Annotated in this window: 111 protein-coding genes, 1 tRNA gene, 2 other RNA genes, 3 pseudogenes and 1 riboswitch (2 of these 118 running past the window's edge); of the genes and pseudogenes, 87 read left to right on the top strand and 30 right to left on the bottom strand. The window is 57.1% G+C overall.

The window, feature by feature from the left end; all coding sequences use genetic code 11:
• The 4 genes from CU102_RS06830 to CU102_RS06815 form a co-directional block, all read right to left on the bottom strand.
• Positions 1-816: the 5' end (the start) of an MFS transporter gene (locus CU102_RS06830; protein WP_106710259.1), read on the bottom strand. Its footprint begins 846 nt before the window's first position; only the first 816 of its 1662 coding nucleotides appear in the window; its start codon is at positions 814-816; the stop codon falls past the left edge of the window.
• Positions 817-821: 5 nt separating this feature from the next.
• Positions 822-1268, bottom strand: a complete 447-nt coding sequence (locus CU102_RS06825) for a MarR family winged helix-turn-helix transcriptional regulator (RefSeq protein ID WP_106710258.1) — start codon at positions 1266-1268, stop codon at positions 822-824.
• Positions 1269-1373: 105 nt separating this feature from the next.
• Positions 1374-1880 (bottom strand): GNAT family N-acetyltransferase, encoded by a 507-nt coding sequence (locus CU102_RS06820; protein ID WP_106710257.1) that lies wholly within the window; start codon positions 1878-1880, stop codon positions 1374-1376.
• 3 nt (positions 1881-1883) lie between these two features.
• On the bottom strand, positions 1884-5519 hold the full coding sequence (locus CU102_RS06815) for a hydantoinase B/oxoprolinase family protein (RefSeq protein WP_106710256.1): 3636 nt from the start codon (positions 5517-5519) through the stop codon (positions 1884-1886).
• A 243-nt stretch (positions 5520-5762) separates the two neighbouring features.
• Here CU102_RS06815 and CU102_RS29725 point away from each other — a divergent pair, with 243 nt between their 5' ends.
• The 22 genes and pseudogenes from CU102_RS29725 to lpxC all read left to right on the top strand — a co-directional run bounded on the left by CU102_RS29725 (position 5763) and on the right by lpxC (position 30110).
• The gene (locus CU102_RS29725) at positions 5763-6149 is read left to right on the top strand and encodes a hypothetical protein (protein WP_166648324.1); all 387 of its coding nucleotides are present in this window, start codon (positions 5763-5765) and stop codon (positions 6147-6149) included.
• A gap of 90 nt (positions 6150-6239) precedes the next feature.
• A complete protein-coding gene (locus CU102_RS06800) occupies positions 6240-6959 on the top strand; it encodes a J domain-containing protein (protein WP_106710253.1) in 720 nt (239 codons plus the stop codon).
• Positions 6946-7710, top strand: coding sequence for a peptidoglycan recognition protein family protein (locus CU102_RS06795; protein WP_106710252.1), 765 nt, complete (start codon positions 6946-6948; stop codon positions 7708-7710). The genes CU102_RS06800 and CU102_RS06795 overlap by 14 nt, the downstream gene beginning before the upstream one ends.
• Positions 7711-7923: 213 nt before the next feature.
• Positions 7924-8745 (top strand): lytic transglycosylase domain-containing protein, encoded by an 822-nt coding sequence (locus CU102_RS06790; RefSeq protein WP_106710251.1) that lies wholly within the window; start codon positions 7924-7926, stop codon positions 8743-8745.
• Between the two features lie 97 nt (positions 8746-8842).
• Positions 8843-9276, top strand: an RNA gene (rnpB, locus tag CU102_RS06785) — RNase P RNA component class A.
• Between the two features lie 405 nt (positions 9277-9681).
• Positions 9682-10146, top strand: coding sequence for a division/cell wall cluster transcriptional repressor MraZ (gene mraZ / locus CU102_RS06780; RefSeq protein WP_106710250.1), 465 nt, complete (start codon positions 9682-9684; stop codon positions 10144-10146).
• On the top strand, positions 10146-11171 hold the full coding sequence (gene rsmH / locus CU102_RS06775; protein WP_106710249.1) for a 16S rRNA (cytosine(1402)-N(4))-methyltransferase RsmH: 1026 nt from the start codon (positions 10146-10148) through the stop codon (positions 11169-11171). The genes mraZ and rsmH overlap by 1 nt, the downstream gene beginning before the upstream one ends.
• A 3-nt stretch (positions 11172-11174) precedes the next feature.
• A complete protein-coding gene (ftsL, locus tag CU102_RS06770; protein ID WP_245425245.1) occupies positions 11175-11639 on the top strand; it encodes a cell division protein FtsL in 465 nt (154 codons plus the stop codon).
• A gap of 77 nt (positions 11640-11716) precedes the next feature.
• Positions 11717-13378, top strand: a pseudogene (locus CU102_RS06765) (peptidoglycan D,D-transpeptidase FtsI family protein); the annotation flags it as partial.
• Between the two features lie 200 nt (positions 13379-13578).
• Complete coding sequence (locus CU102_RS06760; RefSeq protein ID WP_106710349.1) at positions 13579-15048, top strand: UDP-N-acetylmuramoyl-L-alanyl-D-glutamate--2,6-diaminopimelate ligase; 1470 nt, start codon at positions 13579-13581, stop codon at positions 15046-15048.
• Positions 15045-16478, top strand: coding sequence for a UDP-N-acetylmuramoylalanyl-D-glutamyl-2,6-diaminopimelate--D-alanyl-D-alanine ligase (locus tag CU102_RS06755; RefSeq protein WP_106710247.1), 1434 nt, complete (start codon positions 15045-15047; stop codon positions 16476-16478). The genes CU102_RS06760 and CU102_RS06755 overlap by 4 nt, the downstream gene beginning before the upstream one ends.
• 25 nt (positions 16479-16503) lie before the next feature.
• Positions 16504-17586, top strand: coding sequence for a phospho-N-acetylmuramoyl-pentapeptide-transferase (gene mraY, locus CU102_RS06750; protein WP_106710246.1), 1083 nt, complete (start codon positions 16504-16506; stop codon positions 17584-17586).
• A gap of 12 nt (positions 17587-17598) precedes the next feature.
• Positions 17599-19011 carry a UDP-N-acetylmuramoyl-L-alanine--D-glutamate ligase gene (gene murD / locus CU102_RS06745; RefSeq protein WP_106710245.1) on the top strand — a complete coding sequence of 471 codons (1413 nt, stop codon included), beginning with the start codon at positions 17599-17601 and terminating at the stop codon, positions 19009-19011.
• Positions 18995-20152, top strand: a complete 1158-nt coding sequence (gene ftsW, locus CU102_RS06740; RefSeq protein WP_106710244.1) for a putative lipid II flippase FtsW — start codon at positions 18995-18997, stop codon at positions 20150-20152. The genes murD and ftsW overlap by 17 nt, the downstream gene beginning before the upstream one ends.
• Before the next feature lie 3 nt (positions 20153-20155).
• Entirely contained in the window at positions 20156-21280 is a 1125-nt protein-coding gene (gene murG / locus CU102_RS06735) for an undecaprenyldiphospho-muramoylpentapeptide beta-N-acetylglucosaminyltransferase (RefSeq protein ID WP_106710243.1), read from the top strand.
• The gene (gene murC, locus CU102_RS06730) at positions 21277-22677 is read left to right on the top strand and encodes a UDP-N-acetylmuramate--L-alanine ligase (protein ID WP_106710242.1); all 1401 of its coding nucleotides are present in this window, start codon (positions 21277-21279) and stop codon (positions 22675-22677) included. The genes murG and murC overlap by 4 nt, the downstream gene beginning before the upstream one ends.
• A gap of 55 nt (positions 22678-22732) precedes the next feature.
• A complete protein-coding gene (gene murB / locus CU102_RS06725; protein ID WP_106710241.1) occupies positions 22733-23707 on the top strand; it encodes a UDP-N-acetylmuramate dehydrogenase in 975 nt (324 codons plus the stop codon).
• A gap of 260 nt (positions 23708-23967) precedes the next feature.
• Positions 23968-24894 (top strand): D-alanine--D-alanine ligase, encoded by a 927-nt coding sequence (locus tag CU102_RS06720; RefSeq protein ID WP_106710240.1) that lies wholly within the window; start codon positions 23968-23970, stop codon positions 24892-24894.
• Positions 24882-25823 carry a cell division protein FtsQ/DivIB gene (locus CU102_RS06715; RefSeq protein WP_106710239.1) on the top strand — a complete coding sequence of 314 codons (942 nt, stop codon included), beginning with the start codon at positions 24882-24884 and terminating at the stop codon, positions 25821-25823. The genes CU102_RS06720 and CU102_RS06715 overlap by 13 nt, the downstream gene beginning before the upstream one ends.
• Positions 25820-27142 (top strand): cell division protein FtsA, encoded by a 1323-nt coding sequence (ftsA, locus tag CU102_RS06710; RefSeq protein ID WP_106710238.1) that lies wholly within the window; start codon positions 25820-25822, stop codon positions 27140-27142. Before CU102_RS06715 ends, ftsA begins: the two co-directional genes overlap by 4 nt.
• A 66-nt stretch (positions 27143-27208) precedes the next feature.
• Positions 27209-28903: a cell division protein FtsZ gene (gene ftsZ / locus CU102_RS06705; protein ID WP_106710237.1), complete on the top strand. Its 1695-nt coding sequence runs from the start codon at positions 27209-27211 to the stop codon at positions 28901-28903.
• A gap of 265 nt (positions 28904-29168) precedes the next feature.
• Positions 29169-30110, top strand: a complete 942-nt coding sequence (gene lpxC, locus CU102_RS06700; RefSeq protein ID WP_106710347.1) for a UDP-3-O-acyl-N-acetylglucosamine deacetylase — start codon at positions 29169-29171, stop codon at positions 30108-30110.
• Positions 30111-30116: 6 nt separating this feature from the next.
• On the opposite strand, the gene CU102_RS06695 is transcribed toward lpxC, so the two are convergent.
• Positions 30117-31007, bottom strand: coding sequence for a LysR substrate-binding domain-containing protein (locus tag CU102_RS06695; protein ID WP_106710236.1), 891 nt, complete (start codon positions 31005-31007; stop codon positions 30117-30119).
• A gap of 123 nt (positions 31008-31130) precedes the next feature.
• Between CU102_RS06695 and CU102_RS06690 the strand changes: the two genes are divergently transcribed.
• Entirely contained in the window at positions 31131-31520 is a 390-nt protein-coding gene (locus CU102_RS06690; RefSeq protein WP_106710235.1) for a tautomerase family protein, read from the top strand.
• Positions 31521-31666: 146 nt separating this feature from the next.
• Here CU102_RS06690 and CU102_RS06685 read toward each other — a convergent pair whose 3' ends face one another.
• A complete protein-coding gene (locus tag CU102_RS06685) occupies positions 31667-32011 on the bottom strand; it encodes a hypothetical protein (protein ID WP_106710234.1) in 345 nt (114 codons plus the stop codon).
• Between the two features lie 144 nt (positions 32012-32155).
• Here CU102_RS06685 and CU102_RS29390 point away from each other — a divergent pair, with 144 nt between their 5' ends.
• Positions 32156-32827: a hypothetical protein gene (locus CU102_RS29390; protein WP_133624409.1), complete on the top strand. Its 672-nt coding sequence runs from the start codon at positions 32156-32158 to the stop codon at positions 32825-32827.
• Between the two features lie 532 nt (positions 32828-33359).
• On the opposite strand, the gene CU102_RS06675 is transcribed toward CU102_RS29390, so the two are convergent.
• On the bottom strand, positions 33360-34004 hold the full coding sequence (locus CU102_RS06675) for a hypothetical protein (protein ID WP_133624407.1): 645 nt from the start codon (positions 34002-34004) through the stop codon (positions 33360-33362).
• Positions 34005-34489: 485 nt separating this feature from the next.
• On the opposite strand from CU102_RS06675, the gene CU102_RS06670 reads away from it, so the two are divergent.
• From CU102_RS06670 to CU102_RS06650, 6 genes are all read left to right on the top strand, one after another.
• On the top strand, positions 34490-35302 hold the full coding sequence (locus CU102_RS06670) for an AraC family transcriptional regulator (protein ID WP_245425244.1): 813 nt from the start codon (positions 34490-34492) through the stop codon (positions 35300-35302).
• Complete coding sequence (locus CU102_RS30295) at positions 35284-35520, top strand: helix-turn-helix domain-containing protein (RefSeq protein ID WP_342588739.1); 237 nt, start codon at positions 35284-35286, stop codon at positions 35518-35520. Before CU102_RS06670 ends, CU102_RS30295 begins: the two co-directional genes overlap by 19 nt.
• A gap of 23 nt (positions 35521-35543) precedes the next feature.
• Complete coding sequence (locus CU102_RS06665) at positions 35544-35999, top strand: DUF4865 family protein (RefSeq protein ID WP_425351529.1); 456 nt, start codon at positions 35544-35546, stop codon at positions 35997-35999.
• Between the two features lie 267 nt (positions 36000-36266).
• Positions 36267-37133, top strand: coding sequence for an outer membrane protein assembly factor BamD (locus CU102_RS06660; protein WP_106710345.1), 867 nt, complete (start codon positions 36267-36269; stop codon positions 37131-37133).
• A gap of 19 nt (positions 37134-37152) precedes the next feature.
• On the top strand, positions 37153-38832 hold the full coding sequence (gene recN, locus CU102_RS06655; RefSeq protein ID WP_106710231.1) for a DNA repair protein RecN: 1680 nt from the start codon (positions 37153-37155) through the stop codon (positions 38830-38832).
• Between the two features lie 103 nt (positions 38833-38935).
• Complete coding sequence (locus CU102_RS06650; RefSeq protein WP_106710230.1) at positions 38936-39760, top strand: phage minor head protein; 825 nt, start codon at positions 38936-38938, stop codon at positions 39758-39760.
• Positions 39761-40158: 398 nt separating this feature from the next.
• Here CU102_RS06650 and CU102_RS06645 read toward each other — a convergent pair whose 3' ends face one another.
• The gene (locus tag CU102_RS06645; RefSeq protein ID WP_106710229.1) at positions 40159-40767 is read right to left on the bottom strand and encodes a hypothetical protein; all 609 of its coding nucleotides are present in this window, start codon (positions 40765-40767) and stop codon (positions 40159-40161) included.
• 83 nt (positions 40768-40850) lie between these two features.
• Between CU102_RS06645 and ligA the strand changes: the two genes are divergently transcribed.
• Positions 40851-42995 (top strand): NAD-dependent DNA ligase LigA, encoded by a 2145-nt coding sequence (gene ligA / locus CU102_RS06640; protein WP_106710228.1) that lies wholly within the window; start codon positions 40851-40853, stop codon positions 42993-42995.
• Positions 42992-43696 (top strand): DUF2461 domain-containing protein, encoded by a 705-nt coding sequence (locus tag CU102_RS06635; protein WP_106710227.1) that lies wholly within the window; start codon positions 42992-42994, stop codon positions 43694-43696. The genes ligA and CU102_RS06635 overlap by 4 nt, the downstream gene beginning before the upstream one ends.
• On the opposite strand, the gene CU102_RS06630 is transcribed toward CU102_RS06635, so the two are convergent.
• Positions 43697-44035 carry a cupin domain-containing protein gene (locus CU102_RS06630; RefSeq protein WP_106710226.1) on the bottom strand — a complete coding sequence of 113 codons (339 nt, stop codon included), beginning with the start codon at positions 44033-44035 and terminating at the stop codon, positions 43697-43699.
• A 154-nt stretch (positions 44036-44189) separates the two neighbouring features.
• Between CU102_RS06630 and CU102_RS06625 the strand changes: the two genes are divergently transcribed.
• Both CU102_RS06625 and CU102_RS06620 read left to right on the top strand, forming a co-directional pair.
• Complete coding sequence (locus CU102_RS06625; RefSeq protein WP_106710225.1) at positions 44190-44936, top strand: AzlC family ABC transporter permease; 747 nt, start codon at positions 44190-44192, stop codon at positions 44934-44936.
• Positions 44936-45229 (top strand): AzlD family protein, encoded by a 294-nt coding sequence (locus tag CU102_RS06620; protein ID WP_106710224.1) that lies wholly within the window; start codon positions 44936-44938, stop codon positions 45227-45229. The genes CU102_RS06625 and CU102_RS06620 overlap by 1 nt, the downstream gene beginning before the upstream one ends.
• Positions 45230-45238: 9 nt before the next feature.
• Here the strand turns inward: CU102_RS06620 and CU102_RS06615 are convergent, their stop codons facing one another.
• The 4 genes from CU102_RS06615 to CU102_RS30090 form a co-directional block, all read right to left on the bottom strand.
• Positions 45239-47083, bottom strand: coding sequence for an aminopeptidase P family protein (locus tag CU102_RS06615; protein WP_106710223.1), 1845 nt, complete (start codon positions 47081-47083; stop codon positions 45239-45241).
• 377 nt (positions 47084-47460) lie between these two features.
• On the bottom strand, positions 47461-48357 hold the full coding sequence (locus CU102_RS06610) for a 50S ribosomal protein L11 methyltransferase (RefSeq protein ID WP_106710222.1): 897 nt from the start codon (positions 48355-48357) through the stop codon (positions 47461-47463).
• 23 nt (positions 48358-48380) lie between these two features.
• Positions 48381-48974, bottom strand: a complete 594-nt coding sequence (locus CU102_RS06605; RefSeq protein WP_106710221.1) for an SCO family protein — start codon at positions 48972-48974, stop codon at positions 48381-48383.
• Positions 48975-49002: 28 nt separating this feature from the next.
• Positions 49003-49164 carry a hypothetical protein gene (locus CU102_RS30090; RefSeq protein WP_166648322.1) on the bottom strand — a complete coding sequence of 54 codons (162 nt, stop codon included), beginning with the start codon at positions 49162-49164 and terminating at the stop codon, positions 49003-49005.
• 181 nt (positions 49165-49345) lie between these two features.
• Here CU102_RS30090 and CU102_RS06600 point away from each other — a divergent pair, with 181 nt between their 5' ends.
• The 4 genes from CU102_RS06600 to CU102_RS06585 all read left to right on the top strand — a co-directional run bounded on the left by CU102_RS06600 (position 49346) and on the right by CU102_RS06585 (position 52004).
• Entirely contained in the window at positions 49346-49708 is a 363-nt protein-coding gene (locus CU102_RS06600) for a hypothetical protein (protein WP_106710220.1), read from the top strand.
• A gap of 126 nt (positions 49709-49834) precedes the next feature.
• Positions 49835-50479, top strand: coding sequence for an LbetaH domain-containing protein (locus CU102_RS06595; RefSeq protein WP_106710219.1), 645 nt, complete (start codon positions 49835-49837; stop codon positions 50477-50479).
• A gap of 73 nt (positions 50480-50552) precedes the next feature.
• On the top strand, positions 50553-51035 hold the full coding sequence (locus tag CU102_RS06590) for a CreA family protein (protein ID WP_106710218.1): 483 nt from the start codon (positions 50553-50555) through the stop codon (positions 51033-51035).
• 168 nt (positions 51036-51203) lie between these two features.
• A complete protein-coding gene (locus tag CU102_RS06585) occupies positions 51204-52004 on the top strand; it encodes an N-acetylmuramoyl-L-alanine amidase (RefSeq protein WP_166648321.1) in 801 nt (266 codons plus the stop codon).
• Positions 52005-52013: 9 nt separating this feature from the next.
• Here CU102_RS06585 and CU102_RS06580 read toward each other — a convergent pair whose 3' ends face one another.
• On the bottom strand, positions 52014-54455 hold the full coding sequence (locus CU102_RS06580) for an ATP-dependent helicase (RefSeq protein ID WP_106710216.1): 2442 nt from the start codon (positions 54453-54455) through the stop codon (positions 52014-52016).
• A 248-nt stretch (positions 54456-54703) separates the two neighbouring features.
• Here CU102_RS06580 and CU102_RS06575 point away from each other — a divergent pair, with 248 nt between their 5' ends.
• On the top strand, positions 54704-57040 hold the full coding sequence (locus CU102_RS06575) for a glucose/quinate/shikimate family membrane-bound PQQ-dependent dehydrogenase (protein WP_106710215.1): 2337 nt from the start codon (positions 54704-54706) through the stop codon (positions 57038-57040).
• 251 nt (positions 57041-57291) lie between these two features.
• Entirely contained in the window at positions 57292-57825 is a 534-nt protein-coding gene (locus CU102_RS06570; protein WP_106710214.1) for a glyoxalase superfamily protein, read from the top strand.
• A gap of 21 nt (positions 57826-57846) precedes the next feature.
• On the opposite strand, the gene CU102_RS06565 is transcribed toward CU102_RS06570, so the two are convergent.
• Positions 57847-58320, bottom strand: a complete 474-nt coding sequence (locus CU102_RS06565; RefSeq protein WP_106710213.1) for an Lrp/AsnC family transcriptional regulator — start codon at positions 58318-58320, stop codon at positions 57847-57849.
• Between the two features lie 144 nt (positions 58321-58464).
• Between CU102_RS06565 and CU102_RS06560 the strand changes: the two genes are divergently transcribed.
• The 6 genes from CU102_RS06560 to CU102_RS06535 all read left to right on the top strand — a co-directional run bounded on the left by CU102_RS06560 (position 58465) and on the right by CU102_RS06535 (position 67177).
• Positions 58465-59376, top strand: a complete 912-nt coding sequence (locus CU102_RS06560; protein ID WP_106710343.1) for a DMT family transporter — start codon at positions 58465-58467, stop codon at positions 59374-59376.
• Between the two features lie 49 nt (positions 59377-59425).
• Entirely contained in the window at positions 59426-60313 is an 888-nt protein-coding gene (locus CU102_RS06555; RefSeq protein WP_106710212.1) for a dienelactone hydrolase family protein, read from the top strand.
• Positions 60314-60404: 91 nt separating this feature from the next.
• On the top strand, positions 60405-61358 hold the full coding sequence (locus tag CU102_RS06550) for a hypothetical protein (protein WP_106710211.1): 954 nt from the start codon (positions 60405-60407) through the stop codon (positions 61356-61358).
• Positions 61359-61366: 8 nt separating this feature from the next.
• On the top strand, positions 61367-61732 hold the full coding sequence (locus CU102_RS06545) for a DUF2185 domain-containing protein (RefSeq protein ID WP_106710210.1): 366 nt from the start codon (positions 61367-61369) through the stop codon (positions 61730-61732).
• 113 nt (positions 61733-61845) lie between these two features.
• Positions 61846-63255 (top strand): FAD-binding oxidoreductase, encoded by a 1410-nt coding sequence (locus tag CU102_RS06540; RefSeq protein WP_106710209.1) that lies wholly within the window; start codon positions 61846-61848, stop codon positions 63253-63255.
• Positions 63256-63367: 112 nt separating this feature from the next.
• Positions 63368-67177 carry an AsmA family protein gene (locus CU102_RS06535; RefSeq protein WP_342588741.1) on the top strand — a complete coding sequence of 1270 codons (3810 nt, stop codon included), beginning with the start codon at positions 63368-63370 and terminating at the stop codon, positions 67175-67177.
• Positions 67178-67234: 57 nt separating this feature from the next.
• Here the strand turns inward: CU102_RS06535 and CU102_RS06530 are convergent, their stop codons facing one another.
• The 5 genes from CU102_RS06530 to CU102_RS06510 all read right to left on the bottom strand — a co-directional run bounded on the left by CU102_RS06530 (position 67235) and on the right by CU102_RS06510 (position 69816).
• On the bottom strand, positions 67235-67732 hold the full coding sequence (locus tag CU102_RS06530; RefSeq protein ID WP_245425241.1) for a VOC family protein: 498 nt from the start codon (positions 67730-67732) through the stop codon (positions 67235-67237).
• 119 nt (positions 67733-67851) lie between these two features.
• On the bottom strand, positions 67852-68082 hold the full coding sequence (locus CU102_RS06525) for a ribbon-helix-helix domain-containing protein (protein WP_106710207.1): 231 nt from the start codon (positions 68080-68082) through the stop codon (positions 67852-67854).
• A complete protein-coding gene (locus CU102_RS06520) occupies positions 68079-68297 on the bottom strand; it encodes a DUF4169 family protein (RefSeq protein WP_106710206.1) in 219 nt (72 codons plus the stop codon). Before CU102_RS06520 ends, CU102_RS06525 begins: the two co-directional genes overlap by 4 nt.
• Before the next feature lie 6 nt (positions 68298-68303).
• Positions 68304-68885, bottom strand: a complete 582-nt coding sequence (locus CU102_RS06515) for an SspB family protein (protein WP_106710205.1) — start codon at positions 68883-68885, stop codon at positions 68304-68306.
• 229 nt (positions 68886-69114) lie between these two features.
• Positions 69115-69816 carry a TetR/AcrR family transcriptional regulator gene (locus CU102_RS06510; RefSeq protein ID WP_106710204.1) on the bottom strand — a complete coding sequence of 234 codons (702 nt, stop codon included), beginning with the start codon at positions 69814-69816 and terminating at the stop codon, positions 69115-69117.
• Between the two features lie 208 nt (positions 69817-70024).
• Here CU102_RS06510 and CU102_RS06505 point away from each other — a divergent pair, with 208 nt between their 5' ends.
• Entirely contained in the window at positions 70025-71233 is a 1209-nt protein-coding gene (locus CU102_RS06505) for a multidrug effflux MFS transporter (RefSeq protein ID WP_106710203.1), read from the top strand.
• 311 nt (positions 71234-71544) lie between these two features.
• On the opposite strand, the pseudogene CU102_RS06495 reads toward CU102_RS06505, so the two are convergent.
• From CU102_RS06495 to ssrA, 4 genes and pseudogenes are all read right to left on the bottom strand, one after another.
• Positions 71545-72320, bottom strand: a pseudogene (locus tag CU102_RS06495) (DUF899 domain-containing protein).
• A gap of 50 nt (positions 72321-72370) precedes the next feature.
• Positions 72371-72844: an SRPBCC family protein gene (locus CU102_RS06490; protein ID WP_106710201.1), complete on the bottom strand. Its 474-nt coding sequence runs from the start codon at positions 72842-72844 to the stop codon at positions 72371-72373.
• Entirely contained in the window at positions 72816-73178 is a 363-nt protein-coding gene (locus CU102_RS06485) for an ArsR/SmtB family transcription factor (protein WP_106710200.1), read from the bottom strand. Before CU102_RS06485 ends, CU102_RS06490 begins: the two co-directional genes overlap by 29 nt.
• A gap of 138 nt (positions 73179-73316) precedes the next feature.
• Positions 73317-73674: a transfer-messenger RNA gene (gene ssrA, locus CU102_RS06480) on the bottom strand.
• 143 nt (positions 73675-73817) lie between these two features.
• Here ssrA and CU102_RS06475 point away from each other — a divergent pair.
• From CU102_RS06475 to CU102_RS06445, 7 genes are all read left to right on the top strand, one after another.
• Complete coding sequence (locus tag CU102_RS06475) at positions 73818-74129, top strand: DUF2853 family protein (RefSeq protein ID WP_106710199.1); 312 nt, start codon at positions 73818-73820, stop codon at positions 74127-74129.
• Between the two features lie 131 nt (positions 74130-74260).
• The gene (locus CU102_RS06470; RefSeq protein ID WP_106710198.1) at positions 74261-75055 is read left to right on the top strand and encodes a thymidylate synthase; all 795 of its coding nucleotides are present in this window, start codon (positions 74261-74263) and stop codon (positions 75053-75055) included.
• Positions 75056-75107: 52 nt separating this feature from the next.
• Positions 75108-75608, top strand: a complete 501-nt coding sequence (locus CU102_RS06465; RefSeq protein WP_106710197.1) for a dihydrofolate reductase — start codon at positions 75108-75110, stop codon at positions 75606-75608.
• Between the two features lie 192 nt (positions 75609-75800).
• A complete protein-coding gene (gene hflK, locus CU102_RS06460) occupies positions 75801-76904 on the top strand; it encodes an FtsH protease activity modulator HflK (RefSeq protein ID WP_106710196.1) in 1104 nt (367 codons plus the stop codon).
• On the top strand, positions 76901-77848 hold the full coding sequence (gene hflC, locus CU102_RS06455; protein WP_106710195.1) for a protease modulator HflC: 948 nt from the start codon (positions 76901-76903) through the stop codon (positions 77846-77848). Before hflK ends, hflC begins: the two co-directional genes overlap by 4 nt.
• Before the next feature lie 12 nt (positions 77849-77860).
• Entirely contained in the window at positions 77861-78046 is a 186-nt protein-coding gene (locus CU102_RS06450) for a DUF2065 domain-containing protein (protein ID WP_106710194.1), read from the top strand.
• Between the two features lie 111 nt (positions 78047-78157).
• The gene (locus CU102_RS06445) at positions 78158-79705 is read left to right on the top strand and encodes a DegQ family serine endoprotease (protein WP_106710193.1); all 1548 of its coding nucleotides are present in this window, start codon (positions 78158-78160) and stop codon (positions 79703-79705) included.
• Between the two features lie 148 nt (positions 79706-79853).
• Here the strand turns inward: CU102_RS06445 and serB are convergent, their stop codons facing one another.
• Positions 79854-80741, bottom strand: a complete 888-nt coding sequence (gene serB / locus CU102_RS06440) for a phosphoserine phosphatase SerB (RefSeq protein WP_106710192.1) — start codon at positions 80739-80741, stop codon at positions 79854-79856.
• A 27-nt stretch (positions 80742-80768) separates the two neighbouring features.
• Here serB and miaA point away from each other — a divergent pair, with 27 nt between their 5' ends.
• A complete protein-coding gene (miaA, locus tag CU102_RS06435) occupies positions 80769-81653 on the top strand; it encodes a tRNA (adenosine(37)-N6)-dimethylallyltransferase MiaA (protein WP_106710191.1) in 885 nt (294 codons plus the stop codon).
• Between the two features lie 4 nt (positions 81654-81657).
• Here the strand turns inward: miaA and CU102_RS06430 are convergent, their stop codons facing one another.
• Positions 81658-83538 (bottom strand): ATP-binding protein, encoded by a 1881-nt coding sequence (locus CU102_RS06430; RefSeq protein WP_106710190.1) that lies wholly within the window; start codon positions 83536-83538, stop codon positions 81658-81660.
• A 384-nt stretch (positions 83539-83922) separates the two neighbouring features.
• On the opposite strand from CU102_RS06430, the gene CU102_RS06425 reads away from it, so the two are divergent.
• The 15 genes from CU102_RS06425 (at position 83923) to CU102_RS06355 (ending at position 99095) form a co-directional block, all read left to right on the top strand.
• Complete coding sequence (locus CU102_RS06425) at positions 83923-85728, top strand: acetolactate synthase 3 large subunit (protein WP_106710189.1); 1806 nt, start codon at positions 83923-83925, stop codon at positions 85726-85728.
• A 22-nt stretch (positions 85729-85750) separates the two neighbouring features.
• Entirely contained in the window at positions 85751-86323 is a 573-nt protein-coding gene (gene ilvN, locus CU102_RS06420) for an acetolactate synthase small subunit (protein ID WP_106710188.1), read from the top strand.
• 127 nt (positions 86324-86450) lie between these two features.
• On the top strand, positions 86451-87044 hold the full coding sequence (locus CU102_RS06415; protein WP_106710187.1) for a LysE family translocator: 594 nt from the start codon (positions 86451-86453) through the stop codon (positions 87042-87044).
• A 37-nt stretch (positions 87045-87081) separates the two neighbouring features.
• Positions 87082-87702, top strand: a complete 621-nt coding sequence (gene nthA / locus CU102_RS06410; RefSeq protein WP_106710186.1) for a nitrile hydratase subunit alpha — start codon at positions 87082-87084, stop codon at positions 87700-87702.
• Positions 87699-88358 carry a nitrile hydratase subunit beta gene (gene nthB / locus CU102_RS06405; protein WP_106710185.1) on the top strand — a complete coding sequence of 220 codons (660 nt, stop codon included), beginning with the start codon at positions 87699-87701 and terminating at the stop codon, positions 88356-88358. Before nthA ends, nthB begins: the two co-directional genes overlap by 4 nt.
• Positions 88345-88707, top strand: coding sequence for a nitrile hydratase accessory protein (locus CU102_RS06400; protein WP_425351527.1), 363 nt, complete (start codon positions 88345-88347; stop codon positions 88705-88707). The genes nthB and CU102_RS06400 overlap by 14 nt, the downstream gene beginning before the upstream one ends.
• 7 nt (positions 88708-88714) lie before the next feature.
• The gene (locus CU102_RS06395) at positions 88715-89155 is read left to right on the top strand and encodes a hypothetical protein (protein WP_133624403.1); all 441 of its coding nucleotides are present in this window, start codon (positions 88715-88717) and stop codon (positions 89153-89155) included.
• Positions 89156-89215: 60 nt separating this feature from the next.
• Positions 89216-90343: an ATP-dependent DNA helicase gene (locus CU102_RS06390; RefSeq protein WP_106710182.1), complete on the top strand. Its 1128-nt coding sequence runs from the start codon at positions 89216-89218 to the stop codon at positions 90341-90343.
• 99 nt (positions 90344-90442) lie between these two features.
• Entirely contained in the window at positions 90443-91279 is an 837-nt protein-coding gene (locus CU102_RS06385; protein ID WP_106710181.1) for an alpha/beta fold hydrolase, read from the top strand.
• A gap of 164 nt (positions 91280-91443) precedes the next feature.
• A complete protein-coding gene (locus tag CU102_RS06380; protein ID WP_106710180.1) occupies positions 91444-92184 on the top strand; it encodes a pyridoxine 5'-phosphate synthase in 741 nt (246 codons plus the stop codon).
• A 142-nt stretch (positions 92185-92326) separates the two neighbouring features.
• On the top strand, positions 92327-94255 hold the full coding sequence (locus CU102_RS06375) for a potassium transporter Kup (RefSeq protein WP_106710179.1): 1929 nt from the start codon (positions 92327-92329) through the stop codon (positions 94253-94255).
• A gap of 234 nt (positions 94256-94489) precedes the next feature.
• A complete protein-coding gene (locus tag CU102_RS06370; protein WP_106710178.1) occupies positions 94490-95143 on the top strand; it encodes a TetR/AcrR family transcriptional regulator in 654 nt (217 codons plus the stop codon).
• A gap of 26 nt (positions 95144-95169) precedes the next feature.
• Entirely contained in the window at positions 95170-96189 is a 1020-nt protein-coding gene (gene ilvC / locus CU102_RS06365) for a ketol-acid reductoisomerase (protein ID WP_106710177.1), read from the top strand.
• Positions 96190-96435: 246 nt separating this feature from the next.
• Positions 96436-96894 (top strand): (2Fe-2S)-binding protein, encoded by a 459-nt coding sequence (locus tag CU102_RS06360; RefSeq protein WP_106710176.1) that lies wholly within the window; start codon positions 96436-96438, stop codon positions 96892-96894.
• 2 nt (positions 96895-96896) lie between these two features.
• Positions 96897-99095, top strand: coding sequence for a xanthine dehydrogenase family protein molybdopterin-binding subunit (locus CU102_RS06355; protein ID WP_106710175.1), 2199 nt, complete (start codon positions 96897-96899; stop codon positions 99093-99095).
• An 80-nt stretch (positions 99096-99175) separates the two neighbouring features.
• On the opposite strand, the gene CU102_RS06350 is transcribed toward CU102_RS06355, so the two are convergent.
• Positions 99176-99673 carry a TetR/AcrR family transcriptional regulator gene (locus CU102_RS06350; RefSeq protein WP_245425258.1) on the bottom strand — a complete coding sequence of 166 codons (498 nt, stop codon included), beginning with the start codon at positions 99671-99673 and terminating at the stop codon, positions 99176-99178.
• A gap of 21 nt (positions 99674-99694) precedes the next feature.
• A pseudogene (locus CU102_RS30290) lies at positions 99695-99865 on the bottom strand (TetR/AcrR family transcriptional regulator); the annotation flags it as partial.
• A 174-nt stretch (positions 99866-100039) separates the two neighbouring features.
• Between CU102_RS30290 and CU102_RS06345 the strand changes: the two are divergent.
• From CU102_RS06345 to CU102_RS06335, 3 genes are read left to right on the top strand one after another with little or no spacing between them, the layout of a single operon-like run.
• Complete coding sequence (locus tag CU102_RS06345) at positions 100040-101041, top strand: efflux RND transporter periplasmic adaptor subunit (protein ID WP_106710173.1); 1002 nt, start codon at positions 100040-100042, stop codon at positions 101039-101041.
• A gap of 4 nt (positions 101042-101045) precedes the next feature.
• Positions 101046-102287: an ABC transporter permease gene (locus CU102_RS06340; RefSeq protein ID WP_106710172.1), complete on the top strand. Its 1242-nt coding sequence runs from the start codon at positions 101046-101048 to the stop codon at positions 102285-102287.
• Positions 102284-102961, top strand: a complete 678-nt coding sequence (locus tag CU102_RS06335; protein WP_106710171.1) for an ABC transporter ATP-binding protein — start codon at positions 102284-102286, stop codon at positions 102959-102961. The genes CU102_RS06340 and CU102_RS06335 overlap by 4 nt, the downstream gene beginning before the upstream one ends.
• 14 nt (positions 102962-102975) lie before the next feature.
• Here the strand turns inward: CU102_RS06335 and CU102_RS30285 are convergent, their stop codons facing one another.
• Positions 102976-103329, bottom strand: a complete 354-nt coding sequence (locus tag CU102_RS30285) for a BA14K family protein (protein ID WP_245425240.1) — start codon at positions 103327-103329, stop codon at positions 102976-102978.
• Between the two features lie 142 nt (positions 103330-103471).
• Here CU102_RS30285 and CU102_RS06325 point away from each other — a divergent pair, with 142 nt between their 5' ends.
• From CU102_RS06325 to CU102_RS06275, 11 genes are all read left to right on the top strand, one after another.
• Entirely contained in the window at positions 103472-104587 is a 1116-nt protein-coding gene (locus CU102_RS06325; protein WP_106710339.1) for an endonuclease/exonuclease/phosphatase family protein, read from the top strand.
• 3 nt (positions 104588-104590) lie between these two features.
• A complete protein-coding gene (locus tag CU102_RS06320; RefSeq protein WP_106710170.1) occupies positions 104591-105304 on the top strand; it encodes an NUDIX hydrolase in 714 nt (237 codons plus the stop codon).
• Between the two features lie 80 nt (positions 105305-105384).
• Positions 105385-106302 carry a PhzF family phenazine biosynthesis protein gene (locus CU102_RS06315; protein WP_106710337.1) on the top strand — a complete coding sequence of 306 codons (918 nt, stop codon included), beginning with the start codon at positions 105385-105387 and terminating at the stop codon, positions 106300-106302.
• Between the two features lie 103 nt (positions 106303-106405).
• Positions 106406-106481: transfer RNA gene (locus tag CU102_RS06310), tRNA-Lys, on the top strand.
• An 87-nt stretch (positions 106482-106568) separates the two neighbouring features.
• A complete protein-coding gene (locus CU102_RS06305) occupies positions 106569-106913 on the top strand; it encodes a RidA family protein (protein WP_106710169.1) in 345 nt (114 codons plus the stop codon).
• Positions 106914-107163: 250 nt separating this feature from the next.
• Positions 107164-107439, top strand: coding sequence for a 30S ribosomal protein S21 (rpsU, locus tag CU102_RS06300; protein WP_106710168.1), 276 nt, complete (start codon positions 107164-107166; stop codon positions 107437-107439).
• 317 nt (positions 107440-107756) lie between these two features.
• Complete coding sequence (locus tag CU102_RS06295) at positions 107757-108323, top strand: NADPH-dependent FMN reductase (protein WP_106710167.1); 567 nt, start codon at positions 107757-107759, stop codon at positions 108321-108323.
• Positions 108324-108371: 48 nt separating this feature from the next.
• Positions 108372-108488, top strand: a riboswitch (TPP riboswitch).
• Between the two features lie 104 nt (positions 108489-108592).
• Complete coding sequence (gene thiC / locus CU102_RS06290; RefSeq protein ID WP_106710335.1) at positions 108593-110410, top strand: phosphomethylpyrimidine synthase ThiC; 1818 nt, start codon at positions 108593-108595, stop codon at positions 110408-110410.
• A 4-nt stretch (positions 110411-110414) separates the two neighbouring features.
• Positions 110415-111374: a glycine oxidase ThiO gene (thiO, locus tag CU102_RS06285; protein WP_106710166.1), complete on the top strand. Its 960-nt coding sequence runs from the start codon at positions 110415-110417 to the stop codon at positions 111372-111374.
• A complete protein-coding gene (gene thiS, locus CU102_RS06280; protein ID WP_106710165.1) occupies positions 111371-111568 on the top strand; it encodes a sulfur carrier protein ThiS in 198 nt (65 codons plus the stop codon). Before thiO ends, thiS begins: the two co-directional genes overlap by 4 nt.
• 3 nt (positions 111569-111571) lie before the next feature.
• Positions 111572-112345: a thiazole synthase gene (locus CU102_RS06275; protein WP_106710164.1), complete on the top strand. Its 774-nt coding sequence runs from the start codon at positions 111572-111574 to the stop codon at positions 112343-112345.
• A 17-nt stretch (positions 112346-112362) separates the two neighbouring features.
• Here CU102_RS06275 and CU102_RS06270 read toward each other — a convergent pair whose 3' ends face one another.
• Positions 112363-112812: an RrF2 family transcriptional regulator gene (locus CU102_RS06270; protein ID WP_106710163.1), complete on the bottom strand. Its 450-nt coding sequence runs from the start codon at positions 112810-112812 to the stop codon at positions 112363-112365.
• 302 nt (positions 112813-113114) lie between these two features.
• Between CU102_RS06270 and CU102_RS06265 the strand changes: the two genes are divergently transcribed.
• From CU102_RS06265 to cysT, 3 genes are all read left to right on the top strand, one after another.
• Entirely contained in the window at positions 113115-113306 is a 192-nt protein-coding gene (locus tag CU102_RS06265) for a hypothetical protein (RefSeq protein ID WP_106710162.1), read from the top strand.
• Between the two features lie 278 nt (positions 113307-113584).
• Positions 113585-114589 (top strand): sulfate ABC transporter substrate-binding protein, encoded by a 1005-nt coding sequence (locus CU102_RS06260; RefSeq protein WP_106710161.1) that lies wholly within the window; start codon positions 113585-113587, stop codon positions 114587-114589.
• Between the two features lie 100 nt (positions 114590-114689).
• Positions 114690-115343: the 5' portion of a sulfate ABC transporter permease subunit CysT gene (cysT, locus tag CU102_RS06255; RefSeq protein ID WP_106710160.1), read on the top strand. 189 nt of this gene lie beyond the right edge of the window; the window shows 654 of its 843 coding nt (coding positions 1-654); the start codon lies at positions 114690-114692; the stop codon falls past the right edge of the window.

Raw genomic sequence — 115343 nt, 5'->3', positions numbered from 1 at the left:
GACCGTCACAACAGCGACTGCCAGCAGAACGCCAAGCCAGGGTGCTTCGCGCCACCAGTAGAGGCGCCCGGTAACCAGGACAACAGCGGTGCAACCAAAACCGATGGCGATCAAGAGATAGCTGACAATATCGAGTTTCTCGATCACTTTGGCTCGTGGCATGGGCGTAAGCGGAAAGACGTAGATCACGCCCAAAGCGATAAGCGCCAGCGCAATTTCGAACATGTAAAGGCCTGGCCATTGGCCGATGTCGAGCAATGTCGGCGACAGCAATCGTGCAAGGGGAGAGGCGAGCGAAATATTGGTTAGGACCAGGCAGATGCCGATTGTCATCTTCCGCGCCGGGGTAAAGGCTTCGAGCATATAGAGAAAGGCAAGGCTCGAGAGCGGTGCCGCGGCAATGCCGCCGACAAAACGAATTATGATAGCCGATTGCAGGTCGGTGACGAACAGGTGCAGCAGCGACACCAACACAAAAACGGCGATGCTCAACTCGGCGAAATTCCGCAGGCCGTATTGGTTTCTGATCTTGATCAATGCGATCGAAAGGCTGACGTTAGGAGCCATATAAGCTGCGATCAGCCACGTCGCTTCGATGTTTGTCGCGCCAAGGTAGCCCTGAATCTGCGGGATATTCGCCGCGATCAGGTTCATGCCGAGGCCCTGAGTCATCGACAGGAGGGTTGACGCGGCAATGTAGGCGGCGGGACGTAGTCGATGCTTGGGCAACAGTACAGTTGCCGGCGCAACAGGTTGTTGCTGGACGGCCTCTCTTGTCGTGGGGTCGTACCCGACAAACTCTGCTTCCGGGACCATCGCGGCTAGCTCTTCTCGATCAGGTCGCCAATATTGCGGTTGACGGCGCGCAGCACTTTGATGGCTGTCAGAAGCTCAGTTTCATCGACATGCCCGATATACTCGGCGCGTAAATCCCGAGCGAGGTGATCGACCTTTTTGGCCAGTTCGGCGCCAACCGGCGTCATGACGATTTGCTTGGCGCGCCGATCGCCCTCGACCGCTCGGCGTTGTATGAAACCTTGCGCTTCGAGGCCGTCAAGCAGGCGTACCATCGTTGGCGTCTCAATCTCGAGCTCCTCGGCAAGTTCCCGCTGATTGAGGACACCAAGGCGCTGCAAGAGCAGCAATGTGCGGGCACGTGCGAGGGTCAGCCCAAGTGTTTTAACACGGGCGTCGAACAGGGTTCGCAATTTGCGGCTCGCTTTGGTCAGTTCATCAACGAACTGTGCATTGGGAGACTGATGGGACATATCGTAGCCATATAATGGGTAGTATGCTAATTATTATGGTGCGATATAACTTCGAATGATTGATTTTTCAAGTGGCTATGAACAAAATTCGCTGTTGATGTTCCGTCAGCGCAGGTCGAGCCGCAACAGCTCGTCATCGTAGGATTGGTCGCCGATACGCAGCGCGTCCCTTTCAAATCCAAATACTGTAAAACCAAGTCCTAGGTATAGCGTTCGCGCCGATGCGTTTGCGGCCATTACGGTGGCTTGCAGTATGTCGACATGCTGGCGGGCATGGTCGATAACTGCCTGCGTCAGCCGTCTTCCGAGTTCATGTCCGCGCCATTCGGGGTCAACATAGACGCCCCAAAGCAGCCCCTTGTGCCTTTGTTTCAATTTATTGTTCGCGGCGAAACCAGCCACGCCGACAAGCTTGTCATCAGCGAACGCACCGAAGACGGCGTTCGGTCTATCGTCAAGGCGTTGGCGAACGTCACTTATGGTTTGACCAATTTCGTCCTCATAGCTTGAACCGAATGCCTCCGGGGCCGTGCGCAAGCCATGCAAACGCAGCGCCTGGAAGCATTCGGCATCGCCGCCATCAAGTATCCTTATGGAGATGGCGGCGACCATCGATCAAGCTCCGTATCCGCCGGGAGTCGGCGTTGTGAGGATAACGGCTTCGCCTGCGTCAAGTACTGTCTGGTCACAGGCTTTGAGCACTTCGAGCGTGCCATCCTTGCGGCGAACCTCGGTTCTGCCGACCTCGCCATGCCCGCCGCCGTCAAGACCTTCCGGTGGTCGATTGCGGTGTGAGGAGAGGATGGCACAATCCATGCGTTCGAGGAAACGGATGGTACGTTTGGTGCCGCCGCCGCCGCTGAACCTGCCCTTGCCACCGGAGTTTTCCCGGATATGGAAATCCTCGAGCATGACAGGGAAACGCATTTCAAGAATTTCCGGATCTGTAAGGCGCGAGTTGGTCATGTGGGTATGGACTGCCGACGTCCCGGCAAACCCCGTTCCACTATTGAAATGACCTGCGGGTGAGCCAGAGCAGATCGTCTCATAATATTGGTACCGGTCATTGCCGAATGTCAGGTTGTTCATCGTCCCTTGCGAATTGGCCATCGCACCGAGAGCCCCGAAGAGAGCATTGGTGACGTGTTGTGAGGTCTCCACATTGCCGGCAACCACCGCAGCCGGATAGGAGGGCTTCAACATGCAGCCGTCAGGAATGATGATGTCAATTGGCCGCAGGCAACCGGCGTTCATGGGGATCGCGCCCTCTACCATCACGCGGAATACGTAAAGCACGGCAGCGCGAGCCACCGGTTCCGGTGCATTGAAGTTGTTCTTCATTACAGCTGATGTGCCGGTGAAATCGACAGTCGCACGCCGTTCCCTGCGGTTGACAGTGACTTTCACGTGGATGGTCTGGCCCGTATCGGTGACGTAGGAATATTCCGCGTTCTCCGGCAGGCGGTCGAGCACAGCGCGAACGCTTTCCGCAGCATTGTCCTGCACGTGACCCATATAGGCCTCAACGACGTCGAGGCCGAATTGCGCAATCATCTTCTTGAGCTCTGCCACGCCCTTTTCGTTGGCAGCGATCTGCGCTTTCAGGTCGGCAATGTTCTGATGGACATTGCGTACCGGCCAGGGATGATTGGTCAACAGTTCCGTTAGTTCCTTTTCACGGAAACGCCCGCGTTCGACGAGACGGAAATTGTCGATGAGCACACCTTCTTCATCGACTGTTGTCGCCAATGGTGTCATCGATCCTGGTGCAGATCCGCCAATATCCGCATGATGACCGCGCGATGCTGAATAGAACAGGATGTTCTCGCCTGCTTCATCGAAAACGGGTGTCACAACCGTGATATCGGGCAGATGCGTCCCGCCATTATAAGGGGCATTCAATGCAAAGACGTCGCCCGGGTGGATATCGCCCGCGTTCAGCTTGATAATGGTCTCAACCGAACGGTCCATTGATCCGAGATGTACAGGCATGTGCGGCGCATTGGCCACAAGCGCGCCGTTGCGGTCGAAAACGGCACAGGAGAAGTCCAGCCGTTCCTTGATATTGACCGAATAGGCAGTGTTCTGCAGCGTCACGCCCATTTGCTCGGCAATCGACATGAAGAGGTTATTGAACACTTCGAGCATGATGGGATCAGCTTCGGTGCCAAGGGCCGCAGTGCGGGCCTTCTTTTCAACCCGCCGCATCAGGACGTGGTCAAGCTTGGTGATCTCCGCCTGCCAGCCGGGTTCGACGACGATAGTCTGGTGTGTCTCGATGATCAGCGCCGGACCCGAGACTTTGTGCCCGGCTTTGAGGTTTCTGCGCGGATAGGTGAGAGAGTCATGGAATCGCCCGCCTGAATACAGCTTGCACGTCGCACCTGGCAGCGGGTCCAGATTGTCGTGCTCCTGCTCGCTTTCAACCTGGGCGCGTCCGCGAGCGTCGGCAGCCTCGACGCCGACGGCCTCCACGACAATTCCCTTGTTGTCGTAGATGAAACCGAATTGTGCCTTGTGCGCCGACTCGAAGCCGGTGCGGGCTTGCTGGATCGAGAAGGTACTGAAGTCAATCGGGATCGTTGTATCCGTACCATCGTAGCGCAAATGGAGAACGGGACGTGAGGCAATGTGTTCCCGCGGCACAGCTTGCTCGGCTATCTCGGCGATAACGATATCAGCGAGGCGGTCGGACAGGTGGCGGATTTCGTTCAGGGTCTCGGGTGAGAGGGGCTTGATCAGTGCTTGCTGCCGCGATGCGAAGATTGCGGATAGACCGATACCGTAGGCCGAAAGCAATCCGGAAAACGGGTGGATCAGTACCGCTTCCATACCAAGTGCATCGGCGACAAGGCAGGCATGCTGTCCGCCGGCTCCGCCAAAACAGTTGAGCAGATACCGCGTAACGTCATAGCCGCGCTGGACGGAGATCTTCTTGACTGCATTGGCCATGTTTTCGACTGCAATGGTGATGAAGCCTTCGGCAACTTCCTCCGGTGTCTTGCCGTCGCCGATCTCTGCGGCGAGCGCCGAAAACTTCTGGACAACGATATCGCGATCAAGCCGCTCATTCTGATCCGGGCCAAAGATTGCCGGGAAATATTCTGGCCGCAGCTTGCCGAGCATGACGTTGGCATCGGTAACGGCCAGAGGTCCGCCACGGCGGTAGCAGGCGGGACCAGGAATAGCGCCGGCGGAATCGGGGCCCGCAGACAGTCGGCCTGCACTGTAATGGAGAATGGAGCCGCCACCGGCCGCTACCGTGTGAATTCGCATCATCGGCGCGCGAATACGCACGCCGGCCACTTCGGTGTCGAAGGCGCGCTCATAGTCGCCATCATAGTGCGCCACGTCCGTGGATGTGCCGCCCATGTCGAAACCGATCACTTTGTCGAAGCCGGCAAGCTTTGCGGTTTCCACCATCCCGACGACGCCGCCAGCCGGTCCGGACAGGATGGCGTCCTTGCCCTGAAACAGGTCCGCCGCCGTCAGACCGCCCGACGACATCATGAAGGAAAGGCGCGGCGACCTCGTCTCGCCTTGGCCAGCCGCGGTAATTCCAAGCTCGCTGGCGACATGATCAACATAGCGGCGAAGGATGGGCGAGAGATAGGCGTCGACAACAGTCGTATCGCCGCGTCCCACCAGCTTGGCAAGCGGCGACACCTCGTGGCTGACCGAAACCTGGCCGAAGCCCAACTCCCGGGCCACCCCGGCGGCTATTTGTTCATGTGCCGGATAGTTCCAAGCATGCATGAAGACAATGGCAACCGCGTCGATCCCGTCATGCTTGGCCTCGGCCAAGGCTGCGCGGATCTTTTCGGGCTCGGGTACCGCGTCCACGGATCCATCAGTCCTTACGCGTTCATTCACCTCGATAACGCGCTCGTACAGCTGTTCGGGAAGAATGATCTCCTTGGCAAATATGTCCGGGCGCGCTTGGTAGGCAATCTTGAGCGCATCGCGAAAGCCCTTGGTGATGACCAGAACTGTCCGGTCACCTTTGCGTTCCAGCAGCGCGTTGGTTGCAACAGTTGTACCCATCTTAACCTCGCCAATATGGTGCGAGGGAATGGGCTCACCTTGCTTGACACCCAGGAGTTCGCGAATGCCCTGAATGGCCGCGTCTTTATAGGCTTCAGGATTCTCCGATAGCAGTTTGTGTGCAAGAAGACGGCCTTTCGGGTCGCGCGCGATCACATCAGTGAAGGTACCGCCACGGTCGATCCAGAAATCCCACTTGTCGTTCATAATATTCGTCCGATCATAATAAAATAAGTGATTCGTAAATTTGGGGCGGACATCGTCCGCAAGGCGACAATAAGCAGGACCGGCTGGCAAGTGCAATCGGCGGTGCCATTCGCTGCAAATTTTCTGCGAAAACGTTGATATCCACATGAAAATTAACCCAAAACGAAAACAAAACCCAATGCGATACGATTTTGGGTAATGTGGAGTCCGAGGGGCCACATATATATCTCGGAGAGGAAAACCATGAGAAATAAGCTTTTTGTTTCGCTGGCAGCCGTTTCGCTTTTGACGCTTGCGGCTTGCGGCGAAGGTGAGAAGAAGTCCGAACAGGCTCCGGCAACAACCGAACAGCCAGCGCCGGCGGCGCCTGCACCCGCTCCCGCGCCGGCCGAGCCAGCCAAAACAGAAGCACCGGCAGCTCCGGCGGCACCGATGAATGCTGAAGAAACGCTTAACAAACTGAAGGAACAGGCTGCAACGATGACGGCGGAGCAGAAGCAGGCTGCGGTCGCAACAGCGCGTAAGGCTGCTGAAGATGCTGCCAAGGCAGCGGGTCAGACAGCGGAACAGATAACCGCTGCCGCGGACGCCGCGGAAAAAGCCATCAAGGAGGCACTTGGCGTCCAGTAAGGTCTCAAACTTCAACCAACGGCCGGCCTTCGGGCCGGCTTTTTATTATCGCTCTCGCAATCGCGAGAGAATTTGAATAAAACGAACCTCATGTCGATTTGGCGCCGTATCAGCGATTTCATCACCAGCACAGCCATCGATGCTTTTTCAAGCATCATCGAGGCGGTGCGGACAACCTTTGAGGGTGATCCGGAAACCCGGCGGCGCGTAGCATTTTCGATTGCCATGATTGCACTGTCAGCAAAAATGGCCAAGGCGGACGGTGTCGTCTCGCAGGTCGAGGTCAATGCCTTTCACGACATTTTTCACGTACCGCAGCAGTATCAGGATCAGGTGTCGCGCCTTTATAATCTCGCCAAGCAGGATGTGGCTGGCTACGAGGCTTACGCGACGCAACTTGCGGGGCTTTGCGGCAGCGGTAAGCCCAACTGCAAAATGCTCGAAGACGTGCTCGACGGTCTGTTTCACATTGCCAAGGCGGACGGCGCGCTGCACGACAAGGAGTTGACCTTCCTCGGTACTGTTGCCGAAATCTTCCAGCTCGATGAAGAACAGTTTGATCAGATCCTGGCGCGTCATGCCGGACGGGGTCACGCGGATCCCTATCTCGTTCTTGGTCTGCCACGGGATGTCAGCTTTGAAGCTGCTCGCAAGCAATATCGGGCATTGGTTCGTGAAAACCATCCGGATATCCTGATTGCGCGCGGCGTTCCGGAAGAATTCATCGCAATCGCCAATCAGCGCATCGCTGCCATCAATGCGGCCTGGGATAAAGTCGAAAAAGACCTGAAGGCATATGAAAGCGTTTGAATCTAACCATTTACGCGCAGAAGTTCATGCCTCACCGAATTTCGGACCCCGCAAGGACGGCAAGCGGCCGTCTCTCTTGATTATGCATTATACCGGCATGGAAACTGGCGAGGCTGCAGAACACTGGCTTGTAAACCCGGCGAGTGAGGTGTCGGCACATTATATCGTTCACGAAGATGGTCGCATCGTCCAGATGGTTCCCGAAAGCGAGCGCGCCTGGCATGCCGGACAGAGTTCCTGGAAAGGTGAGACGGACATCAATTCCAGTTCAATCGGGATTGAGATCGTCAACGGCGGACCATTGCTTGATTTCCCTGAATTCGAGAGCAGGCAAATCGATGCCGTGATCGATCTGTGCAAGGGCATAGTGTCACGTCATGGCATCAAGCCGGAGGCTGTGCTGGCCCATTCGGATATCGCACCCGCTCGCAAAATCGATCCGGGCGAAAAGTTTCCGTGGCCTGTGCTCTACAATGCGGGTGTGGGCCATTGGGTTAATCCTTCGCCTGTCCGCGGCGGACGCTTCTTCTCCGTTGGCGATCAGGGGCAGCCGGTTGAGGCTCTCCAGTCAATGCTGGCGCTCTATGGGTATGGTGTCCCAATCGATGGTGTGTTCGGATCGACGACAGAATTAGGCATTTTGGCGTTTCAGCGCCATTTTCGCCCTGAAAAAGTCGATGGAGTCGCGGACATGTCAACCATCGAAACGCTTCATCGACTGCTTTCTGCTCTACCGGTGCTGACCGCGTAACTTATTGAACGAAAAAGCCTTTTCTGGCTCGTTTTGTGCGGTGCAACCTATGTATTTCAATGGGTTACACAAAGTTATTTGGCCGACCAATATTCGGCTGCATTGGACCGTCACATCCTTGGCCAGTGTTCTGGCTCTGCCCCTTTGATTTTTGGGCGACGGAATGATCCCGGCGCGTACGTTCGTGCGGCCCAAGCATTTAGACGGAAAAAGATGACAAAAAAATTTGGTATGATTTTCGCCCTTCTTGGGGCGATGGCCCTCTATGGCTCAAGCTCTGCACTCAGCAGCTCGGCAGCACCGACGAACCTCGCCGATTTTATTAAAGCGAAGCGGGCGAATGAGCTGAAAGAAAAGGCCAGCGACAAATCGACAAAGGCAGTTCAGTCAAAGGGGAAAGTCAAGAGTAGTGCTGTCAAGGCACCCGTGGTCAAGAAAAGTGCTGCTGCCAAGCAGCCGCGTGTGAGCAAGGCAAATGCTACCGCCAAACAGCAGCGTGTAAGCAAGGCTAATACCAAGCAGCAGCGTGTGAGCAAGAAGGCCGCTTCGCACAAACGCCCCGTCGTTCAGGCCAAGACCCGCGTAAAGACAGTTGTGACCAATACGACGATTGGCAGCGTCGACACAATGACAACAGGCAGCGTCGCTTCGGCAATGGGGTCGACCAAGTACTCTACGATCATCAATTCCTATGCAGCATCGTATGGCGTGCCGGTGGCATTGGCCAATGCGGTCATCAGCGTCGAAAGCAACTACCAGCCGAATACGACAGGCAGCGCTGGCGAGATTGGCTTGATGCAAATCAAGCTCGAGACGGCTCGCGGCCTCGGATATACAGGTTCGCGTGAAGCTCTTTACAATCCGGACACAAACATCCGTTGGGGCATGGAATATCTCGCCGGAGCCCACAAGCTCGGCAATGGCACAACCTGCGGCACAATCCTGCGGTACAATGCCGGCCACGGCGCTACCCGCATGAACCCGGTCTCCGCCAACTACTGCGCCAAGGTGAAGACACAGATGGCTTCCAACTAAAGTTTTGCGTTTAGTTTGTTTGCGTTAAAAAGCCGGTGGATCGCTCCACCGGCTTTTTCATTTGCGTTTTTCATTCAGAACGCATTTATACGGATCGCCAGCTGGCCGGGCAGCCGCGCATGTCATGAGCCGAAAGGCGGCATGTGAGGAAAGTCCGGGCTCCAGGGAAACACGGTGCCGGATAACGTCCGGCGGGGGCGACCCCAGGGAAAGTGCCACAGAAAGGAAACCGCCCCGTCTTTCGTTGCGCCGGGTCCGAATTGGGCCGGACGCAAGGAATGACGGGGTAAGGGTGAAAGGGTGGGGTAAGAGCCCACCGCGCAACTGGTAACAGCGGCGGCATGGCAAACCCCACCGGGAGCAAAACCGAATAGGGACGGCGTGCCGGGCGAAAGTCCGGCGATCAGTTTCCGGGTCAGTCGTCCGGGTAGGTTGCAGGAGGCGGGTGGTAACATCCGTCCAAGATGAATGGCTGCCGCGCCGGGCGAGAGCCCGGCCATACAGAACCCGGCTTACAGGCCAGCTGGCACTTCAATTTTACATCGCTGGAGAGGCAATGTGATGCCGCCCCGGGGCGGCGTTTGCATACACGTTGCGCGAGAGTCCTAACCCTTCATTAAGCTTAATGAGCGATAAATTCAGAATCGCCGGAAGTGCGCTGGAATTGCGGCTCACTCCCATCCAGTGTGCTCTAGTCCCATTGACGCCCATAGTGCCCCATGATATCGATTGATTTCATCAGTAGCGTTCAGTCGACACGGTGTTTCCCAACATTGGATTTGGCATGCCAGGGTAGGCGCGCGGCTCAGTTTGCCGGTGCCTTGCCCCCTATTGATGGGGCTCACGCTTCGAAACGATCGGAGGGTGAAGCACAGGTGGAAATGATCGAGGCCCCGATAAACAAGACGCTCGGGGCGCAAACGGCGGGGTTGCGTTTTGAACCGGTTCCTCGGACATGTGACGAACAGGATCGATGCGAAGGGGCGGGTCTCCGTTCCGGCGCAATTTCGTTCGATTATTCAGACGGCCGGACACACGGAACTCTATGCACTGCGTTCGTTGCATCTCCCTGCACTCGATGTGGGCGGACCGGAGCTGCTGACGCGCTTCGACAAACGTCTGGGTCAGGAAGATCCCTTCGCGGAAACGGCGGACGACATGTCATTCTATTTGCACGCAGATGGCGGTTTCCTGAAGCTGGATGGCGACGGGCGGATAACAGTTTCGGACTTCATTCGCGAGCATACGGGCATTTCGGGCGATGTGACCTTTGCGGGCGCCAACACGCATTTTCAGATGTGGCACCCGGACCAATTCGAAGCGCATCGGACAAAAGTTCGCGAGCGGCTGGCGGAAAAGCGTCGTCAGGGGGAACTGAGCGTTCCAGCAGGAGGCAGTTGATGGCCGGTTCCGGCAGCAATGCCATGTCAGGTGCGGATGGCGACGGACGGCACATCCCGGTTCTGCTGGATGAAGTGATCGCGGCTCTCCAGCCCGCCAAGGGTCAGCTCATCATCGATGGCACATTCGGTGCGGGCGGCTACACCAGGCGCATTCTTGAGACCGGTGCTTCCGTTACGGCGGTCGATCGGGACCCTTCGGCTATCGAAGCCGGTCGCTCGCTGGAAAAGGAATATGGCGGTCGTCTGACGCTCGTTCAGGGCACGTTCTCAACGCTTGACCAGGTCGCACTGCTCGACGCACCCGACGGCATCGTCCTCGACATTGGTGTGTCCTCCATGCAGATCGATGAGGCAGAGCGCGGATTTTCCTTCCAGAAGGACGGGCCGCTCGACATGCGGATGTCGAGTTCCGGGCCAAGTGCGGCCGATGTCGTCAATCGGCTCAAAACGGGTGACCTCGCACGCATCTTCAATTTTCTCGGCGAAGAGCGCCATGCCGGGCGCATCGCGCGTATGATCGAAAAGCGTCGTGCGTCCGAACCCTTCACTCGGACCCGCGACCTTGCCAATGCGATCGAAGCGCTTGTCGGCAGAAATCCGAAAGTGCCGATCCACCCCGCGACGCGAGTGTTCCAGGCACTGCGCATTTTCGTCAATGACGAGTTGGGCGAACTGGTGCGCGCGTTGCATGCCGCTGAGCGTGTCCTCAAACCCGGTGGACGCCTTGTCGTCGTGACGTTTCATTCGCTCGAAGACCGTATCGTCAAGCGCTTCTTTTCGGACCGCTCGGGCACCGGTGGCGGTTCGCGTCATTTGCCGCAGCTTGAGCAACGTCTGGCCAGTTTTACGCCAGTCGGCAAAGGTATTGTCGTGCCGACGGAGGCCGAATCTGCCCGTAACCCTCGCGCGCGTTCTGCCAAGCTGCGCGCTGGGGTGCGCACGGACAATCCGCCGCTCGCCGAAGATCACTCGATCTACGGCCTGCCCAATCTTCCGGTCTTCCATGAAACGGTGAGGAGCTGATCCGTGCTGCGTACCTTCGACATCATTTTGATCGGACTGATGATCACGGCCGCGGCCGTGACCTACAAGATCAAGCACGACGCTGAAAAGCAGATGGCACAAGTGAACAAGCTTGAGCGCATGATAACTGATGAGAAGGATACGATCGATCTGCTCAAGGCCGATTGGAGTTTGCTGACTCAGCCGAACCGGTTGCAGAAACTGGTGGAGTCTTTCCAGGGCCAGCTCGACCTCCAGCAGGTCGAGGCACAGCAGATTGTCAACATCAACGAACTGCCTCAGCCGAAACCAGTGTCGCAAGATCTTGATGACGTTGCCAACATCATCACGGAGGCAAACGCCGGAACGACGATCAAACCTGACACCACCACCATGACCGGCAGCATCGTCAAGCCAAAACCGGCTGCTCCGAAGCCGGCCAAACGGACTATTCCGAATGCAGCGCCAAAGGGAGTGGGGCTTTTTTGATGGCTAGGATGTGGATCAAGCGGAAGAAAGCTGAGCTTGGGGCGAGCGCTGCGCCTGCGTTCGCAGTGGACGCCAGGAAAAAGAAGTCCGGCAATCGCGCCCGTAACCGCGTTGTTATGGCCATTGCCTGTTTCATGGGTATTTATGGAATTATTGGTGGTCGGCTGGTCTATTACGGCATGCAGGAAGATACGTCGGGATACAACGGTCCAACCGGCGCTGTGCTTGCTTCGCGCCCCGACATACTGGACCGCAATGGCGAAGTTCTCGCCACCGACATCAAGACTGCCTCGCTCTATGCGGAACCACGCAAGATTATCGACCCCGACGAGGCGATCGAACTGTTGTCGACGGTCCTGCCGGATCTCAATTTCGAACAGACCTACAGCCGTCTCAAGAGTGGCTCGGGCTTCGCCTGGCTCAAACGCGGACTGACACCGCAGCAAAAAAGCCAGATCATGGCACTCGGCATACCGGGCATCGGTTTCAGAACGGAGAAATCGCGCTTCTATCCGGGCGGGCCAACCGCCTCGCATATCCTTGGCCTTGTCAACATCGACAACCAGGGTATTGCAGGCATGGAGAAATACATCGACGAGCAGGGACTATCTGACCTGCGGGATGTCGGTCTTGCGGATAGCCGCTCGCTGGAGCCGGTCAAATTGTCGATCGATTTGCGCGTCCAGCATGTCGTGCGCGATGTTGTCGTGACTGCAATGCAACGCTATCGCGCCATCGCGGCAGGTGCGGTGGTGATCAATGTTCGTACCGGCGAAGTGCTAGCCATGGCATCTGCGCCGGATTTCGACCCCAACAATCCGTTCAACGCGCTCGACAAGGACCGCCTGAACCGCATGTCGGCAGGCACATACGAGATGGGTTCCACCATCAAGAGCTTTACGACGGCGATGGCACTCGATTCGGGCAAGGTCAATCTGAACAGCACGTTCGACGCCAGCCGACCAATTACCATCGGGCATCAGACGATCCGCGATTTTCACGGCAAACACCGTATTCTGACCCTGCCTGAGGTGTTCATCTATTCGTCCAACATCGGCTCGGCCAAGGAAGCGGACGTTGTTGGTATTGAGGGGCACCGGGAGTTCCTGCACCGCCTGGGCCTATTGGAACGTATGCAGACGGAGCTGCCTGAGGTGGCGCGTCCGATGGAGCCAAAAGTCTGGAAGAAGGTGCACTCGATCACCATCGCCTTCGGCCATGGCATGGCGACGACGCCGCTGCAGACTGCAGTGGGCGCTGCTGCCCTCATGAATGGCGGGAAGCTAATCCAGCCCACGTTCCTGCCGCGCACAGTCGAAGAGGCCGACAAGGTGGCAAAGCAGGTCGTGAACGAGAAGACCAGCGAGGATATGCGCTACCTCTACCGTCTTAACAGCGAAACGGGGTCGGGTGGTTCAGGTTCGCGCGCCAATGTCAAAGGCTACCGCGTTGGCGGCAAGACCGGTACGGCAGAAAAAGTGGTCAACGGCCGCTATTCGAGCGACGTGCGATTCAATGCCTTCGTCGCTGCCTTTCCAATCGACAAGCCCGAATATGTTGTCCTGACGATCATCGATGAGCCGAAGCCGGAGGAAGGCAAGGTCGGAGCAACGGCCGGTTTCAATGCCGCGCCAATGGTAGCCGACATCATCCGGAGGTCGGCATCTTTTCTCGGTGTGAAGCCTGACTTCGGGGAAGAACAAGTAACTGCTCCATTAATGGTGACGTTTGATGACTAGAACGTCATTCATTGAAGCAGGTTCGTCCCACACAAGCCGGGCGCCCACCAGCCAGGAGCCCGAATTCCCACCAATGGAATGCATCGTATTTGTGGATCGATGCTCTAATGCCGCAGATTCGACTCAAAACGATGCGCATTGCGAGCAGACTCAATGAGTTTATGAAGTAGAACGTTTGAAGAATGGGTTCCAGTCCGGCCATGAAACTGAAAGATCTGAACGGTATTCCGGCCTTGGCGATCTCCGAGATCGGAGAGAAGACGATCAATGGTCTGACATCGGACTCCCGCCTCGTGGAGCGCGGCTTTCTGTTCGCGGCCCTCAAAGGCTCCAAGTCGGACGGCGCCGCTTATGCGGCCGACGCTGTAGCCCGGGGTGCCGTGGTCATCGTTACTTCCAAGGGTGCGAAACTCGGCAAGATCGCGGTTCCGATCATCTATGTGGATGATCCGCGCCGCACGTTGGCATTGGCCGCCGCAAGTTTCTACAAACTCCAGCCAGACGTCATGGTTGCCATTACCGGTACGAGCGGCAAAACGTCGGTAGCGTCGTTCACGCGCCAGATCTGGGCGCAGGCAGGCTTCGCTTCGGCCAGCATCGGCACGACTGGTGTTGTTTCGCCCAAGCGTGACGATTACGGCTCCCTGACCACGCCTGATCCGGTCGAACTGCATAAATTGTTGCGGGAACTGGTCGAAGAAGGTGTGACCCATGCGGCGATGGAAGCCTCGTCCCATGGTCTCGATCAGCGCCGGCTCGATGGTGTCCGGCTTTCAGCGGGTGCGTTTACCAATCTCGGCCGCGATCACATGGACTATCACGCGACAGTCGAGGAATATCATGCTGCCAAATTGCGCCTGTTCACCGAGCTGCTGCCGAAGGGTGCCCCGGCCGTAATTTTTGCCGATGACATGTTCTCCAAGCCAACGATCGCTGCTGCAAGCGAAGCTGGCTGCCAAGTCCTGACCGTTGGCCGCAAGGGTGATTTCATTACGTTGAAGCGCGTCGAGCATGAGCGGTTCCGCCAGCACGTGGAAGTACAAATCAATGGCGAAATCTTCGAGATCACCCTGCCGCTTGCGGGCGATTTCCAAGTCGCCAATGGTCTGGTTGCGGCTGGCCTCGCCATCGCCACCGGTGTTCCCGCTGCCGCTGCCATGCGCGGTCTGGAGCGGCTCAAGGGCGCGCCGGGTCGTCTCGACTTGGTCGGAGCGACCGAGGAGGGGGCACCTGCCTATGTCGATTATGCCCACAAACCCGACGCGCTGGAGAACGTCCTCGCTTCTGTTCGTCCATTCACGACCGGCCGGGTTATCGTGGTGTTCGGTTGCGGCGGCGATCGTGACAAGGGAAAGCGCCCGATGATGGGCGAAATAGCCACGCGGCTCGCCGACATTGTCATCGTGACCGATGACAATCCGCGCTCGGAAGTGCCTGCCACAATCCGCTCCGAAATCCTGGCAGCCGCCCCCGGCGCTCGCGAAATCCCCGATCGCCGTGAGGCGATCCGCGAAGCCGTGGACATGATGAAGTCGGGTGATACGCTGATTGTTGCCGGAAAAGGCCACGAGGAGGGCCAGACGGTCGGCGATGTGGTGCTGCCGTTCTCGGACCACGCCGAAGTCGGTCAGGCGCTGAAAGACCGGCTCGCCAAGGAGAGCGGCGCATGAGCTTGCTTTGGACTTCGGAGGCGATGATCGAAGCGATGAATGGCAGACCCGTCGGCAAGCTGCCGGATGGGATTGCCGGCATTTCGATCGATACGCGCACACTGCGCAAGGGCGAGGCATTCTTTGCCATCAAGGGCGATGCACTCGATGGTCACGATTATGCGACGGCGGCGGTGGCGGCAGGAGCAGCACTTCTTGTTGTCGCTGAGGCCAAATTACCGGCGCTCGGCAAGCTGAAAGCACCGATGATCGTCGTCGACGACGTGCTGGCCGCCATGACGCGGCTCGGTATTGCCTCTCGGGAACGCTCTCACGCGCAGATCATTGCGGTAACTGGCTCGGTTGGCAAGACGACCACCAAGGAAGCGCTCCGGCATGCACTTTCGGCAGCTGGCAAGGTGCACGCGTCGGTCGCATCCTTCAATAATCATTGGGGTGTCCCACTGACATTGGCACGCATGCCGGCGGATACGGACTACGGAGTGTTTGAGATCGGCATGAACCATGCGGATGAAATCCGTCCTCTGGTCAAAATGGTTCGTCCGCACGTTGCTTTGATTACACTGATTGCACCTGCCCATCTTGGCCATTTCAAGAATCTCCAGGAAATCGCCGAAGCCAAGGCAGAGATTTTTGACGGCATCGTACCGGGCGGCTATGCACTGCTCAACCGCGATGACAAGCATTTCAAGTTATTGGATACGCTGGCTCGGGCAGCGGGTGTGGAGCACATCAAGAGTTTCGGCGAAAACGCACGAGCGGACTATCGCCTCGTCAAGCTGAAGCTGCATGGCGACTGCTCTTGCATGACAGCACGTCTCGCGGGTGAGGAAGTCGTCGCCAAGGTTGGTGCACCAGGTCGTCATATCGTGCAGAATGTCCTCGCAGTGCTGGGCGCTGCTCACTTGACGGGCGCGGATATGACCAAAGTTACCTTGGCGCTAGCATCGCTCCGGCCCGAGAGCGGACGCGGCGCTCGCCACACGCTCGAAATCGCCAAAGGCACGTTCACACTGATTGACGAGAGCTACAACGCCAACCCGGCATCGATGCGCGCCGCAATAGAACTTTTGGCCGCAGCTACCCCCACTGGAAAGGGCCGGCGCATTGCCGTTCTTGGCGATATGCTGGAACTTGGTAAACAAGCGCCGAAGCTGCATGCCGAACTGTCATCTGTCATCGCCGCGAATCATATCAACATGGTTTTTCTCGGTGGACCCGAGATGGCGGCGCTCAAAGCGGCCATGCCGGTTGAATTTCACGCCGAATACAGGCAGAGCGTAGACGAACTGCAACCGCAATTGCTGAACACGATAAGGGCCGGTGACGTGATCATGGTCAAGTCATCGAAGGGGACCGGATTCTCCCAGATCGTTAAAACGCTCTTGCAGAAATACAACACCGTGGAGCCTGTCGGTCCTGCCGAATGATCCTACGGCTATGGGGAAATAGCTGATGCTTTATTATCTCGCCGGTCTGGCGGAACATATCCAGTTTCTCAACGTGTTCCGCTACATCACGTTCAGGACCGGCGGCGCCCTGATCACCTCGGCGCTGATTGTATTTCTGTTTGGACCACGTATCATCGATTCACTGCGGATACGGCAGGGACGCGGTCAGCCGATCCGTGCCGATGGCCCGCAGACTCATTTTAAAAAGGCCGGCACACCGACGATGGGCGGGCTCATGATCCTGACGGGTATTGTTGTCTCGTCATTGCTTTGGGCCAACTGGTCGAATGTCTATGTATGGATCGTATTGCTGGTTGCCCTCGGGTTCGGTGCAATCGGTTTCTATGATGACTACCTGAAAGTAAGCAAACAGACGTTCAAAGGTTTTTCGGCGAGGGCGCGCCTGGGAATAGAGTTTCTCCTTGCCGGCTTGGCTGGTCTTGCCATCATGTGGGCCGGACAGGAGCCTTTCTCCTCGTCGCTGACTTTCCCGTTCGCCAAGCAGTTGATCCTCAATCTGGGCATCTTCTTCATTCCCTTTGCCGCCTTCGTCATGGTCGGCGCCGGCAATGCAGTGAATTTCACGGATGGCCTGGACGGTCTTGCGACAGTTCCGGTGATGATTGCAGCAGCTTCGTTCGGCGTTATCGCGTATCTTTCAGGCAATGCGATCTTCGCGGACTATCTGCAGATACACTTCACGCCCGGCACTGGCGAGCTCGCCGTGGTACTTGGTTCGGTCATCGGTGCGGGGCTCGGTTTCCTCTGGTTCAATGCACCGCCCGCCGCCATCTTTATGGGTGATACCGGATCCCTTGCGCTCGGTGGTCTCATTGGAGCCGTTGCCGTCGCCACCAAGCACGAAATAGTCCTCGCCATTATCGGCGGCGTATTCGTCATGGAAGCGATGTCGGTCATCATCCAGGTGGCCTCGTTCAAGATGACCGGCAAGCGCGTCTTCCTGATGGCGCCTATCCATCACCACTTCGAAAAGAAAGGCTGGACCGAGAGCCAGGTGGTGATCCGGCTCTGGATCATCGCCGTTATCCTCGCGCTGATCGGCCTCTCTACGCTTAAACTCAGATAAGGGTTTGCCCGCATGATCGCTGCCTACTCCATGAAGGACAAGACCGTCGCGCTGTTCGGGCTCGGCGGTTCGGGCATAGCGACCGCGCAGGCGATTGTCGCCGGAGGAGCGAAAGTCATTGCCTGGGATGACAATCCCGAGAGCGTCTCGCGTGCACGAAACGCGGGCATCGAAACCGGCGATCTGCGGCAGTTGGACTGGAAGCAATTCTCGTCCTTCGTCCTGTCGCCTGGCGTGCCGCTCACGCACCCGCGACCGCACTGGACAGTGGATCTGGCCAAGGCTGCGGGCGTCGAAATCATTGGCGACGTTGAGCTGTTTGGCCGTGAGCGAAATCTCATTGGTAAGAACAGTCCGTTCATTGCCATTACAGGTACCAATGGCAAATCGACAACCACGGCGCTGATTGCGCACATCATCAAGACGTCCGGCCGCGACATGCAGCTCGGCGGCAATATCGGCACTGCTGTCATGACTTTGCAGCCGCCCGCCGACAAGCGTTTTTATGTGGTAGAGTGTTCGTCCTACCAGATCGATCTGGCACCTTCGATTAATCCCACTGCCGGCATTTTGCTGAATTTGACGCCCGACCATCTCGATCGCCACGGTACGATGCAGCACTACGCCGAAATCAAGGAGCGTCTTGTTGCTGGGAGCGAAACCGCGATCATCGGTATTGACGACAGTTATTGCGCGGCAATAGCCGACCGGCTGCAACGCACGGGCAAGCCGGTGCTCCGCATATCCAAGCGCTTGGCCGTTCGCGACGGCTACTTTGCCGAAGGCTCCGATCTCTTCCACGCGGTAAACGGGGAGATGACCGTCGTCGCGTCGCTCGCCGGCATCGGGTCCCTGCGCGGCGAGCACAATGCACAAAACGCACTGGCAGCCTTTGCGGCCTGCCGCTCAGTCGGATTGTCCAATGAAGAGATCAACGCAGGATTGAAGACATTTCCCGGTCTAGCCCATCGCATGGAACAGGTTGCCAAGCTCGGCAGAACGCTTTTCGTCAACGATTCCAAAGCCACAAATGCTGATGCAGCAGCGCCGGCTCTTTCGTCATTTCCGCGCATCTACTGGATCGCCGGGGGGCTCCCCAAGGAAGGCGGTATCGCATCGCTTTCCGGCTTTTTCCCACGCATTGCAAAGGCCTATTTGATTGGCGAAGCGGCCCCGCAATTTGCCGCAACCCTGGGCGAAGCGGCCCGCTACGAGATATCCGGCACGATTGACGCGGCGGTTGAGCATGCTGCACGCGACGCGGCAAGTGACGGCTCTGCAGAACCGGTCGTGCTGCTGTCGCCGGCCTGTGCCAGCTTCGATCAGTTTCAGAATTTCGAAAAACGCGGCGAGGCATTCCGCTCCGCCGTCCTCGCGCTTGCGGGCGCATCCGCTATTGGAGGCTCTGATGGTAAGCCGTGTTGACCGTGGTCCCGTAGCCGACTGGTGGTGGACAATCGATCGTTTTCTCCTGGCAGCCTGTCTTGCCCTGATGGGGCTCGGGATCCTGCTGTCCTTCGCGGCAAGCCCCGCCGTCGCCGAGCGTATCGGGCTGGACAGTTTCCACTTCGTCAAGCGTCAGGCGCTGTTCATGGTACCTGCCGTGATCGTGATGTTCGCCGTGTCCTTCATGGCGCCGCGGACAATCCGCCGGTTTGCCATGATCATGCTCGGCATCTCCCTCGTTGCCATGGTGGGTGCTCTATTCTTCGGTATAGAAGTCAAGGGCGCGCGACGCTGGATTTCGCTCGCCGGCGTTTCAATTCAGCCATCGGAGTTCATGAAGCCGGCCTTCGTAATCGTGTGTGCGTGGCTGTTTGCCGAGAATGAAAGGCGCAAGGACATTCCGGGCAACTTTTTCTCAATGGTGTTGTTCTGTGTGGTGGCCGCTTTGCTCGTCGCACAGCCCGATCTCGGGCAGACCATTCTGACGGCCGTCACTTGGGGCGCCATGTTCTTCATGGCCGGGGTACCTTGGCTGTGGATCATCGGGCTTGGTGTTCTTGCCGTTGGCGGCTTCTTTGGCGCTTACACAGTATTTCCCCATGTGGCCGGCCGTATCGATCGTTTCTTGACTGGCGAAGGCGACACATTTCAGGTCGATACCGGCCGCGAAGCGATTATTCGTGGCGGCTGGTTTGGGCAGGGGCCGGGTGAGGGCACGATCAAACGCATCATCCCCGATAGTCATACGGACTTCATCTTCTCGGTCACGGCGGAGGAATATGGCATTGCGCTTTGCCTGTTGATCGTGATCATCTTCGCATTCATCGTCATTCGCGGCCTGTCGATTGCGCTGAAGGAACGCGATGATTTTACCCGGCTTTCGGTCTCGGGCCTGGTGATCCTGTTCGGCTTCCAGTCGATCATCAACATGTCGGTCAATCTGCACCTGATGCCAGCAAAGGGTATGACGCTGCCATTCATCTCCTATGGTGGTTCGTCTTTGATCGCCGTTGCGATCTCGACCGGGCTCCTGCTCGCATTGACACGGCGCCGGCCCGCAGCGCGCCGCTCGGCCACATTGGTCGATGCAAAGATGCGGACACTGGCGGGTAGCATCTGAACGATGACGAAGGGGGTTATCTTTCTTGCCGCCGGTGGTACCGGCGGTCACCTTTTCCCGGCCGAAGCGCTGGCGCATGAGTTGATTGCGCGCGATTGGGAAATCCACCTCGCTACCGACGATCGAGCGACACGTTTTACAAGCGCGTTTCCAGCTAAAGTCCATGTGGTGCGATCGGCGACGATTGCAGGGCGCAATCCGCTCTCCCTGACGAAGACATTCTGGACTCTGTGGCAGGGCAATCTCGATTCCCGCAAACTGTTTCGTGCATTGAAGCCCAAGCTCGTCGCCGGCTTCGGCGGTTATCCAACCCTCCCGCCGCTCTATGCGGCGAGCCGAATGAAAATTCCGACGCTGGTCCATGAGCAGAATGCGGTGATGGGCCGTGCCAACAAGGCACTCGCTGCGCGGGTCAATGCCATCGCCGGCGGGTTCCTTTCTGACCGCGGCGGCCCTTTCGCCGACAAGACCGTTGTCACCGGCAATCCTGTTCGCCCTGCCGTCCTTGCAGAAGTTGGCAAGCCGTATGTCGCGTCGCAGGCACATCAGCCCTTCCACTTCCTGGTGTTCGGTGGCAGCCAGGGCGCGCAGTATTTTTCAACCGCGGTTCCTGCAGCCATCAAGCTGCTTGCGCCGGCGGATCAAGCGCGTCTTGTGTTGACGCAGCAAGCCCGGCCTGAGGATGAGGCGCAGGTACGCGCCGCGTATCAGGCACTCGGCATCAAGGCCTACGTTGCCCCATTCTTCAAGGATATGCCTCGCCGGATGGCGGATGCGCATTTTGTCCTTTCCCGCTCGGGCGCGTCCACTGTTTCCGAGATCGCTGCAATCGGTCGTCCCGCCATTCTCGTACCATTCCCGCATGCGCTGGACCATGATCAGGCGGCCAATGCGGCGGCCCTGCAGGCGGTCGGCGGTGCCGACGTCATAAAACAGTCGGAACTATCACCGGAGCGCATCGCCGCTATCCTGACGAGTGCTATGAATGAGCCGGAACGACTGGCATTTGTTGCGGAAAAAGCCCGCAGCACCGGCAAGCCGGACGCTACAAGGTTGCTTGCAGACCTCGCAGAGGCTATTGCGTCCGACCAGCGTATTGAAGAATTCAAAAAAGGAGTGCGTCCATGAAGATGCCGCTCAACATCGGCCTTGTTCATTTCATCGGTATCGGCGGTATCGGCATGAGCGGCATTGCCGAAGTCCTGCATAATCTCGGCTACAGGGTTCAGGGGTCCGACCAGGCGGACAGCGCCAATGTGCAGCGTCTGCGTGAAAAGGGCATCGAGATCTTCGTCGGCCACAAGGCCGAGAACGTAGGCGACGCCGAAGTGGTCGTCGTGTCGACAGCCATCAAGAAGTCCAATCCGGAACTGATCGCTGCGCGTGAAAGGCTGCTGCCAGTCGTCCGCCGCGCGGAAATGCTGGCTGAACTCATGCGCTTTCGCAAGGCTGTTGCCATCGGCGGCACGCACGGCAAGACGACGACGACCTCGATGGTTGCCACCTTGCTCGACGCGGGTAATCTCGATCCGACCGTCATCAATGGCGGCATCATCAATGCGTATGGCACCAATGCACGCATGGGCGAGGGAGACTGGATGGTCGTGGAGGCGGATGAGAGCGACGGCACGTTCCTGAAGCTTCCGGCCGACGTTGCAGTAGTCACCAATATCGATCCGGAACATCTCGATCACTACGGAACGTTCGATCGGGTTCGGGAAGCTTTCCGGCAATTCGTCGAGAATGTTCCGTTTTATGGATTCGGCGTGATGTGCCTGGACCATCCCGAAGTGCAGTCGCTGGTGTCGCGCATCGAGGATCGCCGGGTCATCACCTATGGCGAAAATCCACAGGCAGATGTGCGTTTCGTCAACCTTGTCGTAGACGGCGCCAGCTCGCGTTTCGATGTCCAGATCGCCAAGCGCAAGACCGGAGGAACGATCGAGATCACCGGCCTTCGCCTACCAATGCCGGGCCGCCATAACGTCTCCAACGCCACGGCAGCAATCGCAGTGGCGCATGAGCTTGGCATTTCTGCTGACGATATCAAAAAAGGGCTGTCGTCATTCGGCGGGGTCAAACGCCGGTTCACCCATACGGGAACATGGAACGGCGTCGAGATTTTCGACGATTACGGCCATCATCCCGTCGAGATAAAGGCTGTGCTGAAGGCAGCGCGCGATTCCGCCAAGGGCCGCGTAGTTGCTGTTGTCCAGCCACACCGCTTTACGCGCCTTGCCAGTCTGTTCGACGAATTCGCTGCCTGTTTCAACGATGCGGACACCGTCGTCGTTGCGCCGGTATACACGGCCGGCGAGGATCCGATCGAAGGCATCACATCCGAGGCACTGGTTTCCCGCATCAGAACTGCCGCCCATCGCGACGCGCGCTATATCAATGGCCCGCAGGAAGTCGCCCCGTTGATAGCCGAAATCGCCAAACCAGATGATTTTGTGATTTTTCTTGGTGCAGGCAGTATCACCCAGTGGGCCTATGCCTTGCCAAAGGAACTGGCTGCGCTCTAAGTTTGGCGGTTGCTCCGGGTGGGATGTTTGGGGCTGAGGCTGCTGGAAGGATAGAATGTACTCATTGGTTGATGGCGAAGCCCTGTTGAAAAAGCTGGGCGATCGATTCTCGGGCCTGCGCGGGCGTTTGACGCCCAATATGGGCATGGAAAAAGTGACGTGGTTCCGTGCAGGCGGCCCGGCCGAGGTCCTGTTCCAGCCGGCCGATGAGGAAGATCTGTCGGCATTCCTCAAGGCCGTTCCTGAAGAATATCCAATCCTGACAGTCGGCATCGGGTCCAACCTCCTCGTGCGCGATGGCGGCATACGCGGTTTTGTGGTGCGGCTTTCTGCGAAGGGCTTCGGTGAGGTTGAACGCGTAGCGGAAACGCAGCTCAGGGCAGGCACGGCCACGCCGGACAAACGCGTCGCGGCCGCGGCGTTGGAGGCTGGCATTGCCGGCTTCCATTTCTACCACGGCATCCCGGGTGGCATTGGCGGCGCACTGCGCATGAACGCCGGCGCCAACGGCGTCGAGACGCGGGAGCGGGTGGTCGAAGTGCGGGCTCTCGATCGCAAGGGTGAGGTGCATACCCTGTCCAATGCGGATATGGGCTACGCCTACCGCCACTCCGGGGCGCCGAACGACTTGATCTTCACGTCGGCATTGTTCGAAGGTTCGCCCGGCGACAGGGGCGACATTCAAGCGGCAATGGATGCCGTGCAACAACACCGTGAGACGGTACAGCCCATCCGCGAGAAAACCGGCGGTTCAACATTCAAGAACCCGGACGGTTCCTCGGCCTGGAAGGAAATCGACAAGGCAGGCGGACGTGGCCTGATGATCGGCGGTGCGCAAATGTCTCCCATGCACTGCAACTTCATGATCAATACCGGTACGGCGACCGGCCATGATCTTGAGATCTTGGGCGAAACGATCCGTTCGCGCGTCCTGGAAAAATCGGGCATCCGACTTCACTGGGAGATCAAGCGTCTCGGGATGTTCCGGCCGGGCCAAGAGGTGGACGAGTTCATGGGGCAACTGCTTTAAGCACTGGAACTCTGCGTTGCGCTCTTCGAAGCCGATGTCGCATTTCAGCCATGGAACACATTTTTTTACACGAAAATTCATTGTTGAATCATTGGGGACTTGTCAGCGAATCAACTCTCTGATTCTTTAGGGGCAAGCGTTAACTGATTTGAGTCGGCTGGTTTTTATCAGCTTCGGGTATCTGCGGTCCCGGCCGCCGGATGTGCCTCGACTCATGTCTTTTTCCGCCTTTGATGGGGAAGTGTTGAGGGGTTGCCTTGATGGCGAAAAAGCATGTTGCAATGCTGATGGGTGGCTTTTCATCGGAGCGTCCGGTGAGCCTTTCCTCTGGCAATGCCTGTGCCGATGCGCTGGAGGCGGAGGGCTATCGGGTCACGCGGGTTGATGTCGATCGCGATGTTGCCAGCGTTCTCAATGCGCTGAAGCCGGATGTGGTGTTCAATGCGCTGCATGGCCCCTTCGGCGAGGATGGTACCGTTCAGGGCATCCTCGAATATCTTGAAATCCCCTATACCCATTCTGGCGTGCTTGCTTCGGCGCTGGCTATGAACAAGGAGCAGGCGAAAATCGTTGCCAAGGCGGCGGGCGTTCCGGTGGCGGAAGCCAGGGTCATGGATCGTCACGACTTCACGTCGTTACATCCGATGAAGCCGCCTTATGTGGTCAAGCCGGTCAGTGAAGGGTCGAGCTTTGGTGTTGTGATCGTCAAGGAGGATCAGTCGCATCCGCCGCAAATCATCACATCAAACGACTGGAAGTACGGCGATACCGTCATGGTCGAGCGCTACATCCATGGACGGGAATTGACCTGTGCTGTCATGGGTGATGTCGCCATCGGTGTGTGTGAGATCATCCCTGTTGGGCACCAGTTCTATGATTATGATTCAAAATATGTTGCAGGCGGATCAAATCATGTGGTTCCCGCTAAAATTTCACTAAAAATTTACCAAAAAGTACAAACACTGGCACTCAAGGCGCATCAGGCAATTGGATGTAAAGGAATTAGCCGGTCGGACTTCCGCTACGACGACCGTTTTTCCGAAGATGGCGAGCTTATCTGGCTGGAAGTGAATACCCAGCCAGGCATGACTCCCACCTCTCTCGTGCCTGATATCGCCAAAGCTGCGGGGCATACCTTCGGTGAATTGTTGAGTTGGATGGTGGAGGACGCATCGTGTTTGCGTTGAAGGGCAAAAATGCGCACCCTCGGGGTGCTGCGCCGGTGTCTTCGGGCAGGTCGGCGACTTTTGGCCGTTTCCGGATCGTCTTGCCAAAATTCCTGCGCAAACCGGCGCGCGTGCTGGCGCGCACCATTGAGGGCGAAGTGTCCATTCCGAACCATGTCGGGACATTTGGTGCCGTCGCGTTTCTTGCGCTGACCGGTGCCTATGGGGCCATTCTCGGCGGTCATGCGCCGGAAGTCGTCAAGGTTACGACATCGACATTTGGATTTGCCATCGAAGACGTCAAGGTGGTGGGCAATAAGGAAACGTCCGAGATCGACGTTCTCGGCGCTCTTGGCCTCGACGGCGAAACCTCCTTGGTCGGGTTGAGTGCTGCCGATGCGCAGAAGGCTGTCGCGGGATTGCCGTGGGTTGAATCCGTCGACGTATTCAAGGTCTATCCGAACACAATTCAGATTTCGATCCACGAGCGGACGGCGATGGCAGTCTGGCAGAATGGCAGCGAGCTCTCGGTCATCGACGCGGACGGCCGTGTGATCGTTCCATTCACCGGCGGACGCAGTGCCGCCCTGCCATTGGTGATCGGCGCCGGCGCAGACAAGCAGGCGAAGCTGTTGATGGCACAGATGGCTGCCTTTCCACAGATCGCAGGCGAGGTGAAGGCTTATGCGCGGCTTGGCGACCGTCGCTGGGATCTTGTCATGAAGAGTGGCGTGACGCTGATGCTGCCGGAATACCGGATCGATAAAGCGCTAGCGGATATCGTTGATATGGATCGCAAGTCCGGACTTCTGTCGCGTGATATCGCGTCGGTCGATCTGCGCCTGACTGGCCGGGTCGTCGTTCGTTTGACACCAGACGCGATGGTACAGCGCGTTGAATATTTGAAGGCGCGCGACAAGGCGTCCAAGCGTTCGGAGAAGCGTGTATGAGTATTCTGAACGGAAAAGCGAACTCGGCTGGAGCGGCATCCGCAAAGCGGACCCGCTCCCTAACAGTTCTTGATATTGGCTCAAGCAAGGTATGCTGCATCATTGCGCGGCTGCGTCCGCGTGAAGAGAGCGCCCATCTGCCGGGCCGTACCCACCGCATCGAAGTGCTCGGGATCGGTCACCAGAAATCGCGCGGCATCAAATCCGGCGTGATCGTCAATCTGGATGCTGCTGAACAGGCGATCCGCCTCGCAGTCGATGCAGCCGAGCGCATGGCCGGTCTGACCGTCGACTCAATGATCGTCAACATTTCCTCAGGCCGTCTCAAGAGCGAGAGCTTTTCGGCGAGCATCAATCTCGGCGGGCATGAGGTCGACCAGGCCGATATCCGCCGTGTCCTTGCCGCAGGCGCGAAGCAGGCCCTCGCAACCGAACGTCATCTGGTTCATTCGCTGCCCATCGCCTATGGGCTCGATGGCGAGCGCGGTATACGCGATCCGCTCGGGATGATCGGCGATACGCTCGGCGTTGAAATGCATGTGCTCACAGCTGACGCTGCGCCATTGCGCAACCTCGAACTTTGCGTCAACCGTTGCCATTTGTCGGTGGAGGCAATGATTGCGACGCCCTACGCCAGTGGTCTTTCGGCACTTGTCGATGACGAAGCCGAGATGGGCGCTGCCTGTATCGACATGGGCGGCGGCACGACAACGATATCGGTCTTCTCCGAAGGCAAGTTCATTCACGCTGACGCCATCGCCATCGGTGGCAACCACGTGACCATGGACGTGGCTCGCGGGCTTTCTGCGCATATGGATGATGCGGAGCGGCTGAAGGTCATGCACGGCTCGGCGTTGCCCAGCGCTGCCGATGACCGCGATCTCATCAGCGTCTCGCCGCTCGGCAATGACGGGCGTGATGTACCCAACCAGTATCCGCGCGCTGTTCTGACACGCATTATCCGTGCCCGCGTTGAGGAGACGCTAGAGCTGGCGCGCGATCGTCTCAATCAATCCGGCTACGGCCAGATTGTCGGCAAGCGCGTCGTCCTGACGGGCGGAGCCAGTCAACTGGCAGGGCTGCCCGAGGTGGCCCGCCGCATCCTGGCGCGCAATGTGCGAATTGGCCGCCCTCTCGGTGTGACGGGGCTTCCCGAAGCAGCCAAGGGGCCGGCTTTCTCTGCAGCGGTTGGTCTTCTGATCTACCCGCAGGTGGCAGGAATTGAAGAGCGTTCTGTAAAGGCCGGTTCATCATCGCTGATGACAGGTACGGGTGGGCGTTTTCAGCGTATCGGCCAGTGGCTGAGAGAGAGTTTTTGATCAATCGGGGAAACCCAAAAAAATACCGCAGCGGCGAGGCGGTAAAGACGAAAAGGAACGAGACAAATGAGTATCAATCTGCAAAAGCCGGATATTACCGAGCTTAAGCCCCGGATCACCGTCTTTGGTGTTGGCGGTGGCGGTGGCAATGCGGTCAATAACATGATCAATGCCGGTTTGCGCGGTGTTGAATTCGTTGTGGCCAATACCGATGCGCAGGCACTTTCGCAGTCCAAAGCTGAACGTCTGATTCAGCTCGGTGCGGCGGTGACCGAAGGCCTCGGCGCAGGTTCGCAGCCAGAAGTTGGCCGCGCAGCTGCGGAAGAGTGCATCGATGAGATCAACGATCATCTGTCCGGCACACATATGTGCTTCGTCACCGCCGGCATGGGCGGCGGCACGGGTACGGGTGCTGCTCCCGTCGTTGCCCGCGCGGCACGCGAAAAGGGCATCCTGACGGTTGGTGTCGTGACCAAGCCTTTCCATTTCGAAGGCCAGCGCCGCATGCGCACCGCCGATATGGGCATTGAAGACCTGCAGAAGAATGTCGATACGCTCATCGTCATTCCCAATCAGAACCTCTTCCGCATTGCCAATGACAAGACGACCTTCGCCGATGCATTCGCAATGGCCGATCAGGTCCTTTACTCCGGTGTTGCCTGCATCACCGACCTGATGGTCAAGGAAGGCCTGATCAATCTCGATTTCGCCGACGTTCGTTCGGTCATGCGCGAGATGGGCAAGGCGATGATGGGCACCGGCGAAGCCTCCGGCGACGGCCGTGCAATGGCTGCCGCTGAAGCTGCAATTGCCAATCCTCTGCTTGATGAAACCTCCATGCGTGGCGCCAAGGGTCTGCTGATTTCGATCACCGGTGGCCGCGACATGACGCTGTTTGAAGTTGATGAGGCTGCAACTCGTATCCGTGAGGAAGTTGACCAGGATGCCAATATCATCCTCGGCGCTACCTTTGACGAAAGCCTCGAAGGCATCATCCGCGTTTCTGTCGTGGCAACTGGCATCGATAAGCAGATTGGAGAGTCGGCGCCCGCGCCGATCGAATTTCGCCAGCCTCTGAAGCCCATTGCCAAGCCCGCGCAGCAGGCAGCCGCAAGAGTTGAGACAGTTGCACGTCCGGTTGTCCAGCAGCCGGCCGCCCGCGCCGCAGATCCGGTCGCGGAAGCGATCCGCGCTGCCGAGCATGATATTCCGCAGCGCGCGCCACAACAGGTCGAGCAGGAGTTCCGCCCTCAGAGCCGCATCTTCCAGGCGCCAGCACCGGAAGTCTTCGACGCTCCGGTAGCTGCCGCTCCCCAGGCACCGGTTCAACCGGAACCTCAGCCGCAGATGCAGGCGCCTGCATCACAGCCGGCTGCAGCGCCACGTATGCCCAATGTTGCTGATTTCCCGCCGGTCGTTCAGGCGGAACTCAATGCTCGCGACATGGGCGCCCGCGATAACGGTCGTGATCCGGCGTCATATGAGAGCCAGGAAGATCGTGGTCCGATGGGTCTCTTGAAGCGCCTAACTGCTGGCTTGACCCGCCGCGACGACGAAACCGCCCGGTTGGAACCAGCGCAGCCGCGGGAACCCGCCATGCGTCCGGCCGAACCACGCCGTCCGCTTTCACAAGACGCGTCCATCTACGCGCCGCGCCGCGGTCAGCTTGACGAGCAGGGCCGGGTCCAGCCGCAAACGCGCCAGGCTTCCGAAGACGATCAGCTTGAAATTCCGGCATTTCTCCGCCGTCAGGCAAACTGATCCGTTCACGGAATGTTAAAAAATATGAATTCCGCCATTGTCTCAATGGCGGAATTTTTCTTTCAAGCTTTTGAAAAGGCTTTGAAACAACTGATCAGCGGAGATGATGCTCTCGTTACAAATGTCTCGAAACCGTGATTTTGTTTCAGACGATACCGACTGTATCTTGCGCCGCAACATGGCAGCTGCTGTGCTGATTCCGATCGTGCAGCGTGCCAAAAATAAAATTCGGGTGTTCCTGCCCGGCACCGGCACGAGGTTTCTATTGCGCGATTTCCAGACGACGATTGCAGAGCGTATATCGCTTTCGGGTGCGGGTGTGCACAGCGGCACGCCGGTTACGATGGCGTTTGCGCCCGCCGATCCCGATACCGGCATCGTTTTCCAAAGAATCGATGGCAGTGGCGGCAGCCACGAAATCAGGGCCCTGGTGTCCGAAGTCGGCACAACGGATCTCTCAACGACCCTTGCCAACCGGGCTGGTGTTACGATCAGTACCGTCGAGCATGTCATGGCGGCGATCGCGGGAGCCGGCATTGACAACATGGTTATAGAGATCGATGGCCCGGAAGTACCCATTCTTGATGGAACCTCCGCCGCATTCCTGGATGCTTTCGAACAGGCCGGTTTCGTCCGTCAGGCCGCAAAGCGCCGTTTCATTCGCATCCTCAAAACATCGCGCATCGAGGCTGGTGCCTCGTGGGCGGAATTCCGTCCCTATGACGGAACACGATACGAAGTCGAGATCGATTTCGAGACGCCGGTTATCGGTCGACAGAAATTCGCCGGAGACATGGACGAGACGATCTTCCGCAAAGAAATTTCGCGCGCGCGCACGTTCGGTTTCATGCGCGACGTCGAAAAGCTCTGGGCCGCCGGCCTTGCGCTCGGCTCGTCACTGGACAACTCCCTGGTCATCGGCGATGACCATTCGGTCATCAATCCCGGTGGCCTGCGCTTCAAGGACGAGTTTGTCCGCCACAAGACACTGGATGCGATTGGCGATCTTGCGTTAGCGGGAGCGCCGTTCATCGGGTGTTTTCGCTCCTATCGCGGCGGTCATCGGCTGAATGCGGCGGTGCTTCGTGCGCTCTTGTCGGATCATACTGCATTTGAGATTGTCGAGATGGCTGGCAAACGCGGCCAGAACCGCGGCGCATCTCTTGTCGCGGTGAATGCCCCCGTCTTTGCGCCTTGGGCGATATAATTCCTGTTACAATCCCGGTATCGCATTGTGCACCGCTTGCAGCATGATTGCCGCAAGACGGGCCGTTGCCGGTTCGGATTGCGCTTCCGAGCGATGAAGAACCAATCCAAGGCTCGGTAGCTGTGGCAATCCACTGTCTGCGGGCACAAGAGGTTTTACGCTGGCAGGAAGGCCCACCGGGGTGCGGATGGTCACGCCAAGGCCCGCCGCAGTGGCGGCCCACAATCCCGCCAGACTTGGACTGATGAATGCCAGCCGCCACGGAATGCCGGCGCGGTCAAGTGCGTTGATTGCGGCAGTCCGCAACAGGCAGGGCGCCTCGAGCGATGCCAGTGGCAGCGGCTCTTCAGCGGATGCTATCCACTCCTTCGGTTCTCCGGCAGGTCCGACCCAGCACATCGGGACGTCGACGACGTGCTCGCTATGGGGGGTGACTTCACCACTGCTCCATGCCAGGGCCAAGTCGAGCTTGCCCGACGTCACGCGATCGATCAGCTCCGCATTGCGCGCCACGCGTGCCTCGATCCGCACTTTCGGATGTGCACGCGCGAATTGCCCCAAGACCTCCGGCAGGATGGTCTCGCCGAAATCTTCCTGCAGACCAAGCCTTACCCAGCCCTCAAGTTCGGTGCCGTGAATCGCAGTTGCCGCTTCGTCGTTGAGGTCAAGCAGACGTCGCGCGTAAGCGAGCATGGTCTCCCCAGCGTCGGTGAGCGCAAGACCGCGACCCGCCTTGATAAAGATCGGCGTTTCGGCCTGCTGCTCCAGTTTCTTCAGCTGCGCACTCACAGCGGAAGTGGAGCGACCGAGGCGGTCAGCAGCCTTGGCAAAGCTGCCGAGCTCCATTCCGGTGGAAAATGTCCGCAGTACATCAAGATCGAATGTAATTCGTCGCATTTTAATTATCCTGATTTTCAGGACTGTTTCTTCAAAATTTTCTGATTTTCGGGATGATTATGCGCGCCTATAAATCCAGCGTCAAGTTCATTGGACTACCGCATCCCTGGAAGGAGAATTCCAATGCCATTTACCCGCATTTCACTGATCGAAGGAAAATCGCCCGAATATCTGAAAGCTGTTTCCGACGGCTTGCATCAGGCGATGGTCGAAGCGTTCAACGTACCGGCGGACGACCGGTTTCAGGCCATTCATCAGCATCGCCCCAACGAACTGATCTTCGATCGTAATTATTTTGGCGGGCCGCGTTCCGACGATTTTATCGTGTTCTCGATAACGACGGGTAAGCCCCGGGACACGGCGACGAAGAAAGCGTTCTACAAGCGGCTGGTAGCTTTGCTCGGCAAATCGCCCGGGGTAAGGCCGGAAGATATCATGATCATCGTCAGTACCGCGAGCCGGGACGAATGGTCTTTCAGCAATGGCGAAACCCGGATGCTGGAATCGGTCTGAGATCAATGCTTTGACAGGAGGGATCGTCATGATAGCCATGCAAGCATCAGCCGGTTCCAATACCGTCCATGGTGCTCTCAATTATCAAACTAAATCAATAGCTTATTGACAATTGTCCTCGCGATCGGAGGGAGAAGATGCGGCTATCAATAACAGTTGGTATAAGCACCACTGGTGTAGCAGGTTATACGGGTATTGGACTGGGCTTGCCGAGCATAGTTATCTGACATAGCTTGCATCCCTTCTGCCGCCGCTGCAAACCCTTGGCGGATCGCTTGACGAGTCTGATGTCTCTTTGTTTGCTCCATAGTGATTTCTTGGCGGATACACATTTGGTATTCAGCTTTCGTCCTAACCTGAGGACGGCAACGTTTGTCGATCATGGAAGCGAAACTTTGCACTTCCTTGTACGACATTTCACTGATCTGTTTTGTCTGGCATCCAGTTAGGACCAACCCTGCACCGATCACGGCACTGATAAGAATTTTCATGTTATTGACCTTTCCAAAAAACGAGCGCGCGGCTCCTCGAATGAGGGCCCTGTGCTTTCGTTAATCTGCTTGATGATTTCACTTCTTCATTTGGTTGGTGGGGGCAGATCGCTCAATTCCACAAATGAGCGCCGGCGAGGCCAAATGGCCTTCTTTCCAACCGTGTGGGCTTTCCCTAGCGGTCCAAAAAATTTCGCGCTTGCGTTTGGCTGCCAATCTTATGTTTTACGACGCCAAAGGGTCTTTCCCTATTGCAGGGCACCTAGCGCGGTGCGAACCGCTGCCGCATTGCGCGATGGTTGGATCAAGCTCAACCTGTTACCAGCACCGGTCCTCAGCTTTCTCCCTCTTGGTCCAGAAGAAAATCTTGGGATTCGTGCCGCCGAGCACTGCAGCAAATTTCCCGTCCTTGACCAACGTTCGTCCGCTTACGACCGTTTGATTTGGATCGTCATTGCCCGGGCGGGTGCTTGCTACGTTAAACGTCCGCTTCCCGACCTGAATCGTTTTTCCACCGCTCCACGTTACAATGTAAGTGTCCCGAGTGGTGGTGCTCTGGCAGGTCATGAAATTGTTGTTGCCCGATCTAGTCGGATCTGGTGCAACGGCTGGCTCTGTTTGTGGGGCAGGTCGATCTGGCAGGAATTCTACCTAGCCCTGAACCTCGGAAGTGGTGAGCCAACGTATCTCGCCCGATTTGGTGAGCACCATGGCACCGATAATATTTGCTGGCGTACCAAAATATGCCATCTCACGAGCCACGTCGACCGTTGTGTCGCCATCCTCGTAACTGGTGGGTTCGCCCGCCTTTCTTGAGGATGCGCTATGGCGCCAAGCAATGATCCTCGACTAACATAACGTGTGATGCCCGCTGAGAACATCAGAACACAGGCAGAGGAACATTCCTCGCCTTGAGCCACAGCGGTGTCCAAGCTGCGACCGCGGATTATATGTGCCATTCTGTTAGCTGGCTGAATATGACCGCCTGGACTGTTGAGAATCAGAGCATTGGTTTGATGGCCATGACTGTCACGTTGAGCTAGGATGTCCTCTAGTTTAACTGCGTCGTCCCGATCGACACTACCACTGAAGACGATAGCGCCTGTATCGGGAATGCTGAAGAACTCGCCGGAGTGAGCCACGGTCGACATTAGACACGCCGCTAGTGCAGCTAATGTTCTTTTCATGATCGGCCCGCCCACATAATGCAGTCACTAAACCCTGCGAAGGCCCACATGGAGGCGGCGCAAAGTGCCCCCATGATGGTGAGGAATCTACGACGATTCATAGGATGCCACATTGAATTTACCTTCAAAAAGTGGGCTCCTCTCTCGAGGGGCACTGTCTGTTACTTCTTGTCGCCGCCCTTGTTATCATTGTCAGCGCCGTGGCCGCCGTTGCCTCGGCCAGGATTGCTTGGATCGGTGTTATCGGGGTCGTTCCCATGCCCATTATCGTCCTTGGGCTTGTCGCGGTCTTTCGTGCTGTTAGGATCTTCGGTACCAACGCCTTCTCCAACGGTGCCCTGCTCGCCAGTGCCTTCCTCAGCACCCGGGTCAGTGTTATCGCCGCCAGCTGGGGTTTCGTTGTCCGGCGTTTCGTTGTCCGCCACGTCAGTCGTGTCCGAGGGGGAGCCGCCCGTCGGGCCGCTACCGTTGCCAGCACTCGCTGAACCGCCGCCGGAGCTGGCCGCTGAACCGCCGCCCGAGCTGGCCGCTGAGCCGCCTGAGGATGCATTGCTGGCGGAACTTGCGCCGCCGGCCGATGATGCATGATCGGCTGCGGATGCACTCGCGGACCGCGATTCGCTACGGGTCGATCGTGTATGCGTGGATCGCCAATCGCTGCGGTCCTTCAAAACCGGACTCACGACGGAGCACGGAGCACTGAACCAGATCTGCATCAGGTTACGCTGGCAGCTCGATTTCTGAGCAGCGAGAGCAGGGGCGGATACGCTGGCGAACAACACGCCAAGGATGACTAGTTTCTTCAACACATTTCTCTTTCGCGATGGAGTCCGGAGGCTCTTTGCCTTCGGAGTTGGTCCATGTTTAATCGGAGCACGATTGCTCCACTGGCCCCCTCGCGAGGGAGGACAGTGCAACAATCAAGCGGAGCCCCCTCGCAAAAGGGGCCCGTACTTGGTTAAGCTGCTTGCTTCTCTTGAATTCGCTTCTTCATTTGGTTGGTGGGGAGCAGATCGCTCCGGCTCAATGGCCTTACCTTTCCAACCGTGCGGGCTATCTCTAACAGTTCGAGTAAATTCGCGCTTGCGTTTGGCTGCCAATGTCTTGGGCTAAGACGCCAATGAGGTCTTGGTTTACTGACGACCGCCACGCCCTCTCGGCCCAGTCGAAGTGCTTTGACACGCGCGACAAAAGTTGCGCTAAGCTGCCATCGCGCTCATAGTGTGGGCACTGGCCGGTTGGGCATGATTTCACAGCACGCGGCCATACGATTCTTGGGAGATCAACGGCGGTGCCGACGTCAATAGGCTTGGCTGTTCACTTGGCGCTTGGAGTGCTTGAACGTCGCGGCATCGACCCGGCTCCCCTACTTGTGCAGTCCGGCTTGCCGGAGGCGGCGCTCGCCAGCCGCAAACGGATCAAGGTCAGAGCGGCGATCGATTTTCTGGAGCGCGTGTCTCGTGTCGTTCAGGACGACTGGCTCGGGCTTACTCTTGCAGCGGATTTCGACTTGCGCAAACTCGGCATGCTGTACTATGTGGCTGCGTCATCGGAGCGATTGGGCGATGCACTCAAACGCCTGGATCGGTATGAGCGCATTGCCAACGAAGCGCTGGACCTGCGGATCGCCAAAGGCTCGGGCGGCCAGGTGGGGCTTTTCTATGACGGCGTGCCCCGCCACATGGACCGGCACCTGATGGAGTCCTTCGCGGTCGCGCTGATACGGCTCTGCCGGCAGCTTGTCGGAAGGAAGATCGTGCCGCTTTCGGTAAGATTCATGCATCATCGCGCGGACGGCCGCAAAATCGAGCAGCTCCTGGGCTGCGAGGTCAGCTTCGACGCCCATGTCGACGAGATAAGATTCGACGCAAGCGTGATGGACTTGCCCCTGCTTGGCTATGACCCGTATCTCAACGATCTGATGGTGAAGAGTTGCGACGAGGCGATTGCTGCACGTGCATCCAGCGGTAATGCGTTCCGGACAGAGGTTGAGAACACCATCAGGCCGCTTCTGCCGCACGGTGAAGCGCAGGCAAGGACGATCGCGCAAAAACTAACCTCAGCGAAAGGACATTCGCGCGGCGGTTGGCAGCCGAGGGGTTGAGCTTTGGAGAAATCCTCGACCAGATGCGGCGCGATCTCGCCTTACGCTATTTCGAACAAAACCTTCGAGCGTCGGACATCACGTGGCGGCTTGGTTTCCAACAACCCAGCGCCTTCAGCCACGCGTGCCGACGCTGGACCGGAAAGAGCCCTTCGGAATTTCGGCGATCTTTCGTCGCAATCGCTAATCCGGCCCAGTTGCCAATCAGTCTTCGTTAGCTTGCGATCCGCTATTTGATGTTCTGACACATCGCCGCATAGCGGAGAAGGGCCATCTGCTCGACAAATTTCCCAATCTGAGATTCAAGGCTTACCTGACGGCCCGGAGCGGTGACGGCACCCAGAGCCGGGAAAACCTCTACGCTCCGTTCTATCTCTGGAATCATGAGGACGGCCTGAATGATTTCCTGTGTGGGGAGGGCTTTGTCGGTGTCACACGGTCATTCGGCTGGCCGATGGTAAGAACCTGGTTTGTCTGGCAGGCACATTTGTCTTCTGTGATCGGTCAGCAACGTTCGCAACACGTGAATTGCGGGTCGCAGCGGCTCATTCATCGGTCGGAGACTTACGCAAGCGTGACAGCGACGAAGCCATGCATGATGTTGAGAAGGGCGGTGCTCTGGCCTCTATTCCGGCATTCGAAACGACGAGCTGGACGCGCCTTCGAATTCAACTTTGGGGCGAGCCGCGGCCATTGAAGTCTGGTGCGGAGGTCCAAGCCTACAGGATCGGCTACCTGTCGCTACCGAAACAAGTTGAATTCATTTCAGGTTCGCCACAAAATTGGACGATTACACGGCAATAAGATTGCTGATTCTGTTGGCTTGTGGTTTATGAACGCCCAACCGACGGTAAGATTGAGTATGCCTAGAGCATGGGACGCAAACGTGATATCGGGTTTGCGATCAATGCTCTTAAACTATTATGTGGGGGCCGGAGACAGCATGGCGAATTGCAGAATGTCGATGAATACAGGGTTGGCTCACAGGGCCCGCATGGCCCTTCTTCTTGTTCCAATTGCCAGCGCTATCGCCATTTCCGGTTGTGCATCCAAAGATGATGATATAGACCTGAACGCCTATGTCGATACAATCGAACCTGCTGACGTTCTGTACAATCAGGCGCTCGCCAATCTGAATTCCGGCCGCCTTGCCGAGGCCGCCAAGAAATTCGATGCCGTCGATCGCCAGCACCCTTATTCGGAGTTCGCCCGTAAATCGCTGGTCATGGGCGCGTTCGCAAACTATCGCGCCGGCAAGTATGACGATGCGCTTGCCATGACCAAGCGTTACATTGCGCTTTATCCGACACAGCCGGAAGCGGCTTACGCTTATTACATTACCGGCCTCTGCTACTATCGCCAGATTCCGGATGTGACGCGCGAGCAAAGCATGTCGCGCCGGTCGATCGCTGCATTCAGCGAAGTGGTCGAGCGCTTCCCCGATTCTGAATATGTCGAGGATTCCAAGGCGAAGATCCGTTTTGGCCGTGACCAGCTCGCCGGCAAGGAAATGCAGGTTGGCCGCTATTATCTCGAGCGCAAGGAATATCTGGCTGCGATCAAGCGCTTCCGGGTTGTCGTCGAGCAATACTCGAACACACGCCATGTCGAAGAGGCATTGGCGCGTCTGGTGGAAGCTAACTTCGCCTTGGGCCTGACGAATGAAGCGCAGGCGGCTGCGGCTGTTCTTGGCCAGAACTATCCGGATAGCCAGTGGTACAAGGATAGCTACAAGCTGCTGCAGAGTGGTGGCCTTGAGCCGCGTGAGAGCGCCGGTTCATGGCTGTCGAAGGCTGCAACTGCAATCACTGGTGGCAAAGACGGCGTCTAACCGATAAACAGAGCAATCCATGCTTTCGCATCTGTCGATCCGCGATATTGTTCTGATTGAACGGCTCGACATCGAGTTTCGCGAAGGCTTGTCGGTGCTTACCGGGGAGACTGGCGCAGGCAAATCCATTCTGCTCGATGCATTGTCGCTTGCCCTTGGGGCACGTGGCGACGCTTCGCTTGTCCGGCATGGGGCGGAGCAGGGCCAGGTGACGGCCGTTTTCGATGTGATGGGCAGCCATCCGGCACGCTCGCTGCTGCGCGACAACGACATCGATGATGATGGCGATATCATCCTGCGCCGCGTGCAGACAGCCGATGGCCGCAGTCGCGTTTTCATCAATGATCAGGCCGCAAGCGTCACCCTGCTCAGGGAGCTTGGACGCAGGCTTGTCGAGATCCATGGCCAGCACGATGACCGCGCCCTGATCGACATCGATATCCATCGCACACTGCTCGACGCATTCGGCGCACTTGAAACAAAAGCGGGTCTCGTTCGGGCGGCGCACAAGACATGGCGCGATGCCGAACACACGCTGGTTCGCCACCGCGCCAAGGTGGAAGCGGCAACCCGCGAGGCCGACTACCTGCGGGCCTCGGTTGAGGAACTCGCCAAGCTCGATCCCGAGCCCCAGGAAGAAGAGCTGCTGGCAATCAAGCGCACGGAGATGATGCGATCGGAAAAGATTGCCGGCGACGTCAATGATGCCAACGAGGTTCTATCCGGCAATGCCTCGCCCGTGCCCTCGCTTGCCAGCCTCGTGCGGCGGCTTGAGCGCAAGGTACCGGAAGCACCACAATTGCTGGAGCCAGTGGTCAAGGCGATTGATGAAGCGCTGAACGCGCTGGCTGAGGCGCAGAACGGCATCGAACAAGCCATTCGCGCTATCGACTTCGATCCGCGCTTCCTTGAACAGACGGAAGAGCGCTTGTTCGCTCTTCGTGCTGCGGCACGGAAATATTCGGTTCCAGTGGATGACCTTGCTGCCTTGCGCGACAGGATGGATGCAGACCTTGCCGATATCGACGCCGGCGCCGAACGTCTCGCTGTCCTGGAAAAGGAAGCCATGGCGGCTCGTGAGGCATATGACCAGGCGGCGCTTGCCCTTTCGAATGACCGGCGCGAGACCGCGGTTCATCTGAAACAAGCGGTCATGGCCGAATTGCCGGCACTGAAACTGGAGCGGGCTGAATTCATCGTCGAAATGACGACCAATACGGATAGCCGCACCGCCGAAGGCATCGACACCGTCGAATACTGGGTGCGGACCAATCCCGGCACCCGCGCCGGGCCGATGATGAAAGTCGCTTCCGGCGGCGAACTCTCACGCTTCCTGCTGGCGCTGAAAGTGGCGCTTGCCGACCGCGGGTCGGCTCCGACGCTGGTGTTTGACGAGATCGATACGGGTGTAGGCGGCGCAGTTGCCGATGCCATCGGCCAGCGCCTTCGCCGTCTCGCGGGACAGGTTCAGGTTCTCTCCGTCACCCATGCGCCGCAGGTTGCCGCGCGGGCACAGACCCATTTCCTCATCGCCAAGTCGGCGAGCGGCAACGACCGTGTGGCGACCTCCATCCGCGCCATGGAAACGGGCGATAGGCAGGAAGAAATCGCGCGCATGCTGGCCGGCGCCAGTGTGACAGAAGAGGCGCGCGCCGCGGCCGTCCGCTTGCTACGAGAAAACGCCGCCGTCGTATCCTGAGGGCAGAGCCTGGTAATCGCTTTCGGTGATTTCTCACTGGTCACTTATCCACGTCCACTTTTACCGCCGTATCATCGTCCGGGTGCAACAGGGCAAGACATGGATGAACCTTCTCAATTCGCTGGAATACCGCAAAGCCTTCAATAATTATCTCCGCCGCGGGACCCCGATACGCTTGTCGCTGAAGGCGGAAGATCTCGGCCATCCCACCACGCATTATGTCTGGCGCACGCGCGGCGACCCGCAGGTGCGTCCTTCTCACATTGAAAATAACGGAAAGCTATTTGCCTGGGACAATCCGCCCGAAACCGGCCATCCGGGCGAGGACTATGGCTGTCGCTGCGTCGCCGAGCCCTATATACGTGGGGATAGCGAATATGCCAATCAGACACTGATCAGTGATATCAATGATGCGCCGGAGAAATGGACCAATGCCCGTTTCATACGCCATTACTATCTTGGTGGTGGCGAAGACCTGACCTTATCAGAAACAGGGCATATGGCTGGTGTGATAGATTATTTTTTTTACAAGCTTGACGTATATGATCGGATAAGCGCGCAAATTATCGCAGAGGCAAGGAAAATTACATCTGGACCCCTCACTTATAGTTTCATTAACTCTTATGACTTTGGTGATTATGTTTATGTGTTTGGAAGTAGTGTCGTTAGTCGGGAGTTTTCCGGAACCGTCATAAATGAAAATGGTATGATGTTCATAGAAGGCGAGATGTCCTATCTCTATACGGATACTTTTACCGACCCTGCCAGCGTGCGGGAAAAAATTACGTACGGAACTTCTTCAGTAGATGCATCATCTCCCGTGTGGGTGTCCATCTCTGATGGAGGTGGCCAATATTTCAATGTGTCCGACACGTGGCGGACGGAGTTCAGGAGTGAGGTCAAATACAACCAAAGCGATGGTATATAATCAGCCCGCTGGCTGATATGGATAAATCACCAGAAAGACTATCATTAGAATTATAACCCCAACATAAATCCACACCGGAGTGCTCAGAGCCAGCAAAATATTACTCACCCAATTGCCAACTGAGTCATTCATCTCTCGAATTCCGCGGCGATAATAGATACGCCACACAAGCTCGAATCCACCTACATAGGCGCCGGACGGAATCCAGCCCAAAAACAGGGCAAAGACGAAGTTGAGCCCGCCGGTTCCTACGAGGAGATGTTTACATTTCTCCTAACCATAGCCATTCTGATCGCCGTTTGGGAAACTGTTATGGCAGTTCTCGTAAGCTTCCCAACTCAGCTTGCTCCCCCACTGCACGCCCGCATTAAGCAGTGCATAGCCGAGCGCAATTGCCGTCAACAGTCGCCCAACCTTAAGCCAGGTATTCGGCTCTGGTTTGACACTGAAACGAAAACGGGCAGCAGGATGATGAAACTCCAGAGCCAGTAGTTCATTGGGCCCGGGGGTTGGATTGCACCGTTGCTGCTTTCTGGAGAAACCCAGCGAAACATCAAGAATAGAATGCAAATGATAAAAAATATCAGTACGGGCGCTATATAAATCAATAAGATATTGCTCAAAAAATGAGAACCATCCAGTTGCGCAAGTGCGCGACGAAAAACTACGCGCCAGATCGCTTCATTTATTCCGACATAGATGGCTGCAAGAATGCAGCTGAAGAATATGTAGGATGTTAGGTGCGAGTATAGTGCAATGTAAACGAAAGATTTGCATGTTTCCAAAATCAATGGATCGGTCTCAATGAGACCGCCGATACATGGATGGGGCTCCTCCATAATCAGCCAAAACTTCTGCCAAGCTATGGCACCTGCAAGAAAAGTATAGCAAGCAAGCGCAGTGGCGAAGATCAGTCTCGCCGCTTGCAGCCAGGCGCTTACCTCCGGCTTTTCGCTGAATACAAGCACTGGAGGTACGAGGATAAAAAGCCAGAACCAATAGTTCATGAAGAAGCCAGAGCCACTTTCTCTTCGGCCAAAGGAACGCTAACGTCGCACACATGACGAAGCACAACAATTAGACGATAGTGATGGCAGACATTCCCGTAGAAGACCTAAGCGAGGCGGAAGCCGCAGAGGAACTTGGCCGTCTGGCAGCAGAGATTGCGAGCCACGACTACCGCTACAATACCGAAGATGCGCCGATCATTTCCGATGCCGCGTATGATGCGCTGCGGCGGCGAAACCTCGCCATCGAGCAGCGTTTTCCGCATCTGAAGCGTGAGGATTCGCCATCGAACAAAGTCGGTGCCGTCGCATCGGAAAAGTTCGGCAAGGTGACCCATTCAATTCCGATGCTGTCGCTAGACAACGCCTTTCATGACAGCGATGTCGAGGATTTCGTCGGCCGCATCCGCAGGTTCCTCAAGCTCGGACCCGACGCGAAGATAGGCATTACGGCGGAACCCAAGATCGATGGCCTGTCGCTTTCCCTGCGCTATGAACTGGGACGGCTAGTCACGGCAGCGACCCGCGGCGATGGCTCGACTGGCGAGAACGTCACCCTCAATGCGCGCACCGTGGCCAGTATCCCGAACGTACTGAATGGCAAGCCGCCCGAGGTGCTGGAAGTTCGCGGAGAGGTCTACATGAGTCATGCCGACTTCGCGGCGCTCAACGAGCGGCAGGCGAAGGAAGGCAAGCAAATCTTCGCCAATCCCCGCAACGCTGCAGCAGGTTCCCTGCGCCAGCTTGATGCGACGATTACAGCGTCTCGGCCATTGCAATTCTTCGCCTATGCCTGGGGTGAGGTCAGCGAGATGCCGGCCGCCACACAAATGGGCATGGTCGACGCGTTCCGATCTTATGGGTTCCGCGTCAATCCGCTGATGCAGCGCTTCGTGTCGGTAGAAGGCCTGGTAAAGCACTATCACCAGATCGAAGAACAACGCGCCTTGCTTGGCTACGATATCGATGGTGTCGTATACAAGGTGGATGACCTTGCGCTGCAGCAGCGGCTGGGTTTTGTCTCCCGCAGCCCGCGCTGGGCCATCGCCCACAAATTCCCGGCGGAACAGGCGATGACGATCCTCAAGGGCATCGACATTCAGGTCGGGCGCACCGGTGCGCTGACGCCCGTGGCACGGCTTGAGCCGGTTACTGTAGGCGGCGTTGTCGTAACCAATGTAACGCTCCACAACGAGGACTATATTAAGGGGATCGGCCAGAATGGCCAGCCGATACGCGAAGGGCGGGATCTCAGAGTCGGCGATACGGTTGTCGTCCAGCGCGCAGGCGACGTCATTCCGCAGATCGTCGATATCGTTGCCGACAAGCCCCGCGGGCCGTCGCCCTACGTCTTTCCGGACACCTGCCCTGCCTGCGGCTCCCATGCGGTGCGTGAGGAGGGCGAGGCGGTGCGCCGCTGTGCCGGCGGGTTGATTTGCCCGGCGCAGGCGGTGGAGCGCATCCGGCACTTTGTCTCGCGTAACGCCTTCGATATTGAGGGGCTTGGTGAAAAACAGGTGGAGTTCTTCTTCAAATCGGAAGATCCGGCGCTGCATATCGGCACACCCGCCGACATTTTCACGTTGAAGAAACGCCAGGCGGCCTCTCTGGCCAAGCTTGAAAACATTGATGGATTTGGCGCGACCTCGGTCAAGAAACTTTATGACGCAATAGACGATCGGCGTGAGGTCACGCTCAGCCGCTTCATCTACGGCCTTGGGATACGCCACGTTGGCGAGGTCAATGCCAAGCGGCTGGCCAAGGCCTATCGCTCCTACAAAGCCCTTGCCAATGCTGCCACGGCGGCGGTGCCGCCGAAGGACAGGGCGGACAGGGGCAATGATGCCTGGCGCGAATTGAACGAGGTGGAAGGTATCGGCAGCATCGTTGCCGAGGCACTCGTCGATTTCTATGCCGAAGAGCACAACCGGGAAGCACTTGCTGCGCTCCTCGCCGAGGTCACACCGCTCGACGAGGAAGTGAAGACAGTCAGCGGCTCGCCAGTTGTCGGCAAGACGATCGTCTTCACCGGCTCGTTAGAGCGCATGTCGCGAGACGAAGCCAAGGCCATGGCCGAACGCTATGGCGCCAAGACCGCCGGGTCTGTCTCCAAGAAGACCGATCTCGTTGTTGCCGGACCGGGCGCGGGGTCGAAGCTCGCACAGGCACAAAGCCTCGGCATCGAGGTCATCGACGAGAACGCCTGGTTCACCCTGGTGGGCGCATGAGCGAGATCGTGTTCAAGGGTTTTGGTGACAAGGCGCTACCGTTTCTGAAAGCGCTCGATTTTCATCAGAACCGAGAATGGTTCCTGGAAAACAAGGATCTGTTCGAAGGGCACCTCTACGAACCGCTCGGCGATCTGGTCGAGGATCTGCTGGCGCGTTTCGAAAAGGCGGGCCTGCCATTCAGGGGCGACCGCAAGAAATCGCAGTTCCGCATCAAGCGTGACACCCGGTTTTCCAAGGACAAGAGCCCCTATAACCGGCACTTGTCGGCGCTGCTCTCGCCCGACGGCAATAAGTGGGCCGAGAGCGGCTGCTTCTATGTTTGTATTGGCCTTGAGGAGTATCGCGGCTGCTATGCTGCCATCGCCTGGTGGCAGCCAAAGCCGGAGCTTCTGCTTGCGATGCGCAAGGCCATTGTCGAGAAGCCGGAAAAATATCGGGCAATGGTTCGGGCGCTGGCAAAGAACGGGCTGGAACTCAACGATACCAACCGTTTGAAGCGAACGCCGCGCGGTTTTGAGACGGTCACCGACCCGGATCTGATCGAGGCGCTGCGGAACCGCAACTTCGTCGTGCGCTTTCCGATCGACCCCGCCGGGATCACCTTGCCAGAGCTTGCCGACGATCTTCTCGACTTTGCGGTGCGGGCAAAACCTTTGATCGACTGGGGCAGGGCAATCGAGGGCACCCTCGTCGCGTAGCTACCACTCGGTAACGAAGACTTCGTTGGCGTGGATATCGATGCTTTCGAGGGCGCCAGGCCCAAGATTCTCGAATTTGTGTGGCGTATTGGCAGGTGCAATGACGATCTGGCCTTCATGGGCATCGACTATTTCACCGCCGACGGTAAAGCGGGCATGCCCTTTGCGGATGATAAAAGTCTCCGTGTAAGGATGCCTATGGAGGCGCGGCCCGCCGCCAATACGTTGCTGGAAATTGAAGATGATGGACACATTGGTGCCGTAGGGCTTGCCGGTCACTTCGCCGTGCCAGAATTCCGGATGTTCCGCCCAGACATCGCGATCGATGACATGTGCCATGGTACTCTCCCTTTCACCGCACCCATTTGCACCCTATCTATGGGCAAAGGCGGAGACAAGAAGGGGAGGTCTGGTGGCTCGCTGCAGCAACATTGATCGTATTGATCAACAAATCTCACGTGACAGCCCGGCCATCCTGGCCTAGAGCAGACCCATGGACGAACAAATATATCAACGGGAATCAATCCCGGTCGATTCCGGCACCTCCCGTTCGCAGTTCTGGGAAGGCTTCGGCAAGGGGCTGCCGATCATGGTTGCCTCGGCGCCGTTCGGTCTGCTGTTCGGTGCGCTGGCGGTCGACAACGGCTTCACCGTATTTGAAGCTGTGCTGATGAGCGCCGCGATCTTTGGTGGCGCGAGCCAGATGGTCGGTATCGAGCTCTTCGGCCAGCACATTCCCGCCTGGCTGATCGTCTTTTCGATCTTTGCGGTCAACTTTCGCCATGTGCTGTATTCAGCTGCCGTGGGACGGCGTATCGGTCACTTCAAGCCGCTGCAGAGCCTCCTCAGCTATTTCCTTTTGACCGACCCGCAATATGCGGAAACCGAGAAGCGAGCCGAGTCCGGCAGGGCCGTCACGTTTATCTGGTATCTCGGCGTTGCCACACCGATCTACGTCATGTGGGTAACAGAGGCCTGGATTGGCGGGCTTTTCGGAAATCTCATTTCCGATCCGCATGCGCTTGGCATCGATATGCTGCTGCCGATCTATTTCCTTGGGCTGGTCATGGGCTTTCGCAAGCGCGACAACTGGGCGGCTATCGTCATCGCCAGCGCCATTGTCTCGATCATCGCCTACAAGACAATCGGCTCGCCGTGGCACGTCAGCATCGGTGCCCTGGCCGGCATCATCGTGGCGGTGATCGTAGCCAAGCCGGAGAAAGCACGGGAGAAGCGCTGATGTCATCAATATTCTGGATCATCATCGCCGGCGCAGTCCTGACCTTCCTCACCCGCATCGGTGGCCACCTTGTACTGTCGCGCTTCGAGCGCATTCATCCGCGCGTCGAGGTGGCACTCAACGCAGTGCCTGCTGCGGTCCTGACGACATTGGTTGCGCCAGCGGCGGCCACCGCTGACTGGCGCGGTCTCCTGGCATTGGCTTTCGCAGGGCTCATTTCCCTGCGCTTCAACGCGCTGACGATGTTCCTTGCCGGCGCAGCAATGATCATTCTGCTGCGCCAGTTTTCCTGATCGCTATTTTCAACTGTTGTGCGCGAGCGGCTCGGTCGCAGCCATAAGCCATTCGCGCTCATCGCCCTTGGTGTGCGGCAGAAGCGCCTCGCGAACCCGCGCGTGATAGGCGTCCAGCCACACCAATTCTTCGCGCACCAGCAGGCTCGTGTCGATCAGCCGCTTGTCGATGGGGCAAAGCGTGATCGTTTCGAAGCCCATCATCGGGATATCGCCGCCTTCGGGCACCTCCGGCTCGGTGACGATCAAAAGGTTTTCTGTCCGGATGCCATAGCCGCCCGAACCGGGTTTGTAGTAGCCGGGCTCGTTGGAGAGGATCATGCCCGGCAACAGTTCGTGCACACCACGTTTCGAGATGCTTTGCGGTCCTTCGTGTACCGAAAGGAATGAGCCGACGCCGTGTCCGGTTCCATGGCCATAGTCGTAGCCTTGCTTCCACAGGGCAATGCGCGCAAGCGCGTCGATATCCATGCCGCGCGTGCCTTTGGGGAAGCGTGCGGTTGAAATGGCAATCATGCCCTTCAGGACCAGTGTAAACTTCCGCTTCATGTCGTCCGTCGGCTTACCGACCGGCAGGGTGCGCGTTATGTCGGTGGTGCCATCGCGGTATTGGCCGCCGCTATCGATCAGATAGAGCTCGCCATCCTCCAATGTACGGTTTGACGCGGTGCTGACACGGTAATGCGCAAAGGCGCCATTCGGTCCGGCGCCGGAAATGCTGTCGAAGGAGAGGTTTTCGAGCGGCATCTGGAAGCCCTCCGCAACCGTACGGCGGGTTTCCTCCAGCTTTGTCGCTGCAATGATTTCATCGATAGTGCCGGGAGCCTGTTCGTCGATCCAGGACAGGAACGACACCATGGCGACGCCATCGCGCTCGTGCGATTTGCGTGCGCCTTCAAGCTCGACGGGGTTCTTGATCGCACGCGGCAGCCGCGCTGGATCAAGGCCATCCACAACCTTGCCGCCCGCCTGCTCAACGATCAGGCGCAGCTTTTCGGCCGCCAAAGCCGGATCAAGCATCACGGTCTTGTCTCCGGCGACAAAGGTCGAGACATCGCCCTCCAGGGATGAAGGTGGACGTAATGTCGAAAGCTGTGTGAGATAGGCCTCCGTCTCGATCGGAAGCTTGCGCTTGTCGATGAAGAGCAGCGGTTCTCCGGAAGCGGGAAGAAGTGCAAAAGCCAAAGGCAGCGGCGTGTTACTGACGTCATTGCCGCGAATGTTGAACGCCCAGGCAATCGAGGATGGATCTGTCAGAATGGTCGCGTCGGCTTTGGCCTTCGCCACCGCCTCAGCCAGTTCCTGCAGCTTTTCGCTGGCGAATTTGCCTGCATACTTCTCCGGTTGAATGGTAACTGCTTCGAGCGGCGGAGCAGGCTGATCGTCCCAGATCATGTCGACCAGGTTGTCCTTGATGGCGACCAGACTGCCACCGTTCTTTTCCAGCGCCTCGTGCAACGCTTTGGTCTCGCTGATCGTGTGCAGCCAGGGATCGAAGCCTATGATGAGCTTCTTCTCGACATTGCGCAGCCAGACCGGGGGCGGCGTGTCGACAAGGCTTTCAATCGTGAAGATTTCAGGATCCGTCTGCTCGGCAGCCTGCAGCGTGTAGCGTCCGTCGACAAACAGATAGGCCTTGTTCTTCATGATCAGGGCAACACCGGCTGACCCAGTGAAGCCCGTCAGCCACGCCAGTCGGCGAGCACGGGCAGGCACATATTCGCCCTGATGTTCGTCGGCACGCGGTACGAGAAAACCGTCAAGGCCGAGGGACTCGAGTTCGGCGCGCAGCTTGGCGACCCGGGGGGCGGCGGTTGCCGGATTGCTTGCGACCTCAAACGACTGAAACATGATGACTGTGAACCTCTGCTGTTAGAGGCCGAAACCTATCTTCCCGTCTTCGCCGGCGCAATGGATGAGTGGATTTAGCAACCAGATTCTGCCGTTGATAGTCGAGAAAAGCACGTTCCCATTGTACGATTATTTCGCCGCGTATGCGCAATGGACATGGCTGCCATGTTGGAAAGGCGCTGGTTGGCGGCCACCCAAATCACCTATTCTTGCAGTGGGAGGATCGGTTGCCACCATATGATCATGGAGATGAGAGATGGCACACAGGATCCGCGGGTTTTTCAAGACAGCACTCGAAAATCTGATTGCGTACCGAACCGCCCAGATGAGCCGATATGTCGTGCGGCCCATTGATGGAGCGCGCGAGAGAACCAGACACATCAACTATTACGTTTGAGTACCGCATTCGCTTTCAGGTGCAGCGTAACCCAGCCTTCGCGGCGCAGCGTTTTCTGGTGGAACAGTCCCTGCACGCGATAGGCGGCGAGAACCTTTTCGCGCTGTGTTTCGAGAATTCCTGAAAGAATGAGCGAACCGCCCCAGGCAAGATGCCGGCGCATTTCGGGTGCCAGCTGCATCAATGGTCGTGCGAGTATATTGGCGACGATCAGTTCGAACGGTGCTGCAAAGCGCATCGCCGGATGATGGAAGCCAGTCGCAGTCTCCGTCTGGACTCGTGATGCAACGCCGTTCTTCACCACATTGTCCTGCGCGACTGCGACGGCGATCGGGTCGATATCCGTGGCGAGAACCGGAATCGGTGCAAGTTTGGCAATGCCGATGGCGAGGACCGCGCTGCCGGTCCCGAGATCCAACGCGTTGCGCGGATGTTCACGCCGGATGACTTCGCCGATCATGTCGAGACAGCCTGACGTCGTTCCATGATGGCCGGTACCGAAGGCGAGCCCCGCGTCGATCTCGATAGCGAGATCATTGACGCGGCGTTTGCCGCGGTCGTGCGAGCCATGCACAAAGAACCGGCCGGCGCGAACGGGTTTCAGGCCTTCCAGCGAATGCGCTACCCAGTCGATGTCCGGCACCTGTTCGCGCTTGAGTTCCAGGCCAAAGGTATCGCTGCCGAGTGCATCCCTTATGCGAGGCTCGATCTCGTCCGGCTCGAACGTATAGACCGAGACCTCGAATATCTCGCGATCTTCATCGATCTCCGAGGTGGAGATTGGCAGGCCGTCGTCCTCGAAGGCGCGTTCAAGCAGAGCGAATACACGCTCGGCTTCGATCTTGCCGGCGGTCAGGAAGAGGCGGGTCTGGGTAGTCATCGGGCAGTGGCTTTCGGATACTCTCAGCTGTCGGCGAGACGTTTCAATTTCTCGACAGCCGTATCAGGATTTTCGCCATAGGCAATGGTGCCGAAGAAACCGCCCTTGCTGTCCAGAAGAAAGATCGAGGCCGTATGATCCATGCTGTAGTCACCGCCCTCTGCTGCAACCTTGCGCGCGTAGACGCTGTAGCCCTTGAGCATGGCCGCCATCTTGTCGGGATCTCCGGTGACACCCATGATGCGGTCGGAAACATTGGTAACATATGACTTCAGCACAGCTGCCGTGTCGCGTTCCGGATCCACAGTAACGAAGTACGCATTGATATTCGTGCCTTCCGTGCCCAGCTGCTTCAGCCAGCCGTCGAGTTCGAACAATGTCGTCGGGCAAACGTCTGGACAATGGGTGAAGCCGAAAAAGACAGCTGATGGCTTCTCCCGGAACGCTGCCTCGGTAATCGGCTCGTCATTCATGGTCGTCAGCTGGAACGGCGTTCCGAATGGGCCCTGGCTGCCACCAATCGCCGTCTGGCGGGACGACTGGAACGTGACCCAGCCCACCGCGGCCGCAAGAAGTGCAATTGCCACAATCAACAAGGGCAGCAGTCGTTTGTTCATGGAAATAAACCTTAAGGCTGCGCGGCGGTTACATACACCACGCCAGGCCCGCATTGATGAGGGACAGGAAGATGGAATCGCCCTGGTTGAACCATGCGGCAAAGGTCAGCCCTGAAGCCGCCGCAGCGCCCAGTGCTAGCGCTGCATAAAGCACCATTCGTGGTGCGCTAATGGACGATGATGTTTTCATGGTCCGAATATAGGACCTCGATGTTGTTTATGCAAAGCAAAGATCGGCACTAATTATTTCGGTTGACCCAGCAAAGAACCTGCTCTTTCGCCATTTTCGACCGTATCAACACTGCTAAACATTTCAAATTGGACATGTTATTCTTCAAACAAATAATGCGTTCAAACGGGGGAAAGCGAAAATGCGAAACATTGGTTTGGCGGTTGTTGCCGCCACGATTGTGCTTGGCGGCTGCACAATGGCGAAAGTGAGCGGGACGCCGATGATAGCACCGGATACCATCTTTGAAGCACCACCAGTCACATTGACCACAAAGGGCGCAACTTTGAGGAAGGTCAATCAGCCTGCCAATTGCCTTGGCGAGGTTGCCGGAATCTATGGAACCCGGCCTCAAAACGTGAAGATCAATCCGCCGGTAAAGCAAGCTTACGGTTTGACGATCGACGGGGAGGTCGACCGGGGCAGCGAGGGTATCAAGAAGTTCGTGTGCCGTTACAACGCCAAAGGCGCATTCATGGGCGTGACGACCCGAGAAGGTATCTAGGTTAGTGCGCATTTAGCAGGATCGATAGCCAGGGAACGGGTATGAGCGGCGTCGTTTTCATCGTGTGAATTGCCATGCCGTTTCTTTTTATGCAAAAGAATTGCCCGAACTTTTTTTGAGAATACGATGGCTGATACTGACGATCTCCGCTTCCAGAACGACCAGCCACGCATCCACCCGAGCGCGCAGCTGAAGGGCGTCAAACTCGGCAAATACGCCGAAGTCGGGGAGCGTGTTATTTTGCGCGACGTAACGGCGGGTGATTTCACCTATTTCGAGCGTCACAGCGAGGGCATCTATGCCGATATCGGCCGCTTCTGCTCAATTGCGTCGAATGTGCGCATCAATGCTCTTGAACACCCGATGGAGCGGCTGACCACACACAAGATCAGCTATCGGCCGAACGAATTCTTTCGCTACCAAGGCATCGACAATGCCTTTCGCGCGCGGCGGCAAGCCAAGCGGGTCAACATTGGCCATGACGTGTGGATCGGCCATGGCGCGGTTATCATGCCAGCCGTCAAGATCGGGCACGGGGCCGTCATCGGGGCGAATGCGGTGGTTACAAGGGACGTCGCGCCCTACACCATCGTCGCAGGCAATCCTGCGCGATTGATCCGCCCGCGTTTCTCGGACGACGTTACCGCCCGCCTGCTCCAACTTGAATGGTGGGATTGGCCATCTGCCACGATTTTCGAAGCCATCCCCGACATCCAGTCGCTCAGCATCGAGAATTTTCTGGCGAAATGGGAAACGCGAGGAGCGGGATGAAACGCGGCTTGCAATCTCCCGGCGGAGTATCCAACTGTTTCTGGCACCTGTAACCAACCCCAGGAGATTTTTGATGAAGCGTATTCTGGCTGGCCTTGCCTTTCTAGGCGCTGCAATCCTGCCTGCACAGGCGGAAGAGGTGGGCAAGGTTGGCGTCGACTGGTTCGGCAATGACATTATCATCGATGCCGTCACTGATCCGAAAGTGCAGGGAGTTACCTGTCATCTCGCCTCGTTTTCGCGTGGCGTGATCGACAGGCTGCAGAAGGGCAACTGGTTCGAAGATCCTTCGAATGCCTCTATTTCCTGCCAGCAGACCGGCCCGATCACGATCGATGATATCGAGTTGGATGAGGGTGGAGAGCGCGTGTTCTCCGAACGGACGAGCCTGATCTGGAAGAAACTCATCATCACGCGGATCTATGACAAGCCGAACAATTCACTGATCTATCTTGCTCATGCCAGCCAGGTCCAGGACGGTTCGGCAAAGACATCGATTTCGACGATTCCGCTGTTTGCTGGCAACGTCACTTGGGCAAAGGGCAAGCCCGAATAGGGTTTCCGGCAATCCGCGTAGCAGGTGCCGTTTATCTACGGACGGCATGTCATACTATTGGCCAATTTCAATCCCGCTTTCTCTGATGCAGAATAGATCAAACTTTTCAAAGGTTTGATTATGACCTTTCGCGTAAAGAATCATAGACTTCGAGCTGGCTCTTCTAATGTGAAGTTCGTCGGATCGCCCAATATTGGCGGTGAGTTGAAGCCCAAATTCCTTGTTATCCACTATACCGCCAGCGGCCCGGATGCTGACATTGCGAGGTACTTTTCCCAGGAGACAGCCAATGTTTCGGCGCATCTCGTTGTCCGCCGCGATGGTTCGGTGACTCAGTGCGTTCCGTTCAATGTTGTCGCCTGGCACGCGGGTAAGAGCCAATGGACCGACAAAAGCGGCGCGCGGTTTTCGGGATTGAACACGGATGCAATCGGTATCGAGATCGAAAACTGGGGGCCGATCAACAAGGCTGCCGATGGCTGGATTTCTTGGACCGGGGCTGCAGTTGACGGCTCGAAGGTAATCGAGGCACGCCACAAATTCGGGATGCCGGATTGTGGTTGGGAAGTCTACACACCTGCTCAGCTTGAGGCAGAGGTTGCCGCCGCACGCGCGATTTGCGCTGAATACGCCATCGAAGACATCGTCGGCCACGACGATATCGCGCCCGGCCGCAAGTCCGACCCGGGTCCTGCCTGGGACATGGAGGCATTCAAGGCAAAAGTACGGGGAAAGGCCGAAAATGGCGGCGCGATCACGGTGGTCCGTTCAAGCAGCGGCCTGAACATCCGCTGCGGCGCCGGAGCCTCGTTCGCGTTAGTCAGGCCAACGCCGTTGCCCGATGGGACAAAGGTTGTCTCGAACGAAGCAAGTGGCGTTATGTGTCGGTTCTGGCGAAGGACGAGAAGCCGGATTTTTCCGGCTGGGTGCATGGAGACTGCTTGTTTGAGGGGTAAGGAGGACCGGTGAGCAATTCGCTCAAATGCCCTTCACGAAACTATCCAGCACCCGTTTCTGGCCGGCCTTGTCGAAATCGATCGTCAGTTTGTTGCCTTCGATCGACGAAACATTGCCATTGCCGAATTTAATGTGGAACACGCGATCGCCGACGTCGAAATTCGATGGTGTTTCACTGACAGATTTGGCCACCAGTTCGCCGTCGATGGTACGGCCCTTGACCGAGCCGCGCCCGGCACCGTGGCCTGAATCCGTTTCGCCATAACCGATGCGCTCGACGCGCGCGCCGGAGCGTGAGCCCCAGTTGTTGCGGGTTGCATCGGAGCGGTGCTGCTGGGCGCGCTGCCAGCCTGGTGTCGAATAGCTGTTCTCGAAAGGATCGGCGCGATCGAACCGCGATTGGCCGTAGCCGCCCCGGCCGCCGTAACCCCCATAGGAATCGCCTGTCGACACAACTTCCACATGCGCTTCGGGCAGTTCCTCAAGGAAGCGGGAAGGGATGGTGGATTGCCAGAGGCCATGAATGCGCCGATTGGAGACGAACCAGATGTGCAAATTCTTCTTGGCGCGGGTCAGGCCGACATAGGCGAGACGCCGTTCTTCCTCGAGACCCGATCGGCCGCCTTCATCCAGCGAACGCTGGTGCGGGAAAAGACCCTCTTCCCAGCCGGGAAGAAACACGGTCTCGAATTCAAGACCTTTGGCCGAGTGCAGCGTCATGATGTTGACTGCATCGAGGTTTTCGTTCTGCTCCGCATCCATGACCAGCGCGACGTGCTCGAGGAACGAGCGCAGCGACTCATACTCCTCCATGGAGCGGATCAATTCCTTCAGGTTTTCCAGACGCCCCGGCGCTTCCGCCGACCGGTCTGCCTGCCACATTGCCGTGTAGCCGGATTCGTCGAGGATCTTTTCGGCCAGTTCTGTGTGCGGCGTGGACTCGATCTGGGACTGCCAGCGCCTGAAGTTTTCCACCACCTCGCGTAGCGCGGAACGCGGCTTTGGCTTGAGCTCTTCCGTTTCGATGAGGTCGGTTGCCGCGTCGAGCATGCTGATGTCGCGGGCCCGGGCATAATCATGCACTTGGCGGATGGCCGCTTCGCCAAGGCCGCGCTTGGGCGTGTTGATGATGCGTTCGAGTGCCAGGTCGTCCGCCCCTTGAGCTACAACGCGGAAATAGGCCAGAGCGTCACGGATTTCGAGACGTTCATAAAACCGCGGGCCGCCAACGACCCGGTAATTCAGCCCGAGCGTGACGAAACGGTCTTCGAACTCGCGCATCTGGAACGAGGCGCGCACCAGTATCGCCATGTCGTTGAGATTGTGACCCCTGCGCTGGGCCTGTTCGATCTCCTCGCCGACGGCACGGGCTTCCTCTTCGCTGTCCCACGCCGCATGCACATTGACCTTGGCGTCTTCGGGATTGGCCGCATCGGTGAACAGGGTTTTACCGAGCCGCCCCTCATTGTGCGAGATGAGGAAAGAGGCGGTGCCGAGAATATGCGCTGTCGAGCGATAATTACGCTCCAGCCGGATGACGACCGCACCGGGAAAATCCTTCTCGAACCGCAGGATATTGTCCACCTCCGCGCCGCGCCAGCCGTAAATCGACTGGTCATCATCGCCAACACAGCAGACATTCTTCGACCCCTGCGCGATCAGACGCAGCCACATATATTGCGCCGTGTTGGTGTCCTGATACTCGTCGACGAGGATATAGCGAAACTTGGCGTGATATTCTTTCAGCACATCCGGATAGGCGCGGAACATCCGTATGGGATGACAGAGCAGGTCGCCGAAATCGCAGGCGTTCAGCGTCTTCAGCCGGTTCTGATATGCGGTATAGAGTTCCCGACCCTTGCCATTGGCAAAGGCGCGCGCATCTCCCTCCGGTATTTCCGAAGGGCCGAGCCCCTTGTTCTTCCAGCCGTCGATCATGAGCGCAAACTGCTTGGCAGGCCAGCGTTTGTCGTCGAGGCCTTCTGCCTGGATGATCTGCTTGATCAGGCGGACGACGTCATCCGTGTCGAGAATGGTGAAATCGGACTTCAGGCCGACCAGTTCCGCGTGCCGGCGCAAAAGCTTGACGCCGATGGAGTGGAAAGTGCCGAGCCACGGCATGCCTTCCACGGCCCCGCCGACCAGAACGCCGATACGCTCCTTCATCTCGCGTGCGGCCTTGTTGGTGAAGGTGACGGCCAGAATCTGGCTTGGCCAGGCCTTGCCGAGCGACAGGATATGCGCAATCCGGGATGTCAGGACGCGGGTCTTGCCCGTGCCAGCGCCAGCCAGAACGAGAACCGGCCCTTCAGTCGTTTCAACTGCAAGTCGCTGTTCTGGATTAAGGCCCGCCAAATAGGGCGGGGCGCCGCGGGCCTGCATGGCGCGCGCGGCTATGCCCGAGGGCTGCCTTGGCAGATCAGGTTCATCAAAAAAAGGAATATCGTCGGGCAATCCGGACATTTGCTCCCAATGTAGTGATTCGGCTCCGAAAAACCAGTTTAAAAGCGATACAAAAAGAGAACGGCCAATCTAGGGCGGGCGTATTCCCCTGAAACTTGCAGTTGAATATTCGCCCGCCGATATTGCGTCCCCCGGATTTAGAGCCTACCCATTTGATCAGACAGACTCTGGCAGCCGCCGGCGCGTTCGCAGCCGCATGTCACAGTTCCATAAGATACTGATTGAGCTTGGAAAAGGACTCTTGACCCATGGCAATCACTCTGACGGCTCTCATATTCTTCCTCATCGGTGCGGCCCTTGGTGTCGGTGGTGTCTGGCTGGCGATACTTGGTGGCAGCTGGTACTACATCCTGGCCGCAATTGCCTTCCTGATTACGTGCGTACTTCTGTTCCGCAAGCGCAGCTCTGCGATGTTGGTCTATGCGATACTGGTCGTCGGCACGCTCGGCTGGGCAATCTGGGAGATCGGGTTCGACTGGTGGCAGCTTGCGCCGCGCGGCGGCGTCATCATGCTGCTCGGGCTCTGGCTGCTGACCCCGTGGGTGCGCCGTGGACTGAATGAGGAAGAAGACAGGGCGCCGTCGGCATGGGGTCCGGCAATTCCGCTGGCTGTCGCGGTGCTCGCGGCGCTTGGGGTTGCCGGGTATTCGATGACGCAGGATCCTCAGCAGATCGTCGGGGAACTGAGCAAAGAGGTCATTGCTCCCGAACCGGATCTCGGCGGTAACGTGCCGGAGGGTGACTGGCATCAATATGGCCGCACGCCCTATGGCCAGCGCTATTCACCGCTCAAGCAGATCACGCCGGAAAACGTCAATACATTGCAGGTTGCATGGCAGTACCAGACTGGCGACGTGAAGCTGCCAGACGATGTAGGAGAAACCACCTATCAGGTGACACCGCTGAAGGTGCGTGACACGCTTTATTTATGTACCCCGCACAATTGGGCGATTGCGCTGGACGCGGCTACCGGCAAGGAAAAGTGGAAATATGATCCCAATGTGGGTCTGAATCCCGATCGCCAGCACCAGACGTGCCGCGGCGTTTCTTATTATGCGGACCCGACGCTAACTGCCGGACAACCCTGCGCCGAAAGGATCTATCTTCCAACGTCGGATGCACGTCTGATTGCGCTCGATGCTGCCAATGGCCAGATCTGTCCGTCCTTTGGTGACAAGGGCATGCTGCATCTCGAAACCGGCATGCCCTACAACCCGGCCGGCTACTACTATTCGACATCGCCGCCAGTGATCGCTGCAGGCAAGATTATTGTCGGGGGAGCGGTCAACGACAATTACTCGATCCATGAGCAGTCCGGTGTCATTCGGGCCTTCGATATCAACACTGGTGCACTGATCTGGAATTGGGATTCCGGCAATCCCGATGTAACGACGCCGCTGCCGGAAGGCCAGACCTACACGCACAATTCACCCAACAGCTGGTCGGTTTCTAGTGCCGATGAAAAGCTCGGACTGCTCTATGTGCCGCTCGGGAACCAGACGCCGGATCAGCTTGGCGCAGGGCGTTCCGAAAATGTCGAGAAGTTTTCATCATCGATCGTCGCGCTCGATCTGAATTCCGGCCAGATGCGGTGGGTACGTCAGACGGTTCACCATGACCTCTGGGACATGGATGTGCCGGCGCAGCCGACCCTGCTTGATATCAACACTGCGACCGGCGCTGTTCCCGCCTTGGTCGGACCGACAAAGCAGGGTGATATCTATGTTCTCAACCGCCGGACCGGCGAGCCGATCCTGCCGATCGAGGAAGTGCCGGCGCCGACCGGCGCTATAGAAGGCGACTTCACCGCGCCGACGCAGCCGGTTTCGGGCCTCACCTTCATGCCGGAGCCATTGACCGGCAAGGATATGTGGGGCGTTTCGATGTTCGATCAGCTTGCCTGCCGCATCGAGTTCCTCAAGCTGCGTTACGAGGGGCGCTATACACCGCCGTCCCTGCAAGGATCATTGATCTATCCAGGTAACTTCGGCGTATTCAACTGGGGAGCGGTTGCTGTCGATCCGGGGCGCCAGGTGATGTTCGGCATGCCGACCTATCTCGCCTTCACCTCCAGACTGATCCCCCGTGCAGAGGTCCCGCCGCCGGACAATAAGAAGGCCAGCGAACAGGGCCTCAACCGCAATGAAGGCGCACCTTATGCGGTTGTCATGGGGCCCTTTGTGTCGCCGCTTGGTCTGCCTTGCCAGGCGCCGCCTTGGGGATATGTTGCGGGTGCGGATCTGCGTACTGGGAAGATCACCTATATGCACCGGAACGGTACCGTGCGGGACTCGTCGCCGATACCCTTGCCGTTCAAAGTCGGCGTTCCTGGTATCGGCGGTCCGATGGTCACAGCAAGTGGCGTTGCCTTCCTCGGCGCGGCGGTGGATGATTATCTCCGCGCCTATGATGTGACGAGCGGCAAGCAGCTTTGGCAAGCACGTCTTCCAGCTGGCGGTCAGTCTACGCCGATGTCGTTCGCCTTGGAGAATGGCAAGCAGTACGTGGTCATGGTTGCTGGCGGTCATGGTTCGGTCGGCACGAAACCAGGGGACTATGTCATCGCCTACACCTTGCCAAATTGAGCATTGGCAGAGTTCAGAAAACCTCCAGGGTCAGGGCTCCCGGGAGGATATCTTGAGTGAACTTATCAAGTTGACTTGACGGCGGCTTGAACGGCGAATATCCATTGCGGTGGCAGATGCAGCCAGCCGCCCGCGGTCCTCAGGGCCAAGGTGAATGTATCGATTGAAGCTTCGTTTTATCCTTTGAATGATGAACGGGTCGGCAATGCGGGCACTGACTTTCCTCGTTCATCAGACGCGAAGGATTGACGATGCGTACATTCAATGACGCCAAGGCGATTGCCAAATCGCTTCGGCAGGCACTCAAGCACAAGAATATCGAAATTACCCACAGTGAAGGTCTGGAACTTGTCGCCTCCGGATTCGGCTTCGACAACTGGAATGTGCTTGCGGCGAAAATCGATACGGGAGCATTGACCGGGAAGGAACCCGTATCTTTCGGGCCGGCCAACCCTATTCTACGGATATTCGACGTCGCGAAGGCCAAGGAATTCTATCTCGACTTTCTCGGCTTCACGCTCGATTGGGAACATCGTTTCGGTGACAACTTCCCGCTTTACTGTCAGGTTTCCCGGTCTGGCCTGACGCTGCATCTGAGCGAGCATTCCGGTGACGCCAGCCCGGGCGCGCGGGTGTTCGTACGCATCAAGGGAATCGACGCGCTACACAAGGAACTCCATTCGAAAAACTACCGCTTCATGAAGCCTGGTATTGAGCAGCAGGATTGGGGACGGGAATTGATGGTCATCGATCCCTTCAGCAACCGCATCTCATTCTCAGAATAGGCGATACTGGCCAGCGCCGGTTCATTTCGGCGCTGGCAGTTTCAGCGGGCTCGCGGCCTTGACTGTGCGGATGGCAAAATTGGAGCGTATGTCGGAAACGGCTGGAAGAACGAGCAGTTTTTCCGTCAGGAACCGCTCATAGGCGCTGAGGTCTTCGACTACCACTTCGGCCAGGAAATCCGCCGTTCCCGAGATGAGAAACGCAGCGGTCACTTCCGGCATGGCCAGGAGGGCGGCTTGCTGCAATTCGGAATTCTCCTTGCTGTGCTGGCCGACCTTGATCTCAACGAACACCGTCAGTCCAAGGCCAACTTCCTTGCGATCGATATCTGCCCGGTAACCTCGGATGACGCCCGTCTTCTCCAGGTTGCGAATGCGGCGCAAACAGGGTGAAGGCGAGAGGTTTACCCGTTCCGCAATCTCAACATTCGTCGCCCTGGCATCTTCCTGCAGTGCTTCGAGGATGCCAATATCGAAATTGTCAAGTTTTGGCATTTTCCACCTGTATGCACCTGAAATATTCTCTAATATTGCTAGAATAGTAGTTGAGATAGCATGAACTTGCAAGGACATGCTCATGTCATCAGGAGTATGGTGACCTCAACCGAAATCTTTCGGGCAGTTTTGGAGGTTACGCCGATGGTTGCTCTTGCTCAGGACTACAAGAAGTCAAATTCGATCGGGGCGGGCTATGCTGGAGCGCTGGTGACCGTCTTCATTTGGGCAACATGGATCATCGCTACCCGTCACAGCAGCGGGACACATCTGGGCACCATCGATCTCGGGTTGATCCGCTACGGCGTGCCCGCGCTTGTCCTTGCGCCGGTCTGGCTCAGGACCGGTCTCGTCCCGCGTGATGTTCCGCTGGTTCTGCTGGCGATCATGGTTTGTGGTGCCGGTGCTGTGTTCTTCCAGTTCACAACCTTTGCGATCCATTCTACGCCGGCAGCGGCTGTGGGCGTTCTGCTGGGCGGGTCAATGCCGCTGGCAGCCGCGCTGATCGGCGTTCTACTGTTTGGTGAGCGGCCTGATGTCATGCGCTGCCTCGGCCTGGCCGCGATTGTCGCCGGTCTTGTCATCCTGCTGGCGCTGGCTCTCGGCAGACATGAAATCTCCTGGATCAGCTTCGTCTTCCTGCCGTTGGGTGCGCTCCTCTGGGCGGGCTATACTCATGCATTCAAGCGTTCCGGCTTGACTGCATTGCAGGGTGGAGCGCTGATTGCCGTATGGTCATTCATCATCCACGCCGGACTTGCACTTGCCTTCGGCACAACGATCTTCGAGGTTCCGTTGCCTGAGATCGGCCTGCAGTTCCTCAGCCAGGGTGTTTTGTCGGGATTGGCCGCCATGTTGGCCTACGGTATTGCCGTCCGTTCCCTTGGTGGTAGCCAGGCTGCCGCGTTCAGTGCCCTGACACCTGTCCTTGCTGCCTTCGGTGGTTCCATATTCCTTGACGAGCCGGTCAGTGTCTGGGAAATTAAGGCAGCAGTGATCACCGGACTTGGCGTTGCCCTTTCCACCGGTATCCTTTCGCATCGCCTCAAGGGTTGACGCGAAACGAGCCAGCGCCTCGTCCACTATTTCATCGGAGGAGGCAATTATGAACGAGCCGACGAAAACCCCGAGAATCTCGCAGGCGATGGTCGAAGCCTATGATGAATACACCCATCTGACGCTCGACCGCCGCTCCTTCATGGACAAACTGACCAAACTTGCTGGGTCCGGCGCCGCCGCCGCCATCATCGCTCCGATGCTGGCGGCGAATTCTGCCCGGGCAGCGATTGTCGCTGCGGACGACAGCCGGCTTCGGACAAAGGATATTGTCTTTCCTGGTCCTTCGGGTGACATCAAGGGTTACAGGGTGAACCCGGCTGATGCATCCGGAAAGCTTCCCGCGGTGATTGTCATTCACGAAAATCGTGGCCTGAACGATCATATTCGCGACGTTGGCCGGCGTTTGGCGCTCGAAGGGTTTATCGCATTGGCGCCGGATTTGCTTTCATCGGCGGGTGGAACTCCATCCGATGAAGAGAAAGCTCGCGAAATGATCGGCGCGCTAGACTCAAAAACGGCAATTGCCGAAGGCGTGGCAACGATCGAATATCTCAAGAAAGACAAGTCGACCAACGGAAAGGTCGGAGCCGTCGGCTTCTGCTGGGGTGGTGGAATGGTCAATGATCTGGCCGTCAACGCGCCAGATCTTGGGGCAGGCGTCGCCTATTACGGTCGCCAGGCGAAACCGGAGGATGTTGCGAAGATCAAGGCACCATTGCTGCTGCAGTATGCAGGGCTGGACACCCGTATCAACGCGGGGATCGACGCGTACAAGAAAGCACTGGAGGAAAATGACAAGACCTTCGAAATCTTCGTCTACGAAGGTGCGAACCACGCTTTTAACAATGATACATCCGAAGCCCGATACGACAAGAACGCGGCTGACCTTGCATGGGGCCGCACGGTGGAGTTTTTCAAGAAGAACCTGAGCTAGTCGCGATAAAAAACAAACGAGAAACCAATCGCTTGCCGGATCGCTCTGCGGCTACTACCTCTGTGCTGTAAATGCGAGAAGGACTGCGCCGATGCGAATCTTTACCCTTTCTCTGAGCCTGCTCTTGTTCATTCTCGTCAGTGTTCAATCGAGTTTTGCACAGGATGCGGTTTTTCCGGGCGGATCAAGCGTAGGACTTGTTCCGCCGGCAGGTCTGGTAGCGTCGTCCAATTTCAGCGGGTTTGAGGACCCCGCGAAGGGGACGTCCATCGTCGTTACGGAAATGCCCGTCGAGGCCTATGCGACGATCGCCGCGAAGTTCAATCCGGAAGGCCTGCGCGAAACCGGGATCGAAGCCGCCGCACCTCCTGAAAACTGGCCTGTCGAAGGCGCTGTGGTTTCGAAGCTTATTCGCGGCAGTCAGGTCGCGGCAGGGGTCAAATACCGCAAATGGATCGTTCTCATAGGCGCGAAATCCACGACGGCCATGGTTACGGTACAAATCCCCGAAGGTGTAGCGGGCGGATTGTCGGACGCGGATGTGGACACAGCCCTGCGATCGATCGCGATACGAACGCCGCCCAGTTTGGAAGAGCAAATCGCTGCGCTACCCTTCAAGGTCGCGGACCAGGCCGGCTTCCGCCCGGTACGCGTTATCGCAGGCGCAACCTATCTCCTGACCGACGGTCCCAACGACGTCGCAGCCAATTCGTCCCAGCCAATGATCGTCATTGCCTCGAATCTCAACGCTGCTCCGGAACCTTCAGCTCGGATGGACTTTGCCAAACAGGCATTTGCGTCCTTGACGGGGATCAAGGATGTGCGGTCGGACAATGAAACAAGCGCTGAGGCTGACGGAGCCGAGTGGGTCGAGATCGATGGCGGCGCCAAGGATGCGGCAAGCGGCGATGGGCTGTATGTTGCGCAAATCGCCCGGTTTGAGCCGAGCCGCTATGTCCGTGCAATCCTGATTGTGCGCGACACCGAGAAGGACAAATATTCCGAACGGTTCCGCAAGCTAGCCAAGTCCATGACGATCAACTAAAATTGGTTATGGAGAAAAGCTACCGACTCACCAAGGACGAGATACGGCCTCTTATCCGGAACTATGGCGGCTGTATCGCAACGGATACGATCACGATCGATGGCTATCCGGTGCGTTTCATGTACCGTGAGGACCCGGACAATCCGCTGGATAGCGGCTGGCGTTTTCTCTCCGGCTTCGAGAGCGATGATTATATGGAAGATCCGGAAAACAGCGGCATCTTCGACGTCAATACCATCGCCAACTACGACCCAAGCATCATACCGCTGCTTGATTCCCCCGTTGGCAGCGTTTTCGAGAAGACAGGCGAGCAGGAGCGCTTCGTCGCCGTTACCGATTGGCAGCCCGGCGAGGACGATGAGGACGAGGATTAACGTCCAGCCTGGGCCGTTGACCATCACACAGAGTTACAACTGGACAAGTCGCGTGCATTCCCTGAAAATGCGCGTGCAAAAAACGATGATGACTCGGAAGGGTGGAAACTGGAATGGCATTGGCAGACGCAGGAGCATTGTTGCGCAACGAGAATGGGATTGCGACTGTCGTATCCATCCTCAAGAAACGCTTCGGTGACAACGCGCAGACCGGGAAGTCGATCCGCGAGCAGCACGCCCATACCACGAGCTATGTTCCAAATCAGGCGCCCGATCTGGTCGTTTTCGCTGAATCCGTGGAGGATGTTCAAGAAGTCGTGCGGCTTTGCAGCGAGTGGCAGGTGCCGGTCATTCCCTTCGGGACGGGCACTTCGCTGGAAGGTCACGTCAACGCGCCAGCCGGCGGCATCTCGGTCGATCTTTCGCGCATGAACCGCATTCTCAAGGTTTATAGCGAAGACCTGAATGTCGTCATCGAACCGGGCGTAACCCGCAAGGAACTCAACGAATATCTGCGCGATACCGGTCTGTTCTTCCCCATCGATCCGGGTGCCAATGCCAGTCTTGGCGGCATGGCCGCAACCCGTGCATCGGGGACGAATGCCGTGCGCTATGGCACAATGCGCGAGAACGTCCTGGCGCTGAAGGCGGTCATGCCCGATGGCCGCCTGATTACCACGTCGAAGCGGGTCAAGAAGACATCGGCGGGATATGATCTGACGCGTCTGCTGGTCGGCTCGGAAGGGACGCTCGGTATCATCACCGAACTGACACTGAAGCTCTATGGTATTCCTCAGGCAATTTCAGGTGGTATCTGCGCGTTTCCAGACCTTGAAAGCGCTTGCAACACGGTGATCGAAACGATCCAGATGGGCATACCTGTTGCGCGTATCGAGCTGGTCAATCAGCTTGAGATGCAGGCGATGATCGCCTATTCCAAGCTCGATTACGAACCGGCTCCCTATCTGTTCGTGGAGTTCCACGGCAGTGAAACGGGTGTGGCGGAACAGGCCGAGTTTTTCGGCGAGATCGCGGCTAGCAATGGCGGCGGCGAGTTCAAATGGACAGCCAATGCCGAAGAGCGCGAGAAGCTTTGGTCGGCGCGGCACAATTCCTACTTTGCCTGCATGACCCTTGCACCGGGAAAACAATCGCTTTCGACGGATGTCTGCGTGCCGATTTCCCGGCTTGCCGAATGCATCGTCGCAACGGAGAAGGACATTGAAAAGAGCGGTCTGATTGCACCAATCGTCGGTCACGCCGGTGACGGCAATTTTCATGTGCTCGTCCTGTTCGACGAAAAGGACCCGGACGAGATCCAAAAAGTGGAAGCGTTTGTGGAGCGCCTCAATCTGCGGGCCATCGCCATGGACGGGACTTGCACCGGTGAACACGGCATCGGTCAAGGCAAGATCAAGTTTCTCCGGGCCGAGCTCGGTGGCGCAGTGGATGTCATGGAGTCCATCAAGCGGGCAATCGATCCGGGAAATATAATGAATCCTGGCAAGATCTTACGGTTATAGGTTCGCACATTGATTCCAGGCGCTAAACCATTGTCTCAGCGTTGCAAATCAATGAGTAAGACGATCATGTCTTCTCGTCGCCAAAAACCGGCCGTTATGGTGCCCGGCGCACATTGATTGGAGTAAGATACTGGCACGGCTATTTGTTTTCATCGGTGGTTTGTTGGTCCTGGTGCTGACAGCGGCACTGGTCGTGCCCTATTTTGTCGACTGGGCAGGCTACCGGTCCTCATTCGAACGGGAGGCCTCCGCCTTGCTCGGGCGCCCCGTCACTGTCGCGGGCAGTGCCAGCGCGCGGCTCCTGCCGTTCCCGTCGGTGACGTTTTCCGACGTGAAGGTCGGTGATCCAGGCACCGAGCCGGTCATGACGATCGACAGGTTTTCCATGGATGCGGAGCTCGCGCCGTTCATTCGTGGTCAAATCCTGATCTTCGACATGCGGCTTGAGGCGCCGATCGTGTCAGTCGCGATCGACAAGGATGGCGTTGTCGATTGGGCAATCCGCCCGCATGTTCCCTTCCGGTCGGCGAAGGTGCGGCTCGAGGACATGCGCATTACCGATGGCTCGGTTGTCATTCGCGATGCATCAACCGCGACGACCCGCACGATCACGGAGCTGGATGCGACGTTATCAGCCGCGGACCTTTCCGGGCCTTGGAAATTCGATGGAACATTGCTGTTCAACGGCGAGAAAACGGCCATATCCGCTGCCACTGGAGAAGTGAAACCGGACGGGACGCTGAAATTGCGCACGCGGATCATTCCTGATGGGGTTCCAGGAGCGCTCGAAACTGATGGCGATGTAACCCTGAACGGGGGAGCACTGAAATATGCCGGCAGCATCGCCATTCGTTCGGCCGATGAACTCGTTGCCAGCGCCGGAACCAAAGCAGTCGATCAGGTGGAGAAGCCGCTGCTCTCAAGTCTGCGCGTGACCGGACGTTTTGAGGCGGATCATGGAAAAATCAATATTCCTGAATTTCGCATGGAGCAGGGTGCTCCCGACGACCCCTATGTCGTCAATGGCAACGCGCTGTTCGACTATGGCAGCGATCCGCGTTTTGAGGTCAGGGCCGATGGCCAGCAAGTCACGTTCGATAATGGCAAGGAACAAGCCAACGGTACGAAGGCGAGAGCTGTAACGGCTGCAGCGCGACTTGGCGTCTTCCGGCGCCTGATGGATCAACTGCCGATACCGACGATTCCGGGCACAATCGACCTCAAACTTCCGGCGATCGTTGCCGGCGACACGACGATCCGCTCCGTGGCGATCGATGCCGCGCCTTCTGAAAACGGATGGACGATCAATCAGCTCAAGGCGGAATTGCCTGGCCGGACGCAGTTCGAGGCCAATGGTGTATTGCAGGTTGGCACGGACTTCGGTTTTGATGGAAAGCTGCTCGTCGCCTCACGTCAGCCCTCCGGTTTGGCAGCATGGCTCACGGATTCTGTCGATGAGTCCATCCGGCGGCTGCCGGGCGCGGGCTTCTCCGGCGATGTCAGCCTGCGCGATGAGTTGCAGAAGGTCGACAATTTGGAGTTGGCGCTGGGTGGTTCATCGCTCAAAGGTTCGCTGGTAAGAAGTGCCAAGGGTGAATCTTTGCCACTGACGCAACTGACACTTGAGGGCGGGGCGCTTGATGCCGATGCACTCGCGGCCTTTGCCGCAATCTTTGGCAATCCTGCGAATCCAGCGGCCGGCCGTTCACCGCAATTGCAGGGTCAGGACCTCGACGTGCATTTGAAGGCGGGTCCGGTCACCCACGATGGATTGGTCGCAGAATCGCTGGATACGGCTTTCCGCCTGCGCGATGGTGTTTTCGATATTGACCGGCTGACAATCGGCAATGTTGCCGGCGCGACCATCACTGCGACCGGGAAGCTTGATCCGTTCAAGGCCGACCCCACCGGTTCCATTGATTCGACGATCTTGGCGGACGACCTGGCCCCGTTTATCTCGGCTCTTGCGACGCGGATCCCGGATTTTCCGTTTATCAAGGCTCTGAACGAGCATGCGGCCAATTTCCCCGGATTATTCCAGGAAACGCAACTCACCGTCCTTGCCAACACTTTGCGTGCAAAGGCCGGAACCGATGAATTTTCGCTGAGCGCGGCCGGTAAAACCGGCGGGATGGATATAACGCTGTCCGGAACAACCACGAAAAACACGGACAAGTTGCGTACGCTCGAACTGACCATGAACGCGCGGAGCGGGCAAGCCGAAACACTGATGGCGTTGATCGGTCTTCCGTCCTTGCCGCTCGGCCTCGCCGGAGAACTCGAGGCTGATCTTGCGCTGAAAGGCAATGAGAAAGAGGGACTGCAGACCCAACTCTCCCTGAAGGCGACGGACGGCCAGGCGCTCGTCGACGGTGGTTTCCGTGATGCGGGTGATGGCTTGACCGGCGAGGGGCGGGCTTCCATCAAGACCGGCGATCTAGAAGGATACCTCGCAACGGCCGGCTATTCTCTGCCCGGATTTGGCAACGGCATGCCTGCCGATTTAGCCAGCAGTTTTCAACTAGCGAAAGGCAGGCTCACGCTTCCTGATTTGAGCGGGCAGTTGAGCGGCACAAAGGTGAGCGGGCGCCTGGGACTGGCAATCGAGAACGATGTGCCGGTTGTTCAAGGTGACGTGAAACTTGCCAGGCTTGATCTTCCGTCTGTTGCACAATTCGTGCTTGGTGGAGATGCACTGGATGGCGATGGCCGGACGCCATGGCCCAAACAGGTTTTTGCGGCTGCGCCGCTATTTCCAGTAAGCTTCAATGTGAAAGTGACCGCTGATGAGGCCGACGCCGGCGTGCTCGGCCCTATCAGCCAGTTTCAGACCAATGCTGCTTTGAAAGACGGTGCGCTGCGCCTGGACGAGGCGAAGGGCGATCTGTTGGGCGGTCGTTTCGATGGCATGTTCGAACTGCGCAATACCAGCGGCACGGGCCTTGCGACCGGTCAGTTCACCTTGGATCAAACGGCTTTGGATGCGCTTTACAAACCAGCAGAAGGCGAGCCGCCCCTCAAGGGAAAGGCCAAAATTACCGCGTCCGTCAACGCGACCGGCACCTCGGTTGCGGAGATGATGGAATCCGTTGCAGGTTCGGGGGTGGTCTCTGCCAGCGATCTTACGATCAGTGCGATCAACCCGGCGGCCCTGAAACCAATTTTGGCCGACGCTGATGCAATGGAAGGTCCCGTGACACCCGCGTTGCTGAACGGGACAATCGGAAAATATCTGCATGCCGGCACGTTTAAGGCGGGTGCTGCAGAATTCGCCTTTACGATTGCTGGCGGCATGGCGCGGACCTCGACATTTCAACTCGGGAGCGATGGTGCAACGCTGGCTGCCGACCTTCGATTGAATTTTCCGAATATGACGGTTGCCTCGCAGGGGCGCATTGCCTTCGATCCTGGCACGGCAGTGGTGGCAGGAGCAGATCCTGTTATCGAATTCACGCTGAATGGTCCGTGGGATAATCCGAAACTGGCCTTAAACCGCCAGCCGCTTGAACAATTCTTGACCCAGCGGGCGCTGGAGCGGGAGCAACAGCGGGTCGAAACATTGCAGGCGGCGCTTGTCGAGAAGCAACGATTGCGCCGCGAGACGCAACTCTATCAGGCACGCGCGGACGAGCGCGTTCGTCTGGCCGAGGAGGCCAGACTCAAGGCGGAGCAGGAAGCGCGCGAAGCGGCTGAGCGTGCCGAAGCGGAAAAGCGCGCAGCAGAAGAGCGCGCCGCAGCCGAGAAGAAGGCGGCTGAAGATGCTGCCGCAAAAGCACTCGAACAATCGCAGCCCGCGACGCCGCAGCCGGACCAGGGAGGAACGGCAACGCCCTCACCAGGGGCAGGAACCATCAACAAGCAATCCGTTGACGAATTCCTGAAGACGCTCGAACCCAAGTCCCTGGAACCCAATATCCAGTAGCCGGGCGAGCATTGGCCTCCCGCTGTGGGAAGACCAATGCGGACTGCAATTGCTCTATTAGCCGTTGTAGGCCTCTTTGAGTTTCTGGATATCGATTTTATACATCTTCATCATCGCTGCCATGACACGGTCGGCTTTCGCCTGGTCCTTGTCCCGCAGCATTTCGGGAAGAATAGTAGGAACGATCTGCCATGACAGGCCGAATTTGTCCTTAACCCAACTGCAGGGGCGAACTTCCCCGCCACCGGCCGTCAGTTTTTCGGTCAGGCTATCCACTTCTTCCTGTGTATCACAATCAATGGAGAGCGAAATACCCTCGGTAAATTTGAATTCCGGGCCGCCATTCAAAGCGATATATTCCTGACCTGCTAGCTGGAACGTGGCGACGAGCAGCGAGCCTTCCTTGGCACCCCCCTCTTTTCCCCAGTTCATCTTATTAAGAATTTTGCTGTCCTCGAAAATGGACATGTAAAAATCCATTGCCTCTTCGGCGTTTCCATCGAACCAAAGGCAGGGGGTGATCTTCTGTTTGGCAGGCATCGCTTTCCCTTTCATCGCGGTTTGCACTATCTGAAAGACGTATGAGAACTTGCCGTTCCGACATTGCGGAAAAATTTTTTCGATTGCTTCCAGCTTAATATTCCCGTGGTCGATTCATGAATCAAAATCAGGACCTATGAGCGATTGCTGGTGTTGTTTCTTGCCCAATCGAGGGCATAGATCCGCAACGCTGACGAAAGATTGGCATTGCGGTCGCGGTTCTCATCGATCTCTGCAATGAGACTTGCCAAGGGAATACTCCGGCTCTCGGCAATAGACGCTATGATGTCGTAGAACGCATCCTCGAGCGAGAAACTGGTGCGATGTCCGTGGATGGTGACAGATCGTTTGCGAACGAGGCTCACTTGCCGTCCGTATCGGATTCTGTGGTCTTCTGTGCATCGCTCCGTTCGAGGCGATTATCGTCAAGAAAGCGCGCCGACTTTCGTTTGGCATTGCGCTCAAACTGTTTTTCAGCCTTGGTGCGGCCGGACAGAATGCGGTTTTGCTCTGCGGTCTTGTCTTTCACGTCTTTTGACTTCCGCTTCTTGGCCAGTCGAAGATTGATGATTTCGGCCATCGCGGGCTATTTCTTCTTACGGAAGGAATCCAGCGACACGACAGAAGCGGATGATTTTTCGCCACTTTCATCCGATGCGGCGTCAGGCTTCTCACCGGGCTTCACGGGCTTCTTTGCAGCTTTGACAGGTGGCTTCGGCTTGGCGCTCGGTGTTGCCACTTTCGGCTTGTCTATCGACTGGGCCGGCGCAATGCTCGTGATCCCCTGGTCGTTGTCGCCGACAGTCTCTTCCACCTCTACGTCGAACTCGAGTTCGAAATTCACTGACGGATCGTAGAAGCCGCGAATCGCAGAGAAGGGAACAACAAGCCGTTCCGGCACGTCGCCGAAGGAGAGCCCAACCTCAAACAATGTATCCGTGACCTGAAGATCCCAGAATTGATGCTGGAGGACGATGGTCATCTGCTCCGGATATTTTTCATGCAAGCGGGTCGAGATGCGAACGCCAGGCGCACCTGTGAGGAAGGTGACAAAGAAATGATGATTGCCCGGAAGACCTGCCTTGGCGACTTCGCCAAGCACTTTGCGGATCACGCCGCGTAGCGCTTCCTGGGCAAGTATATCGTAGCGGATCATATCTTGTGGCATGCATTCTTATCCCATGGATTCACCCCTCCCTGTCAAGCGGAGATGGCAACCGTCATTCAATCATTATGGCGCATGGCTAACGCAATTGCGACTGCTTGTCAGCCGCATGTTTAAATTAAGTGTTGTCCACGCCCCCGGGAAGGTCGGAAGGCGTAATCCAATTCACTTCTAAGGCAATTCTGACGTTGGTTCGCGGGGACAATCTTCGTCCAGGATTCGAGTCCCGATCCTAGCTAACAACGGCAAGTGATGGCGGTTGAGCAATACTCGTTCCTGCTGGCTTGCCGTAGGCACGCAGGAATGTTTGAACTGCATTGCGCGCTGCGCTCTCCAGTTCCTCATCGGTTGGGGTTCCGCCAAAAAGACTGATCATCTGCAAGTCTGCATTCACGAGCGCCAGAAACTGGCGGGCGGCGAGATCGAAATCGTCAATTTGCAAAACGCCTTTGTGGCACAGCCGCGAAAAGAGTGCGCCGAGGGCCGAGCTGATCTTGCCCGGGCCATGTTGACGCCATGCTTCAAAGAGATGCGGATAGCGTTCGCCTTCCGACTGCACGAGCTTGCGCAGGAACTTTCCGTCCTGGTTGCAGAGGCAATTTTTGCTCAAGCGCACGGCGAAGGCAGTCAAGTCATCTTCAATGTTATCGGATTTGTCCGGAAACGTCGCCAATATCGAGTAAAGCATGGCATTGGCGCGATCCATGACGTCTTCGACAACGGCGGTGAAGAGCGTTTCCTTTTCACGATAATGATTGTATATAGTCTGGCGTGAAACGCAGGCCGCTACGGCTATCTCATCTATACTCGCCCCAGAAAATCCCTCTCGGCAAAACACGTGCGCAGCGGCGTCGAGTATCGAAAGGCGTTTTGCACATTGGCCGCGTTGAGTGTGGCCTGTTGCCCTGAGAGCTGGTTCATAGCGATTTTTCATACAGCCAAGATAATGCGTGTTGACGTTTTAGACAATGGTGTCTAAATTGACATCTGTGTCCAAAATCTTTGACACGGCTTTTTAAGCGAGAGCACAGTCCTCCCAAGCCCGTGCGCTCCACCTGACGACCCCGATATCAACCTCTCCTGAGAGCAATGTGGCGCTGAGGCAATTCGGCTGCGCTACAGTTTCCTGAAAGACGTTCATCATGACGAGCTCCTTCTTTCGTACTGCCCTCATCCTTGGTCTCCTGACTGCGATCGGGCCCTTCGCGATCGACATGTATCTCCCGGCCATGCCTTCGATTGGCAAGGAATTGAGCGCGGAGAATCATGTCGTGCAGTTGAGCCTGTTGGCCTTCTTCATTTCATTCGCGATCTTCCAGCTGTTTTATGGGCCGATGTCCGATATGTGGGGCCGCAAGGCGCCGCTCTATATCGGGATTGGCCTGTTCGCGCTGGCCAGTATCGGTTGTGCTCTGGCAAGCGATATCGAGACCCTGATCGCTTTCCGCTTTCTCCAGGGCATCGGTGGTGCGGCAGGCATGGTTATTCCGCGCGCTATCGTTCGGGATATGCATACGGGCGTGCAGGCAGCGCGGCTGATGTCGTTGCTGATGCTTGTCTTCAGCATCTCGCCCATTCTTGCTCCGCTCACGGGCAGCGCCGTCATTGAATTCTACGGCTGGCGTGGCGTGTTCTGGGCAGTGATGATTGCTGCCTTCATCGGCTTGATCCTGCTTTCGACACAGCTAAAGGAAACCCGTCCACGGGATGCCCGCGCGGAAAGCGGTCTTGGAAGCGCCATGGCTGCCTATCGCCTTCTGCTCGGCGACCGCAACTTCCTGACGCTGACCTTCATCGGTGGCCTCGGTATTTCAAGCTTTCTGGTCTATCTGGCGAACTCGCCGTTCGTGTTGATCGATCACTATGGCCTGACGCCGACCCAATACAGCATGGCCTTCTCGATCAATGCGGTTTCGTTCTTCACGGTGTCGCAGTTGACCGGTTGGCTCGGCGACAGGTTCGGCCTGATCCGCGTGATGCGTCTGGCCGTGACAGCATTCTCGCTGACAATGGCGGCGATGGTTGTCGTGATGGGGCTGGGCTTCAACCAGCTGCCGGTGATGGCGGTATTCCTGTTCGTTGGCTACGGTTTCCTCGGACTGGTCATCCCCACGTCGGCAGTGCTTGCGCTTGAAGATCACGGCGAGATTGCCGGTACCGCTTCGGCATTGATGGGCACATTGCACTTTGTGACCTCAGCCATTGCCATGGTGATTGCCAGCCTGTTCTTTGACGGTACGGCCTTGCCCATGGCAGCTGGCATTGCGCTGTGCGCTGTGGGTGCCTTCATACTCACACAGGCAACGATCGGCTGCCGGCGTGTCATCGAGGCGGAAGCTGCTGCCGAGTAAAAATCTGATCCTCCGTCAGATACCAAGAGAAGGGCCCGGGACGTTGTTCCGGGCCCTTTAATTTGCAGTTCTGCCGCCGCAGATCGGTTGAGATATAAACTCGGCAAAAACTGCCCGCCCGCTGGCTTGCGCGCGGGCGGCATAATGCGAGACATGCTCAACCATTATAACTGAACCTGCGACCAGAGCGATGGCAGCGGCACCAAAGCCGATGGATGTCCGCGCGCCCGGCAGCCAGGCGAACAGGGTCCTCGACCCTGTTCGCCATGCGGTGATGAGGGCGAGGAGCAAGGCTCCAATAGCACAGCACATCACTCAGCCGCGTGTGCGCCACAGGCGCAGCCGGATGCGTGATATCGGCCAGTGTTGGCGACAGTGCCGCCCTTGCCATACATCGTCCATGGGCGGGCCCAGTCTACGAGGTTATGGTGCGGCCCGGGTTCATTGCGGCCCTTGGGCATGACGTCGAGATAGCCGTAGATCCCGAGGAATTGCTCGCCACCGCGATTAAATGCCGAATAGTGTGGAATATCTGACCGTCCTTGTCCTTGTAAAACACGCTGTCGCCAGAAAGGTCTTCGAGGCCGGTGTCCATGTACTCGTAATTATAGAACGCCTGCTCTTCCGCCATTTCCTTCGGCGTAAAGGATACGTTGAAGTCATAGTTGAAGTCGCTGTGGAAGGAAGAGACCCAGGGGAAGCGCCAGCCCATGGCCTTGCGCAATGCCTCGATCTCGCCGATCGGTGCCCGGGCGACCGCTACATAAGAGACGTCGTGGTTTTCCAGGTGAGCCAGTAGACCCTCGACATGGTCAACCTCAAGCGAGCAGCCAACGCATTGCTGCTCCTGGCCAGGCCCCATCATGAAGTGTTTGATGAAAAGCTGGCTGCGGCCGTCGAACAGTTCGGCAAGTGTCACTTTTCCCGACCGGCTGTCGAAGACGTATTCCTTGTCGATCTTGACCCAAGGCAGGGCCCGCCGCTGTGCGCTCATTTCTTCCTGGGCCTTGGTGAAGGCCTTTTCTCTGGCCAGCAGCGCGGTCCGCGCCTTCAACCATTCGTCCCGTGATGCGATCTCATGTTGCATGGCTTCCTCCTGTTGCGGATCCTCAATGGGAATGCTGACACACTTCGCGGTTAGTCCTGCGCTAGCAGTTCCTCGAGGCGGTCGAAGGCGCTGTTCCAGCCCTGCCCATGGCAGCGGCAATTTTCAGACGTATCGAAGATGCTCTGACGGAACGTCATCAGGGTCTTGTCGTGCTGCCGCTCGAAGGTGATGTCGACCAAGGTTTCCAGACCGGCGGTACCGTTCTCCTGATCCCAGGCGAAGGTGAAGGCAAGGTGCCTGCCAGGCACGATCTTCTGGTAGACGCCGCCATGCCAGAGCTTTTCGCCGGTGGCAGCGGAGTCGAGGCAAGCGCGCCATTTGCCGCCAACCCGCAGGTCCGCTTCCACATAGCTCGCCGGGTAGTCGCGCGGGCCCAGCCACTGCAGCATGCGCTTTGGATCGGTAAATGCATCAAACACGAAGGCGGGTGGCGCGTTGAACAAACGCTTGATGGTCAGGACGCGGCCGGCGGTTTCATTTGTCACGTGAGCTGCCTCGGACATCTTTCTCTCCATTGGTTTGCACTTCCTGCAAATATTCCTCTAGGCGATCGAAACTCTCCTCCCAGAAGCGCCGGTAGCGCTCCAGCCAGTCAGTCGCTTCCTTCAACGGTGCTGCATCGAGGGTGCATGGCCTGAACTGGGCTTCTCGCCCGCGGATGATGAGGCCGGCCCGTTCCAGGACCTTGAGGTGCTTGGTGACGGCAGGGCCGGACATCTGGAAGGGTTCAGCCAGTTCTGAAACTGAAGTTGTGCCGAGCGCTAGCCGCGCCAGGATTGCCCTGCGTGTCGGGTCGGCCAGGGCGGAGAAGATATGGTCTAATCGATCGGGTGTCATTTTTGGCATTGAACCATTCGGTTATTTAACTTATTGGTTTGGTACGCCACATCACTAGTCGCGTCAAGCAATGTTTTTGATTGCGAGCAGCCAATCTCAACGAATGGCGGGTCTGAAAACAGAAAAAGGAGAGGGGAAAGTGGAGGCTTCTGTTGCCAGGTGCCTCCGAACCCCGCCTAGAAGTGCGAACCCCTAGGACTTGATTTGAAGCTATCGCACCGCATTAAGCGGCGAGACGTGCTTCCGCATAGTTGTCGTTTGCAACTACTGAGTTAGCCCGATAACGGTGGTACAATGCCGGGCAAAAGAGCGATCTTTACACCCTTGTCGATCCTGTTTCGCCCCCGCCACAAGGCAGCGATATCAGCTGCATTGTGGTGGAGGCGCCGGGTACTGCCCCCGGGTCCAATGGGCTTATTGCATCGTCCGTTTATCACCATAGCTGACCGAAGCCAGCAGGACTTATATAGGGCCTGTTTTGTCGAATTGAAAGAGTGGATTGACTTGGAACGGATGCTGGGGAATGTTTCGAGGTGTCTAATGAGTCATCGCCTCATGCATCTGCCAGTTTGTGCGGTGTCTTAATTGTCAGGGAGGTTGCAATGCCGGGCATTGCACCTAGCAATCAGGGGATTTTTCATGAGTGACTATCTAAAAGATGTACGTCATTACGATGCAGCTGCCGATGAGGCGACAGTTGCGAAAATCGTCAAACATCTCGGAATTGCTCTGCGCAACAGGGATTCATCTCTGGTTTCTTGCACCGATCCGGACGAATTGAAGCGCGTCCGCACCAATTGGGTCGAAAAGAAGCTCGGCATCACCGATGTCGCCAAGGCAGACGCTGCGATTGAGTCTGTTTGCTCGGCCATGAAGGCGGACAACACCAAGAGCCGCGTCACCTTCTACTACCTGACAGCAAAGGCGCTCGACGCTCTCGGCGGCCTCTGAAAGTTGCCTGCCGTCAAACGAATCATCCCCGGCCAAAACCGGGGATTTTTTATGTGTGAGACTTCGAACTACCACTGTGGATCATCCATAAGCCGTAGTGCTTCGCTTAACTGAATCTGCTAAGAGAAGCCATGCGCACATATCTCGATCTCCTTCAACACGTGCTGGATACGGGTGCCGATCGCGGCGACCGGACAGGCACTGGCACGCGTTCCGTTTTCGGCTATCAGATGCGTTTCGATCTCGCAGCGGGATTTCCCATGCTGACGACGAAAAAGCTGCATTTGAAATCCATCATCCACGAGCTGCTGTGGTTTTTGGCTGGCGATACCAACATCGCCTATCTGAAGGAAAACGGCGTTACCATCTGGGATGAGTGGGCAGACGAGAACGGTGATCTTGGCCCGGTTTACGGCTATCAGTGGCGGTCCTGGCCGGCTCCTGATGGCAGGCATATCGACCAGATCGCCAATGTGGTCAATGCGATACGCAAGAATCCATATTCAAGGCGTTTGATCGTTTCGGCGTGGAATCCGGCGCTCGTCGACGAAATGGCGCTGCCTCCCTGCCATTGCCTGTTCCAGTTCTACGTGGCCGATGGAAAACTATCCTGCCAGCTTTACCAGCGCTCGGCGGATATCTTCCTCGGAGTGCCGTTCAACATCGCGTCCTATGCCCTGCTGACCATGATGGTGGCACAGGTAACAGGGCTGCAGCCTGGCGATTTCGTGCACACACTCGGCGATGCGCACCTCTATGCCAATCATTTTGAACAGGCGAAATTGCAGTTGACGAGACGACCCGGTCCTCTGCCGCAAATGCAGATCAATCCGGACGTGACTGATCTGTTCGCCTTCAAATATGACGATTTCCGTCTTGTAGATTACGTCGCGGAATCCAGCATCAAGGCTCCGATTGCGGTGTAGTCCGCTGCACGGACCTTCAAGACGAATACTCTTTGAAACGGATGTTGCCTGAATGATCAGTTTTGTTGTTGCGATTGCCGAAAATGGCGTGATCGGGCGTGAGAATGGTTTGCCATGGCGCTTGTCCTCGGATCTCAAACGTTTCAAGGCCACGACCATGGGCAAGCCTATCATCATGGGGCGGAAGACTTGGGATTCGCTTGGGAGGCCGTTGCCGGGCCGCACGAACATCGTCATTACACGCGATCCGGCCTTTGCCGTTGATGGCGTCATAGCGGTCCGGTCCGTTGATGAAGCGCTGGTTGTCGCAGGGAGCCATGCCAGCGCGGACAAGGTCAATGAGATCTGCGTCATTGGCGGCGGCGAGATTTTTCGTCAGACGCTGAACAGGGCAGACCGGCTCTATGTGACTTGGGTGTTGGCCGAGATTGACGGCGATGTCCATTTCCCTCCTATCGATCCGAAAACCTGGGAAGAAATCTCCAGCGAAGATTTCCCGGCAGGTGAAAAGGACAATTATGCTACACGCTTCGTCGTATATGAGCGGCGCTGATAGTTTCCGGATGATGAGAGCGATATGAAAATATCGTGATAAACGGGCTTAATCGTTTGTCTTTTTACCAAATCCGCTTGAAAAGCGACCGCGCGCGTTGAAAGCGTGCCCCGCCATCCCTATAAACGGGACATCAGCTTAGCGGGAGGTTGCCACTGGGGTGGTGCTTCTCGTTCAAATTAAGAGGTAGGAATGCCCTGGAGTAATCAGAACGGCGGCGGCGGCCCATGGGGCGGCGGCGGTAACAATAGTGGCGGCGGTGGCCCTTGGGGTCAGAAGCCGCAAGGGGGCGGCGGTGGCAATCCCCCCGATCTCGAAGACATTCTCCGCCGCGGTCAGGATCGTTTGCGCCAGGCGCTTCCGGGAGGTTCAGGCGGCAGCCCGGCAATCTGGGGCCTAGTTGGTCTGGCTCTGGTTGCATTCTGGCTGTTCCAGTCAATTTACACCGTTCAGCCCGATGAACGCGCCGTCGAGCTGCGTTTCGGCAAACCCAAGCCGGACATTTCCGAACCGGGCCTGCATTTCCACTTGTGGCCGATTGAATCCTATGAAAAGGTCGAGATCGTTGAGAAGCAGAAGAATATTGGCGGGCAGGGTGCTCGCGGTGCCAAGGAAGGCCTGATGCTTTCCGGCGACCAGAACATCGTCGATGTGCAGTTCTCCGTGCTCTACCGCGTCTCTGATCCCGTTGCCTATCTCTTCCATGTCGAAAACCCGGAAAACCTCGTACAGCAGGTTTCCGAGAGCGCTATGCGCGAGATCGTTGGCCGTAGCCCGGCGCAGGACATCTTCCGTGATAACCGCGCCGGCATTGCCAATGACGTGCGAGGCATCATCCAGAAAACCCTTGATGATTATGGCGCGGGCGTTGCAATCAATGCTCTGTCGATCGAAGATGCCGCGCCGCCTCGCGAAGTGGCCGACGCCTTCGATGAAGTTCAGCGTGCCGAGCAGGACGAAGACCGTTTCGTTGAGGAATCGAACCAATATTCCAATCAGAAGCTCGGTCAAGCCCGTGGTGAAGGCGCGCAGATCCGAGAAGACGCGGCTGCCTACAAGAACCGGATCGTGCAAGAAGCCGCCGGTGAGGCGCAGCGCTTCACGTCTGTCTACGACGAATACGTCAAGGCACCGGAGGTCACGCGCAAGCGGCTTTTCCTCGAGACCATGGAGCGCGTTCTCAAAGACTCTAACAAGGTGATCATCGACCAGAGCGGTCAGGGTGTCGTGCCCTATCTGCCCTTGCAGGAAATCTCCAGGCCGCGCCCGGCCACCGTCGAGGGGACAAAGCAATGAACCAGAACCGTTTTCCTCTATATGCGGGCCTGATCGCGTTCATCGCCTTGCTGGCTTATTCGTCCATCTTTGTCGTCAGGGCCGGTCAACAGGCCATCGTCCTGCGCTTTGGTCAGATCGTCGATGTGAAAGCCGATCCCGGCATCTATTTCAAGCTGCCCTTCGGTTTTCTCGAGGCTGATAATGTGCAGATGATCGAAGATCGGCTCCTGAGCTTCGAACTGGACAACATCCGTGTTCAGGTTTCGGGCGGCAAGTTCTACGAGGTCGATGCCTTTCTGGTCTATCAGATCACCGACCCGCGGAAATTCCGTCAAACTGTTTCCGGTGACGTGACGCTTGCAGAAGCTCGTTTGCGTACCCGCCTCGATGCTTCGTTGCGCGGCGTCTACGGTCTGCGTGGCTTTGAGGCTGCCCTGTCGGACGAGCGTGCCGGCATGATGAACGAAGTGCGCGAACAGCTTCGTCCTGATGCGGAATCGCTCGGCCTGCAGATCACCGATGTGCGTATTCGCCGGACAGACCTGACGCAGGAGGTCTCGCAACAGACGTTCGACCGCATGAAGGCAGAACGTCTGGCGGAAGCTGAGCGCCTGCGTGCACGCGGCCGTGAAGCAGCACAGCGTATTAAGGCCATCGCCGATCGCCAGGTTGTCGAAATCATCGCGGAAGCCCGCAAGGAATCGGAAATCGCCCGAGGCCAGGGCGAGGGCGAGCGCAGCCGCATCTTTGCTGAAGTCTTCTCAAAGGATCCGGACTTCTTTGCCTTCTATCGGTCGATGACTGCCTATGGCACGGCGTTGGACAACACCGGAACAACGATGGTGCTGTCGCCGAATTCCGAGTTCTTCCGCTATTTCCAGGACTCGAACGGTGCTTTGCCGCCGGTCAGCGGTACAACGCCGCCGGTCACTCCGGCACCACCAGCACCCGCCCCTCAATAGGGCGGCCTTGTGATGGTTGATTTTATGGATGCCGTAGGGTTGTTCCTCGTATTCGAGGGGCTCCTCTACGGCTGTTTTCCGTTGATTGCAAAGCGCTTGGCCCGCGATGTCAGTGAACAGCCGGATGGATTCCTGCGTATTGCGGGTGTTGCTTCCGTTGCAGTAGGCGTGGCAGTCGTGTGGCTGACGCGCGGATAAAAGGCGAAATCGTTCTCGCCTTTCATCAAACCTTCGTGTCGGCGGTCATATTTTTGTCTACTCTCGCCGTTCTGTTGTATTATCCGCGCTCATCGATAGAGGCCCGAACGCATGGTTTTCAAAACTGGTCGCCCCGTTCTCCGTTCCGCAACAGCGGCAATCGCGTTGATTGCCTTTGCTGCCACAAGTGCCACACCCGCGTTCGTGACAGTCGCCCGTGCCCAGACACAGCCTGTCCCTGTTCCCAACAGTGAACAACCGAGGGCGCAAGGACCGGCATCGGTGGCAGATCTCGCCGATGGGCTGATAGACGCTGTCGTCAATATTTCCACATCCCAGACTGTGAAAGGTCAGGATGGGGATTCGGGGCCTATACCGATGCCGAAAGTTCCGGAAGGCTCACCCTTCCAGGAGTTCTTTGATGAGTATTTCGGCAAGCAGAATCCTGGCCAAAACAATCCGTCTCACAAGGTTCAGTCACTCGGATCGGGTTTTGTCGTTGACGCCCAGCAGGGCATTATTGTGACCAACAATCACGTCATTGCCGATGCGGACGAGATTGAAGTGAATTTCAATGACGGCTCGAAGCTGAAGGCTGAACTGGTCGGCAAGGATACCAAGACCGACATTGCCGTGCTCAAGGTAGATCCGAAGAAGCACAAGCTGGTTGCCGTGAAATTTGGCGATTCGTCCAAGACCCGCATTGGTGATTGGGTCATGGCGATCGGCAATCCATTTGGCTTTGGCGGCACGGTGACGGTCGGTATCGTTTCGGCACGCAACCGCGATATCAACTCGGGTCCGTACGACAATTTCATCCAGACCGATGCTGCTATCAATCGCGGCAATTCCGGTGGCCCGCTCTTCGACATGTATGGCCAGGTCATCGGCATCAATACCGCGATCATTTCGCCAACGGGCGGTTCGATCGGCATCGGTTTTGCAATTCCGGCGGAACTCGCCTCCGGTGTCATTGCGCAGCTACGCGAGTTTGGCGAGACACGGCGTGGCTGGCTTGGTGTTCGCATTCAGCCCGTTACGGACGAGATTGCCGAGAGCCTCGGCATGCCGTCGAGCAAGGGCGCTCTGGTTGCTGGCATTATCGATGGCGGCCCAGTCGCCAATGGCTCGATCCTGGCGGGCGATGTCATCATCCGCTTCGACGGCAAGCCGGTAAACAACGTCAAGGATCTGCCGCGTGTCGTTGCGGAGAGCCCGGTGGGCAAAGAGGTAGACGTTGTCATTGTCCGCAAAGGCAAGGAGGAAACCGTGAAGGTTACCCTCGGCCGTCTGGAGGATAGCGAACAACAGGCGAAGAAGGATGACCAGACAGGTCAGGGTGAAGACGGTGCTGTTCAGAATGTCGACGTGCTTGGCATGACCCTCGATACGCTCAATGATGACACCCGCAAATCATTCGGTATCTCGAAGGAGGTTCAGGGCGTTTTGATCACCGAGGTTCAGAACGACTCGGTTGCCGCCAACAAACGCATTCAGGCCGGCGATGTGATCGTCGACATTGCGCAGGAAGCGGTTTCGAGTCCGGACGATGTCGCCGCCCGAATCGAGAAGCTTCGCGACGAAGGCCGTAAGAATGCTCTCCTTATGCTTGCATCAAAGACCGGCGAACTGCGCTTCGTGACACTTCAGATGGATTGATCCGGTCATAGGCAAAGCCCGACCAGGATTCGCACAATAGCTTTACGGATTTCGTACGGATTGCTACGATTCTCGTACAGGAAATCGCGATTTTGAGACAAGTTTTGCAACGTTCGCGCGAGAAATTGGTGTAAAGACGCGAAACGGATCAGACGACGAAATCCGACTTCCGGTAGCCCTGGATATAAAGGAGAGCGGTCAGATCGCCATGATCGATCCTCACCTTGGCCTGGGCAGCAACGGATGGTTTGGCATGCAGCGCCACTCCCGTACCGGCCAATTGCAGCATGCCGAGGTCGTTGGCGCCGTCACCGACGGCAATTGCCTCCTGTGGTGACAGGCTGAAACGCTCACAGATCGATGTAAGGGCTGCTACCTTTGCCTCGCGGCCGAGGATGGGCTTTTTCACCTCTCCGGTCAGGGCTATTCCATTGTCTATCAAGACGTTAGCACTATTTTCATGAAATCCGATCATGTCGGCGATGCGCTGCGTGAAGACAGTGAACCCACCTGATACAAGCGCGGTATAGGCGCCATGTTTCTTCATTGTCCGCACCAGTTCGGGACCGCCTGGCATCAACGTGATGCGGCTGGCAATCACTTTGTCGATGACCGAATAGGGCAGGCCTTTCAGAAGTGCCACCCGTTCGCGCAAGGCAGGTTCAAAGGCGATCTCGCCATTCATCGCCCGCGCGGTGATGGCCGCGACTTTGTCGCGAAGCCCGGCCTCTTCCGCCAGCTCATCGATACACTCCTGCTGAATCATGGTTGAGTCCATGTCGGCGATGAGTATCTTTTTCCGTCTAGAATCTTGATTTTGCACCACAATATCGATCGGAGCGCCATCGATTGCGCGCGTCAGTTCCGCATGGGCATCTGCGGCATACGTCCCGTCACGGAGGGCAATGTCACAGGCAATTCCGTCCGCCAGCCAATAAAGACCTGTTGCATTGACGGCAGCCGAGGCTTTAATCCCGAGAGAGGGTACCAAGCCTGATGTGGCGGGATTGGCGATGAGCGTGGCCATCAACGACATGGGCGATTTTCCGATTGGACGGTTAGAGTGACGACAAGACAGGCAATCCTGATAGCCGGACCGACGGCCAGCGGCAAGTCAGCGCTTGCGCTTCGTTTGGCAACCGAGACCGGCGGCGTCATCGTCAACACGGATTCCATGCAGGTTTATGATGTGTTGAATATGTTGACGGCTCGTCCGAGTCCCGAAGACCTGAAAGCTGTTCCTCATTATCTCTATGGCCATGTTTCGCCTATCACAGCCTATTCCACCGGCCGTTGGCACTCCGATGTCGAATGCGTGCTGGCTAAGCCAGAACTATATGAAAAGACTGTGATTTTCGTTGGTGGAACGGGACTCTATTTCCGTGCGCTCTTGGGTGGTTTGTCGGCCATGCCGGATATTCCTGCAACGGTCCGCTCCTATTGGCGCAGACAGGATGCCGAGCAAGGGGCGGAAAGGCTCCACGCTATCCTTGCAGAAAAAGACGCGTTGGGCGCGTCAACACTACGCCCGACGGACAGCCAAAGAATCGTGCGGGCGCTGGAAGTTTTCGATGCCTCGGGTCGTTCGATCGTTGAATGGCAGCGCGAAACCGGCAAACCGCTGATCGACACTGACGACGCGCGAAAGATTGTCATCGAGCCTGATCGGCAATGGTTGGGCGAGCGGATCGCATCGCGGTTCGGGATGATGATGAAGGGCGGAGCGATGGATGAAGTGAAGGCGTTGCTATCGCTTGGTCTTTCGCCCGATCTACCGGCGATGCGTGCCATTGGAGTGCGGGAAATTGCAGAGGTACTCGCTGGCCGCGTTCTGGCCGACGAAGCCGCGGAGCTTGCGACAATTGCCACCAGGCAATATGCCAAGCGGCAAATGACCTGGTTTCGCAACCAGCTTGGCGACGATTGGGAGAGATTACCTTATCCGTGAGTTGTCAGGTCTTGTCGTTGCGGAAAGTTCGGATCAGATCACTTGCCCGGGATCGTTCTGTGTTCTCGGGCTGAGGCTTCAGGGGCTCTGGATTGCGAACTGTCGTGTCGGTGCTCCGCCATTGCGACCGTGCCGGCTCCTGGGACAAAGTCGATAGGCGCTGGCTCGCAACTGGCGCGCTGACGATACCTTCCAAAGTGTCGGCCGTATCGTCACTGCCGCTGGTTTCCGCTGCATTGAGCTGGCGCATACGCATCAATATGGTGTCGAGCGATAAATGGGAATCGCCGAGGCGCACCGATTCTTGCGTTTTCGCCATATGTGCTGCGGGAAGCTGATCGGCAGGGATCGTCTCGAACATCATGCGCATGGGTGTCGGAACCGCTTCTCCGAAGGCGATGGCCTCGCGGTTGGCAATGGAAGACAGAAATCCGATCGTGCTCTGTGATGCTCCTGTAATGGCGCCGCGGATGATTTCCTGGTCCCGTTCGTTGCCAAGCCGCATCGCAAAGACAGTGCTGCATTGGGAAAGAATGGTTGCGTCCAGCTCACCCGGGCGCTGGGTGACGACCGAGAGATAGACGCCGTATTTGCGGCCTTCTTTAGCGATGCGGGCGATGGCCTGGCGCGTCGGCCAGAAGGCTGCATTCGCATCGGCAGGGATGTAGCGATGGGCTTCTTCGCAAACAACGAGTGTCTGCACGCGGCCATCACTGGATACGGCAAGGTCGAAAGCTATGCGGCAGAGCACCGATGCGACTGAATTGACTACTTCAGATGGCAGCCCGGCCAGCTGGAACACGCAAATGGGGCGATCGTTCTTCGGAATCCGGAAGATGTGCCCGATGGTTTGGCGCATCGTGTCGAGCGTCGTGGGCGCTGAAAACATGAAACGATAGCGTGGATCAGCAACCAGCGCTTGCAATCGCTGCTTGAGTGCTTTCATTGTCGGACGATCTGGTTTGCCATCCAACTGACCGATGCGCTCTTCTATCAGTTTGATAAGATCGGCCATCCGATAGGGCGCGGGTGTGTCTGCCGTCATCGACGAATAGTCGCGATCCTTTTTCAAAAGCGAAGCCGAGGTCGCAGCGTCGGCACTTGCAAAACGTTCCTTGGCGACCGGGATCAGGTCGCGCAATATATCGACCTCAGCAGGGATAACAGGTCTTCCGCGGAAGACGGCCTCGGCAAATTCTTCCAGCCTGAACAGCCAATAGGGCAGGTTAAATGTCGTATAGTCGATCGATATTGCATGCTCGGGAAACGCACTGGCAAATTCATTGTGCGGATCGAGGATCAGCACGCGCAGATCCGGGCGCTGCTTGATTATCTTGCGCAGGAGCAGTGACACCGCGCTCGATTTACCGACGCCTGTGCTCCCTAACACCGCGAAGTGCCGTGAAATGAGGCTATCGATCGAGATCAGCGCAGGGATATCGGCATTTTGCGAGAGGTGACCAACCGAGACGGTGTTCTTGAGGGTGGTCGTGTAGATTGTCGCCAAATCTGCTGCGCGGATGCGGTGAGCTATCGCGCCCATATGCGGGTATGTGGCGATGCCCGACGAAAATCGCAACGTGCCATCGGCTAGCGTTTTAACCTGACCGACAAGTTCGACATGGATGTGAATGCTTTGATCAATACCTTGTCCCCATTCGGCGATCGGGAGATCCACCTTGTAAACGAGGCCAACGACGCGGCTGGTGGCCACCTGGATAGATATCAGTTGCCCGACGACCCAGTAATCGTCTGAAGCAAGCACTGATGGACCGGTCTTGGCGTGAATGATGGCCTTCTCGCCATTACACTCGATGACATGTCCATCGGTTCGGTTTCGAACCAGTGGCCTTGGCTGTTCGGAGTGCAAGGCTTCAGAGCTCATTGGTGATATTCAATCCGGGAACTAATGGGAACTCTATTGTTTAGACTTGATCCGGCACTTTATGCTCAAGGCATTGAGAATATATTAGCGCAGTTGCTCGCATTTGACGGTTGTTTGGTGCAGTCCGCTGATGAATACCAGGCAATTTCAATTCAACTGCATTTTGCCGTTGACGGATAGAATTTGCCAAATTATCGTCCGCGCCCATGAAAACAGTTCTTATCGTCGTGGGATCGCGCATGGGCAGGGTGTTGTAAGCACCCGGCGAAAGCTCCCATGCGCGAAACACAGGCTCCTTCGGGGGCCTTTTTTATTTTCAACATGTCAGCTAAACGAAAAATCATCTGAAGTGCCGCGCGCCGCAGAATATACGGGAAAAGATCGATGACCGCAGAAAAACAGGACAGTGACAGCCACACATCGCAACGTCGCGAAATGACCGGTGCCGAAATGGTGGTGCAGGCCCTCATTGACCAGGGCGTTACAGATATTTTCGGTTACCCGGGCGGCGCTGTCCTTCCGATTTACGATGAACTTTTCCAACAGGACAAGATCAATCACGTTTTGGTCCGCCACGAACAGGGTGCGGGTCATGCGGCAGAAGGCTATGCTCGTTCGACAGGCAAAGTCGGTGTCATGCTGGTCACGTCAGGCCCCGGCGCCACGAATGCGGTAACGCCGCTTCAGGATGCATTGATGGATTCCATCCCGCTCGTGTGCATCAGTGGGCAGGTTCCAACGAGCCTGATTGGCTCAGATGCGTTCCAGGAATGCGATACCGTCGGCATCACACGCCCTTGCACCAAGCACAATTGGTTGGTGAAAGACGTCAACGATCTGGCACGTGTTCTGCACGAGGCTTTCCACGTGGCCAAGACCGGCCGGCCAGGTCCCGTTCTCGTCGACGTTCCCAAGGACGTTCAGTTTGCGACTGGCATGTACACGCCGCCGGAAACTGCCCCGCGCACAAGTTATCATCCAAAAGTTCAGGGTGACATCGAGGCGATCAAGCAAGCCGTTGCGCTGCTGGTATCGGCAAAGCGTCCAGTAGTCTATTCGGGCGGTGGTGTCGTCAATTCCGGCAATGAAGCCAGCAAACTGTTGCGTGAACTGGTTGAGATCACCAATTTCCCGATCACGTCTACGTTGATGGGGTTGGGTGCCTATCCGGCATCCGGCAAGAACTGGCTCGGCATGCTCGGCATGCACGGAACCTATGAAGCCAACATGAGCATGCATGATTGTGATGTCATGTTGAACATCGGAGCGCGGTTTGATGACCGAATTACCGGTCGCATCAGTGGCTTTTCGCCAGACTCGAAGAAAATCCACATCGATATCGACCCGTCCTCAATCAACAAATCCGTTCGCGTCGACGTTCCAATCATCGGGGACGTAGCCAACGTACTCGAAGACATGGTCCGTCTGTTGCGGGCATCTTCAACCCAACCCGACAAAAAAGCCATTGGTGAATGGTGGTCGCAGATCGATAAATGGCGCGCACGCAAGTCCTTGTCCTACACGCGCAACAAGGACGTGATCATGCCGCAACACGCGCTAGAGCGCCTCTATGCGCTGACGAAGGATCACGACACCTACATCACCACTGAAGTCGGTCAGCACCAGATGTGGGCGGCGCAGTTCTACGGGTTTGAAAAACCGAACCGCTGGATGACATCAGGCGGGCTTGGCACAATGGGCTATGGTCTGCCGGCGGCATTGGGCGTGCAGATCGCTCACCCGAATTCGCTGGTCATCGACATCGCGGGCGATGCCTCCGTGCAGATGACCATGCAGGAGATGAGTGCCGCTGTACAATATGACGCTCCGATCAAGATCTTCATCCTGAACAATCAATATATGGGCATGGTGCGCCAGTGGCAGCAGTTGTTGCACGGCAACCGCTTGTCGCACTCCTATACGGAGGCGTTGCCTGACTTCGTCAAGCTGGCTGAAGCCTACGGTGGCCACGGCATCCGTTGCGAAAAACCGGGCGATCTTGACGATGCGATTCAGGAGATGATCGATGTCAAGAAGCCGGTCTTGTTCGATTGCCGTGTTGCGAATCTGGCAAATTGCTTCCCGATGATTCCATCTGGCAAGGCCCATAATGAAATGCTCCTGCCCGATGAAGCAACGGATGAGGCAGTTGCCAACGCCATCGATGCCAAGGGCAGACAGCTCGTTTAAGTAACCGGAGAGGATAAATAGAATGAACGCTCAAAATCTGGCCTCCGGCTCGGCATATTTCATCGCCAAGGAAACGGAGCTACCGGTGACCACGGTCCTATCGGTTCTTGTCGACAACGAACCGGGCGTCCTTGCCCGCGTTATCGGCCTATTCTCAGGACGGGGCTACAATATTGAAAGCCTTACGGTTTCTGAGACCGAACACGAACAGCATCTGTCGCGCATCACCATTGTGACACGAGGGACGCCGCACGTCCTCGACCAGATCCGCCATCAGTTGGAACGCATTGTTCCAGTGCATCGGGTTGTTGACCTTTCCGTACGGGCAGATGAATTGGGCCACGACAAACCGATCCAGCGCGAGCTGGCCCTGGTGAAAGTCGCGGGCCTTGGTGAACATCGCAACGAAGCGCTGCGTCTGGCAGACGCCTTTCACGCCAAGGTAACTGATGCAACGACGGAGCATTTCATCTTTGAGATCACCGGCAAAGGTTCGAAGATTGATCAGTTCATCGCGATCATGAAGCCATTGGGGCTCGTTGAAATCTGCCGGACCGGCGTCGCAGCAATGAATCGCGGCCCATTGGGCATGTAATCAGGCGCAAACGTCGGAAAGTAGTGAGATCAAGTCGGGGATATGCAAATTGTATCCCTGACAAGATTGATGTTGAGTCAAATGGCATCCGATCCTAGCGTTCGGCCATTTATCAGGTTGGTTGACGATGACGCCCGAGATTTTTCTGACACTACTTGTTTTCGCCTTTGTCACCTCGATCACGCCCGGGCCGAACAATCTCATGCTCCTGGCATCGGGCGTCAATTTCGGCTTCAAACGCACTATTCCCCACATGTTCGGGATCGGAGGAGGCTTCTTCTCTTTGCTGCTTGGTGTAGGGCTCGGTCTCGGCGCGTTGATCCAAACGTTCCCGCTGCTTTATACGGTTCTGAAGATTGCTGGTGGCGCCTATCTGGTTTACCTCGCCTATAAAATTGCCATGTCACGTTCGCTCAATGAGGTCGATGGCAAGGCTCAGCCCATGACTTCCCTGGAAGCTGCTGCATTTCAGTGGATCAATCCGAAGGCGTGGGTCATGGCTATTACGGCGATGGCCACCTACACGTCACCAGACGCTTATTTCGCGACCGTGTTAATCGTCGGCATTGCTTTTGCACTCGTCAATATACCCTCGGTATCGAGCTGGGCGGCCTTCGGTCAGATGATGCGCGGTTGGCTTGCAAATCCCGTGCGATTGAAATGGTTCAACATCAGTATGGCGGTTCTGCTCGTTGCCAGCCTGTGGCCGATGTTGAAGTGAGCTTGCGCCCGCAGAAAGAGGCGCATAAGGTTTTTCGATGCCACACAATCACGATGACCACCATCACGATAACGAACTCGACCCAATGGCGGCGCGCGTCCGGGCGTTGGAGACGATTTTAACTCAAAAAGGTCTTGTTGATCCGCTGGCTATCGACGCAATTGTCGAGACCTATGAGACAAAGGTCGGGCCCCGTAATGGCGCCAAGGTAGTTGCCAAGGCCTGGGTCGATCCCGAATATGCCGATTGGCTGAAGCGCGATGCAACGGAGGCGATTGCATCGCTGAGCTACACCGGGCGACAGGGTGAGCACATGCAGGCGGTATTCAACACGCCGGATACGCACAATCTGGTCGTTTGTACGCTTTGCTCCTGTTACCCATGGTCCGTGCTTGGTCTGCCGCCTGTCTGGTACAAATCGCCACCTTACCGCTCAAAGGCCGTCATCGATCCGCGCGGCGTCCTTGGCGAGTTCGATCTTATCCTTCCGGCAACGACCAACATCCGCGTGTGGGATTCGACCGCTGAACTGCGTTATCTCGTCGTGCCTATGCGTCCGGCGGGAACAGAGGGATTGAGCGAAGGCCAATTGGCTGATCTCGTCACGCGCGACTCGATGATTGGGACGGGGCTGGCGCTTGCACCGGGGGCCGCATGAACGGCCCCCAGGACCTTGGCGGGCAGATGGGATTCGGCCCCGTTGCACCGGAAAAGGACGAGCCGCTCTTCCATGCCGATTGGGAGAGGCGTGCGCTTGGCCTGACAATTGCCGCCGGGGCCATGGGGCACTGGAATATTGATGAAAGCCGGCATGCGCGCGAGAGCTTGCATCCTGCGGACTATTACTCCTCCACCTATTACGAGATCTGGATCAAGGCGCTGGAGATCCTGCTGGAACGACATGGATTCGTTTCGGTACAAGAACTGAAAGAAGGCCATTCACTTGGCAAGGGGACCGAGCCAAAGCGCGTCCTGAAAGCAGAGAACGTGGCCGCGGTTCTTGCCAAAGGCGGACCTTGCGATCGGCCCGTTGCGGCGCCCCCTCGTTTCAAGGTGGGCGATCGGGTGCGCACGCACAATTTCAGTCCGCAGACACACACGCGTTTGCCGCGCTATGCCCGAGGGAAGAGCGGACGAATTGAAGCAGTGCGCGACGGGTTTGTTTTCCCTGATACGAATGCTCACGGTAAGGGTGAGAACCCGCAATACGTGTACACGGTTGTCTTTCCTGCGACCGAAATCTGGGGCGATGAGGCGGATCCCACTTTGACTGTCAGCATCGATGCCTGGGAGAACTACCTTGAGCCTGCGTGAGCTGATTACGCATTCGCGAGGCATTCCAGGACACAGCGATACGCCGGTGTTTGCCGAACCTTGGCAAGCAGAAGCCTTTGCCATGGTGATTGCACTGCATGACCGGGGTCTGTTCAGCTGGGACGAATGGGCGAATTCACTTTCAGCGGAGCTGAAGCGTCCTGATGCCCTCGATGACGCCAGCGATTACTATCATTGCTGGCTTGCCGCGCTGGAGTCGATCATTACGACGAAGAATATCGCGGGCAGAGGCGATATTGACGATCTCGCCGCCGCTTGGCAACGTGCTGCCCACGCGACACCGCATGGCCAACCAATCAAACTTGAAAATGATCCGGACCGGTCCTGAGATGCAAATGTCATTGAGAGTGCGCCGTCTGGCGTTGTGCGTTTTGATTTCCGGGCAGGTGCTCATTGGCAATCACGCCATGGCGCAAGATGCTTCCTGGCCAGCAACGACGGAAGAGGAGCTGCGCAAGGTGATCACCGGAGCAACGCTGACTGGAGAAGTCAAAGCGGAACCTCCGTTCAACTTCAGTGAATTCCTGGGACCGGATGGTAAGTCTCGCGGCAAGATGATCGAATGCTGCAGGCCGGAACAGATCCTGACAAAGGGCATGTCCTATGCGGGTGATTGGACGCTGGAGAAGGACAGCCTCTGCCTGACCTATGAAGGCGAAGAGGAGAAGATTTGCTGGCGGCTGCAGGTCAAAGGTGATCGCTTCCGCATGGTCGACAATAAATTCGGCCGTATTGGCGAGGGACAGATACGTCCCGGAAATCCCGATAACCTATAGTATTAGGTAAGGTCGCCCCATTTTCCTTGCCCTTGGTCGCCGAATCCTTCACTCAGGGTCATGCAATTATCACCGCAACAGGATGAAGCGCTTCGGGACGTTTCAAAATGGCTGAAGGACGGGCGCAGCCCGATTTTCAGGCTTTTCGGCTATGCTGGAACTGGCAAGACGACCCTTGCGCGTTATTTCGCGGAGCACATCGAAGGGGACGTTCAATTCGCCGCATTTACAGGCAAGGCGGCGCAGGTGCTTCGTTCCAAAGGTGCCACCAATGCCCGTACGCTGCACTCGTTGATTTATCGGCCACGCGGCGAAGAAGCGGTCGAGGATGAAACCACCGGCAAAACCAGCATAGCGCCAACATTCTCGCTGAACCGGCAGAGCCCGGTGGCAAAGGCCAAGCTCATCGTTGTCGACGAATGCTCGATGGTCGACGAGCAATTGGGGCGCGACCTCATGAGCTTCGGCACGCCCATTCTTGTGCTGGGCGACCCCGGTCAGTTGCCGCCGATCTCCGGTGGCGGCTTTTTCACCGAGCATGAACCCGACTTCCTCTTGAGCGAAATTCATCGCCAGGCGCGCGACAACCCTATCATACGTCTGGCACTCGACGTTCGCGAAGGGCGGGAGTTCAGTTACGGGGATTTCGGCGCAGCGAAGGTCATTTCCAAGACCGACGTGACGCAAGAGCTGGTGCTCGGCGCTGACCAGGTATTGGTCGGTACGAACCGAACGCGGCGACGCTACAATCAGCGGCTGCGCGAACTAAAGGGTTTTTCCGCTTCCTTTCCACAGGCCGGAGACAAGCTTGTTTGCTTGCGTAACGACCCCGCGAAAGGACTGCTCAACGGTTCGCTCTGGAAAGTGATGACCTCATCGCGGGAAACGGTCAAACCGGGCATCAACCTTCTCGTTGCCCCGGAAGATGAGGAGCCGGGCAGGGGCGTCGCCAAAATCAAGCTGCTCAAAGCGCAGTTTGAGGATCCGGATACCGAAATTCCGTGGCAGACCAAGAAACGGTTTGATGATTTCGACTATGGCTATGCGCTGACAACCCATAAGGCCCAAGGTTCGCAATGGGACGACGTTGTGCTTTTTGACGAAAGCTACGCCTTTCGGGACACACGCGAGCGCTGGCTCTATACGGCAATCACTCGCGCAGCCGAACGTCTGACTGTGGTGCGATAGAGCAAGCTTCAGGGAAATTTAACCGCCCATCAAAAGACTTTGCTCGTCTCAGCTCGCTTTCTAAGCTTCAATGAGCCAGGCGAGAAGCGAGGCTTGTTAATGACCAAAAGCAACGCGAGCATCTTGTGGGATCTGCCGCAAGAGTTCCTGTTCAAAGGCCAATCAGTGCGTTTTGGCGTGATCGGCGATGGCCCGCCGCTGATATTTGTGCATGGAACGCCATTTTCATCGGTCGTGTGGCGTAGGATTGCTCCTCATTTTGCTCGTGATCGGCGCGTCTATTTCTTTGATCTGCTCGGCTACGGCCAATCCGAGATGCGCGAGGGCCAGGACGTTTCGCTCGGCATTCAGAATGATTTGTTCGCCCGGCTGCTGCAGCACTGGAGAATTGAACGGCCTGATGTCGTTGCCCACGATTTCGGCGGTGCAACAGCACTGCGAACCCACCTCCTCAATCGCGTGGACTTTGCTTCGCTCACACTGATCGATCCTGTTGCGATTGCACCGTGGGGATCGCCTTTTGTACAGCATGTGCGCAAGCATGAGGGGGCCCTCAGCGGACTGCCTCCCTATATACACGATGCCATTCTTGCTGCTTATGTGAGTGGTGCTGCCTTTCGGCCACTGCCTGCTGAAATCCTTGATCTCTATTGTTCGCCTTGGCGCGGCGACGTTGGGCAGGCGGCATTCTATCGGCAAATTGCGCTTATGGATCAAAGGTTTACGGATGAAATTGCCGATCGGATATCAACCGTTCGTTGTCCTGTCCTCATTCTTTGGGGCGAGGAGGATAGATGGATACCCATCGAGCGAGGACGCACACTAGCGTCGCGCATTCCGAACGCCCGATTTCACACCGTTCCGATGGCGGGGCACCTTGTTCAGGACGATTCTCCAGAAACGCTCGTTGCCGAGCTAAAGAGTTTCTTGATTTGAGATTCCGAGCTGTTTGGTCTGTTGGGTGACCTTGCTGCAGTCCCAGTCCACTAACTGTTTCCAACGATCCTTCGGTCTTTGTCTTTTATTGAAATAGAAATGTTTAATGTCGCATTTCTCATGTAAAAGACATGGCAGGACTCCCTGCCGGACATTAACCCACGATGACAGCGACACTCTCCGTTAATCTCAATGCAATTGCGATGCTTCGCAATCGACGCGACCTTCCCTGGCCAAATGTTATCAGCCTCGGACGTATCGCTCTGGCGGCCGGGGCGTCCGGGCTCACAGTGCATCCGCGTCCGGATCAGAGACATATCCGTTTTTCCGATCTGCCGGCGATCCGCGCCTTGATAGATGACGAGTTTCCACAGGCCGAGTTCAATATCGAGGGCTATCCGACGGCGGAATTCCTGGACCTCATCGCGGAGAATGAACCAGAACAGGTGACGCTGGTACCTGACGATCCGGCGCAGTCCACATCCGATCACGGCTGGGACTTGCAGCGGGATGCGGAATTCTTGCAGCCCATCATTGAACGTTTGAAACGCCAGGCCGTCCGGGTTTCATTGTTTGTTGATCCGAACTCCGAGGCCCCATTCGCTGCCAAGGCGCTTGGCGCTGATCGGATCGAGCTCTATACTGGCCCCTACGGCGGCGCTTACGACGATCTGCGCCGCGAGCATGATGAGCTGACAAAGCTGGAAGTGGCAGGTTCTGCCGCGGCAGAAGCAGAAATTGGCGTCAATGCGGGGCACGATCTGACGGTTGCCAATCTCCCTGCACTGGTCAAGAAAGTGCCAAATCTACTTGAAGTTTCGATCGGTCATGGACTGACCGCAGATGCTTTGGTGCATGGAATGTCTGGAGCTGTGAAAAGATTCATCGATGCGCTCAAGGACTAGCCCTTTGATTCGTGCGGAGGATTTGCGTTGCCATGCGTTTTTGCATAACGTGAGTAGAGAGCTATGAATAAATGGCGATTGATATTGCGTTGCAACACGACTAACTCGTCCGCCCACGCTGTCGGAGCGAGGGAAAACCTATATGATTGACCAGCAACTGGGCGACGAGAACTGCGATAACGGTACCGTCACCTATGAACCGGATCCGCATCATCACAAAGAAGCTTTTCCGGTGCTTGTTCTTGGTGCTCTCGGCGTCGTCTATGGCGATATCGGCACTAGTCCGATCTATGCTTTTCGCGAAGCGCTTCATGCAGCGTCCCTCGACGGAAACTTGAGCCGCACCGATGTGCTCGGCGTTGTGTCCATGATTTTCTGGGCGCTGACAGTTATCGTAACCATCAAGTATGTTTTGTTCGTTCTTCGCGCCGATAATGACGGCGAGGGGGGCATCCTATCCCTGATGGCCTTGGCACGGGCAAGCTTCAAGACTCGCCCACAACTCATTTTGGCCCTCGGGATTATCGGTGCTTCGCTATTTTACGGCGATGCCGTGATCACACCGGCGATTTCAGTGCTTTCTGCCGTTGAAGGTCTCGAGATCGTAACGCCAGCGCTTCAGCCATTTATCGTTCCGATCACTCTCGTCATTCTGCTCACATTGTTTTCAGTCCAACGATTCGGCACGGCGCGCGTTGCAACGATCTTTGGCCCGATCACATTCCTCTGGTTTCTAGCGCTGGGGTTCTTCGGTCTTTGGCATCTCGCCGACGATTTGAGCGTTTTCGCGGCGATTAACCCGGTTTATGCCGTGGAATACATTGTTGAGAATCCGGCAACGGCATTTCCGACAATTGGTACTGTGTTTCTGGCTGTTACGGGCGCTGAGGCGCTTTATGCAGATCTTGGTCATTTCGGTCGCAAGCCCATTGCCACGGCCTGGATGTGGATTGTCTTCCCATGTCTGTTGCTGAATTATTTCGGACAAGGCGCATTCATCCTCGCTCATGGCGAAGCCGCCAAGAATCCCTTCTTTGAAATGTTCCCGCATTGGGCCCTTTTGCCAATGGTGGTGCTCGCCACGATGGCAACAGTCATCGCCAGCCAGGCAGTCATTTCCGGCGCTTACTCCTTGTCCCGGCAGGCGGTACAGCTCAATCTTCTGCCGCGCCTCAACATTGAGCACACGTCCGAAAAGCAGTCCGGGCAGGTCTATCTGCCCCGAGTCAACGCGCTGCTCGGGCTTGTTGTTATTCTGCTCGTGCTCGGTTTCGAGCGCTCGTCCAATCTCGCGTCGGCATACGGTATCGCCGTGACCGGCAATATGATCGTTACGACGACGCTGCTTTTCATCGTGATGAGCCGCATCTGGAAGTGGCGTATGTGGGTTGCAGTGTCAGTGACACTCTGCTTCCTGATCATTGACATCACCTTCGTCAGCGCCAACCTGATCAAAGTGGTTGATGGCGGTTGGGCATCGCTGGTCGTGGCATTCCTGATCATCCTCGTCATGGCCACCTGGGTACGCGGCAGCCGCCAGCTCTTCGAAAAGACCCGCAAAGGTGAAGTACCGCTTGACCTGATCTCCAAGAAGATGGCGGAAAATCCGCCGACTCTCGTGCCCGGCACCGCAGTATTCCTTACCGGCGATCCGAAGAGCACACCGACAGCTCTCATGCACAGTCTCAAGCATTACAAGGTCTTACACCAGAATAATGTGATCCTGACCGTGGTTACGGCACCAACACCGCTGGTGAAAAAGAGCGATCGGGTACGGATCGAACCGATCAACGATCTGTTCATGCGTGTCACACTGACATTCGGCTACATGGAGCGCCCAAACATACCGCGCACCTTGGCGATCTGCCGCAAGCAGGGCTGGAAGTTCGACATCATGACGACTTCGTTCTTCCTGTCGCGGCGATCCTTGAAGGCATCGGCACGCTCTGAAATGCCACGCTGGCAGGACCGACTGTTCATTGCGCTGGCGCGAACAGCCAGCGACGCAACGGAGTATTTCCAGATCCCCACCGGACGGGTTGTCGAAATCGGAACGCAGGTCAACATCTAGGCGAGGCCCACGAAATCAACCGGGCACACTGAAAAAACAATCAGCGATTGAAAATCTTGAACCAGAATCGCACTTTCTTGTTCCGGTTTCGGCAGAAGTTGTACGGTTTGGGATGAGTTCATCCAAAACTCGGATTGTATAGGCCAGAATCTTTATCGAGACTACTTGTCAAACGCGTTCCGCCATACTACAACCCTGCCGTAACGTACGGTACGGTACGGCGGGAGATAGCGAGTGCAGCCAGCAGTGGAAGTCAGCGAGAACGCATTGACCGAGCGTCAGAAGGACGTACTCGATGCGGCGCTTACTCTGCTTGTTGAAGCCGGCGACACATTGACGATGACGAGCGTAGCGCGACGCGCGAGTTGCTCCAAAGAAAGCCTCTACAAGTGGTTCGGCGACCGCGACGGACTTCTGACAGCGACTGTGCAATGGCAGGCAGCGAAGGTTAGGGGGGTACCCGTCGATCCGGAAGCGTTCAGCCTGACGTCGTTGACCAGCGGCCTTGAGCGTTTTGCCTCAGACTGGCTGCGCGTCCTGTCGGGCACCATTTCCGTCGCGCTCAACCGGGTCGCGGTCGGGCATGCCGGTAGCGATAAACATGATCTTGGCGCCATCGTTCTCGAAAACGGTCCGTTTGCCATGGCACGCCGGCTGAAGCCGCTGCTTCAGCTTGGGCGGGATACCGGTCTCATGTCATTCGACGATACGGACGAGGCATTCCGCACCTTTTTCGGACTGGTTGTCCGTGATGTGCAAATCCGGTTGCTGCTGGGTGACCGGTTCGAATTGACTGAAGCGGCGATCAACCGGGATGCCCGGCGGGCGACACAGCAGTTTCTGGCTCTTTATGGAGTTCATACGAAAGCGGCCGATGACGGCCACTAGATCCTAACACGGGAAGGAATAGATCGATGCGTGTATATTATGACCGCGATGCGGACATCAACCTGATCAAGTCGAAGAAGGTCGCCATCATTGGCTACGGATCGCAGGGTCGCGCCCATGCGCTCAATCTCAAGGATTCCGGCGCGAAGGAACTGCGCATTGCACTTCGTCCGGGTTCCGCAACCGCTAAAAAGGCGGAAGCCGATGGCTTCCAGGTTGTCAGCGTTGCTGAAGCTGCCAAGTGGGCCGACCTGATGATGATGGCGACCCCGGACGAACTGCAGGCCGACATCTACCGGGATCATATCGCAGACAACATTCGCGACGGCGCGGCCATTGCTTTCGCCCACGGCCTGAACGTGCATTTCGGTCTGATCGAGCCGAAGAAGTCTGTCGACGTTGTGATGATCGCGCCAAAGGGTCCGGGGCACACGGTACGCGGCGAATACCAGAAAGGCGGCGGCGTTCCTTGCCTCATCGCGATCCATCAGGACGCATCGGGCAATGCCCATGATCTCGCGCTCTCTTATGCCTGCGGTGTTGGCGGCGGCCGTTCGGGCGTCATCGAAACCAATTTCCGCGAAGAGTGCGAAACCGATCTGTTCGGTGAGCAGGTTGTTCTCTGCGGCGGCCTGGTCGAATTGATCCGCGCTGGCTTCGAAACATTGGTGGAAGCAGGTTATGCGCCGGAAATGGCCTATTTCGAATGCCTGCACGAAGTGAAGCTGATCGTCGATCTGATCTATGAAGGCGGTATCGCCAACATGAACTACTCAATCTCCAACACAGCCGAATGGGGCGAGTATGTTACCGGTCCACGTATCATCACAGCCGAGACAAAGGCGGAGATGAAGCGCGTTCTGCACGATATCCAGACCGGCAAGTTCACGTCCGATTGGATGCAGGAATACAAGGCAGGCGCTTCGCGCTTCAAGGGTATCCGCCGCATGAATGACTCGCATCAGATCGAAGAGGTTGGTGAGAAGCTGCGTGGCATGATGCCGTGGATCGGCAAGAACAAGCTGGTCGACAAAGCCAAGAACTGAGGTTTTGACTTCGAACCGAATGAGGAAGGCCGGTGGATCGCTCCGCCGGCCTTTTTTTGAACGCGCTTGGCGGCGGTCGCCTGTGGGTGCGAACAATTAATTTCACGATCCCGTGAGGTAGACGTTGCCCACCTTGCTGGACGATCAGCGCGACCCTAAGCTTGAGATAGCTACGCCTCGACGCAAATGCGTCCTGTGCCAGCCAATAGGGGCGTAAGCATCTAATGCTCAATAGGAGGGCGTGTTATGGTTGCTTTTACCCTTAATGGCAAAGCGCAAACGCTTGACGTCAATCCAGAGATGCCGCTGCTCTGGGCCATCCGCGATGTCATTGGTTTAACTGGAACAAAGTTCGGGTGCGGGATGGCGCAGTGCGGAGCCTGCACCGTCCATATTGACGGGACGGCGACACGCTCATGCCAAACCTCTATCGGCGATGTCGAAGGTGCCAAGATCACGACAATCGAGGGGCTGTCCGGCAAGGTGGGGCAAATGGTTCAAACTGTTTGGGCCGAACTTGATGTTCCGCAATGCGGATATTGCCAGTCTGGTCAGATCATGTCGGCATCGGCACTTCTGACCGAGACGCCGAAGCCGACTGATGAAGATATCAATTCCGCGATGAGCGGGAACCTGTGCCGCTGTGCAACGTATCAGCGCATCCGCGCGGCAATCCACGAAGCCGCGCACAGACTGGAGGCCTGATCATGTTGCAATCCCGTTTTGACCCCAACACAGTACGTGCAACCCGCCGGCAGTTTCTTGTTGGCACGGCAACGGCCGCTGGCCTCGTTGTCGGCTATAAGTTGATAGCAAGCGATCCGGCGAGTGCTCAGACGGCCCCAGCGCCGGCACAGCCCAATCCCTTCCAGGCTTATGTTGAGATCACCCCGGAAAACAAGATCTTGATCCATTCTTCCCAGTTCGAAATGGGGCAGGGCTCTTACTTCGGTGTTGCGACACTCGTTATGGAAGAACTCGGCGGTGATTGGGCCCAGGTGGAGGTCGTGGGTGCGTCAGGCAATCCCGCCCTCTACGGCAATCTCGCCTGGGGCGGGATAGCCCAGGGAACAGGCGGTTCCACGTCCATGACCTCATCATGGGAGCGTTATCGCAAGGCCGGTGCGACTGCCCGGATGATGCTCACAGCTGCAGCGGCAAAAGCCTGGAACGTGCCGGAAAACGAGCTTGATGTCACGTCCGGCGTCGTAACGCATTCATCGGGAAAACGGGCGACCTTCGGTGAACTATCGGCATCGGCTGGCGAACTGCCAGTTCCCGATAATGTACCGCTGAAATCGCGCGAGCAATGGAGCCAGATTGGGTCGGACAAGCTCAAGCGCTACGATTCAATTGGCAAGACCAACGGGACACAATCCTACACGATCGACGTTAAAATGGACGGCCTGCTTACCGCTGTTATGATCCATCCGCCAAAGTTCGGTGCTGAACTTGTGAGTTTCGACGCTGCGAAGGCCAAGGAATTTGACGGTGTTGTCGATGTCGTTCAGACGCCGCGCGGCATCGCCGTCGTCGGCCGCGACATGTGGTCGGCGTTAAAGGGCCGGGAACTCGTTACCGCGCAATGGGACGAGAAAAACGCTGAACAACGCGGATCCTCCGAGATCCTGGAAGAGTACCGGAGACTTGCGGGAGGGCCGGCAGCCGCGACCGCCCGCAATGATGGTGATGTTGCCGCGGCTCTTTCGGCGGCCGACCGTGTTGTGGAAGCGAATTATGAGTTCCCTTATCTCGTCCATGCTTCGCTCGAGCCCCTGAATGCGGTGGCGCGCAAGGATGAGAATGGTGTCATCGAGATCTGGGGCGGTCACCAGATGCCGGATCTCTATCAGGCCGTCGCCGCACAGGTCGGCGAGACGACACCAGACAAGGTCAAGCTTCACGTCATGAAAACCGGAGGTAGTTTCGGTCGTCGCGCGGTGGCGGACGCTGATCTCATTGTCGAGGCCGTTGCCACTGCGAAGGCGCTCGGCTGGAAAGCCCCGGTCAAGGTGCAATGGACTCGCGAAAACGACATGCGCGGCGGCCGGTACCGGCCAGCCTATGTTCATTCGCTTAAGGCGGGCCTCGACAAGGACGGCAAACTGGTGGCACTGCACGACCACATCGTCGGTCAGTCGATATTGGGAGGCTCGCCATTTGCGGCCATGATCAAGGACGGTGTTGATGCAACGTCGGTGGAGGGCGCATCCAACCTTCCTTACGCTATACCGAACCTCAAGGTCGAACTCACGACCACGGACGTTAAAATCCCGGTGCTCTGGTGGCGATCGGTCGGCTCGACGCACACTGCCTATGCGATAGAGACCTTTATGGATGATCTCGCGGCGGCGGCAAAGCGCGATCCAGTCGAGTTTCGTCTATCCATGCTCGAGGCACATCCAAGACATGCAGCGGTCCTGCGGCTCGCCGCCGAGAAAGCTGATTGGAACAAGCCTCTGCCTGAGGGCCGCTTCCGCGGCGTGGCGCTGCACGAGAGCTTCTCAACCTATGTTGCCGAGATAGCGGAAATTACGTTCAGGAGCGCCACTGATTTCACGGTGGACCGCGTGGTTTGCGCTGTGGATTGCGGGATTGCGATCAATCCTGACCAGATCCGCGCTCAGATGGAAGGCGGTATTGGTTTTGGGCTCGGTGCAATTCTGCAGGAGGAACTGACACTTACAAAGGGCATTGTCGATCAGGAGAACTACGACAGCTACACACCGTTGCGCATCGAACAGATGCCCCGGATCGAGGTCCATATAGTGCCTTCCGACGAACCGCCGACAGGTGTTGGTGAACCGGGCGTTCCCCCGATAGGGCCTGCCGTTGCGAACGCCTTGCGGGCGGCAACGGGAAGAACGATCCAGAAACTGCCCGTCACCAAGGGCCTGTCGGCGTAAAGCTGGTGGACATGTAGTTTGCTTGTTGCGGTGTGTAGCGTTCGCAAATGGTTGGCTGTGGCCCAAATTTACAACGTATATCATTGCTCGCTAATCAATGCGTACGCGAAGCCTTTTTCGGCGACCTCAATCGTTCCGTCGGGCAGTTTAAGCACGCGGTCGATCGCGAGTCCGTAAAGGCGCATCCGTTCGGCAAGCGCCTCCGCCGCCGCATCCACGTTGCCAGCTTTCGCCTGCTGCAATGCGTCGTTCATCATTGTTGCCAGGCTCAGCCGAAACTGCAATAGCATCTCGGCGAAGGCAATCGGGTCGGGAACATCGAAAACGCCTTGCTCGGCACCCTGCCGCAGAATTTTCGCCAAGGCTGGCGTGACGACGGCGGTCACCGCCTGGTCCATGCGGTGGAAGAGGACGATGTTCTCTGGGCGAAAGATGACCTCGAACGTCTTGCGGATCTGGGGCGCATACTCAATGTTGTACCGCCGCGACCCAGCGAAGAGGGCGTTGAGGCGACTGATTGCGTCAAGCTCGGGATCGTCCAGAATAGGTTGAAGTTCGGTCATGCTGTCGCGTGCCATGCGCACAGCAAGAGCCTCCAGAAGGGCGGATTTCGAATCGAAGTAGTGATAGAATGCGCCCTTAGACAGTCCAGCTTCGTGAATGATGTCGTTTACGGTCGTGTTATCGTAACCGTGGACGAAAAACAGGCGCTGCGCGCAGTCAAGAAGCTCTGCATACCGAACCTCCGGTGCTTTTATGACCCGAACCACAAACAGTCTCCCTACGGATTTGATTCGAAAACTCTATCTTCACAAACGAATAACGGAAACACGATCGCATCGCCCAACAAATCTTTCTAACTTTGATATAGACCGACGGTCGGTCTATTGCTATGGTCCGCCTCGTTTGAATCTTGATATCGTTCGTGCCGGAGAGAAATAATCATGCGATTATCGCGGTTGACTGTCGCCGTTGCCGTAGTCCTGGCGATGGGCGCCCTGGGCATCTGGTACACCCAGCGGCCGCAAACAGTTACTGTGGTGATGCCGAAGCGTGGAAGCGTGGCGGAAGTCGTCTACGCGAATGGTGTCGTTGAGCCGCGCACCTGGGCAAAAGTGACCGCATTGGTCCGCGAACGTATTGTCGAACAATGTGATTGTGAGGGTAAGCCAGTCGAGCAGGGTGCAGTGCTGGCCCGTCTCGACACCAGCGAGGCGCAGGCAGCCCTTGTTGAACTCGAAGCGCGCTTGCGTCTTGCTCGGGACGATCATCAGCGTCTATCCGTCCTCGTAGAACGGAACGCTACGAGCCAACAGTCCGTCGACCGGGCAAGCAGCGAAGTCGCCCAGCTTGAAGCGCTGGTCGCCGGCCAGAAAGCGAAGCTCGAGAGCTACGCTTTGAGGGCTCCGGCAACGGGCACCGTGCTTCGCCATGATGGCGAGGTCGGCGAGATCGCCGAACCCGGAACCATATTGTTCTGGGTCGGTCAGCCGTCGCCGCTCATTGTGGTCGCCGACGTCAACGAGGAGGATATTCCACGCGTCAAAGTTGGCCAGCGGGCACTGCTGCGCTCCGACGCATTCCCGAACCAGAACCTTGAGGCGACCGTCGACAGTATCACGCCCAAAGGCGATCCAGTCACCAAGACGTATCGGGTTCGTTTCAAATTGCCCGACGACACGCCATTGATGATCGGCATGTCCACTGACGTCAATATTGTCATTCGTGTCGCGGAGAATGCGCTCACGGTCCCTTCGCTCGCGCTGCGCGGCAATGCAATTTTTACGGTCGAGGACGGCCGGGCCTCACGCCATGAGATCGTGACCGGGATTCGGGGGACCAAGGATGTCGAGGTCCAGTCGGGCCTCGCCGCCGATGCGCGCATCATCTCGCCATATCCGGAAGATGTTGCCGAGGGTGCTCGCGTGACATTTGCGAAGGAGTGAGGACGTGCGGCTCATTCTTGATCTCGCTATCACGCACATTGCCGGCCGTGGCCGGCAAACCCTCGTTGCAATCATTGGCGTTGCTGTGGGCGTCGGCTTTTCCGTCGCCATGGCGGCGCTGATGCAAGGCGGTCAGGACGATTTTGTCGAGCAGCTCATCAACACCATGCCGCATGTGCAGATAACCGATGAGCATCGGACGCCGCCACGCCAACCGGCGGAAGAGGTGTTCGATACGGCTGTTATCTCGGGGCTCCGTCCTCGGGAGGATCGCCGGGGTATCATCAATCCAACAGCCGCGCTGACGTGGCTGAATGGATGGGTCCCCGGGCGCCTGGCGCAAAGCCTCAAGACACAAGGCATCATTCGTTATTCAAGCCGTGACGTCGGGGCCACGATCATTGGTGTCGATCCGGAAATCGAACAGGGCGTCTCGCCTATCGTCGATGATTTCAGGGAGGGTAGTTTTGCTAGTCTTAAAGCCGGCGGAAACAATGTCCTGATCGGCGACACCATGGCGGCGCGGCTCGGAGCAGGGCTTGGTGATACAATCACGGCGGTGTCATCGATCGGATTATCCCGCAATTTCAAGATTGTCGGGCTGTTTCATACCGGCACCACGGCGCGTGACGAAGGTGAGGCCTATGTTCTTCTGAAGAACGCGCAGGTCCTGAGCGAGCGGGCAAATGCCATCAATGAAATCCGGATCAAGCTGAACGATCCGAATGCCGCCCCAACGGTTGCGCACCGCGCGGAAGCCGAGCTGGGATACAAGGCTGTCGCCTGGCAGGAAGCCAACGAGGCAATCCTCGAGGCGCTCGTCGTGCGCAATATCATCATGTACACCGTGGTTGCTGCCATTATGCTCGTCGCCGGTTTTGGCATTTTCAACATCATTTCCACGATCACCCATGAAAAGGCGCGTGATATCGCAATTCTGAAATCCTTGGGATTTCGGGAGCATGATATGCGGAGGCTGTTTCTTCTTGAGGGTGTCGCTATCGGCACTGCCGGGTCCGCCGCCGGGTGGGTTCTGGGATTTCTGCTTGTCTATGCGCTGGCACAGGTGCGTTTTGAGCTGGCCGCCACGGGACAGGAAATGACCAGGCTGCCGATTGCCTGGAGTTTCCTTCACTATCTCCTCGCCGCGGCATTCGCTCTCGCTTCGGCCGCAGTTGCGGGTTATCTGCCGGCCCGCCGCGCGGCGAAGCTCAATCCCGTCGATATTATCCGGGGGGCGACATGACTGTGCTGATACAGGCTGAAAATCTCACGCGGATTCTTCCAGAGACCGTACCGGTAACACTGGTCAAGGACGTGTCTTTGTCGATCAAGGAGAAGGAGTTCGTTGCCGTCACGGGCCCCTCAGGTTCGGGCAAATCCTCACTACTCTATTTGCTCGGTCTCCTCGATCATCCAACAACTGGCACTTTGACAATTGATGGAAAAGATACGGGGCCAATGGGCGAAACGGAACGCGCCCGGACGCGCCTCGCCATGCTCGGCTTCGTCTTCCAGTTTCACTTTCTCCTGCCCGAGTTCACGGCGCGCGAGAATGTCGAGATACCGATGCGAAAACTCGGGAAATTGTCCCGGACGCAGATGCATGATCGCGCTACGGCATTGCTGGTATCGCTGGGCCTGGAAGGTCATCTCGATAAGCGGCCAGACCAATTGTCCGGCGGTCAGCGGCAGCGTGTTGCGGTGGCGCGATCCCTTGCCAACGATCCGCCAATCGTGCTCGCCGACGAGCCAACCGGCAGTCTCGACACCAAGAACTCCGAGCAGGTCTTTCATATCCTCGAAACGCTTGTTCGCGAACACGGCAAAACCGTTGTCGCCGTTACACACGACGTCGATTTGGCCGCGCGCATGGATCGGCAAATCCATCTGGTAGACGGACGAATTGCAATGTCTTGAGATTTTGCAACCCGCTACAGGAGGCAGCGGCGACGCGGGCCGTTCAAGGGCTGGTATGTATTGTCGAAGGCGCGGTATGATTGATAACGCGCCTGACAGCGTTCTGTCTGCGTGCGTCCTGTCTGCGGAAGTCCCGACGGACCGATGGGCCTGCGAACGCGGAAGTCTTTACAGCGGGATGTACCGGTGCAATCGGGTGAAGCAGGATTGGCCGGCGAGTTATTGCGGAGAATGAGGGGTTTGATCGGGATGGCGTCCAGACCGCGCGGCGCCGGACGGTACATCTGGATTTCCTGGGCCGAGACGCCCGCGAGTTGCGTTGTCACCAGAAGGCCGAGGGTTGCGATAATGATTTTCAAGGCTTTCATTGGTTGTCCCACCACAATATGTCACCCAATGCATATAAGAGTTTGTTCAGCTGTTCGCCACTGGTAGCAGGCCACCAATGAGGCTAGGGTCCATGGCGGAGCCACGTTGCTTCCGGAAAAAAGTTTCAACCTCGAGTTCCGCATGTCCGTTCGTATCGCTACCTTCAACGTCGAAAATCTGATGAACCGTTTCGACTTCTCAGGATTCAGGAACAATCTCAACAAGGACCGGACATTGCAGCTCTTCCAGATCGTGGACGAGCAGCAATACCGGCAGCTGGAGCAGGCACGGACAATCGCCCATGCCGATGATACACGCCAGCTGACAGCCCTGGCTATTGCCGAGACCCACGCGGATATCCTCTGTCTGCAGGAGGTCGATAATATCGGCGCACTCAACGCCTTCGAGTTCGGCTATCTGTTCAAGATGGTCGGGGAGGGCTACCGGCACAAATACATGGTCGAGGGGAACGATAGCCGCGGCATCGATGTGGCGGTGCTGATGCGGGACCAGACGCGGTATGGCGAGCCGATCGAATTCGTCCAGATGACCAGCCATGCCCATGTCACCTATACCGATTTTGGCATTTATGATCCTGAGCTTGCACTGCTCGGCATCGAGCCGCATGAGCGCGTGTTCAAGCGCGATTGCCTAGAGATCGACGTGCGGATCGGAGGGAAGCCTCTAACGCTGTTTGTCAGTCATTTCAAGTCAATGGGTTCGCCGCGCAACGGCCTGGATGGACGTGCTTCGACGATGCCTGTCCGGATGGCGGAAGCAAAGGCGGTCCGGCGGATCATCGAGGACAAATTTGCTCAGAGCGGTGGCTCGGCGGACAAGCGCTGGGTGGTCTGCGGTGACTTCAATGACTACCGCGAAAGGATCATCATTGGCGGCGATTCCCTTGCCGGATTTACATTCGAACCGGTCAGCGAGCCATTGAGCTGCCTCGACATCCTGCTGAAAGATGGTTTTTGCGAGAACCTGGTGGAGCGGCGGCCGGTCATGGACCGCTGGACGCTGTATCATACGCGCGGGCCCGAGGAGAGGCACCTCTGCCAGCTTGACTATATATTGGCGTCGCCGGCATTGGCGCGGAGCAACGCCGATGCGATACCGGATATTATCCGCCGCGGTCAGCCGCACCGGACCATATTTCCGCCCAAGCAAGAGGTAGAACTCTTCCCGCGGACTGGCTGGGATCGCCCCAAGGCGAGTGATCATTGCCCGGTCACTGTTACGTTGAACATGGTATAAGCGATGCAGAATATTGCTGAGAAAACGGTGGTCTCGCTAACGAGCGCGGTTGTGCGGATTGACAGCGCTCCACTTCGCTACGAGCTGCAAAACACTGCCGATATTGCTATGCGTTGGGCCGACGAGACAAGTGTCAATCCCGCGCTGTTCAACGGGCCGTTCTTCATGGCCGAGCAGGCCGATGTGATAAATCAAGCGTTCGAGGCAAGATATCACCGGACCCGCTTTGCCACGATGATGCACTGGAAGGCCAATGCGACCGGCAACAAACCGTGGCACATCTTTGGTGTCGGCGTGATCGTGTCGAACGACAACAAACTCATTGCGGGCCGCATGGCGGCTTCTACGGCAGCAGCAGGGCGCATCTACTTTCCGGCCGGTTCGTATGACGAGAACGATGTTGTGGATGAATACGTCGATATTGATGGTAATATGCTGCGTGAAGTCGAGGAGGAAACCGGCGTCAGGCTGTCGGAAGCGCGTACGCGGGACGAATATATTCATCTTGTCACTGCCAGCCGCAGCATTGCGCTGTTTCGGCGGCACTATTTTGATGTTCCTGCGAATGAATTGATTGAGCGCATCCGGAGCCATATTGTTGCCGAGGCGGATTCCGAGCTTGATGATGTCACGGCGATTTCCGCTGCAGGAGAAATGGGCGAGACGACGCCTGATACGTTCCGGACATTTGCCGACTGGCATTTTACGCAGGGCTGAATGTCACCGTCACAAGGTTTGTCTTGCACGTATGATGCCTTGTTCTATTTTCTCCCGACGCCAACTGGGGAGCAATGCAGATGCGCGGTCGCAACTATGAGGTCTATGACGTCTTCACCGACAAGGTGCTGACCGGAAATCCTTTGGCTATCGTGCATGATGCAGTGGGTCTCGATGATCTGGCCATGCAGCGGATTGCCCGGGAGTTCAACCTGTCCGAAACGGTTTTCGTGCTGCCTGCGAAAAACCCGGCACATACGGCTTGGGCACGTATTTTCACGCCCGACTATGAAATGCCGTTTGCTGGCCATCCGACGGTCGGAACAGCGGTTGCGCTTGCACAACGCCGCTTCGGCGCCGTCGAAGATGATCAGGATGCCTTGTTCATTCTGGAAGAGCAGGTTGGGCCGGTGCGCTGCGGCGTAAAGCTGAGTGCAGACGGTGCTTTTGCCGAATTCGATCTTCCGCGCCTGCCCAAAACCATTCCTTACAAATACGACAAGATCGCCATCGCCAACGCATTGCGTCTCGAGCCGAGGGAGATCGGCTTTGAGAACCATGTTCCAAGCATATGGGACGCGGGAGTGCCATATCTCTTGGTGCCGATCCATGGACTCGAGGCGGCAGGACGTATCAGAATCAACCAGATTGCGATGAAGGATGTGGCCCCGACAATCGGCCATCGCCAGCTGCCGGTCTATTGCTATTGCCGCGAAACGATCCTGCATGACAGCCACTTTCATTCGCGCATGTTTGTCAACGATGACGGGACATATGAAGATCCGGCAACGGGATCTGCCACGGCTGCTTTTGCCGGCGCTATTCATGCCTTCGACGAACCGCTTGACGGTGTGGTGCGGCTCGTCATCGAGCAGGGACATGAGATGGGGAGGCCATCTAGCCTACGTCTGGAACTTGATATCGTTGACCAGAAGCTGACAGGCGGACGTATCGGCGGGGCGGCGATCAAGATTGCCGAGGGTCAGCTATTTGTCTAAGGCCACAGTTGTGCGCAGCCGTCATAAAGTTTTCAAGAAGGGCTGGACAGGCAAGAGTTGCCCCGTTATAGAGCCCTCACTTTCGGTCGTCAAAGCGGCTGACGGGCACATAGCTCAGTTGGTAGAGCAGCTGACTCTTAATCAGCGGGTCGTAGGTTCGATCCCTACTGTGCCCACCATTCTTTTGAAAAAAGGGCCGTATGGCCCTTTTTTCATGCATGCAAGGCAGGTGCCAACCTGACCGCAATCGCTAGAGGAGATTTTCCATGAGCATTCGTCGCATTGAAGTTGGTCCGCGCATGAGCCAGGCGGTTATCCATGGCAACACTGTCTATCTCGCCGGTCAGGTCGGCGGTCCAGGCAAGAGCGTTACGGAGCAGACCAAGGATGTCCTGGTGGCCGTCGATCGCTTGCTGAAGGAAGCCGGCACCGACAAGTCCAAGTTGTTGCAGGCCATCATCTGGCTCGACGATATGAAGGACTTTGGCGAGATGAATGCCGTCTGGGACGCATGGGTCGATCCGGTTAACACACCGGCGCGTGCAACCGGCGAGGCCAAGCTCGCAACGCCGGAGTACAAGGTTGAGATCATCATTACGGCAGCGCTGTGATTCTCTCTGCGCAGGACCAACGAGCGGTTCTTGCGCATCAAACGTCGAATATGTCAGGTCGGGAATGCAAATAACCGGCCTGACAGCAGGAAAGCCCGAGTAAATCGCCCGGGTACACTGGATTTTTGGCGCGGAAATGAATAAAGTCCGCGCTTCTCCGGATTGCCGCAGGGGCAATTCTTCAAACGCTTGTCTGATTGTGATCAATCGTGATTTCGCAAGGCGAGGCAAGCATGGGTAAGGAAAACGATTGCAAGTTCTCGTCCGTGACAACAATGTTGAGCAGGCCCTGCGGGTCCTGAAGAAGAAGATGCAGCGGGAGGGACTCTTCCGCGAAATGAAGGCGCGCCAGGCATTTGAAAAGCCATCCGAGCGCCGTGTACGTGAAAAAGCTGAGGCCGTGAGCCGTGCCCGCAAGGCTGCCCGCAAGCAGGCACAGCGCGAAGGTCTTTTGCCTGGTCCGAAGAAAAAGGAACGCACGCCTCGTCCGAACGGCAATGGCGGCGGTGATTTCAACAACCGATAATCTCTGACCGGCCCGTTCGGTCATTGTAAACGCGACAGAACCCGCGCGGCCACGGCCGGAGCGGGTTTCGTTTTTAGAGACCTTTTCGATAATGGCCATCTGCGCTTCCGGTGCTCACTGACCAGAAAGTCCACGGCGCTCCGGATCTCGAAACCACACCAGCGGCCTCATCGGGCCGAATCCTCAAAAGGTCTCGATGGTCTCATTTCGTCAGCCGACACCGGATGTGGCCGGTATCAAAAAAGTGCCTTCTTGTGCAGTGCGGGATAGCCTTCCTATTCATAGGCAACACGACTCATGCTTATGGAGACATGCCAATGGTACTCAGGCTCAATATCATCATTGCCAGCACGCGACCTGGACGCGGCGGGCCGGCGGTTGCCAAATGGTTCAATGAATTTGCCAAACAGGATGGCCGTTTTGAACCGGTTCTGATCGATCTTGCTGATCGCAACCTGCCGATCTTCGATGAACCGAACCATCCGCGCATGAAGAAATACGAGCATGCCCATACCAGGAAATGGAGCGAGATTGTCGATTCGGCGGATGCCTATGTTTTCGTCACGCCGGAATATGATTACTTCGCCCCGCCAGCACTGACCAATGCCATGATCTATCTGTGGCAGGAATGGCACTACAAGCCCGCCGGCTTGGTCAGCTATGGCGGCGTGTCCGGCGGATTGCGTTCGGTGGAATCCGTCAAGGGATTAATGGCCGGATTGCGCATGGTTCCAATCCCGGAGGGCGTGCCGGTGCACTCCTACCAGCAATTCATCAATGATGAAGGCGTGTTCCAGCCGAATGATGCCATCATGACAAACGCAACGAACATGCTCAGCGAGCTCACCAAATGGGCCGGCGCGTTGAAACAGCTTCGCGCGTAGCTAGAAATTCACCCGCTTGACAATGGGACCGGGTGCGGTTCAGTCTAGGCTATTCACCAGGGGGGTCCCGACAAGGGGCTGAGATACTGCTGGCTTTTGCAGCGCAGTGACCCGTTGAACCTGATCCAGTTCATACTGGCGTAGGGACGGTGCAAAAGTCTACGTGAATTGTGCTTCGGCACCGGGTCCACATTTCCGATTCGCGAGCTTTTTTCATCCTTCCGGCACAGAACTGGGTTTCCACGCACGAACTGCAAAGGAACCTGATGATGACCGCAATTACCCCAACTGTTCCGGCTCCGACGGTGTCGACCGGTCCGCTGCCTGCATCGACAAAGATCTACAAACCTGGCCGGATACATCCTGTACTGCGCGTGCCGATGCGCGAAATCGCCGTGCATCCGACCGCCGGCGAACCTAACGTCACCGTGTACGATTCGTCCGGTCCGTACAGCGATCCCGCGGCGGCGATTGATATCGCCAAGGGCCTGGCGCGTCACCGCGAGGCGTGGATTGCGTCGCAGGGCGATACCCGCTCCTATCAAGGGCGTCATAGCACACCGGCGGATAATGGCTTTGCCACAGGTGAACGGCTAACCCCGGAATTTCCCATCCGCAATCAGCCGCTCAAGGCAATGGGGGGCAAAGCCGTCACCCAGCTCGCCTATGCCCGGGCGGGCATCATCACGCCTGAAATGGAGTATGTCGCGATCCGGGAAAATCTCGGCCGTGAGGCAGCGCGGACGGCCGCTGTCCGCGATGGAGAATCATTCGGCGCTTCGGTTCCGGATTATGTGACGCCGGAATTCGTTCGCGAGGAGATCGCCCGGGGCAGAGCAATCATACCGGCCAGTATCAATCATCCCGAACTTGAACCGATGATCATCGGCCGTAACTTTCTGGTCAAGATCAACGCCAATATCGGTAATTCTGCGGTCACGTCCTCCATGGCGGAGGAGGTGGAAAAGATGGTCTGGGCCATACGCTGGGGGGCGGATACCGTGATGGACCTCTCCACCGGCCGCAACATTCATAATATTCGCGAGTGGATCATCCGCAATTCGCCGGTGCCGATCGGGACTGTGCCACTCTATCAAGCGCTGGAGAAGGTCGGGGGCATTGCCGAAGATCTGACTTGGGAAATCTATCGCGATACGCTGATCGAACAGGCTGAGCAGGGAGTAGATTATTTTACCATCCACGCTGGCGTGCGCCTGCATTACATTCCGCTGACCGTAAACCGCGTGACCGGCATCGTCTCCCGCGGCGGTTCGATCATGGCCAAGTGGTGCCTGCACCATCATCGCGAGAGTTTCCTCTACGAGCATTTTGAGGAGATCTGCGACATCTGCCGGGCTTATGACGTCAGCTTCTCGCTCGGCGACGGCCTTCGTCCTGGCTCGATCGCCGATGCCAATGATGCGGCGCAATTCGCTGAACTGGAGACGCTGGGCGAACTCACCCAAATAGCCTGGGCAAAAGAGTGCCAGGTGATGATCGAAGGCCCGGGTCACGTCCCGATGCACAAGATCAAGGAAAACATGGACAAGCAGCTCGCCGTTTGTGGCGAGGCACCGTTTTACACACTCGGACCGCTCACGACCGATATTGCGCCCGGTTATGATCATATTACCTCTGGCATTGGCGCGGCGATGATCGGCTGGTTCGGCACGGCGATGCTTTGCTACGTGACGCCGAAGGAGCATCTCGGCCTGCCCAATCGTGACGATGTGAAGGTCGGAGTCATTACCTACAAGATTGCGGCTCATGCGGCCGACCTGGCCAAGGGTCATCCGGCGGCAAAGGTCCGCGACGATGCTCTCTCGCGGGCACGTTTCGAGTTTCGTTGGGAGGATCAGTTCAACCTGTCCCTCGACCCCGAGACGGCTCGGCTCTATCACGACGAAACCCTGCCGAAGGAAGCGCACAAGGTTGCGCATTTCTGCTCGATGTGCGGACCAAAGTTCTGCTCCATGCGTATCTCCCACGACATCCGTGCCGAGGCGCAGAAAGAAGGCATGGCCGCCATGGCCGAGAAGTTCCGCGAGGGCGGTGACCTCTATATGCCGTTGAACAACGGGGCCTGACATCATGGACGTTCTGGTAAGGGGCGCCGGCGTTGCCGGCCTCTCTGTTGCCCATGAACTGTGGTCACGCGGGGTTCAGGTCACGGTGGTCGACCCACAGATAGGCAAGCGAGCTTCCTGGTATGCTGGAGGCATGCTCGCGCCGTATTGCGAACGGGAAAGCGCCGAGCAGCCAGTCGTTGACCTTGGCCAGAACGCCGCAGATTGGTGGGAAGCGGCGCTGCCCGGGTCCGTTTCGCGCAAGGGTACACTGGTTCTTGCTGCATCGCGCGACATCAAGGAACTCGATCGGTTCGGATCGCGCACATCCCATTTTGAAGTGGTGGACGAAACAGCCATCGCCACACTCGAACCTGATCTTGTAGGACGATTCCGCAAGGGCCTGTTCTTCACGGAGGAGGCACATCTCGACCCGAGGCACGTGTTGATCAATCTGGTGGCGAAGCTGGTGGCAGCTGGGGTCTCGTTTGAAACGGACTTGTCGCAATCGGCAGAATGTGGTTTTGACGATATCATCGATTGCACCGGCTATTCCGTTACGAACGAAAATTTGCGCGGGGTGCGCGGTGAAATGCTCATACTGCGCACGGCAGATGTCTCGCTATCGCGGCCCATCCGGCTCATTCACCCGCGTTTCCCGGTCTACGTCGTGCCGCGCCAGGACCACACCTTCATGGTTGGCGCGACCATGATCGAAAGCGACGCGGCAGGTCCGATCACTGCGCGATCGATGATGGAGCTGCTCAATACGGCCTACAGTCTGCACCCGGCCTTCGGCGAGGCAGAGATTGTTGAAACGGGGACCGGGATACGTCCCGCCTATCCCGACAACCTGCCGCGCGTCACTGCCCAAGGAAATACGATAACGGTGAACGGACTATACCGGCATGGATTTCTGCTGGCGCCGGCGATGGCCGTGCAGGCTGCCACCGCGATCCTCGAGAGAAGGAGTGAGATCCGATGAAACTCATCGTCAATGGAAAAACGCAGGATGTCTCTGCGCAATCTCTCGATGCCTTGCTGAGGGAATTGGAGTTTGAAGGCGAATGGCTGGCGACGGCGCTCAATGGTGAGCTTGTGCGATCAAAGGAACGTCATGCCTGCCGTCTGAATGAAGGCGATCGCATCGAGATTCTCACACCGCGGCAGGGAGGCTGAGCGATGCTCAAACTCTACGAAAAGCAGATATTCTCCCGGCTCCTGCTCGGGACGGCGCAATATCCTTCACCGGCAATTCTGGAGGGGGCAATCGAGTCCTCCGGCACGGAAATCATCACGGTATCTCTGCGGCGAGAGATGATGGGCGGGAATAGTGGCAACAAGTTCTGGTCGATGATCCAGTCTCTCGCAAGACACGTGCTGCCGAACACGGCCGGATGCCATACGGTCAAGGAAGCAGTTCTCACGGCACAGATGGCGAGGGATGTATTTGCGACCGACTGGATCAAACTCGAAGTCATCGGCAATCATGACACGCTGCAGCCAGACGTGTTCGCGCTGGTCGAGGCCGCGCGCATCCTGACGGAGGATGGCTTCAAGGTTTTTCCCTATACGACGGATGACCTCACCGTTGCGGAGCGTCTGCTTGATGCCGGATGCGAAGTGTTGATGCCGTGGTGCGCGCCGATCGGGTCAGCCATGGGGCCGCTCAACTTGCACGCACTGCGTTCGCTGCGCGGCCATTTCCCCAATGTTCCGATGATTATCGACGCGGGGCTTGGCCGCCCGTCGCACGCTGCGACTGTCATGGAGCTTGGGTTCGACGCAATCCTGCTCAATACCGCCGTGGCAAAAGCCGGTGATCCAGTCGCAATGGCCGGAGCGTTCGCCAAGGCAGCAGAAGCGGGGCACGCGGCCTATCACGCGGGCATGCTGGAACCGCGCGACGTGGCGGTGCCGTCGACACCGGTTATCGGCAAGGCGGTATTTAGCTAGCCAGGGGCGTATTCGGCTCAGCTGTCCAGCATCGCGGCCATTTTGCTGTTGTCGCCATAAACCAGGCAATCGGCGATGGTCGTCTTGTCGAGAACGCCGCGGGTGACATTCGCTACCTCGTTGAAGACGTGACGGATTTCGCAGGTTTCTTCACTCTCGCAATCCTCGCAGCGGCGATAGGCGATCTTGCTCAGGCAAGGCAGGGGGGCGATCGGGCCATCAATGAGGCGCAGGACTTCACCGAAGGTGATGTCTTCGGCTGGCTTGAGCAGCAGATAGCCGCCCATCTTGCCACGGCGGCTCATGACTATGCCCTGATGCTTCAGGTCAAGCAGGATCTGTTCCAGGAATTTTTTCGGAATGTTTTGTTCTTCCGCGATATCCGAGATGAAGAGAGCCTTCTCGGCGTCCGCCCTGGCAAGCACGACAAGCGCCCGCAGAGCATATTTGGCTTTTTGCGATATCATTTTGCTGCCTGACTACCGTTGTGGTGCAGTCATAGTCCCTCGCGTGACATTTTCTAGTGTAAAAATGTTAAAAAAGTGAGTTTTTTTGCGGCGGAAAAGTGTCTTAAAAATAACGCGTAAGGCGCTGAAAAATAATAATTCATTAAGATTCTGGCACAGAAATCAGCTTTGTAGCGCTTTGCCTGATACACGATTAACTTGGTAGAGATTGTTGACAAATGATTTCAAGCGGTCATCATCAGGTTTCGGTTGGCCCACAAGGCAACTGCACTCTGCAACCGGATTGTTCTACGGAGGTCGCAATGTACAGTGAAGTATCAAGCATTTTTAATCGCGCTGAACGCTTGTGGAGGGAAATTTTTACTGCTGAACCCGCTGATCGGATTGCAGGTAACCGGGCGAACCGCGACAGCGAGGAGGCCTCGGCCAAGAAGCACCGCAACTGGACGGAAGAAGATTTCCTCTGGTGCTGGCAGCATCGCGGATTCTGGTGAGAGAAATTTACATTTGAGCCATCCTCCCTCGGCTCTAGGACCGCGTTGAAACAATGAGAGCAAGCAGCTTTGCTGACCGCAGGCTGCTTGCTCTTTTTTGTGTTGTTTGAAGTATTTTATTTCGAATCTACCGGATGCATTGGAAAGAAAATTCTTCCGCCCAATGGGTTTTGCCGTCATTCTCGCAAAAATTGTCCGCGTTTCCGACAGAGTCGCGCGGCTAGGGCGATGATCGAAATGCGGCAGCACGTCCGTGTCTGCGTGCTTGGGAGATTTCCATGAATAGACTGTTTGTGTACGCGGCGGTGGCGTTGGGGTTGAGTATGACGCCGGTGAAGGCCGCTGATGAGCCGACCGAGATTCTCAACGTTTCCTACGATATCTCCCGCGAGCTCTACGAACAGATCGATAAGGCATTCACGGCGGCCTACAAGCAAGAGGCGGGCAAGGACATCACCGTCAACCAGTCGCATGCTGGTTCTTCCAAGCAGGCCCGCTCGATCCTTGAGGGTCTCGAGGCAGATGTCGTCACGTTCAATCAGGTGACGGACGTACAGGTGCTGCACGACAAGGGCGATTTCATTCCCGCCGACTGGCAGTCACGCCTCCCGAACAATTCCTCGCCCTATTATTCCCTGCCGGCATTTCTCGTCCGGGCTGGAAACCCAAAAAACATCAAGAACTGGGACGATCTTGTTCGTGACGATGTGAAGGTCATTTTCCCCAATCCCAAGACGTCCGGCAATGCGCGCTACACCTACCTTGCCGCCTATGCCTACGCGCTTGAAACCTACAAGGACGAGGCCAAGGCACAGGAATTCGTCAAGAGGCTTTTCGCCAACGTGCCGGTCTTCGACACTGGCGGCCGCGCTGCGACCACGACGTTTGCGGAACGCGGCATTGGCGATGTGCTGATCACGTTCGAGGCGGAAGTGCTCGGCACGCGCAAGCAGCTCGGCGAGGACAAGTATGAGGCGGTCGTTCCGCCGGTCAGTCTGCTTGCCGAGTTTCCGGTGACTGTCGTGGACAAGGTTGTCGACAAGCGCGGCTCGCGCGCCATCGCGGAAAGCTATCTTAAATTCCTGTATTCTCCGGAAGGGCAGGACATTCTCGCGCAGAATTTCAACAGGGTGAATGATGAGACCGTGAAGGCAAAATATGCGGCACAGTTCCCTGAAACCCGGCTGATTACAGTTCAAGATGCTTTTGGCGGTTGGAGCAAGGTCACGAAGGACCATTTCTCCGAGGGCGCTATTCTCGACAAGGTCTTCACCAAGCGATGAACTGCTCCGGTTGAATGCAGATGATGGCGCGGTCCAATGGCCGCGCCGTTCTTCTTCCAACATAGCTTGCGTTCAAAGCAACATACGTTAGAAGCCGCCTATGCCGTTGTTTTCCAAGTTCAGTCGCCGCGGAATCTTGCCAGGCTTTGGTCTCACTCTGGGTGTGACCTTGCTCTACTTTGTCATCATCGTCGCTTTGCCGCTTTTGGCGATGCTCTACAAATCGGTCAATCTCGGATGGGGTGATTTCTGGACCATCATTTCGTCGGAGCGCGCCCTCGCAACCTATCGCATCACTGTGGGCGCGGCAGCGCTGGCAACAATGTTCAATGCACTGTTTGGTGTGCTTCTGACCTGGGTGCTGGTCCGCTATGATTTCCCGGGACGCCGTTTTCTGGATGCCGTTGTCGACCTGCCTTTCGCACTGCCAACGGCCGTTGCTGGTCTAGCGCTCGTCACCGTTTTCTCAGCCAATGGCTGGTTTGGCCAGTATCTCGAGCCACTGGGCATCAAGGTCGCCTATGCACCGCTGGGCATTGCTCTTGCCATGATGTTCACAAGCATTCCCTTTGTCATTCGCACCGTACAGCCGGTGCTTGAGGATGTTGCAACGGATGTCGAGGAGGCGGCGAGGTCGTTGGGTGCCAGCAATTGGCAGATATTCTCGCGGATCATCTGGCCGGCCATTTTTCCTGCATTCATAGCGGGTTGCAGCCTTTCGTTTGCACGTAGCCTCGGCGAGTTCGGTGCCATC

It is taken from the genome of Phyllobacterium brassicacearum, from assembly GCF_003010955.1.
Classification (GTDB): Bacteria; Pseudomonadota; Alphaproteobacteria; order Rhizobiales; family Rhizobiaceae; genus Phyllobacterium; species Phyllobacterium brassicacearum.
Note: the sequence above shows the minus strand (reverse complement) of the source record. Positions and strands in the feature narration are given on the sequence as shown.

Coding starts and splice junctions, on each gene's coding strand:
- CU102_RS06825 (WP_106710258.1), bottom strand. CDS start 1,268: ATGTCCCATCAGTCTCCCAATGCACAGTTCGTTGATGAACTGACCAAA.
- CU102_RS06820 (WP_106710257.1), bottom strand. CDS start 1,880: ATGGTCGCCGCCATCTCCATAAGGATACTTGATGGCGGCGATGCCGAA.
- CU102_RS06815 (WP_106710256.1), bottom strand. CDS start 5,519: ATGAACGACAAGTGGGATTTCTGGATCGACCGTGGCGGTACCTTCACT.
- CU102_RS29725 (WP_166648324.1), top strand. CDS start 5,763: ATGAGAAATAAGCTTTTTGTTTCGCTGGCAGCCGTTTCGCTTTTGACG.
- CU102_RS06800 (WP_106710253.1), top strand. CDS start 6,240: ATGTCGATTTGGCGCCGTATCAGCGATTTCATCACCAGCACAGCCATC.
- CU102_RS06795 (WP_106710252.1), top strand. CDS start 6,946: ATGAAAGCGTTTGAATCTAACCATTTACGCGCAGAAGTTCATGCCTCA.
- CU102_RS06790 (WP_106710251.1), top strand. CDS start 7,924: ATGACAAAAAAATTTGGTATGATTTTCGCCCTTCTTGGGGCGATGGCC.
- rsmH (WP_106710249.1), top strand. CDS start 10,146: ATGGCCGGTTCCGGCAGCAATGCCATGTCAGGTGCGGATGGCGACGGA.
- CU102_RS06760 (WP_106710349.1), top strand. CDS start 13,579: ATGAAACTGAAAGATCTGAACGGTATTCCGGCCTTGGCGATCTCCGAG.
- CU102_RS06755 (WP_106710247.1), top strand. CDS start 15,045: ATGAGCTTGCTTTGGACTTCGGAGGCGATGATCGAAGCGATGAATGGC.
- mraY (WP_106710246.1), top strand. CDS start 16,504: ATGCTTTATTATCTCGCCGGTCTGGCGGAACATATCCAGTTTCTCAAC.
- murD (WP_106710245.1), top strand. CDS start 17,599: ATGATCGCTGCCTACTCCATGAAGGACAAGACCGTCGCGCTGTTCGGG.
- ftsW (WP_106710244.1), top strand. CDS start 18,995: ATGGTAAGCCGTGTTGACCGTGGTCCCGTAGCCGACTGGTGGTGGACA.
- murG (WP_106710243.1), top strand. CDS start 20,156: ATGACGAAGGGGGTTATCTTTCTTGCCGCCGGTGGTACCGGCGGTCAC.
- murC (WP_106710242.1), top strand. CDS start 21,277: ATGAAGATGCCGCTCAACATCGGCCTTGTTCATTTCATCGGTATCGGC.
- murB (WP_106710241.1), top strand. CDS start 22,733: ATGTACTCATTGGTTGATGGCGAAGCCCTGTTGAAAAAGCTGGGCGAT.
- CU102_RS06720 (WP_106710240.1), top strand. CDS start 23,968: ATGGCGAAAAAGCATGTTGCAATGCTGATGGGTGGCTTTTCATCGGAG.
- ftsA (WP_106710238.1), top strand. CDS start 25,820: ATGAGTATTCTGAACGGAAAAGCGAACTCGGCTGGAGCGGCATCCGCA.
- ftsZ (WP_106710237.1), top strand. CDS start 27,209: ATGAGTATCAATCTGCAAAAGCCGGATATTACCGAGCTTAAGCCCCGG.
- CU102_RS06695 (WP_106710236.1), bottom strand. CDS start 31,007: ATGCGACGAATTACATTCGATCTTGATGTACTGCGGACATTTTCCACC.
- CU102_RS06690 (WP_106710235.1), top strand. CDS start 31,131: ATGCCATTTACCCGCATTTCACTGATCGAAGGAAAATCGCCCGAATAT.
- CU102_RS06685 (WP_106710234.1), bottom strand. CDS start 32,011: ATGAAAATTCTTATCAGTGCCGTGATCGGTGCAGGGTTGGTCCTAACT.
- CU102_RS29390 (WP_133624409.1), top strand. CDS start 32,156: ATGGCCTTCTTTCCAACCGTGTGGGCTTTCCCTAGCGGTCCAAAAAAT.
- CU102_RS06660 (WP_106710345.1), top strand. CDS start 36,267: ATGAATACAGGGTTGGCTCACAGGGCCCGCATGGCCCTTCTTCTTGTT.
- recN (WP_106710231.1), top strand. CDS start 37,153: ATGCTTTCGCATCTGTCGATCCGCGATATTGTTCTGATTGAACGGCTC.
- CU102_RS06650 (WP_106710230.1), top strand. CDS start 38,936: ATGAACCTTCTCAATTCGCTGGAATACCGCAAAGCCTTCAATAATTAT.
- CU102_RS06645 (WP_106710229.1), bottom strand. CDS start 40,767: ATGAACTATTGGTTCTGGCTTTTTATCCTCGTACCTCCAGTGCTTGTA.
- ligA (WP_106710228.1), top strand. CDS start 40,851: ATGGCAGACATTCCCGTAGAAGACCTAAGCGAGGCGGAAGCCGCAGAG.
- CU102_RS06635 (WP_106710227.1), top strand. CDS start 42,992: ATGAGCGAGATCGTGTTCAAGGGTTTTGGTGACAAGGCGCTACCGTTT.
- CU102_RS06630 (WP_106710226.1), bottom strand. CDS start 44,035: ATGGCACATGTCATCGATCGCGATGTCTGGGCGGAACATCCGGAATTC.
- CU102_RS06625 (WP_106710225.1), top strand. CDS start 44,190: ATGGACGAACAAATATATCAACGGGAATCAATCCCGGTCGATTCCGGC.
- CU102_RS06620 (WP_106710224.1), top strand. CDS start 44,936: ATGTCATCAATATTCTGGATCATCATCGCCGGCGCAGTCCTGACCTTC.
- CU102_RS06610 (WP_106710222.1), bottom strand. CDS start 48,357: ATGACTACCCAGACCCGCCTCTTCCTGACCGCCGGCAAGATCGAAGCC.
- CU102_RS06605 (WP_106710221.1), bottom strand. CDS start 48,974: ATGAACAAACGACTGCTGCCCTTGTTGATTGTGGCAATTGCACTTCTT.
- CU102_RS30090 (WP_166648322.1), bottom strand. CDS start 49,164: ATGAAAACATCATCGTCCATTAGCGCACCACGAATGGTGCTTTATGCA.
- CU102_RS06600 (WP_106710220.1), top strand. CDS start 49,346: ATGCGAAACATTGGTTTGGCGGTTGTTGCCGCCACGATTGTGCTTGGC.
- CU102_RS06595 (WP_106710219.1), top strand. CDS start 49,835: ATGGCTGATACTGACGATCTCCGCTTCCAGAACGACCAGCCACGCATC.
- CU102_RS06590 (WP_106710218.1), top strand. CDS start 50,553: ATGAAGCGTATTCTGGCTGGCCTTGCCTTTCTAGGCGCTGCAATCCTG.
- CU102_RS06580 (WP_106710216.1), bottom strand. CDS start 54,455: ATGTCCGGATTGCCCGACGATATTCCTTTTTTTGATGAACCTGATCTG.
- CU102_RS06575 (WP_106710215.1), top strand. CDS start 54,704: ATGGCAATCACTCTGACGGCTCTCATATTCTTCCTCATCGGTGCGGCC.
- CU102_RS06570 (WP_106710214.1), top strand. CDS start 57,292: ATGCGTACATTCAATGACGCCAAGGCGATTGCCAAATCGCTTCGGCAG.
- CU102_RS06565 (WP_106710213.1), bottom strand. CDS start 58,320: ATGCCAAAACTTGACAATTTCGATATTGGCATCCTCGAAGCACTGCAG.
- CU102_RS06560 (WP_106710343.1), top strand. CDS start 58,465: ATGGTTGCTCTTGCTCAGGACTACAAGAAGTCAAATTCGATCGGGGCG.
- CU102_RS06555 (WP_106710212.1), top strand. CDS start 59,426: ATGAACGAGCCGACGAAAACCCCGAGAATCTCGCAGGCGATGGTCGAA.
- CU102_RS06550 (WP_106710211.1), top strand. CDS start 60,405: ATGCGAATCTTTACCCTTTCTCTGAGCCTGCTCTTGTTCATTCTCGTC.
- CU102_RS06545 (WP_106710210.1), top strand. CDS start 61,367: ATGGAGAAAAGCTACCGACTCACCAAGGACGAGATACGGCCTCTTATC.
- CU102_RS06540 (WP_106710209.1), top strand. CDS start 61,846: ATGGCATTGGCAGACGCAGGAGCATTGTTGCGCAACGAGAATGGGATT.
- CU102_RS06530 (WP_245425241.1), bottom strand. CDS start 67,732: ATGAAAGGGAAAGCGATGCCTGCCAAACAGAAGATCACCCCCTGCCTT.
- CU102_RS06520 (WP_106710206.1), bottom strand. CDS start 68,297: ATGGCCGAAATCATCAATCTTCGACTGGCCAAGAAGCGGAAGTCAAAA.
- CU102_RS06515 (WP_106710205.1), bottom strand. CDS start 68,885: ATGCCACAAGATATGATCCGCTACGATATACTTGCCCAGGAAGCGCTA.
- CU102_RS06510 (WP_106710204.1), bottom strand. CDS start 69,816: ATGAAAAATCGCTATGAACCAGCTCTCAGGGCAACAGGCCACACTCAA.
- CU102_RS06505 (WP_106710203.1), top strand. CDS start 70,025: ATGACGAGCTCCTTCTTTCGTACTGCCCTCATCCTTGGTCTCCTGACT.
- CU102_RS06490 (WP_106710201.1), bottom strand. CDS start 72,844: ATGTCCGAGGCAGCTCACGTGACAAATGAAACCGCCGGCCGCGTCCTG.
- CU102_RS06485 (WP_106710200.1), bottom strand. CDS start 73,178: ATGACACCCGATCGATTAGACCATATCTTCTCCGCCCTGGCCGACCCG.
- CU102_RS06475 (WP_106710199.1), top strand. CDS start 73,818: ATGAGTGACTATCTAAAAGATGTACGTCATTACGATGCAGCTGCCGAT.
- CU102_RS06470 (WP_106710198.1), top strand. CDS start 74,261: ATGCGCACATATCTCGATCTCCTTCAACACGTGCTGGATACGGGTGCC.
- CU102_RS06465 (WP_106710197.1), top strand. CDS start 75,108: ATGATCAGTTTTGTTGTTGCGATTGCCGAAAATGGCGTGATCGGGCGT.
- hflK (WP_106710196.1), top strand. CDS start 75,801: ATGCCCTGGAGTAATCAGAACGGCGGCGGCGGCCCATGGGGCGGCGGC.
- hflC (WP_106710195.1), top strand. CDS start 76,901: ATGAACCAGAACCGTTTTCCTCTATATGCGGGCCTGATCGCGTTCATC.
- CU102_RS06450 (WP_106710194.1), top strand. CDS start 77,861: ATGGTTGATTTTATGGATGCCGTAGGGTTGTTCCTCGTATTCGAGGGG.
- CU102_RS06445 (WP_106710193.1), top strand. CDS start 78,158: ATGGTTTTCAAAACTGGTCGCCCCGTTCTCCGTTCCGCAACAGCGGCA.
- serB (WP_106710192.1), bottom strand. CDS start 80,741: ATGTCGTTGATGGCCACGCTCATCGCCAATCCCGCCACATCAGGCTTG.
- CU102_RS06430 (WP_106710190.1), bottom strand. CDS start 83,538: ATGAGCTCTGAAGCCTTGCACTCCGAACAGCCAAGGCCACTGGTTCGA.
- CU102_RS06425 (WP_106710189.1), top strand. CDS start 83,923: ATGACCGCAGAAAAACAGGACAGTGACAGCCACACATCGCAACGTCGC.
- ilvN (WP_106710188.1), top strand. CDS start 85,751: ATGAACGCTCAAAATCTGGCCTCCGGCTCGGCATATTTCATCGCCAAG.
- CU102_RS06415 (WP_106710187.1), top strand. CDS start 86,451: ATGACGCCCGAGATTTTTCTGACACTACTTGTTTTCGCCTTTGTCACC.
- nthA (WP_106710186.1), top strand. CDS start 87,082: ATGCCACACAATCACGATGACCACCATCACGATAACGAACTCGACCCA.
- nthB (WP_106710185.1), top strand. CDS start 87,699: ATGAACGGCCCCCAGGACCTTGGCGGGCAGATGGGATTCGGCCCCGTT.
- CU102_RS06395 (WP_133624403.1), top strand. CDS start 88,715: ATGTCATTGAGAGTGCGCCGTCTGGCGTTGTGCGTTTTGATTTCCGGG.
- CU102_RS06390 (WP_106710182.1), top strand. CDS start 89,216: ATGCAATTATCACCGCAACAGGATGAAGCGCTTCGGGACGTTTCAAAA.
- CU102_RS06385 (WP_106710181.1), top strand. CDS start 90,443: ATGACCAAAAGCAACGCGAGCATCTTGTGGGATCTGCCGCAAGAGTTC.
- CU102_RS06380 (WP_106710180.1), top strand. CDS start 91,444: ATGACAGCGACACTCTCCGTTAATCTCAATGCAATTGCGATGCTTCGC.
- CU102_RS06375 (WP_106710179.1), top strand. CDS start 92,327: ATGATTGACCAGCAACTGGGCGACGAGAACTGCGATAACGGTACCGTC.
- ilvC (WP_106710177.1), top strand. CDS start 95,170: ATGCGTGTATATTATGACCGCGATGCGGACATCAACCTGATCAAGTCG.
- CU102_RS06360 (WP_106710176.1), top strand. CDS start 96,436: ATGGTTGCTTTTACCCTTAATGGCAAAGCGCAAACGCTTGACGTCAAT.
- CU102_RS06355 (WP_106710175.1), top strand. CDS start 96,897: ATGTTGCAATCCCGTTTTGACCCCAACACAGTACGTGCAACCCGCCGG.
- CU102_RS06350 (WP_245425258.1), bottom strand. CDS start 99,673: ATGGCACGCGACAGCATGACCGAACTTCAACCTATTCTGGACGATCCC.
- CU102_RS06345 (WP_106710173.1), top strand. CDS start 100,040: ATGCGATTATCGCGGTTGACTGTCGCCGTTGCCGTAGTCCTGGCGATG.
- CU102_RS06335 (WP_106710171.1), top strand. CDS start 102,284: ATGACTGTGCTGATACAGGCTGAAAATCTCACGCGGATTCTTCCAGAG.
- CU102_RS30285 (WP_245425240.1), bottom strand. CDS start 103,329: ATGAAAGCCTTGAAAATCATTATCGCAACCCTCGGCCTTCTGGTGACA.
- CU102_RS06325 (WP_106710339.1), top strand. CDS start 103,472: ATGTCCGTTCGTATCGCTACCTTCAACGTCGAAAATCTGATGAACCGT.
- CU102_RS06320 (WP_106710170.1), top strand. CDS start 104,591: ATGCAGAATATTGCTGAGAAAACGGTGGTCTCGCTAACGAGCGCGGTT.
- CU102_RS06315 (WP_106710337.1), top strand. CDS start 105,385: ATGCGCGGTCGCAACTATGAGGTCTATGACGTCTTCACCGACAAGGTG.
- CU102_RS06305 (WP_106710169.1), top strand. CDS start 106,569: ATGAGCATTCGTCGCATTGAAGTTGGTCCGCGCATGAGCCAGGCGGTT.
- CU102_RS06295 (WP_106710167.1), top strand. CDS start 107,757: ATGGTACTCAGGCTCAATATCATCATTGCCAGCACGCGACCTGGACGC.
- thiC (WP_106710335.1), top strand. CDS start 108,593: ATGACCGCAATTACCCCAACTGTTCCGGCTCCGACGGTGTCGACCGGT.
- thiO (WP_106710166.1), top strand. CDS start 110,415: ATGGACGTTCTGGTAAGGGGCGCCGGCGTTGCCGGCCTCTCTGTTGCC.
- thiS (WP_106710165.1), top strand. CDS start 111,371: ATGAAACTCATCGTCAATGGAAAAACGCAGGATGTCTCTGCGCAATCT.
- CU102_RS06275 (WP_106710164.1), top strand. CDS start 111,572: ATGCTCAAACTCTACGAAAAGCAGATATTCTCCCGGCTCCTGCTCGGG.
- CU102_RS06270 (WP_106710163.1), bottom strand. CDS start 112,812: ATGATATCGCAAAAAGCCAAATATGCTCTGCGGGCGCTTGTCGTGCTT.
- CU102_RS06265 (WP_106710162.1), top strand. CDS start 113,115: ATGTACAGTGAAGTATCAAGCATTTTTAATCGCGCTGAACGCTTGTGG.
- CU102_RS06260 (WP_106710161.1), top strand. CDS start 113,585: ATGAATAGACTGTTTGTGTACGCGGCGGTGGCGTTGGGGTTGAGTATG.